Below are 115343 nucleotides of genomic sequence, written 5' to 3'. Positions count from 1 at the left end.
GATTCTGGGGGAAACTTTGGTTTTCGGACCCGAACGCTGACGGGCACTGGAAAATCGACTCCCATGAATATTGCTTCTCCAGGGACGAGACCAGGGAGCAATTTCATGGCTGATAGATCGAGTTCAGCAGCTGCTTGCTCAACTCGTTGGCGATCACGTCCATCGGCAAGACGGTGCACGATCAACATTCCAACTTGGCTTAGAACGGCTGTTGGCAGGTCACCCGGTCTCTGGGTTGCGAGGCAAACAGTAAGGCCGTATTTTCTACCTTCTTTTGCGATGAGGTCAAACCCATCAAGATGGGAGGTCGTCTCGTCCCCGACAGTTACGTTAAAGAACTGGTGTGCTTCGTCCAGAGCGACAACCACGGGGTTGCTGCGGAAGTCACCGCGGCGTGCCATCGAAAGCAACGCATGTCCCAGAACGTTGACGATAATTTCCCTCAGATTGTGGCTAAACGTGAGGTTGCGGAGGGAGATCCTTAGGATGCCGGCTTCCTGTGTAGCCAGCCAATGCTTAATTTCCGTGAGAAGACTCGCGCCACTTTGATCCTCGACAACAGACATGATCTCTGGTGTTTGGACGAGGTCTTCGATCCGGCTGACAAGGGTGCTGGCGTACCCTTGAGAGTTCGCGTCAACGCGGCCAAAGCTATTTGGTTTTTGCTGGTCCGTGGACCAGACACATTCTTCTAGGAGCTGGCGTGCCAGATGGCGTAAAGAGAACTGCGAATACGGGGACTCTATGGACTTTGCAAAGTATCGCTGCGCCTTGTCGTATGCCCGGCGGTCCTGGTTCGCCTTCGTGAATAACCCTTCTGACTGAAGGTGATGGCTTAGCTCAGTTCTTGCAGCTGCGTTCGACTCTGAGTCAAGCAGATGCCGCAACCTGAGCGATCTAATCGCACTCCGGAGCTTGGGAAGCTGCGATCCACTGGAGGGCGAGATGAATGCATTCCGATCAGTCTCCCGCATATGCCAGTGCGGAACAGACACAAGGTTCGCATCGGGCTCTCCGTCAGTGGATCCCAGGACGAGGTGCCGTGCTATCGCACCGAGGCTGCGGAACTCTCCTGTTGCGTCGATCAGGATCATGCGGCCCCCAATTTCGGAGGCGCTGGCGGCAAGATGGGAAAGAGTCCAACTCTTGCCTGAACCAGTGGCACCAACGACGGCGGTGTGCTTGCCAAACAACTTTTCGGCCGGGATGCCAACCCTAATGCCGTTTCCTACAGTCAAGGTCCCCATATCAATCTCGTGGGAACTGTGGTCCGTTTCGATTCCAGAAATGACGGCTCGAACGGCCTCTTCGCTGGCCGCGAAGACTCGATCTCCCAGCCTCGGGTAGGCGGCGACACCCCGCTGCGCTTGGCCAGAGTTCTCAACTGTGGAAAGGAGCTGGACACGTCCCCAGTTGCCGCGTGTGCCTTCGCGTCGGTCAAGGTCGCGGGTATCAGCTACCGGTCCAACCCTCGTAACTTCGATCAGGCGTCCGAAGATGCCGCGCCCGCCGGCTTCGACGATGAAAAACTCCCCAACTTCGCCCTGTCCCACGCGTTGACCGAAATGCATCGACGGAAGGTCTCCTGCCCCAGGCAAGTCGACGTCAATGTACGATCCCTCGACGCGTGAGACGGTGCCGACGTGCCGCTCCTGTGAAAAGAGGTGCAGCACTACGTCGTCCTGCGCTCTTCGAGGCGCGAGATCCTGTCCGCATGGGCTTGTCTTTCATCGAACTCCGAGGCATCTGGCATTACCCTTACGAGGTCATCGAAGCGCCCTTCCAGAAGGGTGATTCTGTGGTCTCCGTCCTGAGCCAACCTCTCCAACCAATGCATGGTTGCGCTTCGTTTTGACTCAAGTCGGATTCCTGGGTCGACGACAATAATGCGTAACCCAACATTGCTTCGTATCGCGGCTTCGATTGGTGCCACTATGTGTTCATCATTGAACCCAAACCCAACCACCAGCAGCGATACGTCAGGAACGCGAAGGGCCATCTGGAATCGGGACATCATCTCGAGATAGGGCTGGCGGAAACTCAGCTGATACTTATTTGCCGACGGATAGATCAGAACGGGGATATTTGGTTTACCTGCTACGCGTCGCGTAGTGGACCCAGTACTTTCCCAGTCCACGGAGCCATGAAGCTTGAGGAGGTGCAGTACATTACCCTCCAGGATTAATCGATCGTGAGCGCCCCGCCGGACGAAATCCACATCAAATAAGCCTCCGTCAAATTCACGACGTGAGGAAACCCCAAAGCCATCTATGATCTGGAAGCGAGCACGTCCAGCTGCTTCCTCGAAGGCAAGGTCGTAGTTGGTTGTAAAGACTTTCGTGCGCTGTAGTCGTGCGGACCGACGGCCGATCTTTCGCAAGAACAATTGATGAATGTCTAGGTCGCTGTCCGTGCTCACGAAGCTACAGGCGTCGAGAATAACGTCCTGAGCCTGATCGAGGAAGGCCTTCAGCGTTTCGTCTTCTTGCAGACTCAGCTGTGCTTGAATGTGCGACAGGAAGTGCTCTATGTTTTCAGTCTCCAGAATGGTTCTAGGAACGCTTGCTGAAACCGTCTGAAAGTCAGGTAGTTTGCTGACTTTTTCCCAAAGGTCCCACATGGTTGGGGCCTTACCCTGCTGAAGGCGTGGAATCCCTAGCGATGTTCCTAGGCCGCTTAGGACGATAAACGAATCACTCATTAACGCGCGAAGTAATTCGTTCCTAACTTCCTCGCGTTCGTTCGTGCCTCGCGTTTGCTCGAATAGGTCGCGGGCGCCCGGAAGAGCAATCCACTCCCCCGTCCTTCCTCGCAGCGAGCTCGATATGCCGCCAAGGGGTTCTCCATCGACTTTAGTGTCGAACACTGAACTTGTACCGTCGCCAGCCTGGATAGGTTGCTCACCCGTGTCGCTCAAATTCCCCTACTCTCAGATCAGCAGGGTAGCTACCCCCAGATAGAGCATAGTGTTTAGGCGCCGGACTCGTGGGCGCTAGCGAGCACCACACTGCATGAGGTTCTTCGACGTCCGGCCGGCACCGTACTCCACCGCGGCTGTCCTTGCGCTCTATCACAAGCCCTTACGGTGCCTGTCCGTCGAACTCATCAAAGCTATGTGAGCTTTAAGGCTTAGCGACTTCGTCCAGCTAACCGACTACTATGACAGCCTTATCGCAAAACTGGTTTCTTCAACTCCGGAGCGCGATGGAGGCGGCAGCGAAGACATCTACTACGACCTGCCCGCTCAGGGCCGGTATCCCGGGGAAATCCGACAGTGTCTCCGCAAGACGGCCAACAAGGCACACATACAGAACTATGTTTTGAAAGAGCAAAACACGGAGAGGAATTGGGTCGCTTCCGGGGGTGGGCTCGACATCATCCTTCAGGTTGCCAGCAGCATCGCTGACGAATGGGTGCGCTAGCCCCTTCGGTTCACCAGTCGCCGCCGCTAGTGCCCTTCTGTTTCTCGCCTGGATACCGCTTGTCTCTGGAATGTCCGGAAGGGTTTTATAGTGGACCAGGTTTTATAGTCAACACATGATGATCCCTCTAGACCCCGAGGCTTCCATCGACTTTTCGGGTGTCGATTTCACCGCATTCTTTCAGGGACCCGCTGTTTATGACGGGAAAGTGGTCGGTGATCGTGCGATGGACCTCATTGAGCAATACTTGACGGAAAGCGGTCTCTCTTGCCGCCGTTGCTTTTATGCGGGCCGCGGTGCCACGTCCGGTGGTCCAGCCTTTTTGGAAGTCTTGCTCTGGGTGCAGGATCACTGGGAGTTTCTGGCGGGGGCAGCGTCGGTTGTGTTGGCCAGAGTGGCCAAAATTCTCCACAAGTGGCGGCAGCTGAAGGGACTATGGGAACAACGGGTACTCGATCCTTACCGGCCTTCCGTCGTTGTTGAGTTGGCCGCGCGGACCCGCGGTGACGGCGCCGAAGTGTGGAACGAGGAAGCCTCGTCGTTCCGGGCTCTCCTGAGTCGCGTACCGGACATTAGTCAGCGGCTTCGGCATGAATTGCCGGAACAGAAATTTACCATTCGGGTCCAGGCTATCGGGCTGTCATCGGCTACCGCCTCCGCTTCCTTTAGAGTATCGGAAGTGCGGCTCTCTGATGCAGTGAAAATGGTGCGGTTCATGGATAAGTGCAACGACCAGAGTGATTTAGTCGTCTCGCTTTACCGCAAGTTCGGTTTCCTAACGCGGCTTGAGCAAAAGAAGATCAGCAATTTCATGGGATCGATGAACGAGTGACAGCGCCGCCCATGATGACTCCCCCCAGCTTTACGAAAGGTCCGTTATCGGCGTTGAAAGCACAGGAGTAGAAGTAGCTGCGAGAACTCCCGCTCTATGGCCAATTCGGCGTTTTCGCAGGTCAGTCGCCTTTGCCGCGATGACTGTGTTCGGGCGCCGAAACGGGCCCAGCGGACACGGCGGCAACGCCTTGCCCGGGGCGCGGGAAACCATCAAACTCGTCCGCAGCACCGGCCGCACCATGGCAGTTTTCACCAGCGGATCGATGCAGACGCCGGCACAGATCGGTGCGTCCCTCCGCTCCCACGGATGGACGTCCGGGACGACGAAGTGCTCACACCAGCTGTTGTCGCCGCGGAAACAACGCAGACTCTCTATCAGGACCAGCCGCTTCTCGTGTTGGCGGCAACGGCGTACGTGACGACTTTGAACGCCGCGGACTGAATCTCGTCAACCTGGACCGGGCACTCGCCTGGGACTCCACGAACGCTGCTGCCGTCGTCATCGGCTGGGACACCGCCTTCGGCAAAGAAAGATTCAAGCCGCAGCAAAGGCATTGCTTGCCGGTGCTGAAATTAATTGCTCCTCCGACGCGCCCCGCGCTTGGTCGCGGCACCCGCGAAGCTGTAGCGGCTGGCCGGAGACCGGTCGTCCAGCCGCCGGCCAGCGAGTCTTAGGGCCGGTCCTGACATCTGACAGCCACTGGCCTAGCGCAGGTGCAGGCTTTCCGCACGGCTCGGTTCCGTTTCAGCACGCTTCGAAAGGCCGCCACCGTATTACGCCAGTCGTTCCATGAGTCCCCTCCTGAGGTAGTCGATGGCTTCACTGACGCGGCGTGGGGTGTGTACGCCGGCCGGGTACACGGCATGGATGTCCGCTGCCGGCGTCGGCACGTCCTCCAGAACCTGCTGCAGCAGGCCCTGCCGCAGCATCGGGTTTACGTGCCAGCTCGAGCGCATGATGAGTCCAAGACCCTGAAGGCACCATCCGGTGACGACTTCTCCGTCGTCGCTGACCATGTTGCCGTTCACCCGCACCTGTTGTTCCCGGCGTTCTGTTCCGAACCTCCACACGGCATAGTCGCTGTGCTCCTGCCGGAGGATGATGCAGTTGTGCTGTTCCAGTTCGGCCACTGTCTTGGGCCGGCCGACGCTGTCGAGGTATTGAGGGGCAGCACACACCACCCGGCGGCTTTCCGCAAGGCGTCTGGACTTGAGACGTGAGTCTTGCAGGCTGCCGACTCGGATGCCGAGATCAAAGCTTGTCCCGGCAATATTGAGGGGAAGTGCCGACAGCTCCAGGTCAATCGAGATCCGCGGGTGTTCCCGCACGAATTCGCCGAGCAAGGGGGCGATGTGGATCCGGCCGAGCCCAATGGTCGAGTGCACGGCGATCCGTCCCTGCAGGTCGCCGTATTTTTGCGACACCCCTTCCTCGAGGTCGGTTTTCTGCTGCAAAATTGACAAGGCCCCGGCAGCGTATTGCTCCCCTTCGGGTGTGAGGGTCAGTTGGCGGGTGCTCCTTCGGACGAGCTGCACGCCCAGCCGGGACTCCAGTTGAGTCAACCGCTTACTCACTGAGGGGAGTGACTTTCCCCAGCTTCTGGCAGCATCCGTGAGGCTTCGCGAGCGGGAGATTTGTTCGAAAAACTCCAGGTCATCCACGCTGCTCAAATCCACAAAATCCTCTTCTTTCTCCTCAAGAAACAATGCCTTGCTTCAAAGCCTCTAACTGTAGCTCTTCTTCATCCATACACTGGTGTGACAGAAAGCACAACGCGCCACTCGGTATTAGCAGGCCCGGCATCGGTGCCCCAATAAGAAAGTTTCACCATGACGCAGACGCACAAGATTGCCGTGATCGCCGGAGACGGAATTGGGCAGGAGGTTGTACCGGAGGGGGTCCGGGCACTGGAAGCCGCGGCAGAGTCCTTTGACTTCAACCTGCAGACCACATTCTTTGACTTCGCGAATGGCGATTACTATCTCAAGCACGGGCAAATGCTTCCTGATAACTGGTCCGATCAGCTCAGCGGCTTCGATGCCATCTTCTTCGGTGCTGTTGGTTCTCCGGAAACTGTCCCGGATCACATCTCCCTCTGGGGAAGCCTCCTGCAGTTCCGGCGCCACTTTGATCAGTACGTCAACCTGCGGCCCGTCAAGCTGCTGGCCGGCGTCAAGAGCCCTCTGGCGGACCGGGTTCCAGGGGAGATTGACTTCTACGTCGTACGGGAAAACACCGAGGGTGAATACTCGAGCATCGGAGGCATGATGTTCGAAGGGACCGACAGGGAAACGGTTATCCAGGAAACTGTCATGACCAGGACCGGGGTGGACCGCATCCTCAAATACGCGTTCGACCTCGCCGACAGCCGCCCGAAGAAACACCTCACGTCGGCAACCAAGAGCAACGGCATCTCGATCACCATGCCGTACTGGGACAAGCGGGTCGAAGCGATGGCGCAAAACTTCAGCGACGTCAGGACCGACAGCTACCACATCGACATCCTGACAGCGAACTTCGTCCTGCATCCCGAAAGGTTCGACGTCGTCGTGGCCAGCAACCTCTTCGGGGACATCCTGTCCGACCTGGGACCGGCATGCACGGGAACCATCGGCATCGCACCCAGCGGCAACATCAACCCCGAACGCCGGTTCCCGAGCCTCTTCGAACCGGTTCACGGATCAGCCCCGGACATCGCCGGAAAAGGCATCGCCAACCCCATCGGACAGATCTGGAGCGCGTCCATGATGCTCCAGCACCTCGGCGAAGACGCCGCAGCGGCCGCAGTAGTGCGCGCCTTCGAGAACGTCTTGGCCAGGGGAGACCAGTCCCTCACGCCGGACCTTGGCGGAAGCGGCACAACCGCACTGCTCGGGAAGACCATCGCCGACGAAATCCGTGCCGTCGCCGCCGGCTGACCGCGTCGAGGACCGAACAGTCGCATTTTCGCGCCACCTAGACCCCCTGCCCAGTGAAGGCCGGCGGCGGCCCACTGCTGCGCCCGCAGCATCCTGACCGTTCGGCACCCGTCGCCCCGGAACCGCAATGCCGGGTAACCGAACCGAACGGATCCACCCAGCGACCGAAGGACGAGGATGTCCAACAATCTCCCTGCACCCACGCAAGCACCGGGTTCGCCCCGGCGAACCGACGTTATGGCAGCCCTGTTGGGCGGAAAAACGTTTCGAAGCCTAAGTGAACAAACCCTTTCCCCCCGGGAAGAGAAGTTCGAGAGGGCACGCCAAACACTGGGGTTCTTCCTTGCCCCGGCCGTGGCGGTCGTCTTCGCCCTCCTGCCCACCGCAATGGACCCGACGCAACAGCTACTGGCCGCGATCCTGCTCGGTGTGATCATCCTGTGGATCTGCGAGTCCGTGCCCATCCCTGTGGGAGGACTCATCGGGGTGGCCGCCGTCGTGATCCTCGGGGTCGCCCCGGCCAGCGACGTCCTGAGGCCCTTCGGCTCAACGACAATCTTCACCTTCATCGGCGCGTTCATCCTTGCCCAGGCGATGCTTAAACACGGCATAGCCCAACGGCTGGCCTTCGCTGTGCTCTCCATCCCCGGCGTGCCAAGTCCACCTACCGCATCATCATCGCGTTCGGCGCGATCACGTGCCTGTTGTCGGCCTTCGTCTCAAACACGGCGACGGTGGCTATGCTCATGCCTACCGCACTGGGCATCCTGGCCGTCATCGCTCAACTCATGCAGGACCGCGGGGCCGTCAAGGCAGACTTCGACCCACTCCGCCTGCGCGTGGGAGCGGCACTGATGCTCATGCTGGCCTACGGTGCCAGCATCGGCGGCCTGCTCACACCCGTGGGATCCCCGCCGAACCTCATCGGCCGCGGCCTCATCGAGGAAGCCACCGGGGAACGCATTTCCTTCGCCCAATGGGCCGCCACCGCCGCACCCCTCTGCCTGGCCATGTTCGCTGTACTTGCCGTGATCATGTTCCTGATCAACAAGCCCGAGATACGCCAAATCACCGGCGTCGATGACTTCATCCGCGAGCAAAAAGCCGCCCAGGGCAAGATGAAACGGGCCGAGGTCAACACTCTGGTCGCATTCGGCTTCACGGTCACCCTCTGGCTACTCCCAGCCGTGGCAAGCCTCTTCCTCGGCGCGGATTCCGATCTCTACATCTTCCTCGACGACCGGCTGGATGAGGGCATCGTGGCAGTGCTCGGAGCCTCGCTGCTGTTCATCCTCCCCACAGACTGGAAGAAGCGCCAGGCCACGCTCACCTGGTCGGACGCAGCAAAAATCGACTGGGGAACGATCATCCTCTTCGGCACCGGCATCATCTTCGGCTCCCTCCTTGCGGCCACCGGTCTCGCCGAAACCATCGGAACCACCGCTTCTCAGAGTCTCGACATCACCAACGTCGTCACCATCACCGCGTTCGCGGTGGTCCTGGCCATCCTCATCTCGGAAACAACCAGCAACACCGCCTCGGCGGCCGTCGTCGTTCCCATCGTCATCCCGCTCTGCATGGCGATGGACGTCGACCCGTTCATCCCCGCCCTGGCTGCGACCTTCGCAGCATCCTTCGGGTTCATGCTTCCCGTGTCGACCCCACAGAACGCCATCGTCTACGGTTCAGGCACCGTGCCAATCACCAAAATGATCCGCACTGGAATCGTCTTCGACATCCTTGGGGCAGTCCTCATCATCAGCATCGTGCCTATTATGGTCGCCATAACCGGCATCGGCGGATAACCTCCCCGTCAGAGGCAACCCTCAACAGCCGGTGCTCCGCTCCGTCCGATGGGAAGCATCAGAGCTTCCGTAGTTCCCGAGCTGACAGAGGTCAAGCCGCTACTCGAACAGTCCGCGCGTGGCATCGAATTGGTCGGGGCTTCGTCCGAGGAAGCGGCAACAGCCATTAAGGCGAGGGGAGCCTCTACCGGGTTGGAGCGGCTTCAGCACCTTTTCTCCGTGTTGCGGGGTCCTGTCCAGTGCCCCTGAGAAGAACCGGCGCTACCTGCGATCGACTTGGAAGCCAGTTATGGGCTCAGCACGGCGGCGGAGAACTTCCAGGCTCCGTCCTTCAGTTGGAACATCGTTGTCGCCCTTAGGTATCGGTGTCAGCTCGTCGTTCCCCGCGAGCTGTACAGACCTAAAGTCGATAGGTTGATTCTATTTCTGTCCGCCAACTGCCGATGATCCGAGTGGTACGGAGCCAGCAGCTTAAAGGACTAGCGGCTTGGCGTGCTGTCCCGAATGATGAGTTCCGTTGGTATTGTCAGTATCTGCCGTTGGTGGCTCTGGTGAAGGCCGAGGGCCAGCGCCGCGGCGCCTGCTTCCTGAAGTCCCAGATCTATTGTGGTCAGTTCAGGGGTGACGTCCTGGGCGCCGACGATATTATCGAAACCTGCGACTGCCACGTCTCTCCCCGGCTCGATTCCGGAGTCCCGAAGCGCACTCAGGGTTCCGATTGCCATGAGGTCGGACGCAGCGACGATGAGGTCGGTGTTTCCCAGTCCGTGCCGTGCCAGCCGTCGAACTGTTTCGTAGGCTCCGTCACGGCTGAACGGTGCGCGATGGACATAAGTGGGGTCCATCTCGATGCCGGCTGCCTGCGCCCCCTTAATGAAGCCGCGTTCCCATTCGGTCGAGTTCGCTGAGTTCTCTGGCGGACCGAGGAGAACAGGGTTCCGGTAGCCTCTTGTGACGAGAACTTGGGCCAGCTCGGCCGCCCCTGCCTCGTGGCCCAGAACGACTGTATCGAAGGGCAACTCATCCTGCCCCACGACCACAACGCGCCCGCCGTTGTCTTTGTAATGGCTGAGCTCCTGCACCAGTTTCTGCCGTGCCTCACCATTACCTACCCTGTTTCCGGTGAGCACGACCATCCTCGGGCTGAGCCCCCGGAGCTCATGGAGTAATGAAGACTCCTCTGCTGTGGAACTGCTGGTGCCGACCAGGGTGACGATCAGCCCGGCTGCCGCCGCGCCTTCAATCAAGCCCTGAGCTATGGTCGTGTAGTACGGATCGCGGATGTCGGACACCATCACAGCAATGGTCTGCGTCGTGCCCGTAGCAGTCGCTTTCGCTGTCAGGTTTGGACGGTAGCCAAGGCTTTCTGCAGCCTCCACCACTCTCTCGCGGGCTTCTGCCCGCACCGTTCTGGCTCCAGGGCTAAGTGCCCGGGAAGCGGTTGCGGGGGAAACCCCCGCCAGGCGAGCAACCTCGCGGAGGGTCACGGAGGGACGCTCCGATTCCTTAATCATCTGCATGTGCTGTTCCCGTCGTTTCCGCTGGTTCCAAGTTTGTCATGCGGATTCATCAGCTATGCGCATGGGATGATCGAATACGATCTTCCCGGGCTTGGTTACCATCTCCTAATGAAAGGCGGCGAGGGCATGAGTGGTCGCGTCCATGGCGTCACTTTGTTGGAGGTGGCACGCGTAGCTGGAGTGTCGCCGTCGACAGCTTCCCGTGTGCTCAACGGTGGTGAGAAGAGTGTAAGCAGCGACCTCGCCCAGCGGGTGAAAGCCGTGGCCCAGTCCCTTGGCTACGTCGCGAATCTCTCGGCCCGGGCACTGCGTGGCCGCCGCACTGCCGTAATTTTGTTGGCCAATGACCCGCGCACCGCTTCTGTTGCGGCAATTGCCGCCGGCATGGAAGAGGCCGGACGCGACGCGGGGGCTATTGTAACTGTCTCAGCCACCGGACCGGATCCGCAGGCACGGCTGGCGGCCGTCCGAACGCTTCGGGCGCTGAACCCCCGCGCGTTCGTCCTGGCAGCGAGCACGCTTACCGGTCCGCTGGTCAGCCAGCAGATCCGTGACGAGTTCGAGGACTTCAGGGCTGCAGGCGGCGGGATGGTCGTCGTCGGAGACAGCGACATGCCCATCCATGCGGTCAATTTCAGCGACTACGAGAGTGCACGGGTAATGGGCGCGTACATGGGCGGATTAGGCCGCAGAAGGATCGCGATCCTCGCCGCTGATCACCCCGCCTTCAGGGCCAGGACTGACGGGTTCCTGGCCGGCTTGGCGACCCACGGTATCGATCCGTCCAGCGTCAGGGTAATTGAGTGCGACCTATCACGGGAGGGAGGCCGTTCAGCGGCAATCGTACTTGCCCAAGGCTCGGTTCCTCCCGATCTGGTGTTGGCGGGTAACGACGTCATTGCTATTGGCGCCGTAAAGGGGTTCCGCTCGATGGGTTTGCGGGTCCCGGAAGACATTTCCCTGTCAGGTATCGATGACATTCCTTTGGCGCGGGACGTCTCCCCCGCACTGACGACCATTGCCTTTCCGTTTGTTGAAGCGGGCCGGCGGGCATTACAACTCGCTATAGAGACCCCCGACGCTGCCCCTCGATCTATTCATCTGAGGGGTGCCCTCATCGTCCGGGACAGCACCGCACCGCTTTCTTCGCAGCCCTAGCGTTCCTCACTTCCCCAACTCCCCCGCACGATCCGACCGCATTATGGAAACCGTTGTCCTAATTTTTCCGTCCTGTTGCTGGGCTCTCCCCATGCCCGATTCCCGCAATGCAGGTAAAGACCGTGTAGACGGCGGAAACTCGACGTAGATGTTTGGTTTTTTGCCCTTGTGTTCGCCCGTGAGCGAATGGTAAAACTTAACGAAGCAAACGGAATACGTTATCCCGGTGGTTTGAGAAGTACTCAGCAGGACGTGTCTTGCGAAACCCCAGGTCAAAGTCGATCTATTACAGGAGGTGCCTCCATGAGATGCACTCGTCCATATGACACATCACGGAGCGGGGCCTCATGAGTGCCCTCGGCGAACTTCGTTCCCTTAGCACGAAGCGGGGCAAGGGCCAGCCAGGAACCAAAGTCAAGCATCAGCACAACAAGGCTGCCTTCCTTTTCCTTATTCCGTGGTTCCTTGGTTTGGGAATCATCACGGCAGGGCCCATGGTGGCGTCGCTGTTCTTGTCTTTCACCAAGTACAACCTCCTGCAGCCGCCGAAGTTCAATGGGTTTGCCAACTACGCCCGGATGTTAACCGACGAAAGTTTGCATAATTCTCTCGGCGTAACGTTCCTCTACGTGTTCGTGTCGGTGCCTGTCCAGCTTGGCATCGCGCTGGCGCTGGCCATGGTTCTTGACCGTGGCGTGCGGGGGCTTTCCTTCTATCGTTCGGTGTTCTACCTGCCCTCGCTGCTGGGCTCTTCCGTTGCCATCGCTGTTCTCTGGAAGCAGGTATTTGGGACCGAAGGCCTGGTGAATCAGTTCTTGGCGATCTTCGGGATTGAGGGCCAGGGATGGATCTCCAATCCGCAGACCGCCTTGGGAACGCTGATCATCCTGAACGTCTGGACCTTCGGTGCCCCCATGGTCATTTTCCTGGCGGGTTTGCGGCAGATCCCGGCGATGTATTACGAGGCGGCCTCGACGGATGGGGCCTCCAGGTTCCTCCAGTTCCGGACCATCACGCTTCCGCTGCTGACGCCGATTATCTTTTTCAACCTCGTCCTGCAGATCATTCACGCTTTTCAGTCCTTCACTCAGGCGTTCATTGTTTCGGGCGGCAGCGGCGGTCCGGCCGAATCGACACTTTTCTACACGCTCTATCTCTACAACCGCGGTTTCGCCAACTTTGATATGGGTTACGCCTCAGCAATGGCCTGGGTTTTGCTCCTGATTATTGGTGCCTTCACCGCAATCAATTTTTGGGCCTCTAAGTATTGGGTGTTCTACGATGACTAACTTCAAAACCCTCGAGTCGCCGGCCGCGTCCGCCGCCGCAGAGGCCCGCGTCACCCTCGGCACCGGCCCCCGCCGCGCAGCGGGGGGGACAGCGCGGCGGTCCCGGACCGGCAGGGCCATCGCGCCTTTGGTCAAGCATGCGCTGCTGATTCTTGGTGGCCTGGTCATGCTGTACCCGGTGCTGTGGCTGGTGGTCTCCTCGCTGCGGCCCACCGATGTGATCTTCCGTGATCCGGGCCTGATTATCCGTGACCCCCAATTCTCGAACTACACCGACGGATGGACTACCCTGTCCAGCCCGTTCACGGTCTTCCTGATCAACTCGTGTCTGGTGGTTCTTGGCTGCATCCTGGGAAACCTGTTCTCCTGCTCGCTGGCTGCCTACGCTTTCGCCCGCCTGGATTTTGCAGGCAAGAAGTGGTGGTTCGCCATCATGCTGATTACGATCATGCTCCCCATTCACGTGGTGATCGTTCCCCAGTACATCCTGTTCAGCCAGCTGGGCTGGGTGAACACCTTCATCCCGCTCATCCTGCCGAAAGTCCTCGCGACGGACGCGTTCTTCATCTTCCTCATGGTGCAGTTCATCCGCGGCATCCCCCGGGAACTGGATGAAGCGGCCCGCATCGACGGATGTGGCCAGGGAAGAATCTTCGCCCTGGTCATCCTGCCTCTGATGGTGCCAGCGCTGGCCACGACGGCCGTCTTTACCTTCATCTGGACCTGGAACGACTTCTTCTCACAGCTGCTCTACCTGACCAAACCCGAGATGTACACGGTGCCCCTGGCCCTCCGGGCCTTTATGGATGCACAGTCGGCCACCAACTGGGGCCCCATGTTCGCCATGTCCGTTGTGTCCCTGGTGCCCATCTTCCTGGTCTTCCTCTTCGGCCAGCGGTTCCTCATCAAAGGCATCGCCACTACCGGCGGCAAGTAGCTCCCCGTCCTCGCTACTGCCCGTCATCCATTCGCATCAACCACAAAAGCAAATTCCTAGAAAGGGGTTCACCATGACTGGTGTCCGTTTTACCCGCAGAGCTTTGGGCATCGCCGCCCTGGCAGCAACTTCGGCGCTTGTACTTTCCGGCTGTGGCCCCAGCGCTTCCTCCAGCGGGCCCGGCGAGCTTTCCACCGAACCCGTAACGCTCACCATGAGTTTTTGGGGCAACGACGTCCGCCAAGGGAATACGCAGAAAATTATTGATGCCTTCGAGAAGGCGCACCCGAACATCAGCATCGAGCCGTCGTACTCCGACTGGGGCGGTTACTGGGACAAACTCGCCACGGAGACGGCAGCCAACAACACGCCCGACATCATTCAGATGGATGAGAAGTACATCAGCACCTACGCCGACCGGGGCGCACTGCTGGACCTTTCCACCCTTGGTGATTCCCTCAAGACGGGAGACTTTCCTCAAAGCGCCGTCGACTCGGGCAAGGTCGGCGACGGCCTCTACGGGCTGTCCGCCGGCGTAACCGCCTACTCGATGATGGCCAACCCGGCGATCTTCAAGGAAGCCGGCGTCGCGATTCCCGACGACAAAACTTGGACGTGGGAAGACTTCGAGAAGATAACCGCGAAAATCTCCGCGGCCGGGGGCGGCAAGTTCTACGGAACCCAGGCCTGGGGCTTTGAAGACGGCGGACTGCGCCTGTGGGCACGGCAAAATGACGACCGGCTCTATGACAAAGACGGCAAGGTTGTCATCAAGCAGGAAACCGTAAAAACCTGGTGGGATCAGCTCAAGAAGCTCACTGACGAAGGTTCTGCGCCGCCGGCTGCCGCCAGCATCGAAAAGCAGGGCGGTGGGCTTTCCGAATCGTTCACTGCAACGAACCAGGCTGCGCTGGGTAACTGGTGGAACAGCCAGGTCACTGCACTGTCCAAGGCCAGCGGCCAGCAACTCCAGGTCCTGCGCCTGCCCCAAAGCTCCAACGGCGAGTACTGGTACAAGCCGTCGATGTACTGGTCAGCGTCCTCTCGCACGGAACACTCGGCAGAGGTAGCCCTCTTCCTGGACTTCCTGGTCAACGGCGAGGAAGCAGCAGACATCCAGCTGACCGAACGAGGCGTTCCGGCCAACGAAAAGATCCGCGCCCACATCGCATCAAAGGTCAGTGACACGGACAAGGCCGCGATCCAGTTCCTCGATGACCTCAGCGGCGACGTTGGGGAAGCCGAGACTGTCACGCCTCCGGGCGGCAGCGGCATCGAGGCTCTCCTGAAGAAGTACACCGAGCAGGTCCTCTTCGGCCAGGTTTCCTCCGACGAGGCCGCAAAGGCCTTCATCAAGGAACTCACCGCCGACGTCCAGAACGCCGGCTAGCACCACCAGAACAAAAGGCAGGTCGCTGTGGCCGGGACACTCCGCGGGGTCCGGGCCACAGCCACCTGTCGACCTCACACACTTATGCACAGGAGCATTCCTTGACACACCGAACTTCGCCAAAGTACAGGGCCGCCATTGTCGGTACCGGGGGCATCGCCACAGCCCACGCCGCAGCCTTGACCGAACTGGCCGGGCGGATCGAGCTGGTTGGAGCGGTTGACCTTGACCCTGCCCGCGCAGCCACATTCGCTGAAAAATGGTCCGTTGCCCACACATTCCCCGACCTCGCCGGGCTCCTGGCCGCGGAGGAACTGGACCTCGTGCATATCTGCACTCCCCCTGGGTCGCATGTGCCCTTGGCCATTGAGTGCCTGCGTGCCGGAGTTGTTCCCCTCATCGAAAAACCGCCTGCTCTCTCCCTCGCGGAAATGGATGAGCTGGCCGCCGTCGAAAAAGAAACCGGAGTTCCGGTCCTGACGGTCTTCCAGCATCGCTTCGGCTCCGGCGCCGTCCGGTTGCGCTCCCTGCTCCAAGAAGGAGTGCTCGGCCGCCCGCTGCTGGCTTCGGCCAACACCCTCTGGTACCGGGATGCCGACTACTTCTCCCTGCCTTGGCGTGGAAACTGGGACGTCGAAGGCGGCGGACCAACCATGGGGCACGGTATACACCAGTTTGATTTGCTGTTGTCCATTCTCGGCGACTGGGAAGAAGTAACTGCCGTTGCTGGGCGGCAGTCGCGCCCCACCGACACTGAAGATGTCTCAGTAGCGCTCGTCCGCTTCGCAAGCGGGGCAATCGCCACCGTGATCAATTCAGTGGTCTCGGTCCGCGAAACAAGCCACCTGCGCTTTGACTTCGAAAACGCCTCCGTTGAGCTCGATCACCTTTATGGCTACGGCAACCGGGATTGGACCGTTACAGGCATAGGGGAGGATACATCCGTCCAGGAAGCCTGGAACGACAACCTTCCGGACGAGGCCAGCGGCCATAGCTCCCAGATCGCTGCCATCCTCGATGCACTGGATGCCGGAACCGCCCCGGGGGTATCCCTTTCGGCAGCGCGGAACACGATGGAATTCGTGGCAGCGGTCTACGCATCCTCGTTTACCGGCCGCCGCGTACTGCGCGGTGAAATCGCTCCGGGTGACCCGTTCTACTCAAGCATGCTCGGTTCCGGTGCTCCCTGGCTCGTTTCAGCGGAAGAGGCAGGTGTCCTGCGATGAGCTTGACAGCTACCCATCGGCTCGACGAGTCAGTGACCGTTTTTCACGGCAACACTGAGCTGCTGACCTATACATACTGCCCCGACACCATCCAGCTGGAATCCCCCAAGCCCTACCTCCACCCGCTGCGGACGCTCGGCGGGGACGTGGTGAGTCTGTTCCGCCCGCATGACCATGTATGGCACAAGGGAATCGCCTGGGCGCTGCCGCACGTCGGCTCCCACAACTTCTGGGGCGGACCTACCTATGTGCAGAAGCCCGACGACGAACCCGGTCAGGGCACCTACGTGCAGCTGGAGAACAACGGAAGGGCTACCAGCGCACCCCTATCGGAGCTCACGGTCGATAAGAATTCCGCACTTATCGCCCACCACCTTGATTGGACCACCCAGCAGGGTGAGCTGCTCATCAGCGAGGAGCGGCGGATTAATGCCCAGGTCGTTGGCGATGGGGCAGCGTGGGCGCTCATCTTCGAGACGACGATGACCAATGTGTCCCGCGACGCGATTTGGTTCGGCTCCCCCACCACAAAGGGGAGAGAAAATGCCGGCTACGGCGGACTCTTCTGGCGCGGGCCACGGTCCTTCACCGGTGGAGTCATCCACTCGCCCTCGGCCAGTGGCGGCGAAGAACTCCGTGGAACACGGGAAGAATGGATGGGCTTTTCGGGCCAGCACGATGAATCCGCCCGCTGGTCCACCATCGTCATGGTTGACTCGACAGCGAACCCGCTGCATCCTCCCCAATGGTTCACCCGCAACGAGCAGTTTGCCTGCCTGTGCCCCTCCCCTTTCTTCAGCCAGGAGTTCGAACTCCCTGCCGGAGAAACCCTGCGGTTGCGCTACGCGGTCGTCATCGCGGACGGCATGGAATCCCATGACGAGGTCGCACGCCTTGCTTCCTGGGGTCGGGACGCGCTCTCGTGATGCCCGGGACCGGGACACAACCGATATTCCCCGGCGGAACCGCCGTAACCCGGCTCAGTGTCTACAGCGACGAGGCGTCCGACGGCATCGCCGGCGGCACGCCCCACCTGCACACTGCCTCAACAGAGGCCTACGTTGTTGTCTCTGGCCGCGGAGCGATCCAGACCATCACCCCGGACGGATTCCTTGAAACCGAACTATGGCCCGGGTCAGTTGTGTGGTTCACGCCCGGAACGATTCACCGGGCCGTGAACCACGGAGACCTGGAAGTACTGGTGGTGATGTCAAACGCCGGACTGCCTGAAGCAGGCGACGCCGTGATGACGTTCCCCGAGCATGTGACGGGCGACCCGGACGCTTACTTGGCCAACGCCCAATTACCACCGCCTGACTCCCCCGAGTCCGAGCTCCTCGACGCCGCACGCCGCCGTCGGGATCTGGGGGTGGAAGGCTTCCTCGTCCTGAAGGAAGCGGCTGACGCTGGAGGTGCTGGCTTCGAAGCAGCGCTTGATCGGTTCTACGCGCACGCCGCAAGGATCGTGGAGCCACGCGCGGCCGGCTGGCGGGAGATCTGGAATTCAACCGTTGCCCGGGCCACCTGGCACACCGACACCGCCTTGACGGCACTGGCCAACGGGGAAAGCCGGTCACTGTCCGAAGCAGCCCTGGCCCAGGTGCCGCCAAGTCCCGGTATCAAGAAATTCGGTATGTGCGGGCGCTTGCGCACGTATAACGTTCTGGATCCCCTGAACCGCGTCCCCGTACTGTCTTAGCGAGGCGACGGCCACGTTGAGGACGGTGCCATGCCGCGTCGGTAAAAGTGGCGGCAGCGATGGTGCTCAACGATATCGAGGCGGAAGGGCCGCTCGACAAATACTCGTGCAGTGGTAGAGCTGAGGGCCGAAGTTCACGGCGAATCGCCGCGTGAACTTCGGCCCTTTTTGGTGCCCGGTTCCCGTCACCTCACCGACAAGCTATTGGCGACGAAGACATCGGCAAGAGCGTTGTGGGCCGCGCGGCCGGGCTGGGTTTACCGCTGCTGGCGATTTACGAAGGCAGGTGGTTTGTCAGCTGAGGTTGTTTCGGTAACTTAGCAGGTCAGTCCGTGTGGGACGGGCATCCAAGTTCCCCGTCAAGTGGCAGGACCCTTCTTCTTACGAGGATGTTTCGGCAAGCTTGCCTGACCTCCCAACGCATGGGCCCGGCGCTTCGCAGCGGTCGCGAGCCAATGAGTATGGTACAGAGGCATCGGCCGGCCTTTTTGTAGATGGATCCGAACAGGGTGGAGGTCCCGGACGGGTGTCCAGGACCTCCGCCGCTGCCTCAACTTTTTGATGAAGTTTGCCGTCAGCTTTGAGTCATCGGCTGCAGTCATGGCGACCTGGGTACAGACGCCGGCTGTCTTCGGCGTCTGCCACTTCTGCACGAACTGTCCGTCCTCGTAGCTGAGCTGTGTGCTGGATGTCATGAGGAGTTCGGTCTCACTGATCGGCGTCCCTGCACCGGGGCACTGTACTCGTACAGCTGTGAAGCTCTTGACCTTGGCGGGGTCGGTGATTTCCACGCCACCGGCGAACATCTCAAACTTCAGCGGTACCGTGCTCCCGCCCTTCACCGTGTTCCAGGCTTCGGCCATTTCGACCGGGGAGTTGAATCCCTTCAGATCCCACGGCAGCACCGCGTACGTCAGTTCTGCAGTACTGACATTTCCCGCATTGTCAGTGGCGGTCGCGGTATAAACGTGCTCCCCCACTGTTGAACCCCCTCCCGAGACAACGCAGGAGCCCAGACCCGAGACTGCATCGCTGGCCTCGCAAGTTGGGGCCGGCGGGTTTTGGCCGAAGATGTAGTCCCCGATCGGGGCGCCTGCCAGGCTGACTGCCGGTGGGGTCTGGTCGAGGCGGATCCTCTCCGACCCTCCCGAGTTCTCAACCGGAGCGCCGCTCATCACGGCCCGGTACTCCAGGACAGTCTCGCCGTCCTCGGATACATCAAACGGACCTAGGTAGGCCCGCCAGCTGCCCTCGCCGAGCCTGAACTCGATCCCGGCGCGCGTACCTTCATTCAAGGAAAGGGACACACTCACCGGACCGGAACGCCAACCGGCCTCATTTGCCTCGGGTCCCACAACCAGTGCCGACACCCTCGGCTCAACTGCCGGCGCAAGATGCTCGACGGCGCTGTGCAGGTTTGCGAGGGCCAGATCCACGTCAGTCTGGGCGGACGTGGGGGCTTCCAGCACCTCTTCGGCTTGGGCCCTGGCTGCGGTCAGCTCGTTCCAGCTGGCCACTGAGTAGGTGGCCTCTTTAAGCATGCTCACCTTGGCAACCTCCGCGTATAGGCCGCGGGTATCGGTTTTCGCCAGTTGGGCGAGCTTGGCCGTGAGGACCGGAACGTAAAATTTGGTCACTCCTGCAATATTTGGGTGGGTCCCTGTTCCGTTGGTATCTGGATATCCGTTGATCAGGTTATTGAACGTGTAGGCGATGCGCTGAGCCTCGTCGCGTGTGTCAAAAGTGCTGCTGTCAAAAACATCTGCGACGGCGATCCCCCATTTGCGTGCAACCTCCAGGGTGACGTTCCGGATTGCAAGCTGGGTCTGCCAGGAGCGGGAGCCCAGCTTGTGCGTTGTCACATGAACAATCTGCGCGGCGGGCCACTTCTGTTTCATCGTATGGATGGTGCTTTCCAGGGAGCCCGCATAGGTCCCGGAGTCAAAGTGGGCAGCATCGAAGGAATCCGTCACGGCTCCGATCGTGTACGTGTTCAGGTCGACCTGTTCAGCGTCATTGGTGCCGCCGTCAAAGACAACAAAATCGGGGCTTGCCGCACTGGCCGCCTGCACCTGGTTACGTATCCGATTGGACGTCGGGCCCACGGTGGCACCGTTCCGGGCGTACTTCGTCAGTGCCATACCCTCTCGCTCGGCAACGAAGTCAACGAAGGCACGTGGATAGCGGTGCCCGTACACAATGCTGTCTCCAAAGGCATAGACGCTGGAGCCTGCAAGCACACCATCGGCGGTGTTTTGCGGACGGGTCAGCCGGAAATTGTCCAGAGACTGCGGCCCGGTACCGTAGTAGTTGGCAGCGACGAGCTTGGCGAGGTTGCTCGCGGTAACCTGTCCTGTTCCCGAAGCCACCACCCTGGGACTGGCCTCTTTGCTGGTGACTGCATACTGGACACGTCCCACATTAAAGTCCAGGTGCAGATCCACCGAGTACCATTTGGTCCTGTCAAAGGTGGCCTTGCTCCACACCGGGTTCAGTGCCTCGGTTGCAGAGCTGGAGTCGGAAACAGGACCCGAGGTGGAGTAGCGGAGTTCGGCTGCGGTGGCTGCTATCGCAAAGATGAGATTGCCATCTTCATCCCGTAACTCCGTGCCGGTCTTCATTGACGTACTGGTGATGCCGGTTTTCCAGTCGAAGCGAAGGTCCAGTGTTTTTTCGTCCTGAACATTGGTGTCAAATGCCTTGACCGACGTGGAGTAGTTGGGCATTCCTTGGGGAGTGATCTTCAGGATTCCGTCCGCGATGATAGCCGCGGAGGCGAAACCGAAATCCGCGGGGTCGGTCTGTGAGCTGAATTCTTCGTTGATGAGAGTACTGTCCCCTGCCTCAGCCAGTGCCGGGCTTTGGGGGGGCGGTCATGGCCGCTACAAGCACCATGCTGCCCATGAGCAGGACCGAGTGCTTTGGCCTGGCCTGCCGGTGCCACCGCCACTTGAGTGTTGAGTACAACGTTAATCTCCTTTAAATCCATCAGTACTGGAAAGCATTGGGGCCCCGGACTGGGTGTCCGAGGCCCCAATGCTGGTGTTTGTTTGCTAGTTGGTGATGAAGTTGGCGGTCAGTTCTGACCCGTCACCCGCGGTCATGGTGACCCTCAGGCAACTGCCGGCACCCTTGGGTGTCTTCCACTTCTGCAGGAACTGTCCATCCACATAGCTGAGCTGTGTTCCGCCTGTGGTGACGAATTCAACCTCAAAAGTCGGCGCCTCAGTTCCGGGGCATTCGACGTTCGTCACGGCGAAGCTCTTGACCATGGCCGGATCAGTGAGTTCTACGCCACGGTCGAACATCTCGAACTTCAGCGGCACCGTACTTCCGCCCTTCACGGTGTTCCACAGTCCGCCCATATCCACCGGAGAGGTGAAGCCCTTCAGCTCCCAAGGCACCGCTGCGCTCTTCCGCGTCAGCTTGATGACGTAGGTGCCGAAGTCACCGGGGTAGGAGCTTGAGGTCACCTCGATGACGTTTTCACCGTCCTTGAGGTCCACACTCGTCCCGGTGGCCCCCTCGGGCATCAGGGTGCCGTTGACCTGGATCTGCTGACCGGCCCACCCTGCCTGCCAGGAGACGTTCACGGACGGGACTGATGAATCCAGTTCCTGTGCAACGGTGTAGGGAACGTCTGCACCCTGCCGCCCGGACTCGAAGGCCGGGGACAGTTCATATCCATCAATGGCTACGTTCCTCAGCTCGGTCAACTGATTCGGGTTCGTGCGGGAGATGGAGACGTTGTACGTGGCCTTGGTGCCATCCTCGGCTGTGACCACGACGGGCACGTCGGTGACAAAGGTGGAATCGTCCTGGGAGCCGTCCGTCAGGGCGACCTCGACGGGACCGCCGTTGGTGGCATCAGCCCCGTTGATGGAGACCTTGCCGAATGCGCTACCGGGGGCCGCCGTGACCGCTACCGCCTTGGTGTACGGGTCAACCTTGCCGGAGTAGGTCAGACCGTCCGCCGAGGGCGTCAGCGGGACCTCCCCGTCTGCGGACATCACACCCATCGAGCGGAGCGAGGCATCGTTGTAGTCATACGGCGTGCCTGTGTTCACCCGGAAGTAATCGACGAGCATGTTGCCGACGTTCGATGTGTTGATGAAGAAGCTGAAGTAGTCGAGGTCGTCCACCTTGGTGCGCAGCGGCTGGTCCGTGAGCACCGGCGTGGTCATGTCGTCAACGTAGAAGTCGAACGTGCCGGTATCGAGATTGACGACATTGCGGACGGTGTACCACTGGCCCACCCTGTAGTCCCCGACGTTTTTTACAGAGCCGGAGCCGGTCACGTTATGGGTGATGATTTTTCCGTTCGCGAAGCCGAACGTTGCCGACGGGTTCGCCGAAGCCGGCGGGTTGGTGGCATTCCAGCTGGACTCGGTGTAGGAGTACATTGCGAGCTGGTTCGGGGTGCCGTTCGTGGAGGTGCGCTGGACGCGGGCTTCGAGTGTAACGGTCCCGGTCAGGTTTTGCTCGGCCGTGTTGTGGACCGCGAGCACGCCCGAGCTGCTGCTCGTCTTGGCGATCTCGAGGTACTTGTTGCCTGTCCGGGATGCATCCTCCTGGATGTTGATCGATCCGAGTGTCGGGGCCGTTTTCGCGGTCAGGACACCATCGTTCGTCTGGGTGAACGCGCCGGTGCTCTCGTCGTCGAAGGTCTCGTTGATCGCGTACTTGGTCTCCGAGCACGGAGGTGAGGACCAGGTCCACGACTGCCGTTCGTGCGGCTTTGATGACCACACCGGACTGTGAGATAGGCTCGTAGCCCTTCTTCAGAGCGGAGACTGCATAGCCTTCACCCATTGCAAGTGCGGGGAACTTGTAGACACCCATGGCGTCGGTCGTCGCGGTAGCGATAGCCTGATCGCCCTTGGAGACGGTGACTGTAACCCCGGAGAGCCCCACCTTGGCGGATGACACGGTGCCTGTCAGAGCGCCTTCCGTAGCAGTTGTCGCGCCGAGCGTCAGCGGTGTGGCCAGCGTTTCCCCGTCGATGAGAGTTACTGTCACTGGGACGCCATCCGCGTATCCGGTGGCGGAAGCAACCATGGTGTACTCGCCCGTGGGAGCTTGGATGGCGTAGTGCCCGCGGACGTCAGTGGTCACCGTTCCGGAGCCGTAAGAGACTGTCGCGCCGCTAACTGCCTCACCATCGACATCCGAGACAATGCCGGATACCAGGCCGTAGCCCGCTGGGACCTTATAGGAGGTTGGCCCCACGTTTGGAGGCGTGGTTACACTTTGCGAGAAAAAGCCAACGCTGAGGGGCAGTTGGCTTTGAGAGGAATTGCCGGTCGCTTGGAACCCTGGCGCGATTGATGCCAAATCGACCGGAGCACCGGCACTGATCAGCGGTGAATCACCGGAAGTGAGCGCCGCGTTACCGATGGCCTCGGCCGGGTTGCCACCCAGCTTCGGATCCGCTGTGATGGCGTTTGCGTCTTGGATTGGAGCGGTGACCTTCGGGCCGTGATAGGCGTTGTTGTTGAAGTGCACGCCGGGGAACTCTGCCCGGAATGCTGCGCCGCTGACGTCCTCTCTCGTATTGACGAAGAGGTTGTTGAGGACGTGGTGCGGGTTTTTCGCGACCAGGTACGAACTCGCGCTTCCGGACGATTCGAAGAAGCCGACGGTGTTGTTCTTCAACGGAACCTGCGTGTTGTACATCAGGTTGTTGTAGATGACGTTTACGCCGCTGTCGCCGTGGGGGTTGATGTAGTTCCGGTCGATGTCTTGGATGATGTTGTAGCGGACCACTGCGGTGCTGAAGCTGAATCCGCACAGCAGGATCCCTTCGCCCGAGTCATGGACGTAGTTGCCCTGGATGAGGATGTTCGATGTGCCGCGGTCAGGATCGATGCCGTTGGAGTCGGCTGCGCCCTGCCTCACTTCGAGTTCTGCGACCTCATTGTTCTGCACGACGATGTTATCGGAGTAGTACATTTCGATGCCGGATACGCCGGCACCGTCGATCATGTTGTCCTCGACCGTGGCACCCTTCACGCTTGTCAGGTACATGGAGTTCCAGCCGTACTGGGTGTCCCGGTTCGTCATGTAGTTGCCGGAGATATCGATGTTCGTGTGCGGACGCCAGTCCGGATCTTCAGTGAGAGTGCCGTCCGGAGTCGCCCGGCCTGCGGCACGGTCACCCCAACCCGGGGGCAGGTCCTGGTAGCGGTTGGTGCCCATGCCCGCGAACTGCTTAAAGGTGAGGTTGGCGAACGCCGTATTCGCAATGAAGCTGTCCCGCACCGAGATATCCTCGAACTGCGTCGGCGTCTGGCCATCCCCCTTGAGGCCTTCAAACAGAATTCCTCCGGAGCGCTTCGAGCGATCAAGACCTGAGCCGCTGACCGACCACGTGACACCACTGACGTCGCGGACGAACACGTTGGAGATGTCGTAGCCGCGCAGGGTCCCTGCGCTTTCACCGGAAACATGGATGCCGCGCAGGTCACCCGTTTGAGGGTTCTCCTCGCCAGGCACCTGTCCGTTGCTCGCTCGAGGCTGGAACGTGGAAGGGTCGAACGAGTCCGTCATGTTGCTTATTTCCAGATTCGAAATGTCCCAGTGCTGCTGGTTCGTCAGTTGCAGCACGTCATTGACCACGCCGCGGCCGTTGAGCTCCGGGGCAGCTCCATCTCCGTAGCTGGAGAGAATGATGGGGCTCGTTGAAGTTCCGGAACCCTTGGGTGCGAGCAGGAAGGTGGGATTTGGGGCCGAGACGTCCGTAGCGATGCCGCTGTTCCACTGGGTGTAGTCGTAAGCTTCCTTCGCGACCTCGTTGCCTTCGGCCGACCACGAGCTGCCCGCCTTCAACAGGATCCGGTCGCCCGGACCGAATTCCTTGGCATTGACGTTCGCGAAGGATTTCCAGGCCGTGGACGCCGAGATACCGGCTGCAGCATCGTCGCCGGCGTCGGAGTCGACGAAATACGTGGTGCCGGCGCCTGACGGGGCCGAATTGTTTGCAACCAGGAGCGACCCACTGGCCACCACACCGCGGCCTTCGGCCTTCAGGTCGCTCTTTTCAGTGAAGCCGGTAAACGACACCGCTGGATCGACTGCTGCGCTGGCTGGCGCAAAGGCGACCAAACCACCAGCAAGCACAGCTGATGTGGCGAGGGCGGCGCCACATTGTCTGGCAGCACGTAACAGGGACAGGGACTTCATTGTTCCTCCAAGACGTCGGAAAGGGGTACGAAGAAAATTGCTTCTTCACTCGGACGCATCACCAACCGACGCCCGCAGGACAACGGTTTCCGTTTCCCGTTCATGAGTTTGCAGGACACAACTCTCGAGGTCAAGGCCTGCCTGCGCCGTGAACAGATTGCTGCTGTGCCCTAACGACTAAAGCAAGACAGCGCTTTCCGCACTTCGCATTCGGGCGTGGGATACATAATGGGTTACCCGCCGGACCTGCAAAGGACTGGTAATAGGGCCCTGTCGTGTCGACACTGGTTGAGACATTTCACGCTCCACCGCAGAAGCACTATGGAGGTGTTTACGCGTTCGGCCGCTTACTGCGTGTCCCTCACGGCGGGTGTCTTGGACGCTGGTGACAACGAGTCGGCCGCTCCATTCTTCTGAGCATCCAGCGGAACTTCCCGGCCGGCTATGGCACCTGCAAGATCGCTCCCGGCACTACTACGGTCTTGAACTCCAGGACCTCTCCGCTGATCTTGCGGCTCAGCCCGCAACCGGGTTCACGACGATAACCGGGTCTTAAGAATTGAGAGTGTAGTCAGCGCTGCCGCGTGAGATGTTAGGGCGGACCTGCTCACCGGGAAACGACGCACGCGCCTGGAAACCCTGTTCCTCGAACGGCCCAAGTGGAGCGATCAATGGAAAGCTCGAACACCTACGAGGATCCGCCCTCGGCTTCCGGAATCTCACCAACTCTGTCGTCAGATCACTGCAGGTCGTAGAGCGCGGATGCGGTCATGCGGTATGAGTTTGGGCCCTCGAGTAGGCGAGGTTCAACCCACACTTCGTAGCCGAGCGCGACTTCAAAGAGTTGGCGGGTCACGCACCCTTGGGTTGCTATCCAGATCGCCGAAGAATCTTCCATCACTTCATCGACGGTTCCAACCCGCACGATGTTGCCATCGTGGCGCACTTCAACTTCGGCGCCGCGGAGCCGGTTCCATTCCCGGTACCGTTTTTTGGCCATCACGTGTCTCCTGACGGGTACTTCTTCGGTGATGCAAGGGAAATCCATTGATCCGGGCCCCGGGTTCGGTATCTTCCTTGGCTTCAGCTGGCTGGTCTTGACCGCGCCGGCGAGACGGTGGGTGGTGCTGGTTCCCGAAGCGGAGTCTTGTTCGGGGCCGACGGTTCGTCTGTTCGTTGTTCCCGGCGATTCGGTAACTCGATGGTTGCACGGTCGTTTCTGGTCTGGACCTGACGTCTGCTTTTCACGGGTGTTCTCCTGAGTTGATTGGCGGTTGGTCATCCGGTTGATGACCGTTGAGAGTTAACTGCAGTGAAACGCTTAGCTTGCTGGGGCGTGCCGGTGGAACCTTTGGCTGGGTTCGAGCGCCTGCAACAAGAGCCAGGAAACGGCTAATCCTTCGGCGGCCGGCATGGTTTCACCTCGTTGGACGTATCGGAATGGCAAAGGGTGGTGCGTGGGCCGCCACCATCCGCTTGCCGGCGCGTGCTGTCCGGTCGACGCGTGAATAGGGCTTCCATTTACTCCAGCAGCATCTGCTTTCATGGGAGGTGTTCTTTCATTTTGCTCGTCATTAAGTCACGGATTGCGGGGAGCCATAGGTCTTGCCTGCGTGCCTGCTGGCGGTTAGTAGACCGACTGGCGATTCGGAAGCGGTATCTGTAAGGACTGAGTGGCCCCGGCCGCCAAAAGCGTGGTGTCGCTGTCTGCTACTGCCCAGTCGTACCCCAAGGCAGTGAATGCCGTGGCTCGTTCGGCAGATCCGGCGTAGGCCCCAACTTTGGTTCCCCTGCTATTGCAGGCGTCCGCGATCCTCCTCAGAGGCGAGCCAGGATCGCGTAGTAGTGAGTCAACGTCGGTACCTAAGTCCAGTGCCAAGTCGAAGGGGCCAACGAAGATGGAGTTGATACCTGGTGTGTCGAGGATGGCCTCGATGTTGGCGAGTGCGTGTCGGGTTTCGATCATTGCCGTGAGGTGGACCTGTTCGTTGGCTTCCGCCGGGCTGCGGACTGGGGAGCCTGTCAGTGCTGTCAACGGGCCCCAGCTGCGGCCCCCTTGGGGTGGGTAGCGGGCCGCGAAGGCTACGGCTGCAGCCTGTTCTGCGGTGTTGATCATCGGGACGATCACGTGGGTAGCGCCAGCGTCCAACGCGAATCCGATGTCGGAGTAGCTGGCGCTTCGCAGACGGACGGCCAAGGTTTCCGTGTTCTGCCCTGCGAAGGCTGCCAGGATCTTTTCCTCGGTCCATAGACCGTGCTGCATGTCCAGGCAGTGCCAGCCAAAACCCAGCGTGGAGGTCGTGGCCACTATTTGGGTGGAACCAAGAAAGTGCCACAGTCTGTTTTCATGTGGTGTGGTCATGGGGTTTGCTCACAATCGGTATGACGTGCCTGCGGTGAAGTAGGGCGTTTCCTGGTCAGTGTCTGGTCAGTGCAGATACGCCGAGAGAGGACTGTTGGAAGGATTCGCCCAGGCGTGTCAGTCCTTGGATCAGGTCCTCCGGGGTCTTCCCGGCGTAGCTGAGGCGGGCGTGATTGGTTTCAGGGGACAGAGCGTAGAACGGCGATCCGGGCACATATGCGGCGCGGGCGTCGGGAATCGCGACTTCCGCGAGGTGCTGTCCCGCGTCGAATCCCGTCGGGAAGGTGAGCCAAATGAATAAGCCCCCGTCTGGGCTGGTGTGTTCGATGGAGGCCGGAAACGTCGATTTGATGGTTTCGAGTGCGAGGTCCCGCTGGGTTTTATGGATCTGCATCGACCTGCGCGTATGAGCTTGGAGGTCATATGAGTCGAGGAACGCGGACACGACGGACATGTTCAGGGTGCTGCACTGGGTGTCGGCCGCAAGCTTAAGCAACGCCAGTTTCCGGAGGATCTCCGGAGCGGCGACCACCCATCCCAGCCTCAGCCCAGGTGCCAGCATTTTGGAGAAACTCCCCAGGTATATGACCCGGCCAGTGGTATCAAGACTTTTCAGTGAGGGGATGGATGTCCCTTCGTAGCGAAGGGTCCTGTAGGGGGTGTCCTCAAGGATCAGCACATCATGGATTTCGGCAAGTTCCAGCACCCGTCGCCTCCGTTCCAGAGACATCGTGACCCCGGTGGGGTTCTGGAAATCGGGGACGGTATAGATAAATTTCGTCCCCGGATGCTCCCTGAGTTGGCGCTCCAGGTCGTCTGTGTCCATCCCATCTTCATCAAGGCCCACCACTGCGTACCGGGGTTCGTACGGAGCGAAGGCAACGAGCGCGCCGATGAAGGTGGGGTTCTCGGTGACAATGACGTCCCCCGGGTCGACCAGCGCTTTGGCGACCAGATCCAGCCCCTGCTGCGCCCCCTGGAGAACGAGAATGTCATCTGCTGAGCAGTGGACACCGTCGCTGCCCATGAAGCGGGCGATGTGTGATCGCAGCGACGGCAGACCCTCTGCCGCCGAGTACTGCAGCGCTACTTTGGCATGTGAGGCCATCTGCTCACGCAGGATCTCCGCGAAGGCCTCCGCGGGGAAAGAGTCCGGGTCAGGGAAGCCTCCCCCGAAAGAGATGATCTGCGGGTCCGCGGCAAGCTTCAACAAGTCCCTGATAGCGGACGGTCGGACCTGAGTCATGCGGCGGGCGAAATGACGAACCATTTTTCTTCCTCTGGGCTACCAGCAGACCCCCGACTACACACCCGAACAGGAGGAGGCTCCATATATTAGGCGTTAGTCGCTATCTACCTTATTTTGTAATATAAATCACGAAATCTCTTGCTCGATCAAAGGCTAACGGGTACTTTTGGTTTATGTCAACGAGGTCCCGGTGGGGAGTGGAGCTCTCAGACTGTCAGTAGCGGGCCCGTCGGCCCGCCGGGCTTGTTCGTACTCATCTACGCAGGAAACGGATCTGTTTGCCGTGCCTCACGAAACTTCAGGAGTCCCCTTGGAAGCGCAATTGCAGCCCCCCGCCACACAGCCGAAAGTTCCCCAAGATGGGGACGGGCGCGAGTACAGGAAGGTATTGAAACCGCGTCAGATCCAAATGATGGCTCTGGGCAGCGCCATCGGCAGCGGACTCTTCATGGGATCAGGCGGACGTCTGGCCTCGGTCGGCCCTTCCCTCTTCATCGCCTTTGCCGTCTGTGGCATATTTTCCTTTTTCGTGGTGCGCGCCTTGGGCGAATTGATCGCCCACCGCCCCACTTCAGGGTCTTACATCTCTTACGCTCGGGAGTTTCTGGGTGAGCGGGCGGCCTTCACAGCCGGTTGGCTCTACTTCCTCATGTGGGCGACGGCCGCCATCGCAGACATCACGGCCGTGGCCCTGTACGCGCATTTCTGGTCCGCGTTTACCTCAGTCCCACAATGGGCGCTGGCGCTGATTGCGCTCATGATCGTCCTGCTCTTGAACCTGCTCTCCGTGAAGATCTTCGGTGAACTGGAATACTGGTTCGCCCTGATCAAAGTCGCCACGCTGTCCCTGTTCCTGGTCGTGGGAGCCGTTGTTCTGGCAGCAGCCTGGCCACTGAGGACCGAGGGCGGAGTCGTAACCCCGGGTATCCATTTATGGGAAGAAAACGGCGGGCTGTTCCCCAGTGGGGTCCTCGCCACGGTTCTCGTGATCCAGGGCGTGATCTTCGCGTTCTCCGGAACTGAACTGATCGGTACGGCCGCAGGCGAAGCCAAGGACCCAGCCAAAACAATGCCCAAGGCCATCAGATCAGTCATCTACCGCATCGCACTGTTCTACGTCGGCTCCATCCTCCTGCTCACGCTGCTCCTACCCTTCACCGCCTACAAGGCCGGCCAGAGCCCGTTCGTCACGTTTTTCGCCAGCCTCGGAGATGGCCAGTTCGGTCTCATCGCCGGCTCCGCTATGAACTTCGTCGTCCTCACAGCGGCCCTTTCCTCCCTCAATGCCGGCCTGTACTCCACCGGCAGGATCCTGCGCAACATGTCCCTGACAGGCACCGCACCAAAATTCACCGCCAAAATGAACCGCGCAGGAGTTCCCTACGGAGGAATCCTCCTCACCGGCGCCTTCGCGATCCTCGGAGTCATCCTCAACCTCATAGTCCCCAGCCAAGCGTTCGAGATCATGCTGAATCTGGCAGCTATCGGCGTCGTCTCAGCCTGGGGAACCATCCTGCTCTGCCAAATCCAACTCCACCGATGGTCCAAAAAGGGCCTCGCCACGAGACCCGCCTTCCGGCTGCCAGGCGCCCCCGTCACGGCCTACCTCTCCCTGGCCTTCTACCTATCCGTCTTTGTCCTCATGGCCTTCGATTACCCCTCCGGCACTTGGACCGTAGGCACATTCGTGATCCTCGGAATCCCCGCGCTGATCATCGGCTGGTATGCCTGCCGCAAACGCGTCCTGGAAATCGCAGGCAAAAATCCCCAGGAATACGCAAACCTCCCGGTCGCGAGGGGCTCTTCCCCGACGTCATAATGTCCGCTTCAGGCCTGCAGGGGCAACAACGGTCTCTGCAGGCCTGACCACCCAGCTGCGGATCGCCGCTAAACTGGCTCAATAGACTCCGGCCTGGAGATGACCAGATTGGAGACCAATGAGTGAGGGACCGCTGCAAGGATTGTCCGCCCGATTCGGAGAGGCCTCTGAACCAGTTGACGTCGACGCCATTGACCTCCAGCTGCTCCGGGCGCTGGCCCAAGACAGCCGGGCAAGCCTCAAGAGCCTCTCCCAGACCGTCGGCCTGTCCTCGCCTTCAGTGTCCGAAAGAATCTCCCGCCTGACCAGTACCGGCATCATCCGCAAATTCAGCGTCGACATCGACTGGTCACGACTCGGATATACCCTCTCCAGCTACATCACCATCAGCGTCAAGTCAGGTTATGACCGCGATCTGGTCTTCGGTCAACTGCTCAAGCTCCCCAGTATCGAATCCGTCTCGATCGTGACGGGCGGGCGGGACTTTCTCGTCAGAATGAGAACGGCAGGATTCGATGATCTCCGGAAAGTCCTGGCACAAGAACTCTGGACCCTAGAGGGCGTAGATAACACCGAGACCCAAATGGCTATTTACTTCCAGGAAATCGACGACGTCGCCGAGCGACGACTTGCCGAAATCACCAACCACCAAAACCGGGCACCAGTTCCTCTGAAAGCTGGAGGCCGGGGGGACTAAGATCGCCCCGGAAAATAACCACCGGGCTCGCAGCCACATCGTGGGGATGACGCGTTGAGTAGTTGGATAGTGCACCACCGCACGCAAAAGAATGCTTACGTCGTCACGCCGCGGACAGGAATGCGGATCGTCTTGGCATAGGTGCCGCGGCGGAGTAAATGGTCGGCGAAGGAGACGTAGACGTAGACGTTGAATCGTTCCTTCAGCTCCCGTCAGACTGACTACACCCCAACCTGACGTCAGGAAGCCCCTGCAGGGGCCGTCAGGTTAGAGTCCAAACCGGCTTTTCGGCACATGGCGGTGAGAGGGTCTTAGATTCAACCCGGACGTTTGGCGCGAGGCCTGGGTCGACCTAGCAGTGGGAGGATCCACCGAGACTGCCTAGGGAGAGCTGGAGGAGCGCGGGATGATGAATTGTGCAGACAGTGTCTGCACAATTCATCCAGGCCGCTTATTCGTGGTCCAACTCCAGGGCCGTGACTATCGCTTCGGGCGAGGGCAGGGCCTGTTGCTCCGCTTCCGGGAGCGTGTCATAGGTATAGGAAGCCACTGCCAACGGCTGCGCCGATCCGTCCAACGCGTACCTGACGGTGTGCTGGTTTTTGGATCCGCAGACAAGGATCCCTACCGCTGGGCGCTGCCTGGGAAGCCTGATTTTGTCGTTGACGACAGAGACGTAGAAGTTCAATTGCCCAAGGTGTTCCGGCTTGAACTTGCCGGCCTTCAATTCCACCACCACATACCGATCGGTGGGTATGTGGTAGAGCAGGAGGTCGATGTAGAAATCGTCGCCCCCGACTTCGAGATGCACCTGGCGGCCGGCAAACGCCAGTCCTGTCCCGAATTCCAAGAGTGTCTGGGCCATGCGCAGAGTCATGGCTTCTTCTATGGCGGCCTCGTCAGCTTCTGATGTCAGGCCCAGAAAGTCCAGCACCAGGGGGTCTTTGGTGACCTCGCGTGCCAGTGCTGTGCCCTCCCCTGGAAGACGAGCCTCGAGATTATTCGGTGCGGAGCCTTCCCGTTCGTGAAGTCGGGAGGCGATTTGGTGCTCAAGGACCGAAAGAGACCAGCCATGGCGTGCCGCGCGGGAGGCGTACCATTCACGCATTTCCTGGTCCCGCAATTGGTCAAGAAGGGCGACGTTGTGGCTCCAACTGATTTGTGCAGCCACTGTCTGCACAAATTCATCCGGGCCATTCCATGCCTCCGCAAGCGCGCGCATGTAATAAAGATTTCTGCGGGAAAAGCCCTTCATGTCCGGGTATTCCCGGCGAAGGTCATCGGCTAAGCGCCCCAGCACCTTGCTCCCCCACGGTTCCGACTGCTGCCGGACCAGGATTGTGTGGCCGATCTTCCAATAGAGCTCGATCATTGCGGCGTTCACTGCTCGCTGTGCACCGAGCTGGGCCGAAGCAACCAAAGACTTCAGGGACGTAAGAGTCCCGGCGTAGCTGGTCGGCAGTTCAGGCTCAATTGAAGGCACGCATCCCACCTTATCGGCTGCGTCCGACAACATCTGGAGCCCCCTCAACGGGCGAATAGTCCAAAGGGCTTTGGACTATTCGCCCGCGTCGGCCAGGCGCTGGTTGAGTCGATCCACCTCATCCAGTACTTCTGTTGCCGCCCATGCCTGATGGCGCTTGGACTGGCCGACTTTCGAGATGACCCCGGCAGTTGTGAGCCTGTCCAGGGCTGCGTAGACGGAGCTTTCTGCAACACCGGCGATGTGCGCGGCACTGTTTGCTTCGAACACCGGGCGTTCGAGCAGCCACGGAATGATCTTTTCGTCGGCTGAGCCCTTTCTCGGCCTGGCCAGCTCGAACCAAAGGGCTGGAAGGACATCAAGGGCGGTGACACTTTCCCGCGCGGCGTTGGCGGCGTGGAGGGCAGAACGCGCCAGGTACAGCACGAACGCATCAGCTTCACCGGTGCGGTAGTTATTGACCAGCCTGAAGTACGTGTCCACGTCGGCCACCATTGCCGAGGCGATCGGCGTGATCGTGTTCCGGGTAAGTCCGCGGCGCCGGGAGATAGCCCCGATCAGGGCACGGCCGATGCGGCCGTTGCCGTCGGTAAACGGGTGGATGGATTCGAACTGGGCGTGGGCGATCGCAGCCTGGGCCATGATGGGAACGTCTCTTCGGTTGCAAAAAACCATCAGATCGTCCATGAGGTCCGGGACCATCTCCGGCGGCGGCGGGACATGAATCGCCCCGCGGGGCGAGTAATCGCTGCCGCCGATCCAGTTCTGCACTTCCCGGAGTCTTCCGGCGTGCGGACCGTCCAGCGGATCATCTTTCATGAGGGTGTGGTGGGCCGCGAGCAGGTCCGCCAGCCGGATCTCTCCGGCGTGCCCGGCGGCATCGATCATGCCCTGGACTGCGTCGGCGGCGGCCACCATGGAACGCGCGTTATCGCTGGCCTTGAGGCCGATCATCGCGCGGGCGTAGTCGTCGCGGTTGGCATTGACGTGTTCAATCTTCGACGAAGACACTGCCTCGCTGCGCAGCAGGAAGCCACTGATGGCCGCCATGCGCATGCCGGCCGCGACGTCCAGGGAGGCAACCGCCACGGCCGCTTCCTCGAGGGCAACGACGGTCTCCCGGCCCGGGTCGTACCAGCATTCCGCGATCGTCGGCGGAAGTGAGACGGTCACTTCCCTGAATTCACGGTCTTCGCGCGGCGGCCGGCCGGACGACTTCCACGGGACGGTCCGGCGTTCATGGACAGGCCAGGGCTCAGTCATGATCCTCCGAAACAACAACAATGACGGTCTTATTTAGAGTTTACGTCGAAAATCTAAATAATGAACGCCTTGTTGGGGGTTGTCACCGGGGCGGAGGTACCGGGATTCACCCTCTTCAAGACCGGCGCTGCCTCCGCCACTTCCAGGATGGTCCTGGCCGCGTTCGCAATCGTGGCTTGTCGCCACAGCCGTTCAGAAAGGAAGCGGACAGGACGCGCCCCCGGTCCCCGCACAGTTGTCTGGGTTGGTGATCAAGCAATCGTCCAGACAGTGTCATGGCCAGGCGCGCTTTAGCGCGCCTTAATTGGCGAAGCTTCGGTCAAATAGCGGTTGACCGAAGCTTCAGTCAATTATGGGTACCTGAACCTTGGGTTTCGCTGTGAGTATCTGCCTGATGGCGGCCCAGTGCGGCCGCCAGGCCGGAGCCGGGAGGGTCCTAATCATTCGCCGGGGTCTCGGCCCAGTATGCGCAGCAGTGCCCGGACTGTCAGGTTTAGTTCTTCAAACCCGTGTTGATAGAAGAGCGCGTTCATCTGACCTAGCGGCGTGTCGTCCAGCTCCCGCAGAAGCTCGAGCGCCTCCACCAGAATGGTTTCATCGTTCGGTGACGCCGCCTGGTCGTCGGTGGATTCCATTGGGTTACCCTTTCGCTGGAGCGAGTGAGGCCGTCATATCCAGTCCGATCCTTCGGAGGTCAGTCTTCTCCCTGGCTGGCAATGAAACCGGCCATTGCAGGAATGGTGCATGGGATGGCGCCGTATATGGGTGCGGAGGTGACGCCCCCGGCAACTTATAACAACAAGCGTTATACGCCTCTATCTCTTGTTAGCAGCTGCCATGAGTAACACATGCCGATCTGCCAATCTGTGGCGGCTCACCTGCCGGGTCAGCCACCATTCTTAGGCGCGTCTGTCCTGCATGGCAATGGCGTGGCTGTGCCGGGCACATGCCACAAGGAAGTTCACTGCTCACTCCCCCTCAGGCGGGAATGAGAGATGGCCGGTGGACAGTAACTGCTTCCCGACACGCTCTAACTTTCGCACTCGATGCAGTACGAGTGCCCTTTGCTTTCGCGTGCGAGTTGGGACCGATGCCGGACGAGGAAACAGGAATAGCAGGTGAACTCGTCCGCGGCCTGGGGAATGACCTGAACGATGAGCTCCTCGGCGACGATCTCTCCCCCGGGGGTGAGTCCCTCATCGAATGCGTCGGCTTCGTCCAGTTCAGTGACGACACTGCGTGCATCCGGGGCATTCGCTGACTGCAAGGCCTCCAGGGAACGGTCCTGGGATTCCTTGACGTCGGAGCGGACTTCGTCGTAATCGGTTGCCACTTTAGGTGCTTCTCATTTCTGACGTTATCTACATGTTCTTTCTGACGAGACTGCAACGTACACCAATGCGCCGTTGTTCCTGTCAAAGGACCGGAGGGCGTCAGGATCGGGCGATGACGCGGGCCATGCAGGCGCATTCCCCGGGTCACCCCGTGCCGCCGTCCGGATCGTGCACCCCCACCGGTGACGGCTGCGACGCTTGGGTGATTGCGGGCGACTGCCCTCCCGGAGTTCGGTAGCCGCTGTTGGGAGATCGAGCGCGGGAGCGAGCGAGGCGTGGCGCCACCGACGCTTCTTATTTCAGATGTTGCTGGGTAGTCTCTGACTTAGTAGACAGACCTATACAGTCTGGTGGTCCTCAGAGGCCTTATTCCGCTCAGCGACCGGAAGCATTGCTTAGATTAGACAGTCGTAGAAGGCCGCCCCGTGGAACCGTTCACCGATACAAACACCCCGCCTCTGTCCATCGCCCAGGTCGATTGGGCTCTCCACGAAGATCCCGAGCTTGCGCCGCCCGTCTCCAAAAAGGCGGCCGCTGATCTTTCAGCCCTGCACGAGACGCTGCTGGCCGCGGTGACCACCCGTATTGGCGAGGTCGAGGCCGCTGAATGGGCCCTCGACCAGGCAAAAGCTGCGTGCGACACGGAGATTGCTGCCGCACTGGCCGCCGGCGTCCCGGCCGAAAAGGTCGCTGCAGCGGCAGGCGAACTGGTCTCGATCCCGACCGGATTCGCCGAAGACAGTGAACCCGCTCCAACCGACCGCTGATCCTCCCTTACGCTATTGAACTGTTCTCAGCCCCGACCCCTTCGCTGAGGCCAATCACGCTGTCGCGTGGTCACTACCAGCTTGAGGGTGCCGGACGTCTTAGACATGGCGGCGGAAGGAGTTCAAGTTGTTAGTGCTTCGGCTGTGGGCATGAGGGTTTCGAAACTGATTCCATCGCTTGGCTGCCCGCGGAGTTGGTCCGAGCCATTGGCCGCAAATTCAGAGGCCGACAAATGGACGCTGCCCGCCCCGGCGCCATGAGTCATCTCCCAGGCAGTGCAGGAGATTAGCGGAAGTAACCCACAACAGGGGGCCCCCTTCCGTGCCGTTGCCGATTAGCGGGACAGCCCGCCTTTGCTGCGCTCGGCTCCCACAGATGCTCCCCTGGAGCCCTTCCGGGCTTTGGTCGCACCCTTGCCTACGGTGACAGCAGTGCCGGGGTGCGTTCCCTCGCTTCGCGCAGCGGCGAGACGACCACGGATCTGGGTTTCGTTCGCCCCGCTGTTCTCCAGCGACTCAGCAAACTTCTCATGGTGTACGGCCGAGCCGTAGCCAGGGGCCGAAGAAGTTTCGGTTTTGCGGGCCTGGTCCTTGAGGTGGTCGCTGTCGTTGCCGGTGACACGGTTCTCGATGTCGCGGCCGACACCTTCGAGGCGGGCGAAGAGTTCCTCCTCAGCCCGCTCGTACCGCTGTTCCATTGACGACCACTGGGAGCCCGTGAATCCGCCTTCTGCCAGGAGCTTGGCTTCGTGCATTTCTTTGGCGGCTTTCACGAACTCGGGGTCCTTGAAGTGCGAGTCGCCGGCACCGTTGACGTTCGTCGTGGTTTCTTTGCGCAACTGGTCGATGTCGGGCCCTGCGACGCCGTCCTTGCCGATCAGGAAGAGACGTTCCTTGATCTCGGCGTCGGCAGCGGCTGTGGCTTTGGGGGTTTTCGCATTGTGGGCCCGCTGCAACGCCTGTGCCAGCTCAGGGTTAGCCAAGTACTCCACAGGAACCTGGTGACGCTCCATTTCAGCTGCCAGTGTCTGGGCTTGGGCGCGGAGCTCTGCCGCCCGGGCAGCCGCGAGCAACTGCATGGCCTTCTCGTGTTCGGCGGCCACCTTACGCTGCGCCTCCTGGCTGCGTGCCAGCTCATCCAGCCGCGCTTTCTCCGTGGTGATGGTCTCGATGTCCGACTCGAGGTAGGCCGTATCCGGACCGACGTCGTGGGTGTCGATGCCGTACCGGGTCAGGACTTCCTGCCGGATCTTCCCGGCTGCTTCCAGGGCGGTGGGGTCGTGGTCTTTCCAGCTTTCCGCGACGGCGTGTGCCGTGGCAATGTCGTTGGGCTGCGCTTTGTCCCACCACTGCTCCTTCTCCAGGGGTGCGAGGGCCGCGTGGGCGGCGCTGCGTTCGGCGGCGAGGCGTACTTGGGCTTCATGCGCTGCATGGGCGTCCTGGTGTTCTTGCTGCCGTTGGGCCTCTTGCCGGCTGCGGGCCAGTGTCTCGGCGATGCGTGAGGCGATCATCAGCGTCTGCCGCATTCCGTTGTCCAGGACGTCGTCCATTCCGTCTGATTCACTCATGGTGTTCCCCTTGCACTTGGTGGTGATTTATCGGTCGAGTCCCGGCCCGGCGTCGCGTTGGCTGGGTTGATAGGTTTTGGCCGGTGTTGCCGGTGTGGGAGTCGTCGGTACCACTGATCCCGGACGGATGGGCACCATGCCGCGCCGGGCAATATCAACGGTCCTGGGCGGCATTGCTGCCTCTGACGATGGCTGCTGTACAGCCCCGACCGGCACAGCTTTCGGCATGGTTCCGGTGAACGGGGCGAGCTGGTTCTCGACCACGGAGCGGATGCGCTGGGCTTCGCGGGTCCGGCCGGACTGGGCGTGCATTTCGTACACCGCGAAGGCGGTGTTGATCAGCTGGACCATGAGCGCGGTTTGGGCTGCCGTCTTGTTCTTGCTCGAGGCTGCCATGAACAACATCGCTGTGCCGGCAATTGACGGCAGCGCGACGGGTTTGCTGTGCTGCCGGGGAGCCCGCAGCTGGGCTGTGCGGGACAGCTCGGCAGCGGTGGCGGCCAGCGGACCTGGCGTCGGCTCCAGCCGATAAGACCAGGCTGCAAACGCACCTGAAACCTCACGCGCTGCCTTCGCCCAGGTCGCATGATCGTCACGCGGAATAGTGCGCAGCTGGTCCGCCAGTGCAGTGGCATTGCGGGTGTACTCCACCCACATATCGACTGAAGGGGTTGCGTACTCGGGACCGGTCTTGGAGACCTTGCGTTTGTTGCGCGCGGCCGCGTTCCATTCCGCCGCGGCCTCGGTCACCAGGTGCGGAGAGTCCTGCCATTCTTCACGCAGGGCTCCGAGCTTCAGGTCCGAGGCGAGGGTGCCGCCGGCGAACCAGATCGGACGCTCTCCTTGCTTGGGGCGCTCGGCGACGGAGTATCCGACGATGACGTCGGTGGTGTTCTTCGCGTAGCGCGGCCGGACCAACAATCCGGTGTCACGGGCACGGCGGACGAACTCCGCTTCGGTGGCCGAGGCACTGGCGCTGGCGCGCACCTTCCGGGCCAACGAGGAACGGTGCATTTCGCGGTCATCCCGGGCAGCGGTCGCCTTCTCAGCCTGGGCGTAACCACGGGTGGCGTGCACGCTGGAGAGCTCTTCGAGCCCGTACTTGGTTTCCAGTTCCCGGCAGGTCTGTTGTGCGCGTTTGTAGTCGCCGTGCGTGGAGGCTTTGGTGCCGTCTTCCCGGACGAGGGACACGGCGATGTGGATGTGGTGGTTGCCGTTCTCGGATGTTCCGTGGTTGATCGCGACCCAACGGCACTGTGCTTTTCCGCTGGCCTGGCTGAAGCCCATCGCGTCGACGAAGTCGTTCGCGATGTCACCCCACTGCTGATCGGTCAGGGCTCCTTCTTCGGCGCGGAGGCTCAGGGAACAGTGCCACACGTCAGCCTGCTTGTGCCCGTTCGGTACGCGTTCCTTCTTGACCGGGTCCCAGCGGAAATCTTTCTGCACCACCTCCACGCCGAACGCCTTGCGCGGCTGATCCAGATGCTTCGCGATCGCCATCGCGTCCTCTTTGTCGAGGACCCCGTCGTCGTACCAGGCCATGATCGCCGCGTCTCCCGCGACCAGGTGCGGGTCGGCGTGCGAGTTCTTCGTCTTATCGGTATCAGTGGAGGCCAGGTAAAGGAGCAGCCCGGACATCCGGGAGCCGCGGGTGATGTTCGGAATCATCGGCTACATCAACCCCTCGATCGTCCGGTCAATCCGCATCGCAACTTCGCGTACATACGCCAATGCTGCTTTGGCGTCTTGGGGGAACTCATCGCCCGCGTTGGCGTGCCGGGCAATCTGATTCACGTTGTTCGAAACGCGCGCCAACAACGTATGGATCGCCATCAGTTCAGCCATCGCCGCCCGACGCTCCGTCGGAGTCTCCGACCCTTCCGACAAAGCAGCCGTGATGAGCAGGTTCGGGACGGTGACCTTCTCCCTCGCCGCCCGGGCAACAAGGGCCGCTTCCTCCTCCGCCGTTACCCACAGGTCACGGCGCTTCTTGGACCCGGCGGGCTTGTTCTCCCGGCGCCGCTTCGAAATCCGGGAACGCGCCTCACTGTCTTCCGACACGCACTCCCCCAATCCCCTCAAACGGCCCAGCGCAGCGACCCCGAAACCGGGGACCACACGACCAAGTGTGGCAAGCGAACAACCACAGGGCCGTGAACGACACGCCATTTACACCCGTGTAAACGTATAGCTTGCTCCGCCGCATTTGGTTTTCGGCCTCAGCGGCGTGTCACTGGCCTTGACTGTCGAACCGGAACCTAGACTGAGGCTTCGAACGGCATATTCAGGGGGAGACAATGCGCGAGACCGACATCCGAATCGAAGCTATCCACCGCACACCGCACCTGCCCGGCGGGGCCGTGTCCTACACCGCCGATATAGACGGCGGGCTGATCGGGGGCAGACTCACGTTCGAATTCGACCTCGAACCGCCGGCACCCCGCGGGCACCTCCTGACTGTCCTCCACGCCGAGCGCCCGGACGACCCAGAGAGCATGCGCGACCACCTCGACGCAGCCGCGGCACAAAAGCTCGAGATAGCCCCGGACCAGAACACTTCTCTCAGCTCACACGCGGGAAACCTCACAGCCACAACGATCGTTTTGATCCCGTCCCCAGGGGCCGATCTCCCGTCGAACCACAGCAACATGCCCTACCTGTCCGGCGAGGGGCAGCGGGCCCTTTCCTCCGACCATGAAGCCACACTCCCCGAACTCACCCGCACCATCGGCAAGGTACTGCCACCCGAACTCCAAACTCACGCACAGGAAATCATCCGCTACGCTGCCCAACAGCTCCCGCACCACAAGGACATCCTCACCTCCTACCAACACACTTCGGTACCCGAAGTCCTCGCCGCCTACGACCAATCCAAGAAACCCGCACCCCGAATCGAATACTCCAACTACAGTCCGGCAGCCGCCCCAAACCCGGAACTCATCTACCTCCAGCTCCGCATCGACCGGGAACCCAACCCCGCCAACCGTGCACGCCTGGACGCCGCCGAAGACGCCCTTTACGGCCTCGGCGGAAGCCATTACGTCAGCGAGAGCTTCAACAACGTCGCAACCGAACACCTCCAAAAACTGACCAGGAGCACCGCCCTGCTCGTCGAAGACGGCTGGGCCGTCGGTATCCACATGGACCTCCCGCTGACACCCACGCAAAGCGCCCTCCTCACCGCACCCGGCCCCGGCGGACAGTCCCGCCCGCCGCTGACGGCCGAACAGGAAACGCTGCTCCCCGAACTGGCCGAAACCATCGACGCGATCCTGCCCCCGCATCACCGCCAGCACACCCAAAACCTCGCCCTCATGGTCGCCGCAGAAGTCCCCTCAACCGCGGACGCCATCACCGCCACCGACCAGGTCACGGTCGAGGAAATCATCGAGCACCACGAACAGCGGATGGAAAGCTACCTCATCGCTGCCCTGCCGGAGCCGATGAGAACCGTCGGGCTTTCCTTCCCCCGGCCCGCCAGCACCGCACTCCACCAACCAAACAGCACCTCTCCGGCAGCGGCGGCCACTGCCCGCCCTGCCCGCACCGTCACCCTCGAACGCTGACCCCGACACCTACGAAAGGCAACACAAAAGCATGGCCTCCCTCAACATCGAAGAAACCAAAAACCAAGCCCGGGCCCTCCTGGACTCACGCATCGAGTCCGTCACCAACCTGGTCAAGACCAGGCAACGGATCACCGAACTGCGCGAGCAGCTCGCCGATGCCGAACGCGAAGACAAACGCGCCTACGTGCGGGCCGCCAAAGACGGATGGAGCACCGAGGAACTCAAAAAACTCGGGCTGGAATCCGGCGCCGTGGCCAGACGTCGAAAAGCGGCCGCCACCCAGCCGGCAGCCGAGAATTCCCCGGCCTCCCAAGGTTCCGCTACCGGGGATCAGTAAAGCCTGCCCCTCGCCCCCATGGGCACGGCAAAAGCTAAAAACCTCCGGGCTTTTCCCGCACCCATGGGGACGACCGGACCCGCCCGACCGGCTGCACACAAACGCCAGGACACCACCAGCGCCCACCCCACCACCGGGACCGGCGAATGTGCACAGCCTGGGAACATGGTTCTCACCAACCGGGCAGCTCTCCCATGGTCTGTAAGACTGCTTCCGACCCACCGAACCGGGACCAGGATTTCTCCCAGCAGGGACAACACGCACACCGTATCGGGGACACCGGTTCGTAGCGCTGAAACCTCCAACAAGTGTCAGCGCCTCAAACACCCGAGAGCTTCCGGCCGGGGTTGCCGGTGGTGACGACCACACGCTGCAGAGCGGCGCCATGATCACCGCCACCTCACGCGTGCGGCTTGATCACGTGACGGAACCTGACACACGCAACCAGGTGAGGCAGGAAGGCCGGCACCCGCCCTCGGGTACCAGCCTTCCTGCCTGCCAATGTCTGTCGTTCAGCCCTCCGGGGTCGCGTCCCCTTCCGGGATGTGCCCCGACGCGATCCGCTCGGCCGTCTTCTCATACGCTGCATCAATGTAGGCAGCCAGGTCATCGGCCCGAACCCGCCAAATGCCGCGGTTATCTTGCCTCGATTCAGCTGTAGGGACTGTTTGTTTTGGCATCCCGCTCGCCGTTCCTTACACTTTTCGCGGCAACCGTAAGGGTAGGTGGTTTCGCCTGATTCTGGCATGGATGGACTAAACGGTGGCAATTCTTTGGAGCAGATCTTGCGCCCGGAGGCTAAGGGGATGCCGGCTCGACTGCGTCTTGGATCTTTTTGAGTGTGGCGGGGCTGGCTGCAATCTCGATGACTCCGCCGTCGGAGTCCAAGGTGATTATCTGAAAACCGAACGGAACACCCTGTTTGTTGTCGTTGCGGCTGGCGATTCGCGGCGGCATGCCGATCGCCTGGAGACCGGCGATGGCCCGGCTGGGGCCGCTGGGGATCAGCTCGTCATACACAGCCGGCTGGAAATCGATCCGGCCCGCAGTGGGGCTGGCAATACCCATTTGCCAGACACCGCTTAGGGAACCCTGCCGGGCGTTCTGGTACCGCAGAAACATGAGCGACTGCCCCTGCTCATCAAGTCGGGCCTTGGTCTTCCGGAAGCGTTTTTGGGTGAAGTGCAGACCGCCGGCAATAACCAACGTGTAGAACAACGCGGTGAACAGCGCGTCATCGAATCTGTTCCTAAAGAGGAGCAGATTCATTCCTAGGTAGGTGGCAAAGACAAGGACCCCAATCACTACCACCCGCAAACCCGGAGGCAGTTCCCGCCACCATATCCTCATGGCGAGAGTCTAGGGGCGGTCTCGTGCTTCCGCTACGCCTCCTCGGGCTCCGGGTCTTCGTCGGCAAGCTCCCCGGCGGCAATCCGATCGGCGGTGCGCCGGTAGGCCTCGGCGATGTAGTCCTCGACGTCCTGGACCCCGATGCGCCAAACCCCCCTTCCACCGACCTGAATTCCACGGAGGTCCCCTGCTTTGATGAGGCCACGGATGAGGCTGGCCTTCACGTTCAGCAACTCCGCAGTCTGCTCGATGGTCAGGAAACGGCGATTGGTGGGTTGTTCAGTCACCCGGCCATCCTAGGCTGTGTACCGGCAGAGGAGGTCGACGCCAGTCGGTAACATCCCCGGCAACCGCTGGCTGCGGCACGGCCTGACCGGCCAGCCTCGGCTACATCAGCGGCACCACACTGCATCAAGCCCGGAGGCCGCACCGGCGCCCACCCATCCTCACGAACCTCGCAGAAACCAAACGCGGACTGTGAGGCTCCTCCCCCGCCATTCCGGGAACAAACCGCACCAGCCCCGATTAACTGCCAAGATAATGGCGGCCACCAAATTGCGCTGCCCTCAGCTCGCCGCTCTTCACCAGTGCATACACCAGCGGTTTGCCGAGGTTCAGGATCTCCTGGACCTCATCCAGGGTCAGCATTTTCGGGAACGCCCCGGCCGCGGGACTGCCTGCCGTGTTCATTTCCTCGGTCCGCTTACCCATCCCTGCGCTTCCTCACTCTGGTGCTGCATCTCATCCATCGTTCTCTGCCCCCGACGCAGTCCGCCGGCCTCCACCGGGGCCCACGGCTTCCCGCCGTTGTATTTACGCTGCAGGCGCTTCACCTCACGCATCGTCGCCCGCACAATGAAGTCCGAAACACTCGCATCGCCCTCCTGCAAACCTGCAGCCTGAAACGCAGCCCGCACCTGCCCCGCCTGGTCTTCTGTGTAGTACGGCGTGAACTTTGCAACCTTCTTCACCCTAGGCACCGGAGGAACCGTCCGGGGAAGCATCAGGGGGAGTCTCGGGCGTGATGCGCTGCAGCAAAGCATCATGGGCCTCCTGCAGGGCACCGGCGCGGGCCTCAGCCGCAGCCGCACGGGTCAGCGCAGTTGCCGCCTCGGCCGCCGCGTCACGTTCGGCCACCCTGGCCTGCTCCAGCTGCTCGACCATCACCGATCCCTGGCTTTCCAGCTCGGCAATCCGTGCCGTGAGCTCCGTGACCGCCGAATTCTTTTCGGCGGTGAGCTTGTCCAGGTCAGCGACCAGCTCGGCGACTTCCTCCGTCAGGTCCTTCTTCTCCTGCACCCAGACAGCTTCCGCACCGGCATGGCGCTCATTGGCCACCCCGGACGCTTCGGCCCAGACCGCACCGGCCAGGCGCGCCGCTTGCTCCAGCAGCACCGCCGGCGTCGCCGCGACCTGCCCGCCCGCGGCCTGCTTCTCCTCGACCCACTCCTTCAGATATCGCGTGGCGTCAGCGTTACTCACCCCGGCCGCCGCCCGCACCGTCGACACCGTGGGCCGGCGCTCGGCACTGATCTGCTCCGCAGCAGCAAACACACGGTCTTTCACACTCAATGTCACGGCGACAACCTTTAAAAGTAGTAGGAGTAGTAATAAAACTACTACTCCTACTAGCGCCGTGCAAGGCCCGCCGGGCCATTGCACCCCATCTCTGGGTGTGAACGGGGCCCACTGGAGAGCGGCGACATTCCGGACCTCATCAGAATTTGGGAAGATTTCAACAGCGTCGAGACGTGGCGGGAAGTCGCCGCCAAAAACCGTGGCACCCAGCACGCCGCGACGGCCGCCCGGGCTCTCGCGCAACTGCCGGAGGTCACAGCGCTGGACGCGCTCCGGGCCAATGCCAGGGCAGTCGATCTGCTCACGGGCCGGCGCTGGTACGTCATGAAAAGCGCGAGGGAAGCCGGCGCGACCTGGGCTCAAATCGGTGAAGCGCTCGGGATGACCAAACAAGCCGCCCACGACTTCTATCGACGGAAGATCGAAGAGCAAGAGAAGTATCTGCCGGATCTTCACGATACGCCCGGCGCCCGGGCCGTGCTTGAAGACTGACCACCCCGCAGGGGCCCGCCGACACCACTGCCCTCGCGGGCGCCTGACGGGGACCAGGTCCGCCGCACCCGGCCCCCTTCTTTGACCAGTGCTGATTCGGCCAGCGAACACCGTTTGGGTTAGAACGGCGGCTCGGAGTCGGGACCATTGCCGCAGCCGCCGCCGGTGCTGGCGGTCTGCGGAGTGGCCCACGGATCCTCCTGCGGCACTGATTGCTCTGCCGGGGTACCGTTGCCCTGGTATCCGTTGCCGCCGCCAGCCGGGGTGTTGCGCTGGGCGCGGTTGACCGTGGCGTTCGCGTAGCGGAGGGAGGGGCCGATCTCGTCCACCTCGAGCTCGATCACGGTGCGCTTCTCCCCTTCCTTGGTTTCGTAGGAACGGGACTTCAGTCGGCCCGAGACGATGACGCGCATGCCCCTGGTTAGGGACTCCGCCACGTTCTCCGCGGCTTCGCGCCAGACCGCCGCCCGGAGGAAAAGTGTTTCGCCGTCCTTCCACTCACTGGAGGCCCGGTCGAAGGTCCGGGGCGTGGACGCGATCGTGAAGTTCGCGACCGCAGATCCACTTGTCGTGAACCGCAGTTCGGGGTCGTTGGTGAGGTTTCCGATGACGATGATCGTGGTTTCGCCGGCCATGAGGGTGGGTGCCTTTCCAGACGTGGGGTTCTGGGTATCGTTCTCATCCTCAAACCCGGTCCAGTCCGGGTACGGGGCATAGTGGTCCTGGAAGGGGACGTTGATGGTGCCTTCAGGGTTGGCGTCAAGGCCGAACCATTCGTCCTCTCCGAATTCGGACCGGGGGCTGATCGGGAACCGCTCCCCCTCTGCGGTCCCGGACAGCGTGCTCATGCTGCCTTGTGGTGCATATTCGCGTGCACGAGCTTGTCGCGGCGGAGGCCCGACCAGCGGTCCTGGCCATCGGAGTTGTTCACAACCACAGGCGCCTGGGAGTAGCCGAGTTCGGCCGTGATGTACTCCAGGGCTGCGGGGACTTCGGTGATATCCACAGACGTGTACGTGATGCCCTTGGCATCGAAGTAGTCCTTCGTCTTCTCGCAGTTCGGGCACTCGGGTTTGGTGTAGACCGTGTAAGCGGTGGGTGAAGCAGTCATTTTCAGTACCTGGTTTCGTATCTCAATTAGTTTCGTTCGCCTGTCTGACTTGCTGCTTCAATTCTACCAATCATTCAAGTGAATGAATAGGCGCTTTGCCCCGTATTCTAGGGAAATTTTGCCATAAGTATTTGCGGAGAACCGGCGTTTACCCCGCGCCTCCCGGGTCACGCGTGTCATTTTCAGAAGCTGACTGCACGGAATGTCAAAAGTCCTATGCACACCCTTCGCAACGCTCTCCGCTGGTCGAGGACGGCGAACCTGCTGCCCAGGTCGCCCGTGACCTGGGTATGTCTAGGGCCTCTTTCTATGGACGGTCGCGGGCACTCAGGACTCAACCGCCTCTGGAGCTTCCTTGAAGCTCTATGCCGGCACACCCGGTACGGGCAGGAAAAAGCTGGCGTCGGGCCCTCTACCGGTGAAGGCGCCGCTTTCAAGCAGATGGATGGCGATCGCGGTTGTTTCGAGGGCACGAAGCTGAATGTCAAGCGAATAACTTTCGTGGGGTTGCCAACTCAGTGGCCCTATCCGCGCAGGATGCCCGGCTTCCTTCCAGATCCCCAGGATCATGCGCGCCGCGGTCCCGCACTCGGTTATGGTCGCCTCCAATTCGTCGATGATTGTCCTAACCAAGCGGAACCACGTTTCAGCATGGATCCGACGCCCCTGAAGGTCGACGAATTGTCCTGCCATGGCTTGCCAGGTCTTGGTGTCCATCTCCAGGACTTTTGCGCAAGCAAGTTTCGGTATTGGTGGCTTGCGCTCCCAGTCAGCGAAGTAGATGACCGGCTTTTCGCGTATCTCAAGGAGGCATTTATGGAACGGGCAGCTAAGCGTCAGCGGAAGCAGCCACAACAGTTGGTAGGGGTACGGCGCTTTCGCAGTCGCAATACACTGCGGGCATGCCCGCAGTGCCGGCCGCAACGGACGCCAAGCTACCCAGTTGGGGATCTCTCGCACTCGACGTCTTCCAACCCCCAGCAGCACGGAGAACTGTTGGGTATAGGTGTTAAACGTGTCAGGACCGGGTTCACCCTGGTCAATTAGCCGGGGTGACCATCCGCTGAGACTCATCCTCTGGATGTGCTGAACGTCCACTCCGGTTCGCCCCGACAGCTCGCGGGCAAATCCATCAGGCGGGCACATATCCAGATCAGCCGCGCCATCTGGACAGTACCCCAATTCGGACACGAGGTCTTCAAGGTCGGCACCGTAACGTGATGCGATGCGCCGCAGCCATGAGGACAGCGCCTCACCAGGTGCCGGTGCTGGGTGGACAGGCCAGCGCCGGTCAACGGTCACAGCAGTTGTCTTTCGAAGAGCCTGCGTCGTTCGGTGGGGCCTATGTAATCGGCCAGGGTCAACGTCCGGTGATTGATCCTTTCCTCGCCCGTTTCGACAGCGGCGACTGCCGCGGCGGTCAGCAGGCGGGCGAGTTCTCCGATGGTTCCCTCGCTTCGTGCGAGCAGATACCGTGCCATGTCCTCGGTGTCGATTAGGGATGGACGGCGCAAAGGGAAGGAGGCGGCGAAGCTGGCCAGCAGCGACCGGGCTTCGTCGCCCACTTCCCAGAGCGGCAGGATGAATGGTTCAAACCTGTTCTCGAGCTGGTCATCAGATCTCACAGCAAGATAGGCCTCCCGTGTACCGACTCCGACCAGGGGAACGCGGAGCTCGTTGCCAAGAAACCGCAACAGATTCAGAAACTCCCGCCTTTTCTCACCACGTCCTGCCAGAACGTTGTGGAACTCGTCGATCACCAGCATCCGGACTCCCACCTCTCGTAGGAGGGAAAGCGCCAGTCGCTCGGCCTCGGGGAGACGCAATCGTGCCCGGAACGGGGCACCAATTGCCGAAAGCAGGGCCGTATAAAAACGAAGCTCAGATGTTTCCGAAGGCATTTGCATACACACGACCGGAATGTATTCTCCGGCGGGCCCCATCACAGACGGATGTGTCCTTCGGAACCGTTCGACGATCATGGACTTGCCGTTGTTCGTTGGTCCGACCAGCAAGAGGTTGGGCATGCGCTGTTTACTCGGCCAGCGAAAGAGCATCTCCAGACGCTCAACTGCGTCCAGGGCCTTTGAGTAGCCGATCCATCGGTCGGCGCGAACGCGGTGTAGACGCTCTTCCGTTGGCAGCAATGCAAGTTCCCGCACCACAGGGCGGAGATGCGTCAGGTCCTGCGGCCGGCATTCGTCCACGGTCACCATTCCTCAATTTGCTCAAAGGGTTGAACGGCAGCCTCTCCCGGGTTCACGTCTGCTGGCACATCCGGTGGCGGTGGAGTTTTTGAAGATTGGGCGTCTGGGCGGCGCGGGTCCTTTGCCTGCCTGCGGCGTTCTGTTTCCCTTCGGAGGCGCTTGGTCGTTCTAACGGCGGTCTCGCTGACTTGGCGCATCTGCTCGATCATCCGGAACAACGCTGCCTCATCCACTTGCGCAGCGCCGCGTGCCCGTAATCGGATCAAAGCTTGCCTGTGCTCCCACAGGCTGATGGACGGGTTGGAGATCGACCTGTACGGGACTTCCACGTAGTGATGCCCGTCCGGTTCCAAAACCCATACCCTGCTGATATCCCGCGGATCCCGTCGGATGATGAACCGACCTAGCCTGTCACGCCGTCCGATCCAAGGTTTTAAGGCGTTCGCGAAGTAATGGACATGGTCGATGACGAAGCCTGTGCGGGTCAGGGTGCGACGTATGACCGGGAGGAAATCCACGAGAAACGACGTCTGGTTCGCGGTGACAGCAGGGATGCCGGTGGCGGCGACCCCAGCAGCCCACATAGCTGCTGGCGTCTGGCCTAATGTGCCATGCCTGCTGCCGTGGTAGGTGGCTACCGCAAGCACCAGCCACTTCTCCAACTCAGGCAGAGTCAGTGCGGCCATCTTCTCGGAGTCATACCGGCCTCGCTCTCCCGGGTTGGAGAAAGTTGTCCCAGGGAGCTCGTGGATTTTGCCCATGGCCGTGCCGATCACGCGTTCAACAATGCCGCCGTAATGGGGTTGTCCAGGAGGCCGATAGGACAAGCGGATGCCATGCTGCTCACAGCCGCGCCGCAATGCCTCGCTCTTGAACTCCGCCGCGTTATCCAGGAACAGCGACTTGGGCTTACCGCTCATCGGCCACTCCACTTCCGTGCCGAGCTGCTCAAGCCACGGACGTTTGTCACCGACGGCGTGAGCCAGGCACAGCCCCACCGACACCGCCGATGGCGGTTCCAGCGTGAGAACCAAGCCAACAAGGGCACGACTAAAAACATCAATGGCAACGGTCAAATATGGGCGGCCAATCGATCGACGCTCGCGTTCGTCCACGATGACCACGTCTATGACCGTGTGATCGATCTGTACCTGTTCCAAGATCGAACCAATCATCGGTACCTCACCGCCGGCGGATTGCAGCGGCCTCACAGCATCCCTGCCCTCCCTGCGTCGTTCGACCTCAACCGGGTTGAGCATCGAGATGCGCCGGGTCACCGTGTTTCTCGTCGGAGCCTTCATTCTCTGGGACGCACAGGCCCGGGCGATCTCCCGGTGAAGTGCCGCCACGCTCAGTTTCTGTCGTGTCAGGAACCGCCGGCGTATCAGGTCACGAACGATTTCCTCAACCGGTTCAGGCAGGCGGTTTCCGCCCTTGCCACCGGTGGAACGATGGACCGCAAGATCAGTTACAAGACCTGAACCTTGGCGGTAACGGCGCAGCAACTTATAAATCTGGCGCCGGGAGAGGCCGAGTTCCAAAGCCGCCTCGTCAGCGGCAACAATCCCCGTAATGTCATGCACTGCCAACGAACTGATCACGGAAGCTCGAATCCTGGCCTGTTCCCATGCGGCGTCCGACATCGTCAGCTGCCCCTCCGCAACAATGCGATCTGGATCGGCATCCATGGCTGCCTCCTCTTGGGAACAGGAGTACCGAACAAAAGCACCTTAGTGCAGGGATGTATCGACCGGCCAGAGTTCAGAAGTCATATGCGCAGACCCTGGAACCATGGGGAAGTCTGTGCACTCAGCTTCTGAAAACGACAGTTACTGTCATTGTCGTTCCGGAGTCGTCTGGACGGAATGTCAGAAGTCCTCTGCACAAGGCCCGCCGCGGGCCAGGATGTGTTGATCAGGAGTTGCGCAGGAACCAGGACCGGCCTCGCTGTAGGGCAGCGTGCAGACGGTCAACGGCGTGTCCTGCAGCTGCATAACCCACGTCCCTGAATGAGCCCATGCCGCCGCGATACAGGGTGAGGCCCTGGGCTGAGGCCTCGCGCAGACCGCGCCGATCAAAGACGCCGGCGAACAACCCGTCGAGCCAGTCGGCGGTACGGGCTCGTTGCTCATCCCGGCCCAACAGCGCGGCTGCACGGACCTCGGCAATCGCGGAAAGGATCTCGGTCCGAACGGCTTCGACGGTGCGTGGCTTACTGCTCATAGGGCAATTCTAGAGACGACACTCTATATATCGGGGGCAGCGCCTTCTCGAGCAAAAGATTGCGCTCGACATCGGGAACGGTCGGCGAGTTTCGCCGCCGGCGACTGTGGTCATCCCCGCTGGTTCGCCACGACGGCGGCCCCCATGTGCCTGAAAAGCCAGTCCCGGGACCGCTGGTGAGATGCCCTGGAGAGTCCACTCCCCCAGTGAATTAGTGTCGTCCCTGCTAAAAGAACACCGGCCCCGGAAATAGGTGCGTCGGCGGCGTTGGGGACTAAACCATGGGAAAACCGGCCGTGATTTCGGCAGGCGGTCTTGGGCGCGGCAACTTGAACAGTAAGCATGCTTTCTATTAGGTTGGTGTCAGCTTCTCCGCCTGGCCCCCATCAGGCGGAGTGGTTGCCAGGGAGGCCCCGCCACTTCATCGTGTTGCGGGGCTTTTCGCTACCCGCGCTTTGCAGCGGGTGTCAGTATCCGGAACGGCAGAGGGAGTATGCAATGGCTCAGGGTGACATTGAGACGTACTACGAGGACGGCCAGTGGAAGAACAAGCGCGAGGGTACTGACCGCGCGTTCGGTGCCGGCTACGGCACCAAGGCCGAAGCGGAAGCCGCCGGCCGGGAAGCTGCCCAGGCGGACAAGGTCGAGCACGTGATCAAGAACCAGGACGGCCAGATCGGTTCCAAGAACAGTTACGGTAACGATCCCCGGAATGTTCCGGGCTGATTGATTAGCTACACCCCTGGCACTCAGTTGTCCTGGGGACACAAGAAGGGCCGGCTCAACGAGCCGGCCCTTCTGCGTTCTCCTCGGCAAAGGAAATCTACGGATTCAGCCTAGCTGAATGTTGGCGGTGGTGCCTGCAGCTTGCCTAGGTGCGTCGTTGTCCCCGGGGTAGCGCGGCACCTGGGTGGTGCGTGGGAAAGGGTGCGTTGATCGGCGGTCCGCCGCTAGTGATTGGTTGCTGTGGTTCGCCCTGGGCGGCGGACCGCCCGACTTCTGGAAGGTTCCCGGCCCTTTGGTGGTGAGTGGTCGGGGGTCTTGCCGGGCGGGGTTTCCGCCCGGCAAAGGTATTTATGCGGCGGCGTCGTCCTCGGCTGGCTTCTGGCCGTCGAGGATGATGCTTTCGACTTCGATGGGGGTGTATCCCCACGTGACCAGCTGGTTCAGGTAGTCCCGGTGCGTTTGGCTTGGGGACCGCCACGAGTCCTTGGCGATGGTCTTTTCATACCCTGCGCAGACCAGCGCGATCAGTGAGAACTCGGGCCGTGCCTCGGTTTTGGCGACGTGGTCCCGGAGCGGGTTCCATCCCCACCGGTTGGATTCTTCGACCTTGGCACCGACCATTTCAGCGGCGACCTTCCCGTCGTAGCCGCTGGCGGTTTCGGAGTGGTGGGTGATGGCATGGACGGTGAAGTACTGCCAGCCCTTGGGTGCCTGCTTGCGGGCCAGCAGGGTTTTGACGAACTCGCGGCGGACCTTGGTCGCTGATTCCATGGCCTTGTTGTTGGCGATCAGGGTTTTCCGCTCGGCCTTTTGTTCCTCGGTCATCGGGCCTTTTTGGGCCTGCGTCCCGCCGCCGTTGTAGCGTTCGTACTTTGGGGCGAAGCCCAGTTCCTTCCAGTCGCAGATGACAGGCTCGGCCCGGTGTTCACCCCGGTAGTTGGTGCTGATCACGTAGGCGTTGGCGTCCTCGTCGGTGGCCGGTTCCCCGTCGGCCCGCTTGGCCGCTGAGACATACAGGTTCTCCTCGTCGGCGTAGTGCCCTGCATCTTCAACGATGGCCTTCCCCTGGGCGATAAGTTCCTCGATCAGCGCAGCAAGCTGGGCCTTGGATTCCCGGCCGTCCCGGAGCTTCTGGGCGATGTGGTCAAAGTACTGCGGCTCGTCCCGGATCACGGATTCGAGTTCCTCGATGGCGTCCTGGTCTCCCTCGAACTCGGTCATCACCAAGGCCATGTCCAGGGTGTAGCCGCTCTCGAGGGCCTTGGTCCCGGTGGTGGATGCCTTGGCTTTGAGCGCGTTTTCGACCTTGTCCTTGGTCCGGCCGGTCTTCTTGGCGATCGCGGCCGCCGAGACGCCGATCAGGGACAGCTGGTGGTAGGCATCGGCCTCGTCCGCTTCGGTCAGTTCGGCGCGCTGGATGTTCTCCACGACCTGCGTCACGATGCGCTCGGCTTCCTCGGGCGATTCGATGAGCAGGACCGGAATGAGGGGCCGTTCGGCTTCGACGGCCGCGCGGGTGCGGCGCTGGCCCATCAGGACGTGCACCGTGCCGTCGTCCTTGCGGTGGGCGATCACCGGTTCCATCACGCCGTGTTCCTTGATGCTGGCGACGAAGTCAGCGGTCAGGGCGGCGTCCTTGCGGACGTTGATGTCCACGGTCAGGGTGGCCGGGTCGAGCATTTCAAGCGTGGGTGTTGCGTTCATGTGGTGTTGCTCCTTCTTGCCGAGAAGTTGGGTGGGTGGGGCGACCAAAGGTGACCGGCCAGCCCCCCCTCTCCCCCCGTTGTTTTTTGGCTGCTGGCGAAGCTTGCGGAGCTGTGCCCGTGGAGTCCCGTCTACCCGCAGGGCAAGGCACGGAAAATCTTCGGAGGAAATCAGCGAGGAACGAGCGCCGGAGAAGAATTTCCGGGCCGCAGGCCCCGACGAAGGAGGGGCTAGAGGGGCCGGAGCGGGCACGTACAATCCGAAGGACAGCAGCCAAAAAACGTCGTAGACACACCAGGTTCAGGGGGTCCGGAGCTCTGCGACGGCACGCCCTGGACCCAACAGCCGGCCGCGCCAGCGGACGCCCATCATCTGGTTGAAGCACAGCGGAAACCAGTGCGAGCCCCGCGAGCATGCACTTCCCTGAGTAGGGTGGGGGCATGAGCGATCCAGCTCCATATTCGGGCCGCGGCAGTGAGGCTGGGCGCGGCAGCGCAATGAAGTCACCGCGGGCACTCCGGGTCCTCGCTTTGGTGTTCACCGCGGCCGCCTTCGGATCGGTGGTGCTGGTGGCTGTGGATGTTGTTGTTGGCCGGCCTGCTGCCGGCGACCTCTTTATCGCCTTCCTGAACAGTCTCGCGGCCGTGGCGCTGTGGCGCCTTCATTCTGCAGGGCGGCGGGCATGATGAAGGGCCGGCACGTTGAGTGCCGGCCCTTCATGGTTTTCCTCGGCAAAAGGAAATCTGGGGTGCAGCGTCAGCGCTGCATTCGGTTACGGCTCGTCGAGCCGGTGGTCTTCCAGGGGAAAGTCTACGGGGCCGGTTGGTGGGCCGGCGGTGAGCAGGCGCAGCTCCAGGAAGTCTTCGATGGGGCTCGCGTCGGGGGCGACGGCGTCGTCCTCGGTCATGCGTATCTCGTCGGCCACGCCTGTTTCCTTGCCTGCTGTGGGACTGCTTGTGTCCTTTCACAGTAGTGGCAGTTTCTGCGGGTTGGCTGGAAGTGGCTGCGCCCGCGGCAGCGTTATCGCGGCCGGCGGAGCGCTAGCGGGGGAGGCCGCCGCGCACCTGGGAAAGCTTCGAGGGGGAAGGCCGGACCCCTGGGTGGGGCCCGGCCTGTCCGTTAGCGGCTCAGCTGGCGGTTGTAGGCCTTTTTCGGGTCTCGTGTGCAGTCTGCCAGCAGGCCACGGTTGACCAGTTCAGCCAGTAGTTCGGCCAGCCGGTATTCGGCGACGTCGTCCAGTGCGAGTTTGAAGTACCGGGCGGCGAAGCTGGACTTTCCTTTGAGCCATTCCAGCCAGCCGATCAGGCACAGCATCGGGGCGCGCTGCCCTTCGGGCGTTGCCTTCATCAGCTCGAAGGCGACTTCCTGGGCGGTGTCCACCCGGGCCCAGTCCGGGCGGGTGAGGAAGACGCCCAGCATGACGGAAGTGAACTGATCGGGGGCGTGGGTGATGATGTCCCCCATCATGTAGTCCCGGATGGTCGGGTGCTGCAAAGCTCCTGCCAGCTCGTGCGCGGTCTGGGTGGTCAAGCTCTTGGGATCGTCGAGCACCTTGGCCCATGCGGCGCGGCAGGCTTCCAAGTCCTCGGGCCACCCGTCAGGCTTGTGCGCGGCAATGGCGTCGCGGGCGGTCTCATCCCCGGCGAAGGGTGCCGGTGCAGTGAATCCGTGGACGGCGCTCCCCCGGTAGATCAGGGCGGCGTTGCCGTTGCTGGTGGTGATGGCATCCAGCGTCTGGTTCGGGCAGCAGCTGGTGTCCGTGCAGTGGTAGTTTCGCCACAGCGCGGAGGTCACCAGCCATGCGTCTTGCAGGGGCATCCCCGCGGTTTCCAGTTCGGTGCGCAGCGCTTCTACGTGGTCCGAGTAGGGTTGCGGTTTTCCTGGCGTGTTCTCGTCGGTGTAGATGACCAGCAGGCTGCCGGTGGCCGCTTCGTCGGCGGTCAGGTAGCTGACGGTGGTCTGGGCGAAGTTCGCCGGTTCCAGCCCGAACGGGGCGTCGACGCGAAGCGTGGCGCCGATCTTGTTTCCCTGCATGGTGATCGCGACGAAGGATTCCTGCGGGGCAAAGCCGAGCGTGTGCGGGATGAAGGCCAGGACGTCGGCCGGGCCGGTGAATTTGATGAAGTCGTTCATGGTGTTGCTCCTTCTTGCCGAGAAGTTGGGTGGGTGGGGCGACCAATGGTGACCGGCCAGCTCCCCTCTCCCCCCGTTGTTTTTTGGCTGCTGGCGAAGCTTGCGGAGCTGTGCCCGTGGAGTCCCGTCTACCCGCAGGGCAAGGCACGGAAAATCTTCGGAGGAAATCAGCGACGAAGGAGCGCCGGAGAAGAATTTCCGGGCCGCAGGCCCCGACGAAGGAGGGGCTAGAGGGGCCGGAGCGGGCACGTACAATCCGAAGGACAGCAGCCAAAAAACGTCGTAGACAGACCAGGTTCAGGGGGTCCGGAGCTCTGCGACGGCACGCCCTGGACCCAACAGCCGGCCGCGCCAGCGGACGCCCATCATCTGGTTGAAGCGCAGCGGAAACCAGTGCGAGCCCCGCGAGCATGCACTTCCCTCCAGCTCCCCGGATGCGTCCATGTCGGCCTTCTGAAAGGCTTGCCGCCCGGCATCAGGTGCTCTTTGCGGGTCTTGGGCGGGAACGGCGGTCCGCCGCCGGCGACCACACTCCCAGGCCGGCCACCTGCGGCGGACCGCCAGCACTTCGGCAAGGTCCCTGGGGGCACAAAGAAGAGCACCCACCTACTCGCCTGAGTAAGTGGGTGCTCTTGGGTTGCCGGGGTGGGGCTAGTGCATTTTTGGCCTGTGCTGTGGCGCGAAGAGGACGGCTACTAGCTCGTTGTGCCAGTCCAGCGCAGCGTACTGGCGGGTGGTGTCCAGAAGTGCGGGGTCAACGCGACCGTCCGTGGTGACGGCTTCTGCCATGCCGCGGATGTGCGCGGCGAGGTCTTTGGAGGCGTCCGCGCTGTAGGACTCGGGGGACTTTTCCACGAGGGCGGCAAGGGTTTCGAGGAAAACAACGGTCTGCGCCGTGTTTTCCGTGGTGCGGTTTGGCTCGTTCATGGCTGTTCCTTTGTGTGGGACCGGGGCCTTGCCGGGCGGATTTCCGCCCGGCAAGGGATTTGGGTGGTTAGGCGGCGTGGACCGCGTAGGGCATCCGATACCGGCTTGGAAGTTCCGCGGCGGCTTCGGGCAGGTCGTCCGGGCCGTGTGCCTGCCCGTTCTTCCAGTAGGTGAAGGCGTGCTCGCTGATCGCGTCCCACTGCCGGGCCTTGGTCCGGTAGAAGGTGCAGGTCACGTCACCCTCGCAATAGGTGGCGACACCGAACAGGTTGCCGATGCTGTCAGCGGTCCGCGTGGCGGCGACCATGACGTAGGGCCATTGGCCCAGGTCCCAGCCGTCGTGGCCCCAGCTGGAGAGCACGGCCCAGCCGTGTTCTTCGATGAGTTCCATCCATTCGTGGCCGCCGTTCAGGTGGTAATCGCCCAGTACGGTCACGCCCTCGATGATCTCCCCGGTGTCCTCCAAGGTCACCGTCTTCTTCGATACTGCGTTCATAGTGTTGCTCCTTCTTGCCGAGAAGTTGGGTGGGTGGGGCGACCAAAGGTGACCGGCCAGCTCCCCTCTCCCCCCCGTTGTTTTTTGGCTGCTGGCGAAGCTTGCGGAGCTGTGCCCGTGGAGTCCCGTCTACCCGCAGGGCAAGGCACGGAAAATCTTCGGAGGAAATCAGCGAGGAACGAGCGCCGGAGAAGAATTTCCGGGCCGCAGGCCCCGACGAAGGAGGGGCTAGAGGGGCCGGAGCGGGCACGTACAATCCGAAGGACAGCAGCCAAAAAACGTCGTAGACACACCAGGTTCAGGGGGTCCGGAGCTCTGCGACGGCACACCCTGGACCCAACAGCCGGCCGCGCCAGCGGACGCCCATCATCTGGTTGAAGCGCAGCGGAAACCAGTGCGAGCCCGCCGCCCAGCCGCGGAGTGCCCGCCGTCTGTCCGACTTTGGTGAACGGCACTCGGCGCCGGTCCTGTCCACGGTTGGGGGCAATTCGGGTTATCCACGGCTGGATTTTCGGGAGCCATGGGGAAGCTCCCTTCGGCAGTCGTAGCGGTGGATAACCCGGACGGAATTGTCCCCCGGCTGTGGGCAGCGGCCCCCACCCACCCAGGCAACGACGGGCTGCATCCTGCATCGGATGCAATTGGGTGGTCTTTCTTGCTCTGTCGTAGCCACGGTCTACACTGAAAGCTATCGAACAAATATTCGAATAAAGGCGAGTCGTGAGCGTGATTGTCGGTCCCCGTGTGATAGATGCGGGCGTTTCGTTCTTGTCGGTGCTGGTTTCTCCGGTGCCGGTCGCTGCGGGGTTTCCGTCGCCGGCACAGGACTACTTCGATGGCCGGATCGACCTGAACGCGCACCTGATCAAGGACGTCACCAGCACCTACGTGGTGCGGGTGTCCGGGGAGTCGATGGAAGGGGCCGGGATCAGCGACGGCGACGAGCTGATCGTGGACCGGGCCCTGGAGCCGCGCGACGGCTCCGTGGTCGTCGCGGTCCTGGACGGTGAGCTAACGATCAAGCGGCTGCGGATCACCCCGACAGGGGTGATCCTCCAGGCAGAGAACCCGGCCTACCCCGATATCGAAGTCCCGGCGCTGGCCGATCTCAGCATTTGGGGGACGGCCGTCCGGTGCTTGCATTATGTCTAAGCCAGCATTGATGCGGCATATGCCGCAGATCGCTCACGTAGATGTGAACTGCTTCTACGCCTCCGCCGAACGGGCGTTCAACCCTTCGCTGGAAGGAAAACCCGTCATCGTGCTGTCCAACAACGACGGCTGCGCTGTCACCCGCTCCCCCGAGGCCAAGGCCTTGGGCATCGGCATGGGAGATCCCTGGTTCAAGCTCGCCCCGCGGGCGAAGGAATGGGGCCTGATCGCACTTTCCAGCAACTACGAATTGTATGGCGATATCAGCTCCCGCGTGATGGAGCTGCTGGGCCGGTACTCGGCCTGGCTGGAGGTCTACAGCATCGACGAGGCCTTCCTCGGCGTCAAAGGCTCCCCTGCAGAGCTTTTAGCAATGGGCCGGGCGATGAAAGCGGCCGTCCGGCGGAACGTCGGCGTGCCGGTCTGCGTCGGGATCGCACCGACGAAGACCCTGGCAAAGCTGGCCAATAAGTGGGCGAAGAACAACAAGGCCTTTGCGGGGGTGTGCCACTGGGACTCCGTCCCCGCATCGGAGCGGGAGGCACTGCTGGACCGGCTGTCGGTAGACGAGGTGTGGGGCATCGCCGGTCGGCTGACCAGGCGGTTGAACGTGATGGGCATCTTCACCATCGCTGACTTGGTCCGGGCCGATCCGGTCGCGATTCGGGACAAGTTCAACGTCGTGATGATGCGTACCGTCCTGGAACTGCAGGGAACCCCCTGTATCCCCATGGAAGAGGAACGGATCGGGCGGGACCAGTTGATCTTCTCCCGCTCGTTCGCCAAACCCATCACTACCGCCGCTGGGATTCGGCAGGTGATGAGTGTGTATGGGCAGCAGGCCTCGGCGCGGCTGGCTAAACACGCGCTGCAGGCCAAGGTCCTGACCGCGTTCGCCGGAACCTCGCATTTCAACCCCAAAGACACCTCGTACCCGTCGGTGTGCGTGCCGTTGCCGATGCCCACCGCTGATCCGGTGATCCTGACCAAAGCCGGCCACGCCCTGCTGCCCCGGGTTGTCGAAGGCGTCCGGTACGCCAGGGCGGGAATCATGGTCACCGACCTGCGCCCCAGCGGCAACCAGGCCCCGCTGTCACTGTTCGAGAACCCCCACGAGGAGCGGCACATCGGAACCCTGCTGGAGGACGTCACCCGCCGGTACGGCCGCGGGTCCATCGGCCTGGGCCACGGCGGGATCCGCGGCGGACCGGACTGGACCATGAAACGGGACATGCTCTCCCCCCGATACACCACCCACTGGGACGAACTCCCCCTCGTCAAAGCCTCCTAGCCAAACCTCTGCACCACCCAGGAAGACACCAAGCACATGACCATCACCCCGGAAGCCCCCACCCTCAACGCCCCGGTGGACGTCCGCTTCACTAAGGCCGGCACTCCCCTGGCCGTCCGCTACGACGGACGCATCTGGGCCGTCACCGAAGAACCTGTCCACTGGTTCACCAGGGACTCCTGGTGGGAGACCCGCCGCAGCGTCCCCGTAGGCGTCGGGAACGTCGTCGATATTGAACACTGGCGTGTTCAGGTTCGTCTCGGCGGCTCGGACTCGCAGCTGCGGACCTTTGAACTGCGCCGCGAACCCCTCGCTGAACAGTGGGTGCTGGAGGCCATCACTGACAGCTAAGCAAGGTCCTGCGTAGCGTAGGGCCATGGACCACATAGCCGGGCTGCCGGCTGGGCTCGCCCCGCCGGTGAAAGTCGCGCTGGCCCGCTCTATCGCCAAGATGCCACCCGGTGACGCATCACACGGAATTCTGCTGTTTGAGCCCAAGTGGGATGGGTATAGATGTGTTGCAGTCAGGGATGACCACGGCGCCACACTGTGGTCCCGGCAAGGGAAGGAACTTTCGGGGTACTTCCCTGAACTCTGCTCAGCGGTCGCTGCGGCCGTCCCACCGGGATGCGTGATCGACGGCGAAGCCGTGATCTGGAGCCAGGGCCGGCTGAACTTCGACGCCCTGCAGCAGCGCCTGGGGGCAGGACCAAAAACCGTGCCAGGGCTGGTCACGGCAGCGCCTGCCAACTACGTTGCCTTTGATGTCCTGGCCGTGGCCGGGCACGACGCAAGGGACCTGCCTCTGAGCGGCCGGCGGGCGCTCCTGGAAGAACTCGCCACGGGCTGGGAACCGCCGTTGTCCCTCTCCCCCACCACCACCGACCGCGAGGTAGCGGAGCAGTGGCTCGAAGAGCTGCCGCATACCGGGATCGAGGGGCTGGTCATTAAAAGCCTCAACCAGCCATACACGCCCGGCGTCCGTTCCTGGTTGAAGCTCAAGCACAGAGAAACATTGGACATCATCTGCGGTGCTGTGATCGGGCCGATCACCCAACCTTCAGAAGTCGTCGCCGGCCTGATCCTGGACGGCGAGCTGCGAATCGTCGGGCGGTCCACACCACTAAAGACGAGGGAAAGCCGGGAACTGGCGCGATGGCTGCAGCCACCGAAGGATCAGCATCCTTGGCCGGCCATCGTGAAAGGTACGGCCCTGGACAGGTTCAACCGGGACAAGGAACCCGTGGCCCTGACACTCGTGGAACCCATGGTGGTTGAGGTCTCCGCCGACACCGCATGGTCCGGGAGGTCCTTCCGCCACACCTTGCGCATACTCAGGGCTCGGCCGGAGCTATCCCCAGCCGACGTCGTCCTGCCGGACCGGCTTGACGCGGGTTAGCGGTCCGTGCGGATCACTATGAGGTTTTGCCCCTCCTCCAGAAGCGCGTAGAGGTTTTCCCGCGCTTCTTCGTAGGTGTCGCCTTCGGCCTCGATGTGGTTGTAGCTGCCATCCGGGTTGGTAATAGTGCCGGTGAGTATCACCGCATGAGTCTATTTGGCCGCAGGCTCGGCCGGCTCGATGAGCTCCGGGCCATTGTTGCGCACGCTGTTGACCCGAGGGCTGACAATCCGAGGTGTCAGGGTCGTTTCCGGCAAAGAGTCCAGCAAGTGCTGGATGTCGTCCTTGTCAGTAAGATCCGGGTCCAACCATTCCGCGAACCGGTCCCTCGGGATGATGACCGGGGAACGGTCATGGACATGACCCAGCGCGTCCTGCGTCGTCGTAGTAAGCAGGGTGCAGCTCAGCAGCCATCTTTCCGGGTCATCCTCCGGCAAGGACGGGTCAGCCCACCACTCGTACAGGCCGGCGAAGCCCAACAAGGGCTCCTTCTCCGAGTACAGGTAGTTTGGGATCTTCTTCCCATCCTCGGTCTTCTGCCACTCGTAGTAGCCCTCGGCCGGCACGATTGCCCGGCGCTTCACGGCAGCCTTCCGGAAGGATGGCTTCTCCAGGATTGACTCGCTGCGGGCGTTGATCAGCTTGGAGCCGATCTTGACGTCCTTTGCCCAGGACGGGACCAGACCCCAACGGGCAATGAGGAGATGCCGGTCAATTGTGCCCTCATTCAAACGCTCAGCAACAATGGGCACACTCTGGGTCGGCGCCACATTCCAGCTCGGCGGCGGCAAGCTCCCCTCCACCTCCTTCGCCTCAAAGTGGCTCAGAAGGTCCCCCGTGGCCTTGGACATCACGTATCTGCCGCACATGCAGCCCATTCTGCCGGAGAAGGGCCGATGAAGATGTCAACCCTATTTGGCCCCGGGGAGAAGGTTGTCGCTGGTCCCACTCATCCTCGCCGGTGCGCCCGCCCTTAAACGATTCATCACTTTCAATGGATCAGGACGCGGCGTTTTCCAATCCTTGGACCGAAGTCGACGCTTACGACTGTTCCATGGCGGGTGGCTTCGGAATTCAGGACTTGTCCCTCTCCATATGTTTCGTGTCGGATCGTCCCGCCGACTCTTGTGGCAATCACGGGTCCGCTGTCGGCCAGGGGCGGCTCGGACGGCATCGCCGCAAGAGCTTCCCAACTCTCAATGAGAAAGATCACCGCTGGCAGCACGACGCCGACAGCCATCCGAGCGACAGATGCATTAACGAGATCGGCCCCGCTGCGGCCGTGACCGGTTCCGCGTGCGTTTCGCAGCTCGGCAGCGCCGGTCAGGATGCTTGCAACCCCGCCAAGAAGGCGTTTTGCAGCCCGTTCATCTGGACCTGAGACAACTTGGCTCGGGTCCAGCCCAAGGTGCAGGAGAGTCTGTTTCACCAGGGCGGGGACGTCATGTTTTTCGTCACTGTCACCTGTGATATCGAGAATCGTTTTGCAGGTACTCTCGATCAACTCCTTGGCTTGGCCGATCGCCGCTTCCGGGTCGCTGGCATAGTCGCGTCTAATACGTTCGACTTGCCTTCGCATCTCTGCGACACCTAAACGCACAGCGATCGCTTCGGCCTCGGACAGTACCGTTCCGTCCGGCAGAGTTGCTTCATTGCCATCGTCAGAAAACAACCTCTCGTAGAGGTCGGACTCGTTGAGGGCTAGCCATGCTGGCAGGTCGAGGAAGTCGGTGACCATTGCGAGCCTTGGAAAGCGTGTCTGAACGTCCTGAGACGAATGTGGCTCGCCCCAGGTCACCTCAGCACCAAGGATTATGGGAACCATGTCGTAGACATGTCCGTCGTAGTCATCGTCACCGAAGCGCAGCGCTCGGAGCAGCCGGGGATGCGTGTAAATTTGGTCTTTTGTGCCCGTAAGCTGCGCGAGAGTAGTCCAGCGATCTTGGTCCATCTCCGCAATGAGGCACTTCCCGACAGCGAGTTCTACGAGGTTCGCGGGCGCGTCTGGTCGCCAATAAGATGTCATGCCTTAGCTTTCTGGGTTCGCGGCTTGACGCGTGCCGGCAGTCCGAGACCTAGACCTTTAGGTATCACAAGTCGACTCCTCATATTCTGTCCGCTCGAAGCTACCGCTCCCGATTCTAGGGCCACTGGTACGCCCGTAAGCCGGCGGGTATTCGGTAGAATTATCAATGGAAGGATGCCTCGACCTGTTCAGATCAGGTGCGGGGCATTCTTCTGTTGTCAGTCAACGCGAATCACCCATGGATCAGTGCGTCCGGTTTCCGCGGCCGTGGCCTGCTAGCTGCGGGGCCGGGTAGCCCGGCAGCCTCCGCGGCTGGCAGCGGTCAAAGGTGCAGGGTCGGAGTGACGCTCACGCTCGTGGTGGAAGTCGCGGCCGGGACGGCCTACTCCGGCCGCGACTTCCAGACAGGCACTTAAATTCCGAGGTGTCCGGCCAGTGCCGTCCGTCCTACCCCTGCAACTCCTCGTAAACTAACTCGCTTAGCATTTTGAGCAAGGCCTGCATCTTGGTCTTATCTCCCAGAGCTTGGAGACTCAGGTTGTAGTGGCTGTCCATGGAGTTGGTAACGGCGTCACTGACTGCCTTCTCCAGATGAGGGCTGCTGCCGAAGTGGCTGCGGGAGTTGTTCTGGGCTTGCTTTTGCAACGTCTCGTTCTTCACGAGCTCCCGGCGGACGCCCTCAACGAAGTGGGCTACGGCGTCGAGTTCCTCACCTTCGAAAGGAAGGTTTGCCTGCTGGATAACCTCCTCCCAGGTAACAAGAACGGGATCCTTTGCCTGGCCGGTTCCCGGGTCCGTCAGCGGCTTCAGCAGCTCGCCTTCGCCGGAAAGCTGGAGTTGCGCTTCGCCCTTGTCCTTCAGCGCGTACTTAGCCAGCACAACGCCAGAGAGGTCTAGCGCAACTTTGGCATCGTTTACCCGGAGCACCGGCAAGAGGTGCTTGTAGTAGATCGCGCGCTTTTCCAGATCGCTGTCGGCGTAGTCGTAGATCTGGGAGAGGAAGTCGTAGGCGCGGACGAAGGAGCCGAGATCTTTCCTGAACAGGTCCAGCTCGTCCTGGGCGGCCTTGTCAGCGCCGGCGACGGCTTCGTTGTAACGGGTGTTGAAGCGAGATTTCGCGGGGGCTACCCAGCTGGACAGTGCGTTGTTTCCGGCCTCCAACACGTATGACTTCACGAGCCCGTCCACCTCAGACTCCAAATAGATCTGGGCGGCGTCGAGCTTGGCCTGTAGGTCGTGCACCACATTTGGATTGGAAACATCTTCTAGCGCAGCCTCACGGAAGTACGGCTGGAACGAAGCGAGTATCTCGGCCGGCTCGTTAACGAAGTCCAGCACGAACGTCTGGTCCTTGCCGATGGCCGTCCGGTTCAGCCGGGACAGCGTCTGGACCGCTGAGACGCCCGAGAGTTTCTTGTCCACATACATAGCAACCAGAAGCGGCTGATCAAAGCCAGTCTGGAACTTGTTAGCGACCAGCATGATCTTGTACTCGTCGGTGGAGAACGCCTCAGCGAGTGTCCGGCCTTTCAGGCTCGGATTCATATTCAGTTCAGTGAACTGTTCGGGTCCGGACTCGTCATCGGTTACTTCGCCCGAGAAAGCGACCATCGTTCCCAATCCGGTGTAGCCGGCGTCGCTGATGTACTTGTCGATAGCGATTTTGTACCGCACGGCTTCCTTCCGGGAACCGGTAACAACCATGGCTTTGGCTTTGCCGGCCAGTCGCCAGGAGACGTTCTCGCGGAAGTGCTCCACGATCACCTGGACCTTCTGGCTGATGTTGTACGGGTGTAGTTTCACCCACTTCATCAGAGACTTCAGTGCCTCTGACTTTTCCACCTGGGTATCGTCCGAGTCGTAGTCTCGACCCTCGTGCGTGAGCTGGTAGGCCACCTTGTAGCTGGTGTAGTTCTGCAACACGTCCAGGATGAAACGCTCCTCGATGGCCTGCTGCATGGAATACAAATGGAAGGGCTGTGGCGGCCCGTACGGGCCCTGGCGGCCGAACAGCTCCAGGGTTTTGGCTTTTGGTGTGGCGGTGAAGGCGAAGTAGCTAATGTTTTTGGCGTCCGCACGCTCGGCCATTTCGGCGGCCAGGAAGGCCTCAATGTCGAACTCGCCGCCGTCGTTGACGTCCGCTAGCTCCTCTGCGGAAAGCACCTTCTTGAGTTTGTTGGCGGTGGAGCCGGTCTGCGAGGAGTGTGCTTCGTCCGCGATTATTGCGAAGTTGCGGCCCTTCAACGCTTGGGATTCGGCGATCGCTTTCAATGCAAACGGGAAGGTTTGGATAGTGACGATGATGATTGGTGTCCGTGCGACCAGCGCCGCGGTGAGCTCGGCAGACTTCGAGCCGGCATTGCCACGGATTGGGACAACGACACCGGACTTGTGCTCAATCTGGTAAATCGCGTCCTGCAGCTGGGAGTCCAGGACGGTCCGGTCCGTCACGACGATCACGGAGTCAAAAATCTTCTGATCATGAGCGTTATGCAGGGCGCTGAGCTGGTGCGCGGTCCAGGCAATGGAGTTGGTCTTTCCGGAACCGGCAGAGTGCTGAACGAGGTAGCGGTGCCCGGGCCCCTCAGCTCGTGCGGCCTCGATGAGCTGGTTGACGACGTCCCACTGATGGTAGCGAGGGAAAAGCAGTGACTTGCGGACTTCTCGCTCTCCCGTGACCGGGTTGGTCTTGTCGCTGATCTGAAGGTGCAGGAACTTGCCGATGATGTTCAGCCACGAGTCGCGCTGGAGCACCTGCTCCCAAAGATAGCTGGTTGCCGACCCCGTGGGGTTGACCGGGTTTCCCGCGTGGCCATCGTTACCGAGGTTGAACGGCAAGAAGTAGGTTTCTTTGCCCTTGAGCTCCGTGGTCATCTGGATTTCGTCATTGCTGACAGCAAAGTGCACCAAGGCACGCCGGCCAAAGGACAGCAGCGGCTCGTCCTTGTTCTTACCGTTCCGTGGCAGCCGGTCCCTGCGGTACTGTTCGACGGCGTCGTTGATGTTCTGCGTAAAATCCGTCTTAAGCTCTATCGTCGCGACCGGCAAGCCGTTGACGAACAAGACCAGGTCGATGCTCTTCTTGGTGTCGACCGTGGAGTAGTGCACCTGGCGGAGGACGCGCAGGCGCACTTTGCCGTACCGTTCCAGAGTTTCGGGATTCAGACCCATGGCGGGCTTGAACTGACACATCTCGAACTTTGCCGCAACGTCCTTGAACCCTGCGCGCAGGACGGACAACATGCCCGCTTCCTTGGTCGCAGGCTTGTCTAGAACCTTGCAGAGCCGGTCAAGCAAAAGCCGTTTGGCGGTTTCCTGCTCGCCAGGAGATTCTTTTGATTTCAGTACCTTTGTCAGTTGCTCCGGCTGGGTGTCGGCGAGCCAGGCGAAGACGTCTTCCGGGATGAGCGCGCGAGTGGCGTCGTACAGCTCATTGGATTTACGGTGAGGCTCGTAAATCCAACCCGCGGCTGCCAGGGCCTGACACATCTCTTCCTCAAATATCACTTCTTTGTGCTGCGCCATATGGTTTGCTCTCCCCCAAAAATTGCTTGCGCCGGGCTGCACAAGGATGTGGTGTGTTACCTGCTTCTGGAATCCTATTAGTGCAGGTGGATGGCCTTTCGGTCTCGACTAAAGGCCAACGACTACTTTGCCCGTAACGGCGGCAGAGATGAGGGCCCCGCGTCGTTCATGCAGGAGATTGATTGTCTTTCGTGCCGCACTATCCAGCCGGGCTAGCACATCGGTCTTTAGACGAAGTTCTCGGGCGATTCTAGCTTGTTCAGTTTTCGGTGGACGGGGAAGCTGAATGTTCTTGAGAGCGGTCGTTGAGATGTTATTCGCGAGCCCATCGGCTCCGCTAATGCTGCCTTCAACCTGCTCCCGGTACGGGTGAGAGTTGAGAAACCATTCGAGGAAGTCGTCGTCCATGTCTGGCTCTAACGTAAACCGGAACGTCTTGTCGGAGAGAATCAAATTCGAATCCAAGCTTCTGACTCGTGCGGCGGAACCAACGAGTTTCGGCGATCCGCATGCGCGCGAGACCAGCAGGTCTCCGACTTTAACTACGATGGCCGGGTCGATTACGAAGTCGCCTGGAAGCTGCTTGTTCTCATTCTCCTTGAAGACTCCACCGTTCACGCATCCAGACTTGAGGACGCCCCAGGAGCCGGAGCTGGCCGGGACTCCATCCGCTTGAGGACTAACCCCCTGCTGGATGCGTCTGACGGCAAATTTCAGGCGGCTGGCGGTCCAGTGGGCTGGTATGTCGCCGAACCAAGGGATCCCTGTCGGCTTTGTGGAGACAGCGGGGTCTAAACCTCGGGTTACCGCGTGCGTGATGAGGGCCTGTCGTTCCTCGCTTAGCAGTTCGATGAGCTGCTGCTGTTTGACGATGAGATCATCGATCTGGGCTGTTTCTTGGTCGAGATACTCTGTGATTTTTTCCTGTAATGGCTCCGGAGGAAGAACTACCGGAAGCCACTTCATGTCAGAGAACTTCATGGACTGGCGCAGACCACCGCCCATTGCGTAGAACACCTTTTGCAGGTCGTAAGCTCTCAGGAGATAACTCAAGAAGCCGGGCCTTATATGTGTTGGTGTCACCGCCAAGTAGGCGGATGTGATGATTCCGCGTTCCGGCGAGATGGCGGAACGAAGACTCCGCTTATCGTTCTGAAGATCCGTTAGACGGAGGACGAGGTCGTTACGGTTGATGATCTGGTAGGTATCGAAGGAAGCTGGTAAAAGCCCGTCAGTGCCCCCAATGTCTTTACGTACGATTCGTCCATAACTGAGAGATAACAGGTTGTCTTCAGCACCAGCCCTGTTGGAAGCAACATTTTCACGTACCACGGCGAAGAGCGGACGCGTCTCCCAGTCCGCCGGGATCCGCCCCACCCACTCGATTCCGGACTCCTTATAGTGGGCGTACGTCTTGAGTCTGGTCACTTTTCAACCTCAACGAGAAGTGCACTAATTTCTGCAATGAGCCTGTTGAGGTCGGTATCTATTTCGTCAAGAGAACGCGGTGCGACGTACTTGTAAAAGTGCCGCGTGAAGGGGATTTCGTAGCCGACCTTTGTCTTAGATTCGTCGATCCAGGCATCGGGGACATAGGGGAGGACTTCCTGTGCGAAGTAGTCCTGTATGTCCACACCAAGCGGCACGTTTTCGGTGTCACGAAGGTCTGTGTCAGCCTCGGGCGTTCCCCTCGGTCCTTTGCAAACGTCTGCCGATTCGTCGCGTTCGGAAAGGCCGGCCAGGACAGCCTTCAGGACCGGAGCCCCAAGCTTTAGGTCCGCACTTGCCAGCGCCGACTTGAGGACCTTGAGGAACGCTTCGCGGTTCTTCCAGAGCTTGGAGTCGCCTTCGCCCACTCGCATCAGGGTCTTCTCCAGAAGCTGCCGGGCGTCATCAGACAGCTTTTCCACCGGCTTCTGCGCCATCACGGCGTCGATGCGCTCTGGAGTGCAGGCAAAGTTAAGTTTTAGCGGCCGCTCAACTGCGATGGTGGAGTAGCCGAAATCCTGGTTGTGGAAGATCTTGGATGTCTCGCCGTCGTCCTGGAATGCCCCATAGAGCTTGACGATGCTCGCGATGTCCTTGGCGCCAAGTTCCTTGCGCTTCGAGCCAAGGCTCTTGCGCATCTTTTGGAAGAAGTCGACGCCGTTGATGAGTTGGATTTTGCCGACGCGCTCCGGGTGTTTCTGCTTCTTGCTGTTCGAGAGGATCCAGACATAGGTAGCGATACCGGTGTTGTAGAACATGTCCGTGGGCAGCGCGATGATGGCCTCCACAAAGTCGTTCTCGACCAAGTACTTCCGGATCTCTGACTCGCCCGAGCCCGCGCCTCCCGTAAACAGCGGCGAGCCGTTCAGGACGATGCCGATGCGGGATCCGCCGTCAGGCGCCGGGCGCATCTTTCGGACCAAATGCAGGAGGAACAGCAGCGAGCCGTCGCTGACCCGGGGCAGGCCGGGGCCGAAGCGGCCGTCGAAGCCGTGAAGTTCGTGCTCCTTCTGGATCTGCGGCTGGATCTTCTTCCATTCCACGCCGAACGGTGGATTGGAGAGCATGAAGTCGAACTGCTGGCCGATGTTCTGATCGTTGGCGAGGGTGTCGCCAACGGAGATCTTGGAGATGTCCTGGCCCTTGATGAGAAGGTCCGACTTGCAGATGGCGTAGGACTCGTCGTTGATTTCCTGGCCGTAAGCGACCAGGGAGGCGCTGGGGTTCAGGCCGTGAAGGTGTTCTTGGGCGACAGTGAGCATGCCGCCCGTGCCGGCGGTGGGGTCGTAGATGGACCGGACGATGCCCTCCTTAGTGAGGACGTCGTCGTCGTAGTTCAGCAGGAGCTGGACCATGAGCTGGATGACCTCGCGCGGAGTGAAGTGCTCACCGGCGGTTTCGTTGGAGGCTTCGGCGAAGCGGCGGATGAGCTCCTCGAACATGAGGCCCATCTCGATGTTGCTGATCGTCTCCGGGTGGAGGTCGATCGCCGCGAAGTCCTTGGTGACGTGGTAGAGCAGGTCGGCGCTGTCCAGTTTTTCGAGTGTTTTGTAGAACTCGAAGCGCTCGAAGATGTCGCGGGTGTTCTCAGAGAAGCCCTGGATGTAGTTGAGGACGTTGGCCTTGATGTTGGTGGGGTCATCGAGGAGCTTGGCGAAGTCGAATTTAGAGGTGTTGAAAAAGCTGTGGCCCGATGCTTTCTGCAGGAAGGTGTCCAGCGGGATGTTGAGGTCCTTCTTGGCCTCTGCTTCCTGAAGTACAGCGTCCTTCGTCTTTTCAAGGACACAGTCCAGGCGTCGGAAGATAGTGAAAGGGAGGATCACGGAGCCGTACTGGGCGGGTTTGTAAGTGCCCCGCAGAATGTTCGCGATGCTCCACACCAGATTGGCGTTGTTGTTGGCTGCCATTGTTCCCACTCTCGATCCGCGGGCAGCGGGGCGCTCTTGCGCACGGCTGTTAGAGCCAGGCCTACGGTCCCATTGCCGTGCAGCGTTCATTGTTCTCGCACGTACTCGCCTTGAATTGTATGGGCAGGCCGGACAAATCTTGAGCAGGGCCGGGCGGCCTTGACCAGTAGACAGGGCAGCCGGCGGTTAGGCGAGCCGCCGAATGACAGGTCAGGACAGATCCGAGAGCAGCACCGCAATCAATCCCGGTACAAGGTTCCGGATGTTGCCCTGCTACGGGGTAAGTCCGGCGAGTTCTCGGGCAAGATCTGGATCTGCTGCTGCCAGTTCCTGTTCGAGCTTCTCAAGGTGCTGGGTTCTTAATCCGACAGCGCACGGGAACCTTCGGAAGTACAGCCGGGAAAAGAATCTGGAACAACCCAAACCTGCCCCAAGGGCGAATGCCCCCTGCACCATGTTCAACGGCTACTAACAGGAGCTTCAGGCCGGGCGGCGGGCTGTTTGAGCTGAGGCGCGCGCGGGTCCGCCTGTGGGCTCGGCCCGTCGCCGGCCTATCCCACTTTACGCTTTGGGTCTGGTCGCAGCAGTCTCGCCGACACAAAATGGTCTCATCAACGGATCCTTTGACAGGACTCTGCCCACCCAGTCGCCCGGTCCCGCTGACGCTACGAGAACCCCTTGGTACCCGGGTTTTCGCGCTCCCCCACTGTCCCAGTAATGTGTCTCAACCTACTCTTCCCAGAAACAAGGGAAAATGCCCTTTGATAAGACAATTCGGGAGGGACATCGTACGAGGCGCCTCGGACACGCCCTTTGAGCTCGGCCGAGGAGGACACCGCCCTGCCAATCCGGGACCTGTAGGCCACGGCGTGCGAACGTATCTATCGAGACCATGGAATCCGGGCACGCGAACCAGCCGCCCCGAGCTGGACAAGATGATCGATCGCCTCAGCGGAGGGGACGAGGTCGTCGTGTGGAAGCTGGACAGGCTCGGCCGCAGCACACTTCAAGTCTGCCCGCTAGGCTCACTCCCCCACCAATGGTCCAGACGTCCCTCCGACATTGTGACCGACTTGGATTCCGGCAACGAGCCCCAAACGGTCGTTTGTGATCAAAGGCGGAACCTGAGACATGATTCGCCGCGTGGTCAGGCTGTGCCTTTCGTCGCCCACCCGGCTTGGAGGATGTCGAGCATAGCGGCGGCGGAGGTGCGGTCGGCCACCGCGGCTCCACGCGCCCAACTAACGGCAAGAGCCATGAGGAAGAGGTCTCGGCCGCGGACATCGCGACGTGCATGCCCTTCGTTCTGTGCGCGAGAGAGAAACTCATCGGTGACGATGACGTATCCCTCACAGGTGGAGGTCAGGGGTGAAGTGATCTCTCCCAGCGCGGCGCGGAGAGGTTCAGGGAGGCCGTTGTATGCTCCAGCCCATTCGATTAGTGCGTCGAGCCAGCGCCCGAGTGCGTCACCTGCATCGTCTGCACTGCTGGTGATGGCTTCTCTGCGGACGCCGATCTCTTCGTCTCGAGCACTGAGAAGTGCCGCCAGGAGCGCGTCTCTCGAAGGGAAGTGGCGGTAGAGGGTGCCGGGACCCACTCCTGCCTCCTTGGCAATGGCGTCGAGAGAGCCGGTAACGCCATGCTCGGCGAAGTGCCTGCGCGCGACGTCCAGGATGTGCTGTCGATTACGCCGAGCGTCGGATCGCGGGGCGCGAGTTCGGGGGGTCACAGTCATAGCAGAAAGCTCCTGTCGTGATGTGGAGACAATCTCCGTGTAGTGTTAAGCGGAGAGAGTCTCCTTGCTCTCTCTACTCTCTCACGACGCGAAGGATCGAGTATGAAGATTGGCATTATCGGAGCAGGCAACATCGGACGGATCCTCGCTGAGCGACTCGCCCGGTCAGGACACGACGTGTCGATCGCTAACTCGCGCGCACCGGAGACGGTGGAGGCGTCCGCGCTCAGCACCGGTGCGAAGGCGGTGTGGGCGGCTGATGCCACGAGGAACGCTGATGTGGTGATTGTCTCGGTCAACTTCGGCCAGCTGCCAGATGTGGCCGATCTGGTGGCGACAGCGCCAGCGGATGCGGTCATCATCGACACCTCGAACTACTTCCCGCTCCGTGACGGTCGGATCGAGGCAGTCGAGGACGGGCAGGTGGAAAGCGAGTGGGTTCAGCAGCAGTACGGGCGTCCGATCGTGAAGGCGTGGAACACGATCACCACCGCGTCCTTCCGTGACAAGGCGTACTCGAAGGACCTGGCGACCCGGATCGCACTGCCGATCGCCGCGGATGACGACACTCAGCGCGCCATCGGGATGCGCCTGGTCGAGGAGACCGGGTTTGATGCGTTCGACGCAGGCGTGATCGCGGACTCCTGGCGCCAGCAGCCTGGCAGCCCCGTGTACACGAACGACCTCACTGCGGACGAGCTTCCTGCCGCGCTGGCTCGCGCCCAGCGGGACCGCTCCGCGTTGCGGCGTGATCTGATGATGAAGGTTTACCTGGAGCGCATCGAGGCGGACGGTAAAGAACCCGATCCCGAGCGACAGCTCGCCCTGACGCGCGCCATCTTCTGAGAGAGATCCGGGACATCATGACCACCACCGCACCCGTCGCTACCGCGGCGCCCGAGAAGCTGACCGCCAGCCAGTTGACGACGATCGTCGTACTGGCCGCTTCCACGTTCTTCGCCCTCGTGTCCGAGCTCGTTATGGGCGTCGCCCTCCCGACGATCATGACCGATTTCGGCGTCACCGCGAGCACAGCGCAATGGCTGACCACCGGGTATGCCCTGACGTTGGCCGTCATCATCCCCACGACCGGCTACCTCCTGCGGCGATTCCGGATTCGCTCTGTCTTCGTCGTGAGCATGTCGCTGTTCAGCATAGGAACGGCCATCGCTGCTGCAGCGCCCACCTTCGAGGTGCTGCTCACCGCCCGCGTCGTGCAGGCGCTCGGCACTGCGGTGCTTCTGCCGCTGCTGATGACCACCACGTTCGGGATGGTCGCGCCCGCCAAGCGCGCGCAGATGATGGCCACAATCACAGCGGTCGTCTCCCTCGCCCCCGCAGTCGCACCGGCGTTCGCCGGGTTTGTCATGGCGCAGCTGGACTGGCGCTGGCTGTTCATCACCGTGCTGCCGCTCGCCATTCTCGGACTCATCTTCGGCGCCCTGAAGATCCCCTCGTTGAACGAGCCCAAGCGCGCCCCCTTCGACCTGTTGTCACTGGTGCTCGCCGCGATCGGCTTCGGTGCGGTCGTGTTCGGGCTCAGCGCGGCCGGCGAGGGAGCGCACGGGGAGATCCCGGCATCCTTCTGGATCGCTGTTCCGCTCGGAATTCTTGGCGTAGGTGCGTTTGTGGTGCGCCAGAGGCGGCTGCAGAACGACGGCACCCCGATGATGGATATGCGCATATTCACGCGCCGAGGCTTCAGCGTCTCGATCCTGCAGTTCGTCTTCCTCGTATCGAACTCATTCGGCCTCGCCGTGCTGCTCCCGCTCGTCCTGCAGAACGCGCTCGGCCTCGGCGTGTTCGAGACCGGCCTGTTCATGGCTCCCGGTGGCATCGTCATCATCCTCACCTCGCTTCTGGTCGGCAAGCTTTACAACCGTCTGGGTGCTCGAGCCCTCATGCTCAGCGGTGCCGTAATCGTCGTGGCCGGGTGGGCCGCGATGCGGACGTTCGATCAGACGACGCCCGTCTGGGTGGTCCTCGCGACCTTCTTGATCCTCACCATCGGGCAATGCCTGAGCTGGGTGGCACTGTTCACCCTCGCGCTCGATTCGCTGCCCGATGACCTCCACGCACACGGCAGCGCCGCGCTGAACACCATGCATCAGCTCGCCGGCGCCGCCGGTCTCGCGATCCTCGTCAGCGTCTTCACCCTCAACTCGCCAGGTGACACCCCCGCTGCGGTGGCAGCAGGTGGGCAAGCGGCCTTCACAGCGGGTGCCGTCATCGCGCTCTGCAGCCTGATCGTCTCCTTCTTCGCGCCGAGGCGCCAGCGAGTCGACCATGGCTGAACCAGCCGCGGGACGACCTCCCGCTCTTCAACGACCCGAGAGCATGCTCGTGCGGTGCGAGCACCTAACAACAAGAACGGAGAACGAACGATGAGACGATGGCAGGCAGCGCGGTTCGGGGAGGTGGCGGACGTCCTCCGCCTCGAGGACGTGGAACTTCCCGAGCCGGGGCCAGGAGAGGCACGCGTGCGTGTCCTCGCCGCAAGCCTCGCGCTCCCCGACCTCATGATGGTGCACGGCGACTACCCCTTCGTGCCCGAGCCGCCCGTGTCCCCGGGACAGGAAGTGGTCGGCATCGTCGACGCCGCGGGTGCGGGGTTCCCGCACCCGGTCGGAGCACGAATCATCGGCAACAGTCGCGCCGATATCGGCATCGGCGGGTTCGCCGAGTACACACTCGTCCCCGGGTGGAGCGCGATGCCGGTCATCGACGGACTGAGCGACGAGCAAGCGGCGGGCTTCCCCGGATCCTTCCATGTCGCGCACATCGGCCTCCAGCAACGTGCCGCGCTGCAGCCCGGCGAGACGCTGCTGGTCCTCGGCGGCGCCGGGCGCACCGGGTCGGCAGCGATCCAGATCGGGAAGGCGATGGGCGCGACCGTCATCGCGACAGCGCGCTCTGAGGCGAAGGCCCGCTTCAGCCGGGAGCAGGGCGCGGACCACATCCTCGACATCGGGGGCGCCGACGCGACCGAGGAGATCCGCCGCATCACGAACGGTCGCGGAGTCGACGTCGTCTACGACACCGTCGGCGGATCAGCCGCAGCCGCCGCGACGAAGACGCTGGCGCGAGGCGCACGATTCCTCATCGTCGGCTTTGCAAGCGGCACGCCGGCCCGCATCGACGCACAAGAGCTCCTCATGCGCGATTACTCCGCAATCGGCGTCATGTCCTCGTTCCGCAACGACGACGAGAAAGCCGCCACAGTGGATAGCCTCACGGCGATGCTCGCGGCGAAGCAGATCGATCCGCCCGTCACCGCGGTGTACCCGTTCGACCAGGTACCGGAAGCCCTCACCGAACGAGCCGCGGGAGGTGCCGGTCAAACAGTGATCGCTGTCGGCGGTCACGGTTGACGCGAGGGTAGCTTGGCTGATCCCGCCCGGCTTCATCGTTCGTCCTGCATGATGACGAGGGCGCGGATGGGCCGGTCGTTCTTGGACGTTCCCTTGGTCGAATCGCTCATCGGCTGGGTCGGTGTACCCGCCGAGCAGCTTGTGCACAGGTGTTCCAAGGCTTTTACGGACCGCGTCCCATACGGCGATGTCCACCGATCCCTTGGCGACGTGGTTGTTCACGGTTCGGTGCAGAACCGCGTGAATCTGTTCCCGGTCCAGCACCTCGATCCCGAGCAACTGTGGGGCGAAAACTGGTCGATGATCGCCACTATGGATTGCTGGGTCTCCCCATAGGTGTATGGACGGGGAGGAGGACGTGGTCAGCGGTGGCAACCTCGCCACTGGCGAACTTCAAAGGGTGGGTGTAAGGGATCGCATAAGGGATCGCTTCGATCCGTTCAATTTTCACGGGCGGTCCTTCCGGCTAAGGCAATGGGTGTGAGCGGGGGCAGACCTGGCGCAGGTAAGCGGAAAACCGTTGCGGGATTCTGAGAGGGAATCCCGCAACGGTCGCCTGAGTCGCTCAGCATATGAAGTGGTTAGGCGTCGGGGTCCAGAACGAAGTTATAGGTGGTCTGAACACCCTGCCCGTTCGGAGCGGGTTGGATGTCGAGCATCAGTTCCGGCTTGGTCGCGGTGGCGATGTCGTCATCGTTGTGCGGATCCCCGGGGAAGTAGAGCTGTGTGGTGAGGAGCTCATGTCCCGGCGCCCAGACTTTCAGGTGAAGGTGGGCCGGACGCCAGGCGTGCCATCCTGCCGCGGCAATCAGTTGACCGCAGGCCCCGTCGGTTGGGATCTGGTACGGGGCCGGCTGGATGGTGTTGATCTGGAAGTTCCCCTCCTCATCGGTGCTGAAGGTACCGCGCAGGTTCCATTCCGGGATGTTGGGTGCGAACTGGGAGTAGAAACCGTCCTCGTCGGCGTGCCAGAGCTCAATCTTGGCAAAAGGAAGGGGCCGGCCATCTGTGCTACGGACCTGGCCCTGGAAGAGCATCGGGGTGCCCTTTTCGTCGGGGCGCCTATCGATGGTTGCAGGGCTTTTGTGTTCCGGGGAGTTCGGGACGTAGTAGGGCCCCTCGATGGATCCCTTGTTGCCCTTGCGGTGGCTGGTCGCGACGTCCTCGACGGAATGTTCAACCCAGACGTCCAGGAACAGCGGCCATTCGCCGTCCTCGCTGACCTGGATCAGCCATGCTTTGAGTGAGTTGTACTCCTCGTACGTGACCCTTTCTTCGAGGACGATGTCGTTCGCGGCTTTGATCAGCCGCCCGGCGAGCAGGGCCACACGCTCCTGACTGGCGGCTGTACTGGTCTGCTTGTTCTCCCGGAATCGCTGCGTTGCGTTGGCGCCGGAGGAGGCAGCGGTTGCTTGTGCGCTCATATCTGTTGTCCTAATACTTCAGGTGACTTGGTGTGTCAGAGCTTCAGGAGCTTGGCGGCGTTGGTGCGTGCGATCTTGGTCAGATCGTTTTCGTTGAGTTCGAGGTTGTCGAACCAGGTTGCTGCCTCATCCATCCGCTCGAACGGGTAGTCCGAGGAGAAGAGCAGCCGGTCTGCCCCGACTTCCTGGATGGTGTTCAGCAGGGCGGGGGTGCGGAAGTTTCCGCTGGTGGTGAGGAAGAAGTTGTTGCGCAGGTAATGCCCGAAGGTTTTCTCGATGGAGATGCCGCGGGGAGCGACGGCTACGCGGTGGTCGGTGCGCCAGATGTTGAAGGGCAGTAGCTCGCCCAGGTGACCGAGGATGATTTGGATTCCGGGGTGCCGGTCGAACAGCCCGCTGCCCATCAGCCGCAGCGCGTGCGTTCCGGTTTCGACCGAGAATGCCCAGGCGGACCCATACAGCCACGGGTGCCCGTCGTACTGCGGGCTTCGGGAAGCCAGCGGGTCGCGGGGGTGAAGGTAGAGGGGCACGTCGAGTTCCTCGACCGTTGCCCAGAACTCGGCGTACCGTGCATCGTCGAGGTAGACAACAGTGTCCTCAGTGCCGACCTGTGAATAGCCGTTAACCAAGGCTCCGACGAGGCCCAGGTCGGTGACGGCCCGGCGCAATTCCGTTACCGCGGCGTCGGGGTCCTGCATGGGCAGTGCGGCGAAGGAAGCGAAACGGTCCGGATTGTTGGAGACCTGCTTGGCGGCGTAGTCATTCAGCCGCTTCGACCAGTCCACGGCCTGCTCGGGATCGTGCAGGGACTGGATTCCGGGCGAGAGCAGGGACAGCACAGACTTTTCGATGCCGCACTGGTCCATCAGGCGAAGCCGGTCTTCGTGGATGTCCAGCAGCATGTCCCGGCGTGCGGGCCAGGCGTCAGCGGTGAAGTGCTCCGCGGACTGCTCGACGATGTTCGGGTCAGTAGCACCGAAGTGCTCTTCGAGGGCGATCTTGGCAACCATGAAAAGTGTTCCTTTGAGGTAGGTGGATCCGTGGCGGGGCCACGCAGGACTTAGGGTTGTGGCTGGCCTAGGACGCAACCGCTGCGGACGTGATTGCCGCATTTACGGGGATGGGGAGCCGGGCGTCCTGGCGCTGCAGCTCTGCCTGGACGGAGTTCGTGTCGCAGTCCCTGCCAAGGGCGGTGAAAGCGGCGGCGATGCCGGCGGCATGGCCCGTGGCGAATGCTGTGCCCATGACCCTCACCGATGATCCGGCCGCCTGGTCCCCGTCAAGGACGCGGCCGGCTGCGAAGAGGTTGGTCCGGTTTACGCTCTTCAGGCAGTCCAGGGGGATGCCGAAGTAGCCGGGGTCGGCGATGAACTTCCAGACGGAAGGAACACCCGGGCCCGGGTGGTACTCCATCGGCCACGCCCCGATGGCCACGGCGTCATGGCGGGGTTCCGGGAGAAGCACATCGTTTTCTGTCAGACGCAGCGGGGCAACGACATGGCGTGACTCCCTCGTGCCGAGCTCTGGCCCGGTGGAGACGATGTAGGCGTTTTCGCAGCCCGGTACCGTCCTGAGTGCCTGAAGGTAGGCCTGGGCCTGGAGGCGCGCGTGGGCCTCGGCCCGGCTTGTATCGACGGCACTGCGTGCGTCGTAGCCTTCGTCCACGAGGTAGGTGATGATGTCCCCGGACACGGGCAGGCGGGCGACGAGGCCCGTTTCGGCCAGGAGATTCGGTACGCCGGCGGCTTTGCTGGCGGCGACCGCTTTCTTCAGTGCGGCGCGTCCGGCGTCAACGTCGAGGGGGATCCCCCCGAAGCGGACGCCGAGGGTGCCGTTCTGCACTTTTCCGTCGCGGCCGTAGCGCACTTCGGCGCCGCTGTGGCAGGCCAGGTCAGCGTCACCGGTGGCGTCGACGAACGCTCCTGCCGTGAAGTCGTGAAGACCTTCGTGGTCAGCGACATGGACAGCCGTCACAGCTCCGGCTTTGTCTGCTTCTGCGCCCACGATCAGGCTGTGGAGGCGAACGTCCACGCCGGCTTCGGCACACAGCTCGTCGAGGACGAACTTGACGTCCTCGGGCTCGAAGACGACGGTCACGGCGTTGTACTTGCGCGGTTCGCTGACCGCGCCCATTGCCCGCAGCCTTGCGTAGGCGTCTTCCATCACACCGAACACGACCTGCCGCTGTTCTTCCTGGGTGAAGATGCCGGCGTACGTCACCACGTTGCGCAGCGTTGCGGCCCCACCAAGGCAGGGGCCTTTTTCCAGAAGGAGGGTGCGGGCACCGGCGCGGCTCGCGCCAACGGCTGCTGCCACTCCTGCCGATCCTCCGCCGGCGATGATGACGTCGTAATGCTTACTCAAAGTCTTGCCTTTCAAAGTGTTGCTAAGGGGTTCTGGTTGCTAGCGGGCTGCTTCGGAAGCCGCCGCGGGGACGTTCCGCCCATCGGAGGCCTTTGCCGGGCGAATCGCGAGCATGGGAATCACTGCGAGCAGGGGCCCTGCCGCCAGGGCGAGGAATGCGAGCTGGAAGGAGGACGTTGCGCCGAAGACCATGCCGATGACCGTGGGAACCACGGTGCTGCCCAGCTGCCAGAAAGCATTGACGCCGCCGGCGGCGGAACCTGCCAGCTTCTCGCCGGCCAGTGTGGGGATCATGGCGAGCATGACGGGGCTGTAGACGTAAGCGGCGATGCCGAGCACCGGGGCGATCCAGAGGAACTGCACGCCGTCGGTTGCCATGCTGAAGAGAACGAGGGTGGCCGAGAAGGCCAGCAGGATGCATATGGTGAGGTTCCGTCGGGTCATCTTGATCGCGTCGGATACGAAGCCGATGAGGGGCTTGGAGAAGATGGCAGTGGTACCAAAAATGACCACGACGATGCCGGCCTGAACCGGGTCGATGCCGACGCCCTTGGTCATGAGCAGGTTGGACCAGGTCACGAACCCATAGGTGCCCCAGAGGGCGCCGAAACCGGCCAGGCCGATCAGGATGAGGTTTCTGTTGCGCAGGAGCGGCTTGATCTGCGGCAGTGTTTTTTCCTGCGGTTCGTTTTGCTGCTTTCCGCCGCGCAGCAGGATCAGGCAGACGATGCCCAGGCCAATGGAGATGAAGCCGAACAGGTGGTAGGAGGCCCGCCAGCTGGCCTGCTGGACCATGGAAGGGACGACGGCGTTGGCGATAACGAGGCCAAGAGAGGTCGCTGTCATGAAGATGCCCATGGCAGTTCCGCGTTTCTCGGGCCGGAACCAGTTGGAAATCAGCCGGATGCCCCCACCGAATTCCGCACCTGCGCACAGACCGATGCAGGCCTGGAAGACGAGACCCATCGTCTGGGAAGTCGATGTACCGAAGGCCAGCATGAAGGAACCGGACAACAGAATGCTCGAACCGACGATCAGCCGTCCGCCGAGCCAGTCAGCAAGGAAGCCACCAAAGAGGTTGGAAAGGACGTAGCCGATGTAATACGTGGTGGCGAAAAGGCCCAGGCCGGCCACGGCAACGCCGAGGTCCTCACCGACGGAACCTGCGGCAGGGCCCCAAGTGGCGCGGTCTACGGACGTCATAGTGAAAGCAGCCCAGGCCAAGGTCAGGACGACCCAACGGTAGGGGGACTGGCGGATCGCGGGTTGCGAAGTCGTCATTGACTTTCTTTCTTTCAGGCAATTGACAGAAGGGGAAAGGGGCGGGCTGCAGCGGTCCCTGTTTTACGGAACTAAGACGCTTCATCCATAACTAGCGCTGAAGGTCTATGTCACACATCACAATGTAGACCCCCTTGATCACTGGTATCCAATACCCTTTTCCACGAGGGGGCATACCCTGAAGTTATGGACACGTGTTGCCACCTCCACGAAAGGGCGAGACATGGAACTCCGGCAGCTGCGCTACTTCGTAGCGGTTTTCAACCAAAAGTCGATATCCAGGGCAGCTGAACAACTACTCATTTCACAGCCGGCCCTGACCCGGCAGATCCGCCTTCTGGAACACGAATGCGGCGCCACCCTGTTCGAACGGCTACCCAAAGGCACCTTCCCCACCCCCGCGGGCGTGGCACTGCACAAACACGCCCTCACCATGCTCGCCATGGCCGGATCCGCCAGGGAAGTGGCGCGCCAGGCAGGGCCTGCGCGGCAGCCTGTCGCCCTTGGACTGGCACCCGGGCTGCCTCCGGAATGGGTGGACCGATTACTTGTAGCAGTTGCAGAAAAAGCCCCGCTAGCGGAGCTGGAACTCACCGATGGGGACACCACCGGCCAGCTGAGGATGGTCCGCGAGGGACGCCTGGACATCGGCTTGGTTCACCAGGAACCCTCACAGGACCTTGTCGGGGCGAGGGTGCGAAAAGAGTTCTTCGGGCTCGCCTGCCGCCCAGGACTCCCCGAGATTGGCGACGCGACTACCTGCAGACTGGCAGATGTCGACGATCAGCGCGTCCTGATCCACTCCCGGGAACAATTTCCCCTCGGACACGACCGGCTCCTGGCCGCATCGCATGAGCTCGGTGTTGCTCCAGCCTGGAGAATTGCAACCTTCAACGAACATGCCCGCGCCTGTGCAGATGCCACGTCATCCGTGGCCGTGATGCTGACCGAGGCCAGCGCCAGCAGACTCTTACCTGATTGGCAGTGGAAGCAGCTCATTAACCCGACCATGGCGCTGGAGACATGGATGGTCCGCCAACCTGTGTCGCGTGGCATCGTCGAAAAGGTGGCCGAGACCATTCTGGAAACCTTCCCAGTCGCACCAGAACCACTGCCACGAACAAAGCCCCTATGACCACGGGTTGCTTCTAATTCCACCTACGCGGGCGTCCCGACAGTAAAAAGCTCCATCACGTTCTAGGCCCCAGTTCAGATCGAAAGAAGACCTGCAAAAACGCCCATTATTGACACGCCACCTTCGCTCATCAGAACAGCTCTGAAACGAGGGTCCTGTCGGCCTCTCCCCCACTGCGCCTTGGGCGCGTGCCCACAAACGGTCATTTCTGACCACTCTTTAGATCGTGTTTGATCTCCCCCGGGCGAGAGGCCCGGATCCACCCAAACATGAGCAAATTCTCGTGCCTATCAATGAATCAGGAGTCCCTAGAAACCAGGGCCTGGTGTGACTTTTACATTCCGGAGTCACTCACACTAAACGTAACTGGGTACTCGTCTAGGGCCGCCAGATCGTTATTCGTTGTTCTGTTCTTTCCTGTAGGCGGTGAGAACTCCGACGAAGAACGCATTCCTGTTGTCAGCTGTCCAGGTCCGAGCGAGACTGATGATCACCTTCATGTGGTTTTTGCGGAAGCGCAGCGGCCTCGTCTCCGGTTCAACTGATCCACGAGCAGGCTTAGGCGTGGCTGGCGCCCGCCCGAAGATGTCGTTCGCTGGAATCTGGCTGTCATCCGGCGCGAAAATCTGGCCGAACCGGTTCTCGGCCGCGACCCAGCTGATCGCGTTCAGGACAATCCCCGGGTACGAGATTCCTGTGATGTCATGGTGCACTGCCAGCCACTGGTTCAAGTCCTTGGGAAGGTAGAGAGTGACGTGGCCTGAGTGTTCCTCTTCTGCTGGTTCGATCTTCGGGGCGACCGTTGCCCCGTCAGATGGCGCGGGCTGGTCAACGGACTGGACGGGTGGAGCCGCCGCCGCGGTTTCCGATTCGAGTTCTTCCACCATGCTTGGTTCCCCGGTAGGAGGGGCAGGTTTAGCAGGTACAGGATCCTGCGCAGGAGAACTCTCGGTCGATTCAGCTGCGGGTTCAGGCGTTGTTGCAGGAACCTGCTCGGCTGGAGCCACTTCGGTTGGAGTAGACGGCACCGGCTGGAGCACGCGCCTCTTCAAGCCGCTCAGGGCGCTGAGGTCCATCTTTCCTGGGCTTGAGGGCAGGCTCACTTGGCGGCCACCTCCAGGTTCTCGTCAAGCGCTTCCTCTTGGGACTGAAGCTCGTGGACGATTTGCTCAGTCAGCCGCATGTAATCCTCGGCCAAGTTTCCTGCCGACTGTGCGATACGGGGTTCATCCGAGCTCTTGCCCTTGTTACGCAACCGCTCCCAGAACGGGGATTGAGTCGCTGCCCTGGCGGCCAGCTCATGTGCTGCGAGACCCCGGAAGCTGGCGTCGGCGTCAGCTGCAACAACGTCGCGGATGCTGCCCTCGAACACAGGCGCGATGCCGTCCAGGGACTCCTGGAGCAAGGTGCGGGCCTGTTTGTCCACGTTTCTGGCGTTCGTGGGAATGCCAAAGAGGATGACACCGAGCAGCGATACTGCTGGATTGTCATTCTGGACACTGAGGATGCGACGGGCTAGAGACTCAAGACCACGAATGGATTTCGGCTCAGGCTTCACCGGAGCCAGAATCCAACGGGAGGCCAACATCGCTTCCTCAATAGCGGTCCAGCCGGCCTCTGACGGCGGGGTGTCGATCAGGACGATGTCGTAGTTCGGGGCTATCTTGGCCAAGGTCCGAGCCACTCCCCCACGCATCTTTCCTTGACGGGAGGCGTCTCCCTGGAACGTGTCCATGAGCTGCGCTGTGTGATTGCCACCGGCGAGGACATCCAGGCCGGGCCGCACATCCTTGATTGGCACCGGGACCTTGTCGTACCGGACCGCGATATCCAGCGCTTCGCCACGGTCGTATCGGTCATCATTGATGATGCCCAAATTGGTTGACGTGTCGCCTTGAGAGTCCAGGTCAACGACCAACACCTTGTAGCCGGCTTCAGCGAGAAGAGCAGCGAGATTGGTGGTCACGGTCGTCTTGCCGACTCCGCCTTTGCCATTGGAGATGCAGATGGTGCGTCGCGACGCCAGTTGAACGGCGGGCGACAACGTGTAAGAGGTAGTTGCCGTATCCATAGTGCACATCCTAAACGCGGACAATGCGAGGCAGCTGCACATTCACTGTGGTGTCGCAATACAACACAAGCAAAGCTACTTTTGCAGTAGTAGAACAGTGGTCACCAACTAGCTACCAAGTTGGTCTCTAGTAGAACACAACTAGCTTTGCAATGATCTACCAGTAGCTATACACCTGCTTAGTAGCAGCGCTGCATTACTTAGGAAGCTGACAAAGAGTAGCTACGCACGCGCTTTGCACTAGAAATGCTGCTGCAACTACTACTTATTACAAATCCACCAAAAGCCAGCAGCACACTAAACTGTGCACTTACCAAGCACTAAATGATGCAGTCGCTACACATTTATTGCAGCGTTCCAACAGCGGCCAAAGAGCAGTAGTTTATGCAGTCAACAGAGAGTCAAACAGGCAATAGAAACAAAACACCACCTGCCTCGGGGGAGTCGGGTGCACGTGCCCAGGCGTTGTGCAGCGAGGCCCCGCCACCATTCCTGTCGGCTAGACCCTCCGGCGTCAAGGACGACCCTGCCGATGCTGGCGACGCTGCAGAGACCACTGGCCGCGAGATAAAACCCTGCCGGAGCCAGGATCGACGGTGCCCTAGCGGCGCACTGTTAGCAATCCACCAAGAGACCTGCAGCACAGTAACTAAGCACTTACGAAGCACCAAACGACGCAGTAGCTACACATTTATTGCAGCGTTCCAACAGCGGCCAAAGTGCAGTAGTTTATGCAGTCAACAGAGAGTCAAACAGGCAATAGAAACAAAACACCACCTGCCTCGGGGGAGTCGGGTGCACGTGCCCAGGCGTTGTGCAGCGAGGCCCCGCCACCATTCCTGTCGGCTAGACCCTCCGGCGTCAAGGACGACCCTGCCGATGCTGGCGACGCTGCAGAGACCACTGGCCGCGAGATAAAACCCTGCCGGAGCCAGGATCGACGTAGACGAACCACCGGGCTGACAGGGATGAGCGTTGAGCCAAGTTTGGCGTATTCGACCGTGAACCTCACCGACTCTCCGGACAGGAGGACTTCGTATCCCCGGCTGCGGACACGAGCTAGCGGGGCCCAACCGTATTCACCATAGGTCCCGATAGCTGCGCGATCCGCCCATTTCTATCCAGTCCGTCCGGCGCCGAACGTCGCGTTCATAAATCGCGACGCAACCATGGTTCCGTTTTGGAGAATACTGCGGCCGCCGACGGTCCCTACGGTAAGGAGGGTTGAGTGTGGCCATTTGAAGGCGATGGAGTACAGGGCCGCCGCCACGGCTCAAGGAAGGGCGGCTGTCCTCAGCACGGCGGCGGGTGCTCAGGTGCCGCCTGATCCCTCCTATAGCCAGTCCGGTCTCTACCCAACGGCAGTACATGGCGCCCGCAGAGAAACCTCGCTTACTTAGGCATCAGACCCGGCGTTTACGGAGAAAACCTCTGTAATCCGAGCTGCGTAGCGCACCTACGGTGCTCAGCAGCTCTCCGGCCCGCTCAACAACACGAACCAAGTTGTCATGCAGTGGATAGAACAGTAGAAAGGCAGTAAAACTGCACTTGTAAAGCGTTGGCATGAAGTAGAACAGACACATACAAGAGTGCAACGATCAAACTCGCGAAGATCAGTGGAGCTTGAGTCGATACGTGATCGAACTCCGAATGGCACGCTCGATACTTAGCGGTGGAATGGCCACATGTCTCCCGCCAACGGTCTCTAGCCAGCTCTGGCGAATGCCAAATCCGCCAGTGCCCATTCATCAGGGGGACCCTCGAAGTCCTCCCACGGATAGTCCTCACCGGGGGAGAGGAGCTCGGCGACGGTGGTGACGTTCTTTGACAGCCACTCCTTCCAGAGGATTCTTTCTATCCGGTAGCGATGCAACTGCGCGGCGACAGCTTCCATGACCCCGAAGTACTCGGCAAGGTCCTTTAAGGATGTCGCAGGTACCACTGACCAGGATCTATTGTTGTCCCGCGCGATCATGTTCCAGGCGGCCATTACCTCGAGCGCTTCGCTGACAGCCGTTCTGGAGAGCCTAGTCAACCTAATGATGCCGGCTGTCGACAGACCGGGGGAGTGCTCCAATGCCTCGTAAACGAAAGCCGCGGGCAGGCCTAGTTCGCGGAATATGGGCCTCATCGCATGGATCTTCCCTTTCTGCCAGGTCAAGTCCTCAGCCGCCGCCTTAACATCCTCCGGCACGGTAAGCATGTAGAGATCCCCTTTAGTGCCGCGGCCTTCCTCGACCCGGGTCACCAAGCCGTCGCGCTCTTCCCGCAGCGCTCTCAAATGGGCTCCGACAGTCGTGTGATCGAGTCCGGTAGCGATTGCGATCGATCTGACACCGAATTCCACGAACCTGGAGCCAGTCATGTGTGCAGCCTCCCCAAGCGACCTCAGAACCATTCTGCGAGCCAGTCCGGTCCTCGAGTCCGTGTAGGTGTGCTCCTTTAGTCGTAGCGCGTTGCGCCACGTTCGGATGTTCCGGTGCTCGGCATCGGAATTCGTAGAGTTCAGGGTTGCTTGTTTCCCTTGGGCGTGTGTAGTTGGCTGGCTTGTGGGGGATTTACGGGCATTGTTCTTTCCTGCTTTGGATCCTGGGTTTTTCTTTACGTGAGCAACAGCTTCCAGCCAGTCGCGGCGCAGAGCCTGGCTACGGTGCCGGGAAGCGTAGCGAGCGTAGAAAGAGGCCAACCCTGGCCAGGTGCCCTGCATCATCCGGCGTTCCACATCTGTCAGTTCCATCCCGGCTGCTGCTGCTCCGACGAGGATCGCCTGCCGGGCATCTGAGTCGGTCGCGTAGCGGTTCGCGTCATAAAGTCCTGTTTGTGCCATTTGATGCATAGCCCGGGACATCCGGCCGGTGGGGTGCTGGACTTTGGGTGCCTCGGCGTCCGTCGGTGGGATGGTCTGTTCCAAACGCAGCGCACGCACGGCGCTGATTTCCCGGGCTAGGTCGGCATTCATAGCCTTCCAGACAGAAATTGAGTTGGGTCGGCGGGCGACGTCGTAAGCCATGCTGAGGCTCATGGCCAGTTCTTGATGGCCGCCGCGCTTGTGGGGAGAACCTGGAGTCCGCATGCAGCCGTGCAAAAGGTTCTGGTGAGGGGACTTGTCCAGGCTTCGGTGACGGTTACCCAAGGCCTCTACAAGATCTCGGGCTTCCGAAAAGGTGACTCGCTTCTCCAGCGGGATGTAGACGTGTCGTCCGCCGTTGGGGGAGTAGTCCTCAATCCAACGTGCACCGCATGAATGCAGCCAGGTCTGAACGGCGCGGACATCGGCTTCTACCCGGTCAATGCCCGCGACTGAGGAGTCAAAGTCAAGGAAGATCGCCGCGCACGTGCCGTCCTTGCCGAAGATCCGGACTGCCGCAGGGAAGGCCGGAAGTGCTGGTGTTAGGGTTCGTTCATGTTTCTGTGGATAAGTCTTTCCGGCGTCGCGGGACAGTCGTACGCGGGGCTGGCCGGCCAGCAAAGGTGCTAGCGCCGACCAAACGTTGGCGGGGTCGTCTGGTTGCCTTGACACGCCAATGGCCCGGCGTGCTGGCAGCACGGAGACGTGCTGATGTACGATGTGGGTAATCCTTTCGGGGATGAAGGTACGAAAAAGGGCCGATCCTGCCAGATCGGTTTCATAGCAACACAAAGGATGGCCTGGTTAGGCTCTCCCCGACTTACAATCTGATCCGCCGGCAAGCAATCCAGAGGGTAAGTCTCAAGCTTCGAAGGCCCGCCTAGTGCGGGCCTTCTCTTTTTATGAGGCGATGCGGATGGGCAGCTCCTGCTGGTAGTCATCCTCGTCGAGCGCGGCCAAGTCCTCTTGCAGCTTTGGCTCTACAACGGATAGAACGTATTCCGTGACGGTCAAGCCTTTGTGGGCTGCAACCTTGGCGATACCGTCAGCAGTGTGTTCTTGGGTGCGGAAACCAATGAACTTGCGCAGGCCTTTGCTGGGGCGCCCGCCGCCTCGATTTACTGCTACTGCCGTCATGTGCTGTGTCCTTTGAATTTTGTACCCGCCAAGGCGGTTACAGCTTCATCGTTGTATTGCCTGCCGGTCACACTGACTGGGTTGTCATTGCGACTGCTCTGAAGCTATCACCGGGCCATGAGGTGCCCCGGGATTTGTTTTCAGAAAACGGAAGCGTGTCGCGTTTGTGACTTCGAGCTCTTTGTATATTCCCTTTCAGATTCCTTGGCCGCGCCTGCAGAATGGCTTGGCGAGCTCGGCCTGTCCGGCCGGAAGGCTTGAGGAATGCTATTGAGAGCGCATCCTCGGGGACTCGTAAGACAATGTGCAAGCTTGGGGCCAAGAGGTCTTCGTTGCGTTCGCTTCGCCAAAGGCTTGTCTAGCTTCAAGCGGACGTTCATCAAAAGCCCTTCGATGAGTAGGAATGACAAGCGCCGCAGCGGGGACCTTGGTAAGGTAGCCGATTGCCGAGGCGCTTCTGCGCTGATTTCATAGTACACATTACTGAAATTTTTTCAGTGGATTACTGGAGCCGATTGGATATGCAACAGGCCGCACTGACCGCGGACGTCATCGAGACTTTGCATCTACCGGCGTACCCGGACTTGGGCGACGTGGTGACTGCAGTTGAAGAGAAGTACGGTAAACGTCTGGTCTTCGAGGAATGCACACTGGACAGCCTTGGGGAACGCGTCACCGGCCAGTGGATCGATACTCCGACGCATGGCCTTGTCCGTTACCGTCAGGGCGGAAAGGCGTGGAGCGTTCACGTCGTGTTGCATGAACTCAGCCACATCCTCTTGGGCCATAAGGGAAAGCCACTCGACGGGCTGATCGCAGGGGCCTTCTTTTCCGGTATTGGTAAGCGGAACGGTGTGAGCTGGATGTGCCGTGCGGTAGACGTTCCCCTGGACGAAGCCGAAGCTGCGGCCGAGAACTTGGCCTACGGCCTGGCGCGGGCGCTGTACGCTACACCCGAGAAGGAGTCCACGAAAGCCGAGCGAGTGTTCGGCCTATGATCTCTGCTGCCTTCTGGATCTTGTCAACGGTATTTATCTTCCGCCTGTACTTTGTAGCCCGTTGGGGATCCTCAACGGCCTTTCTTGGCGCCATCGGGATCGGTACCCTCGGCCTCTTTTCTACAGGTGTCATCGTGCCCGAAGAAACTCTCGATGCGGCACTTGGCGGCGTTAATCTCCTTCACCTTGTTCGCAATTTGTGTGTCACAGGCGCCGTCTGGCTTGTTCGCGAGGGAATCTTCGCGGCCTACTCACCGGATGATAAGTATCGAGTCCGCTTCAGCCACCGACCTATCGCTGCCGGTCTCGCCGCTCTTGCCATCAGCGCTCCATTCTTGTCCCAGCAGTTCGTTCCGACGACCCTAAGCTACGTGCCGGAGAATGTCGGGCAGATGCCGGTTTTCATCTATGCCAGCGTCTACATGGGCATTTTGGCATTGTTGGCGGTGTCCGTGCTTCGAATATGCCTCCGGACTCAGGAAAGCCTCCCTGTCCGAGTGAGTTCACGAGTTGTCGCATCCGGCATGGCCTTGGTCGCACTCGCGTCGGTCGAAGAGATCGCATACATGACCACTCTGCACCTTGATGTGGGCGGCACGTCACTTCACCAGATCTTGTACGTCTTGTTCAATCCGCTGTTTTACGGTGGGGTTCTACTCACGTCTCTCGGCTTGGGGATCCCCCCGCTTGTTAGGGCGTGGCGCCAGCTGCAGTTTTGGGACCGCGCCGCCTTGGTCTTTCTTACAGTCACCGCGGGCAGAGCATGTTGGGGTCTATCCCGGACAGCTTGGCTGGCGAGCATCGTGAGCAGCTTCTATGCGAAGGATCCCTCCGCACGCCTGTATGAGTACGTTATCCGCTCCAGCGACCACAAGGTCGCTCTCTCCGACCGATCCATACCCCTGCTTGCCGACCGTGTCCTAGACGCAGTCCAAGCCCGATTTGATGGCGGTGTCGGTTCTCTGGAATCTGTGCTGCCGGTAAAGGCCCCTCAGTGACAGCAGAAATCATTACCCGTTCCACCGAAGAGAGGTCCTCATCAGCCATTGGGCGTGTGGCCAGGTCCGCAACTGAGGTCGCGCAGCCGCCACTGGTGTTGTCCCTCCTGCTGATTTTGGCTTCTCTGCTGAGTGACCAGTGGGTGGTCTCTATCTGGTCGGGCATTATCGCCGCGCTTTTCATCTGTCTGGTGCCTTTTGCTGTCGTACTGTTGCTGGCCAAGAGGGGGCAGCTGACTGACCATCATGTTGGAGACAAGAAACAACGCCGACCGGTCATGCTCTGGACTTTGGGATCGTCACTGCTTGGCTGCGCCATCCTCTCAATCCTGGGGGCACCCCAATCAGTCTGGGGCCTAATTGGCGGGATTCTCTGCGGGATTGTGGCACTCATTTTGGTGAGTCCGATCTGGAAGATTTCGGGGCATGCAATGACACTGGGCGGCGCGACCGTGTCAGCTGCATTGATGTTCGGCTGGCTGGGGCTTCCGTTCGTTGTGGCGGCCCCGCTTGTCTGCTGGTCCAGGGTCTATCTCCGGGACCACTCAGCTCCTCAGGTCATTGCCGGGTTCATAACCGGCGTCATCGCTTTCGGAGCCTCATATACTCTCATTGTCGGCTGATTTTCATGTGGCATCTCACGAAGCCGCCAAGGCCTAACAAGAGGCCTCAACGATGACGGAATTAAAGGGGGGCTGTGACTTCGCTACTAATGGCAGGCCGCTGCCCTCGGGGTGTGGCCGCCCTCGCTGGCCGGGAGCAGGATCACGCGTGAATTCGAATGACAAACCTATAGATCCTCGCAGCGATAAAGAGGTTCTCGCATCGAAAATCCAGCTTCTTCTGGACATCGTTCATGCCAAGGACGCCGACAGCTTCACCTACGAAGATGTTCGACAGGGCCTGGCGGAGCAGGGGCTCACGCTCACAAGAACGCGCTGGCATCGGCTGCTGGCCGGCTCTCCTGATAACCGCTGGGATCCGGCGCTACTGAAGGCACTGGCGTACTTCTTTGACGTTGACGAGAACTACCTGCTTCAACGCAGCGGTCCCATCCCGGAGCGGGTGGAGGCCGAACTCCGACTGATAGAGGCTTACCGCATTGCCGAGGTAGAGCACTTCGCGGCGCGGGTTCTGGGCGAAGTGAACGTGGATGCTCTTCGTGCCGTGACTGAAGCTCTCCGAAACCTTCCACCCAGACCCGAGAAAAAAAGTCCTCCTAACTGAAAAATTTTCACTACTGAATTTTTTTCAGTAGACTTGGAGCATGACATGCTCCAAGCGCCCACCACGGCCTGACCATGCACATTGAGTGGCATCTCAGGTGTAGGCCCTACGACAGGCTTGGGGGGTAGTAGGGGCTACGCACGCGCAGAGTCCGCACCTCAGATGTGCGCTCACGCCGCCGCCCCCGAATGCTCAACTCTCGATACTCCCGCCTGTGCGAAAAATCTCGGCGTGCGCTTCATCGTCGCGTGCTGCGGCACTCGCCTATTCTCCCGACAGATATCTCATGTAGACGAGGCCGCGCTCCCGCAGCCTGCCCAGGTCTATCGAGTAGTGAACGCGCTGCCCGTTGCGGACACCGACGTCGCCGGCAGCGGAGACCAGCCCTTCGGCTTCAAGTATCTTGATATGCGCGTAGACCTGCCGGTAGTCCACGCCGATGCGCTTAGCGATACTTCCCGTCGTATCGCCGTCAAGATGCTGGGCCAGATCCCTGATAACAGCCGCACGCAGGGCGTTGGCGTTGAACACATTCAAAGCCCGTGCAGCCTCTTGCGGCTGCCCGGGGAGTGGCTTGTAGGTGCGGGGCATTCGTCAATTCTTACCCACCGCCACACCCTCATGAAGCACCAACATATTTTTGGTGATGCTAGCATCACGTTAAAGATGATGCTTGTGATGGCAGGTGTCCGCCAGGACAGCCGAGAGGGGAAGCGGCCGTGAAGCAAAAAGGACTTTTGATCGGCACTGCGGTTATTGTGCCAACGCTCTTCCTGGGCCTGATCCTGTCGATCCTTCTGCTCTTCGGGCCGACGCCTGCTGCGGCCGGCTGTGGCCCGGCCGTTTCCGTCGTCATGGACGGCAACACCAAGGTCGAGGGCTACACCGAGGAACAGCTGAAAAACGCCGCGGCGATCATGGGCGCCGGTAAGGCACTGGAGTTGTCCGGCAAGGGTCAGATGATCAGCATCATGGTCTCCCTGGGGGAGTCAGGGCTGCGTGTCCTCGACTACGGCGACGGACCGGGCCCGGACTCCCGTGGATTGTTCCAGCAGCGCGACAACGGCGCATGGGGTGCCTACCAGGACCGCATGGACCCGGCCATCAGCGCCACGAATTTCATTAAGGCCCTGCAGGCTGTTGAAGGTTGGGAGCTGTTGGAGCCGACCATCGCCGGTAACAAGGTCCAGCGCAATGCCGACCCTTACCACTACCAGAAGTACTGGCCCGAGGCCGTCAAAATCGTCCAGGCACTCTCGAACGGCAAGTCCGCCCTTGAAGGCGGCGATTGTGCCGTTCCTGGCCAGTCAGGTGCCGGGGATGACTACCCGTGGAAAGACTCTCCTACCTGGTTGCAGGTCGGCGCAGGCTCAGCAGCCGCGTCACCGCTGGGAATGTTCTACCGCGAGTGTGTGGATTTCGCGCTGTGGCGGGTGAACCAGCAGATGGGTTCCACCAGCGCCCCGTTCAAGGTCCTCAACGGCACCTTCCGCCCGGACGGGCAGGGCCTCGGTTCGGCCCTGACCTGGAAGAGCGGCTGGGACGCCAAGGGCTGGCCCACCGGCGGGACCCCCCGCGTCGGTGCGGTCGTCTGGTACGCGCCCGGTGCCGGGGGAGCGGACCCGAAGTTCGGCCACGTTGCCGTGGTCAAAGAAGTCAGGGATGACGGGACCTTCGTCGAGGAGGGCTACAACGGCAACCCGCCCCCGGATGACCACACCTACTACACCCGGACCGTCAGCAACAACGTCCCGTCAGCCTTCCTGTACCTGCCCACCCAAGAGGAGAAGAAGTGAAAAAGCCCCTGGCCCTGCTCGCCGCGGTCCTGCTCTGCGCGGCGTGCGCCCCGGCAGCGAACACCACGCCGGCACCGGCAGAATCAACCACCACTACGCCGTCGGCCCCCGTGTCCCTGAGCGCCAACAGCGGCCCCCAGGCACCCGGTGGCACCGTCCCCGCCACTATCGGCATCTCCTGGGATCAGGCCAGCGAGGATCAGGCGGTGGACGTCGCCGAGAAGGCCATGGCTGACTTCGCCCGCCCGGCCGTGGAGGAAAGGCAGTGGGCCAACGATCTTGCCCGCTGGCTGACGCCCCAGGCCACCGCCGACTACTCGGCCGTCGTGGACCCGGCCAACATCCCGGCCAGCCGCGTCACCGGCCCGGCAGCACTGGCAGTCGATGAAGCCAACGGCTACGGAGTCATGGCAGAGGTCCCCACCGACGCCGGGACCTACACCGTGCAGCTGCTCCGCACGGGCAAGGAAGCCGCATGGAAGGTCAACCGCCTCACCCCACCCTTGTCCTAAGCGCCGCACCTCTCCATCTCACACACGTAAGGAAGAAGTTCATGAGTACTACGACATCAACCGAGGTCATGGCCTTTCCGAAGATCAGGGCCATCGTCCGCGACAACGGGACCGCTGAGGTCGTCGTCGCCGGGAATTCCCGCAGCGTTCCTGACGGGGAGTCCCTGCAGGATCTTCGCAACAATGCCCTGGCCCTCGTGGTGGGCGAGGCGCAGACGCTGCAGCGCCCCGTCAGGGTCCAGATCGAGGATCCCGAAGGGCACGGTGAACTGATTGTGCACCCGGACAACAAGATTGAATCTGTCTCCTATGAGGCCCGCCCCGCCCGCCGCCGGGTAGAAGCTCCGGAAACCACGCCCGAGACCGTCGCTCCGACCATGATTGATACCGTCCCGGTTCCTGCACCCGAGCCAGCCGCCCCCGCAGAACCCACTGCGGTCCCGGCCCCTGCCGCGACCGCGGACCTGCAGCCGTGGCCGCCCACCCGGGTCGCGTCCGACATCACCCCCGTGCCGGCCAAGCCGGATCCGCAGACGGCTGCCGCCACAGCAAAACCGCACACCGCCGTTGTCGCTGAGGAGACACCGCCGACCCGGCGGAGTTTGAAGGACACCTCGTTCCTGGTCAGCGCCCCGGTGCTGGAACCGGCCACACAGGGTTGGCGGGGGGCGCTGACGCGCCTGGGGTTCCGGATGGACCCCTCCACCGAAGAGCTCTCCGAGCGGGAGGACATTCGCACCGTGAGCCAGCACTGGCCCGGTCCCCGGACCATTGCCGTGGTCAACCGCAAGGGCGGGGCGAACAAGACGCCCACGGTGGTCATGCTCTCGGCCATCCTTGCCCGTTACAGCGGGGCCGCAACCGTCGCGTGGGACAACAACGAGTCCCAGGGCACCCTGGGGTGGCGGACGGAAAAGGGGTCCCATGACCGGAGCGTCCTGGACCTGATCGATTCCTCGGCCGAACTGCTCTCCCCGGCAACGAACGCGGCAGAAATTGCCAAGTTCGTTCACCACCAGACCGCCGACAAGTTCGATGTCCTGCGCTCGGATGAGAACGAGGAAGGCGACCACGAAGTCACCGCTGAGGAAGTCGACATCGCCCACCAGGTCCTCACCCGTTATTACCGGCTGGTGGTCATGGACTCGGGCAACACCGCACGGGCAGCGAACTGGCGGCGGATGATCGACCACACCAACCAGCTCGTCGTGCCTGTGACAGCCATCGAGGACCGCGCCGAAGCCGCCCGGCTGACGCTGCAGACCTTGGAATCCCGTGATGGACACGACGCCGAGCTCGCCCGCAATGCCGTCGTGATCGTCTCCGAATCCACGGACGCCAAGCGCAGCATGACCGGGGATGCCTTGAAGCGGGCCAAAGATGAGGCGCAGCGGATCGCGGACGGCTTCGAGCCGTTCGTCCGGGCAGTCGTCCGGATTCCCTACGATCCGGCCCTGGTCAACGGCCCCATCCGCTATGAAGCCCTCCAGCCCGCCACGCAGCGGGCGTGGCTGGCTGCGGCGGCCGCCGTCGCCGACGGCTTCTAAGACACTCACCAACGGACTCTGGAAGGAGGAACCATGCAACAGTCTCTGAACCCTTGGATCACCAAGCCAGCCGCCGACAGCGCGGCACAGGAAGCCCCGGATGCGCACAGGCCGCCGGCGGCCGTCATTAGTTCACCGCTAAGGGGCATGGTTGAACCCGACGCTGCAGACCGCCTGGCACGCCGCACCATGACCGGTTCTGCCGCGTTGTGGATCACCGGCACCCACGGGGGATCCGGCGAAAGCCGAATCGCTGACCTCCTTCACGGGGCACGCGTCACCGATCACTGCTGGCCAGTCCTGCAGGACTGCAGTGAGCCGAGAGTGCTTCTGGTTTGCCGGGCAGATATCCGCGGCGTGACAACCGCCAGGAGTGCACTGACCCAATGGGCCTCCGGCGCCTCACCGGAAGTTGATCTGCTCGGCCTCGCCATCCTCGCGGACGCGCCCGGGAAGACGCCCAAAGCGCTGCGGGACTTCGCCACCATCGTCGGCGGGGGAGCGCCCCGGCTCTGGACCCTGCCCTGGGTAGAGGCCTGGCGCCACGGTGACTCCACAGCCCGACCACCGGCCCGCGAGTACCAACGCTTCATCACTGACATAGCCGCTCTGGCCAACGACACCACACCACGCACCACCCACTGAAAGGTCTCACCATGAACCCCCTCGTACTTGCAGCCAGCGTCATCCCCAACCCCACCCCCACCCTTCCTCCCGAAGCCGACGGGCTGCTCCTGGTCCTGAACTGGGCCTCCGGCATCGGCCTGGTCCTCGGCGTGCTCGGTGTCATCATCGTCGGCATTGGCATGGTGATCCAGCTCCAGCGCGGCGAGGGCGCCCAAGCCATCGGCAAACTCGGCTGGGTCCTGATGGGCTGCATCATCATCACCGGCGCTTCCGGCATCGTCCGCGCCTTCGTCTAAACCAACACCAACAACGGGAGGTTCACCATGAGCCAGTCAACAGAGAGCACCACCGAAAGCAATCCGTTCACCAAACCCGGATTCATCATTGCTGCCGCGCTGGTGGTAGCGCTGATCGCAGCAGCCCTCGTCATCTTCCTGCTTCCTAAGGGACAGGACAACGCACAGCCGGCTCCCGCCCCGGCGGAGCCCAGCAGCACCTCGTCAGCCAGTCCCAGTGCTTCGGCTGCAGCTGGCGCGAGTGTCTGCGGACTGCCCGCCTCGTCGGAGACAGCCCTGGGAACAGCACCGAAGACCAAGTGGGAACTCGTCGGGAAGATGGCGGCACCTACCGATCCCAAGACTTTCGGCCCGGCGTGACGGGCGAGGACGGGTTCCGGTCTTGCTTCGCTAACTCACCCACGGGCGCACTCTACGCCGCCGCCAACATGATCGCCCTTGGCTCATCCGGAACACAGGATGAGCTCAAGCTCGCCGAGAATTTTCTGGTGCCGGGCCCCGGACGTGATGCGGCTATTAAGGCGGCCAAGACGCGGACTTCAACTGCGGGAAGCGGTGAGACCGCTCAGGTCAGCGGCTTCCTAATCAAGTCTTACAGCCCGAGTGAGGCAGACGTCGATCTGGCTATCAAACTCCCGAACGGTGCGCTGGCACATTCAGTTCTTTCGCTTCGATGGGTAGCCGGAGACTGGAAGGTGAAGGCTTCCGATGACGGCCAAATATTCAATGGTGTCGCCCAACTCAGTGATCTGAGCGGATTCATTCTCTGGTCAGGCGTCTGACATGGCTGAGTGCAGTTTGGGGGACATGACGTGCGTCGCCGGCAACGTCGTATCCGACCTAGCCGACGACGCTATGGGCAACATGGCCAACGCCATCTTGGATGGCATGAGCCAGATGGTGACGGCACTGTCTACGTTCTGGGTTTCCATGCCCACGGTGAACCTTGCCAGCGGCGACGGAACGGAACCGAGCCCTGTCGTCGCAATTGTGAACAGCGAATTGATGCCCTGGACGCTGGCTCTGGCGGTCTTCGCCGTCATTCTCGGCGGCATGCGGATGATCTGGGAACAGCGCGGGGCACCGCTGAAAGACCTGCTCCGTTCATTGCTCACGCTCACCCTGGTGTCCGGCCTTGGCCTGGGCGTCATCTCAATTCTGGTAATCGCGGCTGATGCTTTCTCTGCCGCCATCGTCGAGCGTTCGACGGACGGTAAGGGTTTCGCTGAGGCGATGAGCATCCTCGTTATGACCAACCAGACCGGTGTCGGAGTATTTATTCTCATTGTCCTGGGCTTGATTGGCCTGATTGCTTCCCTCGTCCAGATCGTGCTGATGGTGGTCCGCAGCGGCATGCTGGTGATCCTGGCCGGCATCCTGCCCACCACGGCCGCTTTCACGAACACGGAGATGGGAAGGCAGTGGTTTCAGAAGGCAGTTGGTTGGACCATCGCCTTCATTCTCTATAAGCCAGCGGCCGCGATCGTGTACTCGGTCGCATTCCTGCTCATGAGCAACAAAAGTCAGGTCCCCCTGATCGGTTCCATCACGGGTTTCACACTGATGGTCGTTGCCTTGTTCGCACTCCCGGCGTTGATGCGGTTCGTCACGCCGATGGTGGGGGCTGTTGCCTCCGGCGGGGGAGCAGGGGCCGGGGCAGCCGTTGGGGCCATGGCCACCGGTGCTGTGTCCATGGGCCGCAGTGGCAGCGGGAGGGGCAACGCCTCACCGACGCCGGCTACGACGCAGAGCAACCAGCCAGGCGCGTCCCCGAAGGGCAGCGCCGGAACGTCGGGTCCCCGAGTCGGGGGAGGTCAGCCTACACCGGGCGCTACCGGTCCGGGTGGAGCCGCTGGCGCTGCGGCAGCAGGCAAAGCGGGCATGGCAGGGGCCGGGGCAACCGCCGGCACTGCAGGAGCGGCGACTGGGGCAGCAGCAGCTTGGCCGGCCGGGATGGTCGTAGCTGCCGGGGCACAGGTGGCCTCCGGGACGTCGCAGGCAATCGCAAAGACCGCGCAGGATTCAACCGGGGAGGGCCCCAGTGGCAGCAATTAATACCGAATACAAGGAACCGTCCTACGGCAACTGGCGCGTACCGCGCTCAGCCGGTCTGGGCAACCTTGGTGCTATCGGCACCGGGATTGTCATGGCCGGGCTGTTGCTGGGCATCATCAGCTTCGCCATCTGGGGCCTCTTTGTTGGTCTTGGTGTGCTGGCCATTGCCGGGGCCTGTGCCTTGTTGCTGACGGTCAAGGACAAGCACGGCCAGTCCGTCGTGGACCGCTTCGGAACCCGGATGAGCTTTCGGCTCGCCACGTCCTCCGGAACGAACCTCTACCGTTCCGGGCCCCTGGGTGTGACGGAGTGGGGCATGTACCAGCTACCCGGGCTGGCGGCGAAGTCGACCCTGTACGAGTTCACCGACTCCTACAAGCGCCCGTTCGCCCTCCTGCATTTCCCAACCACCAGCCACTTCACCGTGATCTTCTCCACCGAACCTGACGGAGCCTCCCTGGTTGACCCTGAACAGGTCGACGCGTGGGTGGCGAACTGGGGCGGCTGGCTCGCCGGCCTCGCCGATGAAGCTGGCCTCGACGCCGCAGCCGTGACGGTCGAGACCGCCCCCGATTCCGGCTACCGGCTGCGGAATGAAGTGGAAATGAACATCGACCCCAACGCCCCGGCATTCGCCCAGGCCATTCTGCGCGAGGTCGTGGACACCTACCCGGAAGGATCGGCCACGGTCCGCGCCTGGGTGTCCCTGACATTCAACGCCTCCCTGCGGGTCGGGTCGAAGAAGCGCACACCCGAAGATGTTGCCCGCGACCTCGCTTCACGGATCCCGGGTCTGTCGGCCCGGTTGCAGTCCACGGGCGCCGGTATTGCCCGGCCGATGTCGGCGCAGGAACTCTGCGAAGTCGTCCGGGTCGCCTACGACCCGCCCGCTGCTTTGATCATTGATGAAGCGCACGCCGCCGGTTCTCCGGTGTCCCTGACCTGGGGTGAGGTCGGTCCCACCGCGACGCAGGCAAGCTGGGACGATTACCGGCACGACAGCGCCTTCTCCGCTTCGTGGACGATGACCGGTGCCCCGCGTGGGTCTGTGAACTCCTCGGTCCTGTCCCGGTTGCTGGCCCCGCACGGGGACGTTGACCGGAAGCGGATCTCGCTGCTGTACCGGCCGATGGACTCCGCCCGCGCCGCCGCCGTGGTCGAGCGGGACCAAAACAACGCCAACGTCCGCATCACCTCCGGCAACCGGCCGTCCGCCCGAGCCCTGGTCGATGCCCGCTCCGCCGTGCAGACCGCGCAGGAAGAAGCCCAAGGCGCCGGGCTGGTGAACTTCGGCATGGTCGTCACCGCCACCGTCACCGATAAGGAACGGCTCCCTGATGCGGTCGCGGCCATTGAACAGACCTCCGGTACTGCCCGGGTGCTGTTGCGCCGGGCCTACGGCGCGCAGGACACCGCGTTCGCGGCGTCCCTGCCGCTGGGACTGGTTCTGCCCAAACACAGCATGGTGCCCTCCGAGATCAAGGACGCGCTGTAAATGGCCATTAAAGAGTTTTTGACGTCAATGACCGCAAAGACAGTAAAGCCAGCAAGGAGTGCGCCCACGGGCAAGGGTGGGAAGCAGCCCCGGGAGGCCGGCCCGGGTGCCCGTGGGTGGGCCGGGCGTGGCGGGGGAACGGCCGCGCTCGTTCCGTCCGTTACGGAGTACCGAGGAACGACGGTCCAGGTCTGCGGGCTGTGGCCGTTTTCCTCCGGGGCGTCCTCGCCCATGATCGGGGTTCCGCTGGGACGCCACGAGGAAACCCAGGCCACGGTCTGCTGTGACCCGATCAGCTGGTTCCAACGGGCACGGCTCATTTCCAACCCCTCAGCCTTCATCCTGGGCAAGCCCGGGCTGGGCAAGTCCACACTGGTGCGGCGCATGTTCCTGGGCCTGTCCGCCCAAGGCGTTCACCCACTCATTCTGGGCGACCTCAAGGGCGAGCACATCAAGGCGGTCAAGGCCCTCGGCGGGCAGGTCATTTCCCTCGGCCGCGGCGTGGGCTACCTGAACATTCTTGATCCCGGCCAGGCTGTCGAGGTCGCCCAGCTCCTCGAGGCGAACGGCCACCGTGAGGCCGCCACCCGGGTCCGGGCTGACGCGCACGGCCGCCGCCTGAACATGGTCGTCTCCCTCATCACGATCAGCCGGAACAACCCGCCCACCGACCAGGAACAGACGATCCTGGACCGGGCGCTGCGGGTCCTCGATGACCGGTACGAGGGCATCCCGGTCCTGAAAGACCTCCTGGACGTCATTGTCTCCGCACCGGACGAACTGCGGCAGGTCGCACTGGACCGCGGCGACATGAACGTTTACCTGCAGGAGACACGCGCGCTGGAAGCAACCCTGCTGGGCCTGACCGGGGGAGGGAAACTGGGAGAAATCTTCTCCCAACAGACCACCAACCCCATGAAACGGGACCGCGCCGTGGTCTTCGATGTCTCCAGCATCGACGAGACCGAAACCGACCTGCAGGCCGCCGTGCTGCTCGCGTGCTGGTCCTACGGATTCGGCACCGTCAACGTCGCCAACGCCCTGGCCGACGCGGGCCTGGAACCGCGCAGGAACTACTTCGTCGTCCTGGACGAACTGTGGCGGGCGCTGCGCTCCGGCAAAGGAATGGTCGACCGGGTGGACGCCCTCACCCGGCTCAACCGCTCCGTAGGCGTCGGGCAGATCATGATCTCCCACACCATGTCCGACCTGCTCGCCCTCCCAGCCGAAGAGGACCGGATGAAGGCCCGCGGCTTCGTCGAACGCTCCGGCATGGTCATCTGCGGCGGATTGCCCGCCTCGGAAATGCCCCTCCTGACCGCAGCCATACCCCTCTCCCGGCAGGAACAGCAGAAACTCATCTCCTGGCAGGACCCACCCGCCTGGGACTCACGCGGGCTCGACGTAGAACCCCCCGGACGGGGGAAGTTCCTCATCAAGGTCGGCGGCCGCCCCGGCATCCCCGTCCAGATCGGGCTGACCTCCATCGAGAAGACCGACGGCCTGAACGACACCGACACCCGCTGGCACGAACCCGCCGTAACACTCATGGACCCGGCAGCCCCTGCGCTGCCCACCGAAGGAGGAACACTGTGAGTGCACCAAACCGCAAAGGAATGGGCCTCGAGGACGCCCTGCTGGTCTGGCTGGCCATCGGCTTCATCATCGTTTTCGGCGGCGGGACCTACGCGGCCGCCCACCTCGGCTCCTGGATGGCCGGCATCGACGCACCACCTGCCCATCCCATCGATCTGGTTGCCGGGCTCGTTAAGGGCCGGGTGCCCTGGCCCACCCAGGCCACTGTCGCCGCAGGCCTCATGGCGGGCCTGATCCTGGCGCTTGCCATCGTCGTGTTGGTGGCCTGGAAACAAGGCGCGTCCAAACGTGCCCGCGTGGACAAGGCCGCCCGCTACCTGGGGCGTGGGAAGTCGCTGGCCGCGTTCTCCGAGAAGGGCGCCAAAGCCACGGCCGAACGTCTCGGTGTGACGGACACCCCCGGAATCATCGTGGGCAAGGTCGTCTCCACCGGCCAGAAGTTCATTCAGCCCTGGGAAGACCTCAGCCTCGACATCTGGGGACCACGCACCGGTAAATCCACCTCCCGTGTCATTCCCGCGATCCTCGACGCACCCGGTGCCGTTGTCTCCACCTCGAACAAGCGCGACGTCGTGGACGGCACCCGCGGCGTCCGCGAGAACACGGCCCCAGTATGGGTCTTCGATCCGCAAAAGATCGCCCAGGAGGAACCGCACTGGTGGTGGAACCCGCTCTCCTACGTCACCGACGAAGAAAAGGCGTACAAACTCACCCAGCACTTCTCGGTCGGTTCACGGGTGCCAGGGTCAAAGCCCGATGCCTACTTCGATCCGAAGGCCGAGGATATTCTCTCCTCGTACTTCCTCGCGGCCGCACTCGGCGGGCTGCCCATCACGCAGGTCTACGTATGGGTGACAGAGCAGGTCAGCCAGGAACCCATTGAAATCCTCAAAGAGCATGACTACGAGCTGCAGTACAAGGGCCTGGAGTCCACGTTGAAGCTGGCCGACAAGCAGCGCGACGGTATTTTCGGCACGGCCGAGAAGATGATTCAGTGCCTCAAGTCCAGGAACACGCTGCGCTGGGTCGCCCCGACAGGCGGCGCAACGGTAGCCACGGATGCCCGCCGGCAGTTCAACCCGCACGCCTTCGCCGCTTCACAGGAGACGATCTACATCCTCTCCAAGGAAGGCGCCGGCTCCGCCGCCCCGCTCACCACGGCGCTGACCGTGGCCATCGCCGAGGCCATGGAAGAACGCGCCGAGCGCAGCGGCGGCCGCCTGACCAAACCTGCACTGTTCGCCCTCGATGAGCTGGCAAACGTGGTCCGCTGGGCCGCCCTCCCGGACCAGTTCAGCCACTACGGCTCCAAGGGCCTGATCGTCATGGGCATCCTGCAGTCATGGTCCCAAGGCGTCGAACTCTGGGGCGAGGCGAACATGCGGAAAATCTGGTCCGCCGCCAACGTCAAGGTCTACGGCGGCGGCGTCGCCGAAGAAGGATTCCTCCGCGCGCTCTCGGACCTCATCGGGGATTACAGCTACACCAACGTCTCCATCTCCTCCGGCAAAACCGGCTCCAGCCGCTCACGCCAAGAGGGCAAGGAACGCATCTTCGATGTCTCCAACCTCGCTGAGTTGGACCGCGGCCGCGCGGTCGTCCTCGCCTCCGGTGCGCCGGCCACGTTGGTCCGCACCATGCCCTGGTACACCGGACCCCACAAAGAAGCCGTAGAGGCATCGATCAAAAAGTACAGCCCGCAGCCCGAAGTTGAGCCAGTTCCGGTCTCGGCCGCGCCGACCGCTAATCCCTGGGTAACCGGGTAGGAGGAGTTGAAATGACCATCGACATCGGCAGATTCAGCGAAGCCCCCAGCACCAGTGCGGACGAGCCTGCCAGCCCGGCAGGGGAGGAGCAAAAGCCGCCGGAACTCGTCTACGGCTCAACCGAAGCATTCCTGCACGAACAGCTGCTGCCCACCTACGTCCGCGACGTCGACGGCCGCGCCGCAAAATGGTGCCTCGAATGGTACTTCCACCCCGAAGCAGTCTCCCGAATAGAAGCCCTGTGGCGAGCCTGGGAACACCTACGACTCGACGGAGCAACCGGCATCAGCGTCTGGTTCAAAGACCACGCAGACCACCACATGAGCGTGCTCCTCGACCCACGCGGACCGTTCTACAAATGCGACATGCAAAAACACCGAGACCCCGAACACCTCGAACCAAAGAAAGCCCCAGCGGGCTGGTTCCCAGACGTGCGGACTATTCCTGTATGAAGAGGTCAGCACAGGATGCAATATCCCGTAAATAAAAAATCAGGGCCGGAAACAGTAATTAATTCCGGCCCCGATTTTGTTTTTACTGGCCTAGTGAGCCGCTTCGTACTTCTCTACGACATCCGCTTGGATACGACCACGTGTATTTACCTGGATGCCGTTCTCAGCCGCCCACAAGCGTACCCCTTTGGCGTCCGGGCCACCCTGCGAGGAGGACCTGGTGCGGGCTGCCGAACGGCCACGTCCGCCAGCTACTTTGCGGCCAGCATTGGCAAAGCGTGCCAGTGCTTCACGCAGTTCGTTCGCATGACCCTCATTGAGGTCAATCTCATATTCAGTACCGTCTAAGGCGAAAGATATCGTTTCCTTAGCTTCCGAGCCATCAATATCATCTTCCAGCAGCACGACTGTCTTTTTTGCCATGAAATAAGGCTAGCAGTCTAATGAACAAGGGGATGCCCTACGCAACAGGAACGCCCCACGCGAGTATCAGAACCATCAAGACAAGGCTTTTAGTACTCGAATTGAATGGGAGTGAGGAAAGGGGCACACGTCGTAACGGCACGCAGAGAACTGAGCAGTCCGCAGTTGGGGTCAATCCGGGTTATCCACGGCTGGGATCGGGAGCAATTGGAGTAGCTCCCTCAGCAGCAGTAGCGGTGGATAACCCATCAGGATTGTCCCCTGCTGTGGGCAGCGGAACCAATTGTCCAAAGGCCTTTGGACAATTTCGTCGCGTCAGATCAGTTTCGTCTCTGAGTGGCGGTCCAGGGCGTGAGCCTGGTCGCATCTGGTTTTGGCACAACGATCGCAACAGAATGCTTGGCGCGAGTGACCGCCACATACAGACCACATGCGGTTTTCGGCTTGAGGTTCGTCCCTCGGGTCAAGTAGTCGGTGATGGGTTTGGTTGGGAAGATCAGGACACGGTTGAAGGTGAGACCCTTGACCTTGCCGAAATTCCGAAATGGAAGACTGGAGGTTCGGACTGTAGTTTTGCTTTCCCTCAGCGGCTGGGCTTGGAACTGGCGCATGTAGTCGGGGACGTCGGCGGCAGTGATGGCAAACATGCCGTCGTGACCGGTTACCGTATCCTGTCGCGAGATAGTGGAGGCAAAATTGAAATCGGTCGGAAAGAGTTGATCGGAGAAGTCTGCAATGGCTTGGTTTGCACGCCAAGTTTCGACTCGCTGTGAGACGTCGAGTCGGCCCGCCTTTTCATGGAGTGCGAACCACTTCAGCATCGCCACGCCTCGATATTTCTTGAGGTTCGGATCTTCGGGATTTGTATCGAAAACCGACTGCCGAACGTCCCCCACCATATGAAGGTCCGGGGACTCAATCCGCATGAGGCATTCAAGGATGTGAAGGTCGCACCCGGTCAGGTCCTGAACTTCGTCAATGTATATCTCGTCATAAATGTGCGAGAGCCGGCTCATCGCCGCACCTACACTCGCTCTGACGACTTCCAGGGCGAGCTTGGACAGGTGAAGCTTGTATGCGCGACCTCCAGCATCAAAGTAGCGTTCGGCTCCAGTTGCATACCGGCCGCGAACGGGTTTTCCTTCGAAGTTAAGACCTCGAAGCTGCTGTTCCGGGAACAGCAAGGGCAAGTAGGGGCGGACACAATGACGCAGGAGGAAAGCGAACCAACCCAAGACTTCTGGGACGGATCCAGGTGTACATTCCGCTTTGAGTCGACGTTCCAGCTCGGCTTGGCCCGTCTGCGTAAAAGTTACTACTAGTCTCCGGCTCCCGGACGCACCCTGTGCACAGGCGTCAACAATCGATTGAGTCTTACGGGAACCAGCAACCGCGAGAGTAAGCCGATTCATGCGACAAACTCGATGGCGGCCATCAAATAGTCCGGGTACTTGATCCTCGATGGAGACTCGGCCAGCAGTAGTGCGCTCTCTGTTTTGTGATCCGCCATCCACTCAAGCGTGGCCTTCGTCGCGTCTCTGATACCAAAAAAGGAACGCAAAGTTGCCTCGTCGTTGACATGAAGCAACTGAGGCTCGAGAGTCCTCCCGAGGGCAGGATCTCCGATAAAGAGCCGCCGCTTCCCCGGATCGAGGTGCTCGGCTACCTTGCTTTCCCAGTGCGCGGGAGGTTTGCCGTCATTGTCGCGGATACCAGCTACCTGCCGGTCCAAAACGGCAGCCAGCTCCATGGCACGGCCAAGAGCAACTCCAGACATTGACATCACATCGATGCCCGCGTCACTTGGCGTCTTTCCGTACTTATCGATGAACGCTCGTTCGAAGAGCATCTCGTCAGATGGCCCTTCAGCAAGAACCAACTTGCCAGCCAAGACAATCCGCAGAGTGTCGAATCCTGACAAGCGTTTGAAATAACGCACCGTGTCCTGGGAAATGGCGGCGAATGAAGCCGGCGTACCAGCATGGAGAAGCCGGAGCTTGTCCAGTCCAAGACGGTTGAGAACGTATGAGCTGTGGGTCGTGATGAACACCTGACGCCCGCCTGCAAGGGTCTCAATACGAGCTATCAGGCGAGTGAGACTGGTGTGGGAGAGGTGGTTCTCGGGTTCCTCGATGAGCACAAAGGATGTGTCCGCGGCCGAACGATTCATCGCCAATGCGACTTTTATCGCGGCCTGCTGCCCTTGACCCGAAAGTGCGAAGGGAACTTCACCCACGTGGGGCACAACGTTGGTTTCCCATGAAGCGCCCGCCGACTGATCCATCTGCAGTCCAAGGTTCTTGTCATGCAGCTTGGTTCCCTGCTCCGCAATGCGCTTGTTGACGTCAATGAGAGCAGTCGAAGAAATCTCGTGGCGAGCCGTTCGGTGAGCAACAGAAATCGCCGCCCGTTCTTTCGCTTCTACAAAATCACCCAGCATTTCGCGTGTGTGATAGTCAAGGCCCCAACTCGAGCGGATCGTTCGCGCGTCGATGAACGAGACGCCTAAGCCTTTTGGCCTACGCCTAATCGCCGCGCCTGAAAAGTCCTTCCACACCACCTCGTAGTACTCGACAGGGATAATGTCTGGTCGATTCGGAGCTCGAAGGTACTCTGCTAGCTCTTGGGCATAGTCCGGCGACGGCATGATGCGCACGGATAGTCCCGGGGCGTCCTGAGCGCGGGAATTGTAAACAGCCCGAAGCATCTGCACGTCCGGGGTTGTGTCGTTCATGTACAGCTCGACGAGGATTTCAGGTGGTGGAGGAGATTCACCAGCCGCGATTGCCGCGAAATACTCTTTCACCATGTCCCGGTTGAACCAGTAGGGGTTCAACTCTTCCTCGGCACGGCGGCCGTTCACACGGCCGGTAAGACCAAGAGAAATTGCCTCCAGCAAGGTCGATTTTCCAGCTTCGTTGCCACCGACAACGATATTCACACCCGCGTTAGGTTCCAATTCGAAATCGCGGAACAACCGGTAGCCCCGGACGATTATTCGCTCTATCACTTCTCGGTGCGCCCCCACTAGTTTCACTTAACTGGTGGCACCTCAAGCCCTCAGCTCGCAAGCGGACTGCATGTCCGCAAACACGGTGATCTTGGCTTCCGCTACACGCGCCGTCGGTGCCTCCGCAACCTTAGATCACCAACAACCGAGATAAGTGTCCGGCACGCGGGATGTCAGATTGAAGTTTAAGACCATGCCGAGTGAGTGTGGCAAAACGCCATTTCGGGCCCTATTCTGACGGTTTTGGCCGTGCCTCCTGATGTCAGGTTGGGGTGTACCTCAAGATGATCGCCCGCCTAGCGCGGGGAGCCCTGATTTTCATAACCAGAGCGGCGTGAGTCCGGCGCCACCAGCCTTCTGGCCCTGCTGAAGGTGCTGCCGCGGAATTTCATTAGCACCGAAGCCCGCAGGAACGGCCAGGCTAAGCCCCGAGCTGGCCGCCGAGGGGATGCCGCGGCCGACGCGGTCCGGCGTCGTTGTTATTGCCTGTGTGCGGCTGCCGTCGGCCGCGCCGGCCACCACTGCCGGCGGTCGTCATGATCACCATGATGGTGGCCATGCTGCTGTTAGCGGCGCTTGAGGGCGGTTGACCGGAGGCAGGTTGTGGTTGGTGGCCAGGATTCGAAGGGCGTCCATGGTCGGCGTCCTGTTGGGCGATTCCAGCAGTTGCCAGGAGCGGTGCCCCGGATCCGAAAGCTCCTTGTGCAGGGTCAGTATCCGGGATCTGTCGCTGCCCTTCATCTGCACTGCTGTGACGAGGGGTTCCTGATCGTCGCGCATAGGACAACGGCGTCATCGAGGTGGCGGTCCTTGTTGCGTGAGTCTTCCCGGTAGGCGGCACCTTTGAGAACGAGGGCGCCGAGCGCATTGGGGATGCTGATTGGGGCGGGGTCGCCGTCGACGTCGAGACGGCAGTTGACCGTGCGCTGCAGCGCCTGCGTGCCCCCGGCTACCTGGAAGGGCTTGCGGCCGCCAAGTTTCGGGACCTTGGCCGGAGGCAGGTAGTCAGCGACCATCACATCGATCTGCTGCTTGTCCCGCATGAAACGGTGGGCCGGGGCATCCTTGTCGATGGATTTCTGCAGGGTGTATCCCAGCCTGTTCAGGACCGCGGCCACCGATGACGTCGTCGTCGCCCCGGTTTCGATGTGCAGAACGATGTCGACGTCTGCTGTTGGCCGGGAGACGGCCAGGCCGGCGGCGGCCGAATGCAGCTGTACCATGAGTCCGCCAATGAGTGTCCACTGGGTTGATGGCAGCTCTCGCCCGAGCTCCACGCACTGCGGCCAGGGCGTACCCCAGCCGCCCGGCGGCACAGGGACGTCCCAGACCTCGCGGTCGTCGGTGGGTTCGACTGGTATCTCCATCGTCGGCTCAGACGTGGAGGAGCTCGTTGATGACGCGCTGGCCAGCGCTTCGTTCGCGGGTTGAGAGGCTGCCCATCAGGTCTACTGCGATCGCGGCCAGGGGTGCATGGCCCTCAGCGAAGGGCTCAGTGACTCCCACTTCACGGACGATGGCGTTCCCTTCCGGGTCTTCGACCATCCCGAGGGCTTCGGCGAGATGTTCGGCGTCGCCTTGCATCACATAGCCCTCGACTAGTCCACTGCCGCCAGTCAAGCCGAACCTGGCTGCTACTGCTGCACTACGCAGGGCCGAGACGCCACCGGGAATGAGGTGATCCTGAAGGATAGGCACTCCGTCGGGCGTCACCCGGTAGCGGCGGACCCGGTCCTTGTGGCGTGCCAGGGCGGCGACGTCCTCGGCGGTTAGGATCCTGCTTTTGAGGCGTGACTTCTCCGACGGTGAGATCCAACTGGGGTTGCCGCCGGAGAGCATGGTCAGTGCCGCCCAAGCAACCTTGGGGGTCCAGGCACGGCCGCGCCGGCTGCCTGCAGCTGCCCGCCGTTCCACTGAAGAGCGATTCAACAGCAAAGCCCGCCGACCTTGCCCACGACCGTTAGCTGGCCGGAGCCGACGAGCTGGCGGACGGAAGCCTGGGTGATGCCGAGGCGTTCCCCGGCCTCATGGGTCGTCATTTCTTCCATTGAATTCAAACACTAATGCTTTTTTATCGCAGCATATGTGTCAACGCACTAAAGCTGTCTTGAGGCATTATTAGTGTCAATCGTGTCTCGACGTAGGGGCAAGAGGTTGCAGCCGTCACCGCTGTTCAATTGGAGCTTCGCAGGTGGGAGCGGGCCGAGACGGAATCATGATTTCTGCGGCCGCGAGCACATCTGAGTCAGGGCGCCTGTCTAGGTAGGCAAGCGGTCCGCGGAGTGTCTCTGCGCGCCAGGATTATCGGCGTTTAAACCACGGGAGTGCAGTGGATGCCCGGATCGGCATGATCCGCCGCAAACTCATCAATGCCCCGGCAGGATGGCCTGCCTCCAGCACCCTGAAAACACGCGCCCGACTGCGGTGGTCGCGAGCATCAACTGGACTACGCCGGCTTTGTGATTGATTGTCGGGCTCTTCTTGGGCGGCCTGGCTCGCAGTGCTTGCCGTGTGGAAATTCACCGGGGTTGAACGGAGGTGGAACACCATTCTGCCCTCGCCTGCGCGCAAAAATGATGCCCCGGCAACACAGCTCCCTAGAAATCGTTGACACTCCCGAACTTCCAAGGGCATAATGGTTAGACCATTAGTAGGAGGTTTAGATGGTCAAGATTTCGTATGTCAGTGCCGCAGGCGAAACCACTGTTGTTGACGCCGAAACCGGCGACTCGGTCATGTCGGTCGCTCTCCGCAATGGAGTGTCCGGCATCATCGGCGAGTGCGGTGGGAACAACTCCTGCGCTACTTGCCACGTATGGGTACGCGAAGAATTTTGGGACGCCGTCGGCGCCCCGGGTGACATAGAGGCGGACCTGATCGACATGGGTGTCTCCGAGCCGCGCGATTGCAGCCGCCTCGGATGCCAGATTGTGCTCGAAGAAAAGCTCCACGGTCTCGTTGTCGACCTGCCCCCCACGCAGCCCTAAATCTCCCCGTCCGGGCCTAAGTACACATAGACCCCGGACAAGGGTGAGTAACTCTCTACTTCAGTCAGGACGAAAGGATCCTTCGCAAATGTTGCGTACGGACATCAATGAAATGTTGGCCCAGGCGGGTCCGGGAACGCCCATGGGTGACCTCTTCCGCCGCTACTGGCAGCCGGTGCTGCTCGCGGAGGAACTCCCCGAGAACGACTGCCCGCCGGTACGCGTGAAGGTGCTTTCCGAGCGTCTCATCGCTTTCCGCGATTCCGAAGGCCGCTACGGCCTGATGGACGAGTTCTGCGCGCACCGCGGTGTTTCGCTGTGGTTCGGTCGCAATGAAGAAAGCGGCCTGCGCTGCCCCTACCACGGCTGGAAGTACGATGTCACCGGCCAGGCCGTCGAGGTCCCGAGCGAGCCGGCGACGAGCAACTTCTGCGCCAACGTCAAGCTGAAGTCCTACCCGATGGTCAAGCGAGGCGACGTTCTCTTCGCTTACCTTGGCGACCCTGCCGCTCAGCCGCCGCTGCCTGAGTGGGAAGCCTACACCGTTCCGGACGGCCAGGTCTTCACCTCCAAGCGCCTGCAGGAGTGCAACTGGCTCCAGGCTCTCGAGGGCGGCATCGACTCGAGCCACGTCACCTTCCTGCACGGCGGCAACTTGGAAAGCGACCCGCTCTTCAAGGGCTCCAAGGGCAACGAGTACAACAAAGGCGATCTCAAGCCTTTCTTTGAGGTGGTCGACTCTGAGGGCGGCCTGCTTATCGGGGCCCGCCGCAACGCTGAAGAAGGTAAGTATTACTGGCGCGTGACGCCGTGGGTGCTGCCGAACTTCACCATGGTTCCGCCACGTGGTGACCACCCCGTCCACGGTCACTTCTGGGTGCCGATCGACGACGAAAACTGCTGGGCATACAGCTTCGACTACCACCCCACCCGCCCGCTCACCGAGGCCGAGGTCACTGCGATGCGTGCCGGCAAGGGTGTCCACAGCGCGAACGATGCGTCCTACCGTCCATTGGCGAACAAGGACAACGACTATCTGATGGACCGTGAATCCCAGAAGCGGGGCGAAAACTACTCGGGCATTGAGGGCATCGCGCTTCAGGACTCATCGCTGCAGGAGTCGATGGGCCCGCTCGTGGACCGGACCAAGGAACGTCTCGTCGCCACCGACGCCGGCATCATCAAGGCCCGTCAGAAGCTCTACAAGGCCGTCAAGGCGCTGCAGGACGGCGTCGAGCCTGCCGGCAACCGCGCCAAGGACCAAAGGGTTCGTTCGGTCGCGATTGTGCTCCCGGCCGATCAGTCCTTCGTCGAGGGCATCGGTGAAGCCATGGTCGCCGAGCCTGCCAAGCCGCACACGTCGGTCTGAGCCATGCCTGACCACGATCACGACCACGACCACGCGGGTGGTTCTCGCTCTGTGCCTGCCGGCCCGAGCTCCTGTGCTGAGGCTGCGACCGCCAAGGAAGCGGCGTACCGAATCGACTACCCTTTGACGGCCGCACGGAACACCCGCGTTGTCGCCTTCGACGATGAAGCGGAGCGCATCATCCGCTCCGCGGCTTTGCTTGATTGGGGCCAGGCTCGTTTCTTCTCCGTAACCGACCCAGGCGGGGTGCTGGCTGAGGTAGGCGCTTCGACCGTGCCCTTGGATGAGGTCATGACCGACACCAATACAGTGGTCATGGTGACCACTTCCGGTGAGAACGCGACGGCGGTCGCCGCCATCGGCGATCTCGCCCGTGAACGCGGCATCATGACGGCAGGGCTGGTTGTCGCCCCGGGTGCGCTTACCAGTGATGCCCTCTTCCACCTCCGTCCCCACGCCCGGATTCTGCTGGTTCCGGCGGAAGAAGACGATCTGATTGAGCTACTGAGGGCCACCCGGGCATGAGCACCATGACCATTCCGAAGCTCAAAGCCATGAAGGCGGCCCGCCAGAAGAGTGCCTGCATCGTCGCTTGGGACTACCAGATGGCGCGCATCGCCGACCGCGCTGGCGCGGACATCATTTCGGTGGGCGACTCCGTAGGCGTCAACCTGTGGGGCCATTCGCATCCGTTGGAGATCACCATGGAGGAGATCCTGGTGGCGGCCAAAGCGGTGCGCCGTGGCGTTGACAACGGGCTCCTGAGCTGCGACTTCCCCTTCGGCCCGCTTCAAGAGGGCGTTAGAGAGGCTGTCAGTGCAGCCATCCGCTTGGTGAAAGAGGCAGGCGTCGATCTCGTCAAGCTCGACGGCGCCGCCGACTTCCCCGAGGCGGTTGAGGCAGTCACACGTGCCGGTGTGCCAGTCTTTGCGCAGTTCGGCATCACACCGCAGACAGCACTCAAGTATGGCGTCGAGTACTCGCAGGCCGAAGGCGCCCTGGTCCCGGACGAGATGGTGGAGCAGTTCGTCACCGAGGCCAAGCGGCTTGAATCTGCGGGTGCCGTCGCGCTCAATTTCACGAACTCGGGTCCGGTCGTGGGCCCAGCCGTCGTAGACGCAGTTTCCATCCCCGTGCTCGGCGGTTTCGGCGGCGGTCCATGGCTCGACGGCCGGATCCGGATGTCCACCGCCGCGATCGGCTACAACGCCAAGTGGATCGACAAGGAACCCACCACCTACGCCAATGTGGGGCGCATTGCCTATGACGCCCTGACCGAGTGCATCGCCGATATTCGTGGAGCGCAACATCTCCGCGGCCAAGGTTAAGAGGAGCTAGTCATGCCTGTCGTCGAAATTGACGGAATCGCCACCCGCTATGAAACGGTGGGTGACGGTCCCCCGCTGCTGATGTTCAGCCCGGGGGGATTCGACTCCACCCTGGAAAACTGGACCACTTTCGGCCGCTACCGGGACCTCGGCTTCGTCGATGCGCTCAAGGACAGCTACACCTGCATCGTTTTCGACCGGCGTGAGTCCGGACAGTCCGGCGGTCGAGTGGAGCGCCTCGCTTGGGACCGTTATGTGACCCAGGCACTGGGGCTCATCAATCACCTAGGCTATGAAAGCGTCCACACCATGGGCGGTTGCGTTGGGTGTTCGACGGCGGCCGCGCTGGCCGTCCGGCACCCGAAACGCGTGCGCAGCATGGTCCTGTTCTCTCCTGCCGGTGGACCGCAGTACCGCATGGCTCAGCATCGCCGCTTCGCTCAGCACCTCGCCTTCGCGATGGAGCACGGCATGCATGCCGTCGTCGAACTCGCCCGATCGACCACCGCCGGATTCAGCAAGGATCCACGCGTCGGGCCGTGGGCTGCGCCGCTGCGCAGCGACGAGGATTTCGCCACGGCTTACACCTCTCTGGACGTGAAGAAGTACGAACTGATCGTGAGCGGAACCGTACGGGGTCTGTTCGACCGGGACACTGTGCCGGGCGTTGAAGCCGAGGATCTTATGGCCCTCCAGGTGCCCGGGCTGATCGTGCCCGGCCAGGACAGCTCCCACGCGCCATCCGCGGCGCGCTACCTCGAAGAATGCCTCCCGGTTCACGACTACTGGGACATTCCTGTTGCCGATCAGACTCCGGAAACGGCCCCCGCACGGATCCGAGCCTTCCTCGAGCAGTACTGATGCCCCGCCTGGTGCTGCTGCGCCACGGTGAGAGCGTCGCGAATGCCGACGATGTATTCGCCGGTTGGCTCGACGTTCCCCTCACCGAGCGCGGCCGCACCGAGGCGCGCGACGCCGCCGGGAGCCTCGCGGGGCTGTGTCCCGACGCGGTACACACCTCCGTTCTCAGGCGGGCCGTGGAAACGGCCCGCCTGCTGATCGAGGAAGCCGGCTGGGAGCTGACACCGAGCGCGCACTGGCGGCTGAATGAGCGGCATTATGGCGCGCTTCAGGGCCTGGTCAAAGACGAAGCCCGAGCGCGCTTCGGCGCGGGAAATGTTCAATGGTGGCGCCGCGGCGTGAACGGCCGGCCGCCCCAGGCAGACGACACCGTACTTGCCGCTCAGCGCGCCGATCCGCGCTACGCCGCGCTTCCCGAAGTGGCAGCCACTGCCGGGGAGAGCCTTGCGGATGTCGTAGAGCGTCTGACGCCGTACTGGCGCAATGTCCTGGCCCCGGAACTCGCCGCGGACCGAACCGTGGTGGTGGTGGGGCATGGCAACGCGCTGCGGGCCCTGATACACGTGTGCACGGGGACGTCCCTGGGTGAAACGGGCTGCATCGAGCTGGGCACCGCGGTCCCGGTCACTATTCAGGCGCAGATTCCAGTTCCCTGATTTCGAGTTCGCTGATCATCGCCACGCGGTCTGCGTGCTGCCGGCCCTTGAACGGCGTCCCCACAGTTCCATCAGCGCCAGCGCTTGATCATCGCCGAGGACTTTGGTGCCGAGCATCATGACGTTGGCGTCATTGTTTCCCCGGGAGATCTACACCGCGAAGTGGCTGTAGGCGATGCCCGCGTGCACGCCACGGATCTTGTTGCATGCGATCACCTCGCCCTGCCCGCTGCCGCCGATCACGATAGCCAACTCCACTTCTTCGTGGGTAACACGGCGGCTTACCGCCGCGCACATCGGCAGATATTCGACGACGATGCCGGGCTCGTGAGCCCCGGCGTCGAACGTCTCATGGCCACGCTCGCGGAGCCACAGCAGCAGCCGAGCTTTGAGCATGATGCAGTCGTGGTCGGCGGCGATATGGATACGAGTAGTCTTATTGCCTAGCCGACGAGCCCGCGAACGGACTCCGCGAAAAGCTCCTCCACCTTCACGGTCTTGGTCAAGATGCGCTGCTTGCTTGCCTGTTCGATGAGGTCCGCGAGCACGGCCCGGTTCGGCTCGATGCCATAGGGGAGCGGGTCATCCCAGCCTGTCGCCTCGAGGACCTTGAGGTGGAGGCGGTCAGCGGAATCGGGCTCAGCGATCGCACCGGCCTTCAGATCGGCGACATACTGGCGCTTGGACTCGGCGAACGCCTCGAACACGGCCACGGCTGCATCCGGGTGTGCCCCCAGGACCTCGTCCTTGATGACCACGAGGTGGTTGATCGGGTAGAAGCCCGATGTGCGCAAGGCTGTGAGGGCGACGTCATTCGCGTTCGGGATGAGCGGGACAATGTCGGGGGAGTCGCTCTTGACGCCGATTGCGGCCTCGAGCTCGCCGTCGAGCACCATCTGTTCGAGCGTCTTGCCGGCCGGGGCGGAAATGACGTTCGACGGCGGCGTGTACGCCTCGACGTGCTCGTCGCCGGAGAGGACCCAAGTGACGGAGTCGAGGTCAAGGCCGTACTGATTTGACATAATTGCGCGGGCCCAAACGCCGGTGGTCACGGTGTATCCGCGGTTCACGCCGACGCGCTTGCCCACAAGCTGTCCGGGATCGGTGATGCCGGAGTCGCGGCGGACCACGATCGCGTTGTGGTGGAAACCGCGGACCAGGAAGATCGGCAGGGCGGTGAACTTTACGCCGTGTTCCCTGGCGGTGAGGTAGGTACTGAGCGCTATTTCGCTGACGTCGAAGGCAAGCTCGCGGACCATGCGACGGAATCCCTGGACGAGGACGGGCACCTCCTCGAAGTCGAGCGAGTAGCCCTCAGGGACAACCGTACCGTCCTTGACACGGCTGTTATTCCCTTGGGATCGGCTGAGAGCGGAAAGCTGGACGGACATGTTGCCTCCGATGAGGTCTAGTGATGGCTAACACTTGCATGTTAGATTGGACTAACCATTTTGCCAAGGCCTATAGGCCGTGCTCGAAGGAGCCAGTAGATGTCTGAGAAAGTGCTTGCGGCGGTCCGGGTTGCTCCGGGAACCACCGAAATGCGCGAATTTGACCGGCCGAATATCGACGATCAGTCGGCCCTGTTGAGGATCGAGGTCGCAGGAATTTGCGGCACGGACGTGAAGCTTTATTCACAACCGCCCAGAACCGCGGCCACGCAGGGCCCAGTGATCATGGGCCATGAAAACGTCGGTGTCATCGTGGAGGCCGGCGAAAAGTTCAAGAAGCGCCAAGGACTCGAAGAAGGCGACCGCGTCTTCGTAGAGCATTATGTTGCCTGCTTCAGTTGCGAGTGGTGCCGCATTGGCGAATATCGCCACTGTGAGGCCACCGACTGGCGCACCAACCCGGACGCGCGCCGTTTCGGATACACCTCCGCTGACTTCCCCGGAACTCTCTGGGGCGGATTCTCGGAATACATGTATCTGCCGTGGAACGCGGTGCTCCACAAGATCCCGGAAACCATCACCGCGGAAGAGGCCGGCTTGGTCATGCCGCTATCCAACGGCATCGAATGGGCGCTCCTGACCGCCGGCGTCGGCTACAACGACACCGTCCTGATCCAGGGTCCCGGCCAGCAGGGCCTTGCCCAGCTTGTTGCCGCGAGAACCGCCGGCGCTGCCCAGGTGATCGTCTCCGGCACCACGCGTGACAAAGCCCGTTTCGAGCTGGCCAAGGAACTCGGCGCCGATGAGGTAATCGACGTTCTCACCGAGGACCCGCGCGAGAAAATCATGGATCTGACCAACGGCCGGGGCGTGGACTATGTGCTCGACTGCACCTCACGCGCCGGTACTGCTCCGGTGCTGCTCGGCGTCGACGTCCTCAAGCGCCGCGAGGGCACACTGCTCATCCAGGGCGAGCTGGCGGCGTTCCCGGATTTCCCGGTCAAGCAGGTCACCGAGAAAGCA

The 115343-nt window shown here is 61.5% G+C and carries 104 protein-coding genes and 4 pseudogenes (1 of these 108 running past the window's edge); 50 read left to right on the top strand and 58 right to left on the bottom strand.

Translation table 11 applies throughout. The features are described 5' to 3' along the window. Both GUV69_RS22250 and GUV69_RS22245 read right to left on the bottom strand, forming a co-directional pair. Nucleotides 1-1571, bottom strand: the 5' portion of a protein-coding gene (locus GUV69_RS22250; protein ID WP_164207056.1) for an ATP-binding protein. Its footprint begins 49 nt before the window's first position; the window shows 1571 of its 1620 coding nt (coding positions 1-1571); the start codon lies at nucleotides 1569-1571; its stop codon lies beyond the left edge, outside the window. Between the two features lie 101 nt (nucleotides 1572-1672). Further along, nucleotides 1673-2620 carry an SIR2 family protein gene (locus GUV69_RS22245; RefSeq protein ID WP_164207054.1) on the bottom strand — a complete coding sequence of 316 codons (948 nt, stop codon included), beginning with the start codon at nucleotides 2618-2620 and terminating at the stop codon, nucleotides 1673-1675. A 917-nt stretch (nucleotides 2621-3537) separates the two neighbouring features. On the opposite strand from GUV69_RS22245, the gene GUV69_RS22240 reads away from it, so the two are divergent. Continuing rightward, nucleotides 3538-4254: a hypothetical protein gene (locus tag GUV69_RS22240; RefSeq protein ID WP_164207052.1), complete on the top strand. Its 717-nt coding sequence runs from the start codon at nucleotides 3538-3540 to the stop codon at nucleotides 4252-4254. Between the two features lie 776 nt (nucleotides 4255-5030). Here GUV69_RS22240 and GUV69_RS22235 read toward each other — a convergent pair. Then, nucleotides 5031-5963, bottom strand: coding sequence for a LysR family transcriptional regulator (locus tag GUV69_RS22235; RefSeq protein ID WP_244292963.1), 933 nt, complete (start codon nucleotides 5961-5963; stop codon nucleotides 5031-5033). A gap of 123 nt (nucleotides 5964-6086) precedes the next feature. Between GUV69_RS22235 and GUV69_RS22230 the strand changes: the two genes are divergently transcribed. From GUV69_RS22230 to GUV69_RS22225, 3 genes and pseudogenes are all read left to right on the top strand, one after another. Next, nucleotides 6087-7175: a tartrate dehydrogenase gene (locus GUV69_RS22230; RefSeq protein ID WP_164207050.1), complete on the top strand. Its 1089-nt coding sequence runs from the start codon at nucleotides 6087-6089 to the stop codon at nucleotides 7173-7175. A gap of 177 nt (nucleotides 7176-7352) precedes the next feature. After that, nucleotides 7353-7766: pseudogene (locus tag GUV69_RS23550) on the top strand (anion permease); the annotation flags it as partial. Nucleotides 7767-7879: 113 nt separating this feature from the next. After that, nucleotides 7880-8980 carry an SLC13 family permease gene (locus GUV69_RS22225; protein WP_280113781.1) on the top strand — a complete coding sequence of 367 codons (1101 nt, stop codon included), beginning with the start codon at nucleotides 7880-7882 and terminating at the stop codon, nucleotides 8978-8980. Between the two features lie 479 nt (nucleotides 8981-9459). Here GUV69_RS22225 and GUV69_RS22220 read toward each other — a convergent pair whose 3' ends face one another. Then, complete coding sequence (locus GUV69_RS22220; protein WP_244292989.1) at nucleotides 9460-10494, bottom strand: LacI family DNA-binding transcriptional regulator; 1035 nt, start codon at nucleotides 10492-10494, stop codon at nucleotides 9460-9462. A gap of 132 nt (nucleotides 10495-10626) precedes the next feature. Between GUV69_RS22220 and GUV69_RS22215 the strand changes: the two genes are divergently transcribed. The 7 genes from GUV69_RS22215 to GUV69_RS22185 all read left to right on the top strand — a co-directional run bounded on the left by GUV69_RS22215 (nucleotide 10627) and on the right by GUV69_RS22185 (nucleotide 18199). After that, the gene (locus tag GUV69_RS22215; RefSeq protein WP_164207046.1) at nucleotides 10627-11658 is read left to right on the top strand and encodes a LacI family DNA-binding transcriptional regulator; all 1032 of its coding nucleotides are present in this window, start codon (nucleotides 10627-10629) and stop codon (nucleotides 11656-11658) included. Between the two features lie 347 nt (nucleotides 11659-12005). Continuing rightward, the gene (locus tag GUV69_RS22210; protein WP_164207043.1) at nucleotides 12006-12947 is read left to right on the top strand and encodes a carbohydrate ABC transporter permease; all 942 of its coding nucleotides are present in this window, start codon (nucleotides 12006-12008) and stop codon (nucleotides 12945-12947) included. Beyond that, the gene (locus tag GUV69_RS22205) at nucleotides 12940-13884 is read left to right on the top strand and encodes a carbohydrate ABC transporter permease (protein WP_164207040.1); all 945 of its coding nucleotides are present in this window, start codon (nucleotides 12940-12942) and stop codon (nucleotides 13882-13884) included. Before GUV69_RS22210 ends, GUV69_RS22205 begins: the two co-directional genes overlap by 8 nt. A gap of 73 nt (nucleotides 13885-13957) precedes the next feature. Next, nucleotides 13958-15274, top strand: coding sequence for an ABC transporter substrate-binding protein (locus GUV69_RS22200; RefSeq protein ID WP_164207037.1), 1317 nt, complete (start codon nucleotides 13958-13960; stop codon nucleotides 15272-15274). Nucleotides 15275-15375: 101 nt separating this feature from the next. Beyond that, nucleotides 15376-16500, top strand: coding sequence for a Gfo/Idh/MocA family protein (locus GUV69_RS22195; RefSeq protein ID WP_164207034.1), 1125 nt, complete (start codon nucleotides 15376-15378; stop codon nucleotides 16498-16500). Further along, on the top strand, nucleotides 16497-17426 hold the full coding sequence (locus tag GUV69_RS22190) for a DUF6807 domain-containing protein (RefSeq protein WP_164207031.1): 930 nt from the start codon (nucleotides 16497-16499) through the stop codon (nucleotides 17424-17426). Before GUV69_RS22195 ends, GUV69_RS22190 begins: the two co-directional genes overlap by 4 nt. Next, the gene (locus tag GUV69_RS22185; RefSeq protein WP_164207153.1) at nucleotides 17426-18199 is read left to right on the top strand and encodes a cupin domain-containing protein; all 774 of its coding nucleotides are present in this window, start codon (nucleotides 17426-17428) and stop codon (nucleotides 18197-18199) included. Before GUV69_RS22190 ends, GUV69_RS22185 begins: the two co-directional genes overlap by 1 nt. A gap of 359 nt (nucleotides 18200-18558) precedes the next feature. Here the strand turns inward: GUV69_RS22185 and GUV69_RS22180 are convergent, their stop codons facing one another. The 6 genes from GUV69_RS22180 to GUV69_RS22150 form a co-directional block, all read right to left on the bottom strand. Then, nucleotides 18559-20925 (bottom strand): PxKF domain-containing protein, encoded by a 2367-nt coding sequence (locus GUV69_RS22180; RefSeq protein ID WP_164207028.1) that lies wholly within the window; start codon nucleotides 20923-20925, stop codon nucleotides 18559-18561. Nucleotides 20926-21252: 327 nt separating this feature from the next. After that, nucleotides 21253-22602 carry a PxKF domain-containing protein gene (locus GUV69_RS22175; protein WP_164207025.1) on the bottom strand — a complete coding sequence of 450 codons (1350 nt, stop codon included), beginning with the start codon at nucleotides 22600-22602 and terminating at the stop codon, nucleotides 21253-21255. After that, a complete protein-coding gene (locus GUV69_RS22170) occupies nucleotides 22499-25381 on the bottom strand; it encodes a carboxypeptidase regulatory-like domain-containing protein (protein ID WP_164207022.1) in 2883 nt (960 codons plus the stop codon). The genes GUV69_RS22175 and GUV69_RS22170 overlap by 104 nt, the downstream gene beginning before the upstream one ends. A 739-nt stretch (nucleotides 25382-26120) precedes the next feature. Beyond that, nucleotides 26121-26663 carry a hypothetical protein gene (locus GUV69_RS23345; RefSeq protein ID WP_244292961.1) on the bottom strand — a complete coding sequence of 181 codons (543 nt, stop codon included), beginning with the start codon at nucleotides 26661-26663 and terminating at the stop codon, nucleotides 26121-26123. Between the two features lie 345 nt (nucleotides 26664-27008). Further along, complete coding sequence (locus GUV69_RS22155) at nucleotides 27009-27743, bottom strand: HpcH/HpaI aldolase family protein (protein ID WP_164207018.1); 735 nt, start codon at nucleotides 27741-27743, stop codon at nucleotides 27009-27011. Nucleotides 27744-27798: 55 nt separating this feature from the next. Next, on the bottom strand, nucleotides 27799-28956 hold the full coding sequence (locus tag GUV69_RS22150; protein WP_244292959.1) for an aminotransferase-like domain-containing protein: 1158 nt from the start codon (nucleotides 28954-28956) through the stop codon (nucleotides 27799-27801). A gap of 424 nt (nucleotides 28957-29380) precedes the next feature. On the opposite strand from GUV69_RS22150, the gene GUV69_RS22145 reads away from it, so the two are divergent. After that, the gene (locus tag GUV69_RS22145) at nucleotides 29381-30811 is read left to right on the top strand and encodes an amino acid permease (RefSeq protein WP_244292957.1); all 1431 of its coding nucleotides are present in this window, start codon (nucleotides 29381-29383) and stop codon (nucleotides 30809-30811) included. Nucleotides 30812-30929: 118 nt separating this feature from the next. Next, nucleotides 30930-31508 (top strand): Lrp/AsnC family transcriptional regulator, encoded by a 579-nt coding sequence (locus GUV69_RS22140; protein WP_164207014.1) that lies wholly within the window; start codon nucleotides 30930-30932, stop codon nucleotides 31506-31508. A 451-nt stretch (nucleotides 31509-31959) separates the two neighbouring features. Here the strand turns inward: GUV69_RS22140 and GUV69_RS22135 are convergent, their stop codons facing one another. The 4 genes from GUV69_RS22135 to GUV69_RS22120 form a co-directional block, all read right to left on the bottom strand. Then, a complete protein-coding gene (locus GUV69_RS22135; protein WP_164207012.1) occupies nucleotides 31960-32991 on the bottom strand; it encodes a PDDEXK nuclease domain-containing protein in 1032 nt (343 codons plus the stop codon). A gap of 75 nt (nucleotides 32992-33066) precedes the next feature. Next, the gene (locus GUV69_RS22130) at nucleotides 33067-34254 is read right to left on the bottom strand and encodes a Fic family protein (protein WP_164207010.1); all 1188 of its coding nucleotides are present in this window, start codon (nucleotides 34252-34254) and stop codon (nucleotides 33067-33069) included. Between the two features lie 440 nt (nucleotides 34255-34694). Continuing rightward, complete coding sequence (locus tag GUV69_RS22125) at nucleotides 34695-34889, bottom strand: hypothetical protein (RefSeq protein WP_164207008.1); 195 nt, start codon at nucleotides 34887-34889, stop codon at nucleotides 34695-34697. A gap of 395 nt (nucleotides 34890-35284) precedes the next feature. Further along, complete coding sequence (locus GUV69_RS22120; RefSeq protein WP_164207005.1) at nucleotides 35285-35587, bottom strand: DUF4193 domain-containing protein; 303 nt, start codon at nucleotides 35585-35587, stop codon at nucleotides 35285-35287. A 426-nt stretch (nucleotides 35588-36013) separates the two neighbouring features. On the opposite strand from GUV69_RS22120, the gene GUV69_RS22115 reads away from it, so the two are divergent. Continuing rightward, nucleotides 36014-36355 carry a hypothetical protein gene (locus GUV69_RS22115; RefSeq protein WP_164207003.1) on the top strand — a complete coding sequence of 114 codons (342 nt, stop codon included), beginning with the start codon at nucleotides 36014-36016 and terminating at the stop codon, nucleotides 36353-36355. Nucleotides 36356-36690: 335 nt separating this feature from the next. On the opposite strand, the gene GUV69_RS22110 is transcribed toward GUV69_RS22115, so the two are convergent. From GUV69_RS22110 to GUV69_RS22100, 3 genes are read right to left on the bottom strand one after another with little or no spacing between them, the layout of a single operon-like run. Then, entirely contained in the window at nucleotides 36691-37923 is a 1233-nt protein-coding gene (locus tag GUV69_RS22110) for a hypothetical protein (protein ID WP_164207001.1), read from the bottom strand. 27 nt (nucleotides 37924-37950) lie between these two features. Next, complete coding sequence (locus GUV69_RS22105; protein ID WP_164206999.1) at nucleotides 37951-39591, bottom strand: relaxase/mobilization nuclease domain-containing protein; 1641 nt, start codon at nucleotides 39589-39591, stop codon at nucleotides 37951-37953. Between the two features lie 3 nt (nucleotides 39592-39594). After that, nucleotides 39595-39984, bottom strand: coding sequence for a MobC family plasmid mobilization relaxosome protein (locus GUV69_RS22100; protein WP_244292955.1), 390 nt, complete (start codon nucleotides 39982-39984; stop codon nucleotides 39595-39597). A 236-nt stretch (nucleotides 39985-40220) separates the two neighbouring features. Here GUV69_RS22100 and GUV69_RS22095 point away from each other — a divergent pair, with 236 nt between their 5' ends. Together GUV69_RS22095 and GUV69_RS22090 are read left to right on the top strand one after the other, a co-directional pair. Beyond that, nucleotides 40221-41489: a hypothetical protein gene (locus GUV69_RS22095; RefSeq protein ID WP_164206997.1), complete on the top strand. Its 1269-nt coding sequence runs from the start codon at nucleotides 40221-40223 to the stop codon at nucleotides 41487-41489. A 31-nt stretch (nucleotides 41490-41520) separates the two neighbouring features. Continuing rightward, nucleotides 41521-41829 (top strand): hypothetical protein, encoded by a 309-nt coding sequence (locus GUV69_RS22090; protein ID WP_164206995.1) that lies wholly within the window; start codon nucleotides 41521-41523, stop codon nucleotides 41827-41829. Between the two features lie 798 nt (nucleotides 41830-42627). Here the strand turns inward: GUV69_RS22090 and GUV69_RS22085 are convergent. From GUV69_RS22085 to GUV69_RS22065, 5 genes are all read right to left on the bottom strand, one after another. Continuing rightward, nucleotides 42628-43179, bottom strand: coding sequence for a hypothetical protein (locus GUV69_RS22085; protein ID WP_164206993.1), 552 nt, complete (start codon nucleotides 43177-43179; stop codon nucleotides 42628-42630). A gap of 32 nt (nucleotides 43180-43211) precedes the next feature. After that, nucleotides 43212-43466: a helix-turn-helix domain-containing protein gene (locus GUV69_RS22080; protein ID WP_164206991.1), complete on the bottom strand. Its 255-nt coding sequence runs from the start codon at nucleotides 43464-43466 to the stop codon at nucleotides 43212-43214. A gap of 238 nt (nucleotides 43467-43704) precedes the next feature. Beyond that, a complete protein-coding gene (locus tag GUV69_RS22075; protein ID WP_164206988.1) occupies nucleotides 43705-43890 on the bottom strand; it encodes a helix-turn-helix domain-containing protein in 186 nt (61 codons plus the stop codon). Further along, nucleotides 43866-44159: a ParB family protein gene (locus GUV69_RS22070; RefSeq protein ID WP_244292987.1), complete on the bottom strand. Its 294-nt coding sequence runs from the start codon at nucleotides 44157-44159 to the stop codon at nucleotides 43866-43868. Before GUV69_RS22070 ends, GUV69_RS22075 begins: the two co-directional genes overlap by 25 nt. After that, nucleotides 44152-44757, bottom strand: coding sequence for a DNA-binding protein (locus tag GUV69_RS22065; protein WP_164206985.1), 606 nt, complete (start codon nucleotides 44755-44757; stop codon nucleotides 44152-44154). Before GUV69_RS22065 ends, GUV69_RS22070 begins: the two co-directional genes overlap by 8 nt. A 78-nt stretch (nucleotides 44758-44835) precedes the next feature. On the opposite strand from GUV69_RS22065, the gene GUV69_RS22060 reads away from it, so the two are divergent. After that, a complete protein-coding gene (locus GUV69_RS22060; RefSeq protein WP_164206983.1) occupies nucleotides 44836-45249 on the top strand; it encodes a hypothetical protein in 414 nt (137 codons plus the stop codon). Between the two features lie 119 nt (nucleotides 45250-45368). Here GUV69_RS22060 and GUV69_RS22055 read toward each other — a convergent pair whose 3' ends face one another. The 6 genes from GUV69_RS22055 to GUV69_RS22030 form a co-directional block, all read right to left on the bottom strand. Then, entirely contained in the window at nucleotides 45369-46097 is a 729-nt protein-coding gene (locus GUV69_RS22055; protein WP_244292953.1) for a single-stranded DNA-binding protein, read from the bottom strand. Further along, nucleotides 46094-46360: a glutaredoxin family protein gene (locus GUV69_RS22050; protein ID WP_164206981.1), complete on the bottom strand. Its 267-nt coding sequence runs from the start codon at nucleotides 46358-46360 to the stop codon at nucleotides 46094-46096. The genes GUV69_RS22055 and GUV69_RS22050 overlap by 4 nt, the downstream gene beginning before the upstream one ends. Before the next feature lie 363 nt (nucleotides 46361-46723). Beyond that, nucleotides 46724-47662, bottom strand: coding sequence for a TniQ family protein (locus GUV69_RS22045; protein ID WP_164206979.1), 939 nt, complete (start codon nucleotides 47660-47662; stop codon nucleotides 46724-46726). Then, nucleotides 47659-48576 carry a TniB family NTP-binding protein gene (locus GUV69_RS22040; protein WP_164206976.1) on the bottom strand — a complete coding sequence of 306 codons (918 nt, stop codon included), beginning with the start codon at nucleotides 48574-48576 and terminating at the stop codon, nucleotides 47659-47661. Before GUV69_RS22040 ends, GUV69_RS22045 begins: the two co-directional genes overlap by 4 nt. Beyond that, complete coding sequence (locus GUV69_RS22035; RefSeq protein WP_164206974.1) at nucleotides 48570-50255, bottom strand: Mu transposase C-terminal domain-containing protein; 1686 nt, start codon at nucleotides 50253-50255, stop codon at nucleotides 48570-48572. Before GUV69_RS22035 ends, GUV69_RS22040 begins: the two co-directional genes overlap by 7 nt. 226 nt (nucleotides 50256-50481) lie before the next feature. Continuing rightward, nucleotides 50482-50790: a hypothetical protein gene (locus GUV69_RS22030; RefSeq protein WP_164206972.1), complete on the bottom strand. Its 309-nt coding sequence runs from the start codon at nucleotides 50788-50790 to the stop codon at nucleotides 50482-50484. 498 nt (nucleotides 50791-51288) lie between these two features. Here GUV69_RS22030 and GUV69_RS22025 point away from each other — a divergent pair, with 498 nt between their 5' ends. Then, nucleotides 51289-51516, top strand: coding sequence for a DUF2188 domain-containing protein (locus GUV69_RS22025; protein ID WP_164206970.1), 228 nt, complete (start codon nucleotides 51289-51291; stop codon nucleotides 51514-51516). 348 nt (nucleotides 51517-51864) lie between these two features. Here GUV69_RS22025 and GUV69_RS22020 read toward each other — a convergent pair whose 3' ends face one another. Further along, nucleotides 51865-53220 (bottom strand): ParB/RepB/Spo0J family partition protein, encoded by a 1356-nt coding sequence (locus tag GUV69_RS22020; RefSeq protein ID WP_164206968.1) that lies wholly within the window; start codon nucleotides 53218-53220, stop codon nucleotides 51865-51867. A gap of 440 nt (nucleotides 53221-53660) precedes the next feature. Between GUV69_RS22020 and GUV69_RS22015 the strand changes: the two genes are divergently transcribed. After that, nucleotides 53661-53906: a hypothetical protein gene (locus GUV69_RS22015; RefSeq protein ID WP_164206965.1), complete on the top strand. Its 246-nt coding sequence runs from the start codon at nucleotides 53661-53663 to the stop codon at nucleotides 53904-53906. Between the two features lie 86 nt (nucleotides 53907-53992). Here the strand turns inward: GUV69_RS22015 and GUV69_RS22890 are convergent, their stop codons facing one another. From GUV69_RS22890 to GUV69_RS22000, 4 genes are all read right to left on the bottom strand, one after another. Next, a complete protein-coding gene (locus tag GUV69_RS22890) occupies nucleotides 53993-54145 on the bottom strand; it encodes a hypothetical protein (protein ID WP_012623487.1) in 153 nt (50 codons plus the stop codon). A gap of 194 nt (nucleotides 54146-54339) precedes the next feature. Next, complete coding sequence (locus GUV69_RS22010; protein WP_164206963.1) at nucleotides 54340-55353, bottom strand: DUF4192 domain-containing protein; 1014 nt, start codon at nucleotides 55351-55353, stop codon at nucleotides 54340-54342. A 651-nt stretch (nucleotides 55354-56004) separates the two neighbouring features. Continuing rightward, a complete protein-coding gene (locus GUV69_RS22005; protein ID WP_164206961.1) occupies nucleotides 56005-56280 on the bottom strand; it encodes a hypothetical protein in 276 nt (91 codons plus the stop codon). A gap of 67 nt (nucleotides 56281-56347) precedes the next feature. Then, complete coding sequence (locus GUV69_RS22000) at nucleotides 56348-56776, bottom strand: hypothetical protein (RefSeq protein ID WP_164206959.1); 429 nt, start codon at nucleotides 56774-56776, stop codon at nucleotides 56348-56350. Nucleotides 56777-57496: 720 nt separating this feature from the next. Here GUV69_RS22000 and GUV69_RS21995 point away from each other — a divergent pair. Genes GUV69_RS21995 through GUV69_RS21980 form a run of 4 tightly spaced genes read left to right on the top strand, consistent with a single transcriptional unit; the run spans nucleotide 57497 to nucleotide 60618 of the window. Then, entirely contained in the window at nucleotides 57497-57928 is a 432-nt protein-coding gene (locus GUV69_RS21995; protein WP_164206957.1) for a LexA family protein, read from the top strand. A 10-nt stretch (nucleotides 57929-57938) separates the two neighbouring features. After that, nucleotides 57939-59219 carry a Y-family DNA polymerase gene (locus GUV69_RS21990; protein WP_244292985.1) on the top strand — a complete coding sequence of 427 codons (1281 nt, stop codon included), beginning with the start codon at nucleotides 57939-57941 and terminating at the stop codon, nucleotides 59217-59219. A gap of 36 nt (nucleotides 59220-59255) precedes the next feature. Next, nucleotides 59256-59570 (top strand): hypothetical protein, encoded by a 315-nt coding sequence (locus GUV69_RS21985; protein WP_164206953.1) that lies wholly within the window; start codon nucleotides 59256-59258, stop codon nucleotides 59568-59570. 25 nt (nucleotides 59571-59595) lie between these two features. Next, nucleotides 59596-60618, top strand: a complete 1023-nt coding sequence (locus tag GUV69_RS21980; protein WP_164206951.1) for an ATP-dependent DNA ligase — start codon at nucleotides 59596-59598, stop codon at nucleotides 60616-60618. Here GUV69_RS21980 and GUV69_RS21975 read toward each other — a convergent pair. The 6 genes from GUV69_RS21975 to GUV69_RS21950 form a co-directional block, all read right to left on the bottom strand. Next, nucleotides 60615-60761 (bottom strand): hypothetical protein, encoded by a 147-nt coding sequence (locus tag GUV69_RS21975; RefSeq protein WP_156400164.1) that lies wholly within the window; start codon nucleotides 60759-60761, stop codon nucleotides 60615-60617. The two genes, GUV69_RS21980 and GUV69_RS21975, sit on opposite strands and share 4 nt — an antisense overlap. A 9-nt stretch (nucleotides 60762-60770) precedes the next feature. Then, nucleotides 60771-61487 (bottom strand): SOS response-associated peptidase, encoded by a 717-nt coding sequence (locus tag GUV69_RS21970; protein ID WP_164206949.1) that lies wholly within the window; start codon nucleotides 61485-61487, stop codon nucleotides 60771-60773. Nucleotides 61488-61609: 122 nt separating this feature from the next. After that, nucleotides 61610-62644, bottom strand: a complete 1035-nt coding sequence (locus GUV69_RS21965; RefSeq protein WP_167525127.1) for an abortive infection family protein — start codon at nucleotides 62642-62644, stop codon at nucleotides 61610-61612. Nucleotides 62645-63091: 447 nt separating this feature from the next. Beyond that, entirely contained in the window at nucleotides 63092-66169 is a 3078-nt protein-coding gene (locus tag GUV69_RS21960) for a type I restriction endonuclease subunit R (RefSeq protein WP_164206944.1), read from the bottom strand. A gap of 108 nt (nucleotides 66170-66277) precedes the next feature. Further along, nucleotides 66278-67597: a restriction endonuclease subunit S domain-containing protein gene (locus GUV69_RS21955; protein WP_164206942.1), complete on the bottom strand. Its 1320-nt coding sequence runs from the start codon at nucleotides 67595-67597 to the stop codon at nucleotides 66278-66280. Next, a complete protein-coding gene (locus tag GUV69_RS21950) occupies nucleotides 67594-69564 on the bottom strand; it encodes a type I restriction-modification system subunit M (RefSeq protein WP_164206940.1) in 1971 nt (656 codons plus the stop codon). The genes GUV69_RS21955 and GUV69_RS21950 overlap by 4 nt, the downstream gene beginning before the upstream one ends. 440 nt (nucleotides 69565-70004) lie before the next feature. Here GUV69_RS21950 and GUV69_RS23545 point away from each other — a divergent pair. Beyond that, nucleotides 70005-70526, top strand: a pseudogene (locus tag GUV69_RS23545) (hypothetical protein); the annotation flags it as partial. Between the two features lie 185 nt (nucleotides 70527-70711). Here GUV69_RS23545 and GUV69_RS21940 read toward each other — a convergent pair. Continuing rightward, nucleotides 70712-71299 (bottom strand): TetR/AcrR family transcriptional regulator, encoded by a 588-nt coding sequence (locus GUV69_RS21940; RefSeq protein WP_164206938.1) that lies wholly within the window; start codon nucleotides 71297-71299, stop codon nucleotides 70712-70714. A gap of 42 nt (nucleotides 71300-71341) precedes the next feature. Here GUV69_RS21940 and GUV69_RS21935 point away from each other — a divergent pair, with 42 nt between their 5' ends. The 3 genes from GUV69_RS21935 to GUV69_RS21925 all read left to right on the top strand — a co-directional run bounded on the left by GUV69_RS21935 (nucleotide 71342) and on the right by GUV69_RS21925 (nucleotide 74670). Further along, nucleotides 71342-72145, top strand: a complete 804-nt coding sequence (locus GUV69_RS21935) for an NADPH-dependent F420 reductase (RefSeq protein WP_280113780.1) — start codon at nucleotides 71342-71344, stop codon at nucleotides 72143-72145. Nucleotides 72146-72162: 17 nt separating this feature from the next. After that, entirely contained in the window at nucleotides 72163-73593 is a 1431-nt protein-coding gene (locus GUV69_RS21930) for a DHA2 family efflux MFS transporter permease subunit (protein ID WP_164206936.1), read from the top strand. Between the two features lie 90 nt (nucleotides 73594-73683). Beyond that, nucleotides 73684-74670 (top strand): NADPH:quinone oxidoreductase family protein, encoded by a 987-nt coding sequence (locus GUV69_RS21925; RefSeq protein ID WP_164206934.1) that lies wholly within the window; start codon nucleotides 73684-73686, stop codon nucleotides 74668-74670. A 117-nt stretch (nucleotides 74671-74787) separates the two neighbouring features. On the opposite strand, the pseudogene GUV69_RS21920 reads toward GUV69_RS21925, so the two are convergent. From GUV69_RS21920 to GUV69_RS21900, 5 genes and pseudogenes are all read right to left on the bottom strand, one after another. Next, nucleotides 74788-75121, bottom strand: a pseudogene (locus GUV69_RS21920) (enolase); the annotation flags it as partial. Between the two features lie 130 nt (nucleotides 75122-75251). Beyond that, nucleotides 75252-76094: a catechol 1,2-dioxygenase gene (gene catA, locus GUV69_RS21915; protein ID WP_164206932.1), complete on the bottom strand. Its 843-nt coding sequence runs from the start codon at nucleotides 76092-76094 to the stop codon at nucleotides 75252-75254. A 35-nt stretch (nucleotides 76095-76129) separates the two neighbouring features. Then, nucleotides 76130-77104 carry an amidohydrolase family protein gene (locus GUV69_RS21910; RefSeq protein WP_164206930.1) on the bottom strand — a complete coding sequence of 325 codons (975 nt, stop codon included), beginning with the start codon at nucleotides 77102-77104 and terminating at the stop codon, nucleotides 76130-76132. Between the two features lie 67 nt (nucleotides 77105-77171). Then, nucleotides 77172-78458: an FAD-dependent oxidoreductase gene (locus GUV69_RS21905; RefSeq protein ID WP_164206928.1), complete on the bottom strand. Its 1287-nt coding sequence runs from the start codon at nucleotides 78456-78458 to the stop codon at nucleotides 77172-77174. Between the two features lie 39 nt (nucleotides 78459-78497). Then, on the bottom strand, nucleotides 78498-79739 hold the full coding sequence (locus GUV69_RS21900) for an MFS transporter (RefSeq protein ID WP_244292947.1): 1242 nt from the start codon (nucleotides 79737-79739) through the stop codon (nucleotides 78498-78500). Nucleotides 79740-79962: 223 nt separating this feature from the next. Between GUV69_RS21900 and GUV69_RS21895 the strand changes: the two genes are divergently transcribed. Next, nucleotides 79963-80874, top strand: a complete 912-nt coding sequence (locus GUV69_RS21895) for a LysR family transcriptional regulator (protein WP_164206926.1) — start codon at nucleotides 79963-79965, stop codon at nucleotides 80872-80874. Nucleotides 80875-81269: 395 nt separating this feature from the next. On the opposite strand, the gene GUV69_RS21890 is transcribed toward GUV69_RS21895, so the two are convergent. The 4 genes from GUV69_RS21890 to GUV69_RS21875 form a co-directional block, all read right to left on the bottom strand. Next, nucleotides 81270-81950: a hypothetical protein gene (locus GUV69_RS21890; protein ID WP_244292945.1), complete on the bottom strand. Its 681-nt coding sequence runs from the start codon at nucleotides 81948-81950 to the stop codon at nucleotides 81270-81272. 23 nt (nucleotides 81951-81973) lie between these two features. Then, on the bottom strand, nucleotides 81974-82945 hold the full coding sequence (locus GUV69_RS21885; protein WP_164206922.1) for a ParA family protein: 972 nt from the start codon (nucleotides 82943-82945) through the stop codon (nucleotides 81974-81976). Between the two features lie 1705 nt (nucleotides 82946-84650). Beyond that, nucleotides 84651-86492 (bottom strand): helix-turn-helix domain-containing protein, encoded by a 1842-nt coding sequence (locus GUV69_RS21880; protein ID WP_164206919.1) that lies wholly within the window; start codon nucleotides 86490-86492, stop codon nucleotides 84651-84653. 201 nt (nucleotides 86493-86693) lie between these two features. Continuing rightward, complete coding sequence (locus GUV69_RS21875; RefSeq protein ID WP_164206917.1) at nucleotides 86694-86930, bottom strand: hypothetical protein; 237 nt, start codon at nucleotides 86928-86930, stop codon at nucleotides 86694-86696. A 497-nt stretch (nucleotides 86931-87427) separates the two neighbouring features. On the opposite strand from GUV69_RS21875, the gene GUV69_RS21870 reads away from it, so the two are divergent. The 4 genes from GUV69_RS21870 (at nucleotide 87428) to GUV69_RS21855 (ending at nucleotide 90153) form a co-directional block, all read left to right on the top strand. Beyond that, nucleotides 87428-87928, top strand: coding sequence for a hypothetical protein (locus tag GUV69_RS21870; protein ID WP_244292943.1), 501 nt, complete (start codon nucleotides 87428-87430; stop codon nucleotides 87926-87928). Next, complete coding sequence (locus tag GUV69_RS21865; protein ID WP_164206915.1) at nucleotides 87925-88926, top strand: hypothetical protein; 1002 nt, start codon at nucleotides 87925-87927, stop codon at nucleotides 88924-88926. The genes GUV69_RS21870 and GUV69_RS21865 overlap by 4 nt, the downstream gene beginning before the upstream one ends. Beyond that, nucleotides 88923-89549: a phosphatase PAP2 family protein gene (locus GUV69_RS21860; RefSeq protein WP_244292941.1), complete on the top strand. Its 627-nt coding sequence runs from the start codon at nucleotides 88923-88925 to the stop codon at nucleotides 89547-89549. Before GUV69_RS21865 ends, GUV69_RS21860 begins: the two co-directional genes overlap by 4 nt. A 148-nt stretch (nucleotides 89550-89697) precedes the next feature. Continuing rightward, nucleotides 89698-90153, top strand: a complete 456-nt coding sequence (locus GUV69_RS21855) for a hypothetical protein (protein WP_164206913.1) — start codon at nucleotides 89698-89700, stop codon at nucleotides 90151-90153. 264 nt (nucleotides 90154-90417) lie between these two features. Here the strand turns inward: GUV69_RS21855 and GUV69_RS21850 are convergent, their stop codons facing one another. Continuing rightward, the gene (locus GUV69_RS21850; protein WP_164206910.1) at nucleotides 90418-90744 is read right to left on the bottom strand and encodes an ArsR family transcriptional regulator; all 327 of its coding nucleotides are present in this window, start codon (nucleotides 90742-90744) and stop codon (nucleotides 90418-90420) included. Nucleotides 90745-90872: 128 nt separating this feature from the next. Between GUV69_RS21850 and GUV69_RS21845 the strand changes: the two genes are divergently transcribed. From GUV69_RS21845 to GUV69_RS21795, 11 genes and pseudogenes are all read left to right on the top strand, one after another. Further along, nucleotides 90873-91949: a CHAP domain-containing protein gene (locus tag GUV69_RS21845; RefSeq protein WP_164206908.1), complete on the top strand. Its 1077-nt coding sequence runs from the start codon at nucleotides 90873-90875 to the stop codon at nucleotides 91947-91949. Next, on the top strand, nucleotides 91946-92461 hold the full coding sequence (locus GUV69_RS21840; protein ID WP_164206906.1) for a hypothetical protein: 516 nt from the start codon (nucleotides 91946-91948) through the stop codon (nucleotides 92459-92461). The genes GUV69_RS21845 and GUV69_RS21840 overlap by 4 nt, the downstream gene beginning before the upstream one ends. Before the next feature lie 41 nt (nucleotides 92462-92502). Beyond that, the gene (locus GUV69_RS21835; RefSeq protein ID WP_164206904.1) at nucleotides 92503-94008 is read left to right on the top strand and encodes a ParA family protein; all 1506 of its coding nucleotides are present in this window, start codon (nucleotides 92503-92505) and stop codon (nucleotides 94006-94008) included. 33 nt (nucleotides 94009-94041) lie between these two features. After that, nucleotides 94042-94653: a DUF6668 family protein gene (locus GUV69_RS21830; protein WP_164206902.1), complete on the top strand. Its 612-nt coding sequence runs from the start codon at nucleotides 94042-94044 to the stop codon at nucleotides 94651-94653. Between the two features lie 11 nt (nucleotides 94654-94664). Then, nucleotides 94665-94931, top strand: a complete 267-nt coding sequence (locus GUV69_RS21825; protein WP_164206899.1) for a hypothetical protein — start codon at nucleotides 94665-94667, stop codon at nucleotides 94929-94931. 27 nt (nucleotides 94932-94958) lie between these two features. Continuing rightward, nucleotides 94959-95713, top strand: a pseudogene (locus tag GUV69_RS23715) (DUF8175 domain-containg protein). A 1-nt stretch (nucleotide 95714) separates the two neighbouring features. Beyond that, nucleotides 95715-96986: a TrbL/VirB6 family protein gene (locus GUV69_RS21815; protein WP_164206897.1), complete on the top strand. Its 1272-nt coding sequence runs from the start codon at nucleotides 95715-95717 to the stop codon at nucleotides 96984-96986. After that, nucleotides 96973-98481, top strand: a complete 1509-nt coding sequence (locus GUV69_RS21810; RefSeq protein ID WP_164206895.1) for an SCO6880 family protein — start codon at nucleotides 96973-96975, stop codon at nucleotides 98479-98481. The genes GUV69_RS21815 and GUV69_RS21810 overlap by 14 nt, the downstream gene beginning before the upstream one ends. A 27-nt stretch (nucleotides 98482-98508) precedes the next feature. Next, nucleotides 98509-100077 (top strand): helicase HerA domain-containing protein, encoded by a 1569-nt coding sequence (locus GUV69_RS21805; RefSeq protein WP_431197136.1) that lies wholly within the window; start codon nucleotides 98509-98511, stop codon nucleotides 100075-100077. Further along, entirely contained in the window at nucleotides 100074-101843 is a 1770-nt protein-coding gene (locus GUV69_RS21800) for a type IV secretory system conjugative DNA transfer family protein (RefSeq protein ID WP_164206891.1), read from the top strand. Before GUV69_RS21805 ends, GUV69_RS21800 begins: the two co-directional genes overlap by 4 nt. An 11-nt stretch (nucleotides 101844-101854) precedes the next feature. Then, nucleotides 101855-102295, top strand: a complete 441-nt coding sequence (locus GUV69_RS21795; RefSeq protein WP_164206889.1) for a DUF4913 domain-containing protein — start codon at nucleotides 101855-101857, stop codon at nucleotides 102293-102295. A gap of 90 nt (nucleotides 102296-102385) precedes the next feature. Here the strand turns inward: GUV69_RS21795 and GUV69_RS21790 are convergent, their stop codons facing one another. The 6 genes from GUV69_RS21790 to GUV69_RS23465 form a co-directional block, all read right to left on the bottom strand. Beyond that, nucleotides 102386-102718 (bottom strand): histone-like nucleoid-structuring protein Lsr2, encoded by a 333-nt coding sequence (locus GUV69_RS21790; protein ID WP_164206887.1) that lies wholly within the window; start codon nucleotides 102716-102718, stop codon nucleotides 102386-102388. Between the two features lie 320 nt (nucleotides 102719-103038). After that, nucleotides 103039-103908, bottom strand: a complete 870-nt coding sequence (locus GUV69_RS21785; RefSeq protein WP_164206885.1) for a UvrD-helicase domain-containing protein — start codon at nucleotides 103906-103908, stop codon at nucleotides 103039-103041. A gap of 218 nt (nucleotides 103909-104126) precedes the next feature. Beyond that, nucleotides 104127-105728 (bottom strand): ATP-dependent nuclease, encoded by a 1602-nt coding sequence (locus GUV69_RS21780; RefSeq protein ID WP_164207137.1) that lies wholly within the window; start codon nucleotides 105726-105728, stop codon nucleotides 104127-104129. Between the two features lie 737 nt (nucleotides 105729-106465). After that, nucleotides 106466-107095 (bottom strand): hypothetical protein, encoded by a 630-nt coding sequence (locus GUV69_RS21775; RefSeq protein ID WP_244292933.1) that lies wholly within the window; start codon nucleotides 107093-107095, stop codon nucleotides 106466-106468. Nucleotides 107096-107102: 7 nt separating this feature from the next. After that, on the bottom strand, nucleotides 107103-107657 hold the full coding sequence (locus GUV69_RS21770) for a DNA-binding protein (protein WP_244292931.1): 555 nt from the start codon (nucleotides 107655-107657) through the stop codon (nucleotides 107103-107105). Beyond that, entirely contained in the window at nucleotides 107654-107776 is a 123-nt protein-coding gene (locus GUV69_RS23465; RefSeq protein WP_280113779.1) for a hypothetical protein, read from the bottom strand. The genes GUV69_RS21770 and GUV69_RS23465 overlap by 4 nt, the downstream gene beginning before the upstream one ends. Before the next feature lie 615 nt (nucleotides 107777-108391). Here GUV69_RS23465 and GUV69_RS21765 point away from each other — a divergent pair. From GUV69_RS21765 to GUV69_RS21740, 6 genes are all read left to right on the top strand, one after another. Then, the gene (locus GUV69_RS21765; protein ID WP_164206883.1) at nucleotides 108392-108715 is read left to right on the top strand and encodes a 2Fe-2S iron-sulfur cluster-binding protein; all 324 of its coding nucleotides are present in this window, start codon (nucleotides 108392-108394) and stop codon (nucleotides 108713-108715) included. An 88-nt stretch (nucleotides 108716-108803) separates the two neighbouring features. Next, the gene (locus tag GUV69_RS21760; protein ID WP_164206881.1) at nucleotides 108804-110084 is read left to right on the top strand and encodes an aromatic ring-hydroxylating dioxygenase subunit alpha; all 1281 of its coding nucleotides are present in this window, start codon (nucleotides 108804-108806) and stop codon (nucleotides 110082-110084) included. Between the two features lie 3 nt (nucleotides 110085-110087). After that, entirely contained in the window at nucleotides 110088-110609 is a 522-nt protein-coding gene (locus GUV69_RS21755; RefSeq protein WP_164206879.1) for a 3-methyl-2-oxobutanoate hydroxymethyltransferase, read from the top strand. Continuing rightward, nucleotides 110606-111412, top strand: coding sequence for a 3-methyl-2-oxobutanoate hydroxymethyltransferase (locus GUV69_RS21750; RefSeq protein WP_164206877.1), 807 nt, complete (start codon nucleotides 110606-110608; stop codon nucleotides 111410-111412). The genes GUV69_RS21755 and GUV69_RS21750 overlap by 4 nt, the downstream gene beginning before the upstream one ends. Nucleotides 111413-111424: 12 nt before the next feature. Further along, nucleotides 111425-112273, top strand: a complete 849-nt coding sequence (locus tag GUV69_RS21745; protein ID WP_164206875.1) for an alpha/beta fold hydrolase — start codon at nucleotides 111425-111427, stop codon at nucleotides 112271-112273. After that, on the top strand, nucleotides 112273-112929 hold the full coding sequence (locus tag GUV69_RS21740) for a 2,3-bisphosphoglycerate-dependent phosphoglycerate mutase (RefSeq protein WP_164206873.1): 657 nt from the start codon (nucleotides 112273-112275) through the stop codon (nucleotides 112927-112929). Before GUV69_RS21745 ends, GUV69_RS21740 begins: the two co-directional genes overlap by 1 nt. Nucleotides 112930-113079: 150 nt before the next feature. Here the strand turns inward: GUV69_RS21740 and GUV69_RS21735 are convergent, their stop codons facing one another. After that, on the bottom strand, nucleotides 113080-113349 hold the full coding sequence (locus tag GUV69_RS21735; protein ID WP_280113785.1) for an RpiB/LacA/LacB family sugar-phosphate isomerase: 270 nt from the start codon (nucleotides 113347-113349) through the stop codon (nucleotides 113080-113082). A 23-nt stretch (nucleotides 113350-113372) separates the two neighbouring features. Further along, entirely contained in the window at nucleotides 113373-114320 is a 948-nt protein-coding gene (locus GUV69_RS21730) for a substrate-binding domain-containing protein (protein WP_164206869.1), read from the bottom strand. A gap of 99 nt (nucleotides 114321-114419) precedes the next feature. Here GUV69_RS21730 and GUV69_RS21725 point away from each other — a divergent pair. Continuing rightward, a partial coding sequence (locus GUV69_RS21725) for a zinc-dependent alcohol dehydrogenase (RefSeq protein WP_164206867.1) occupies nucleotides 114420-115343 on the top strand: 924 nt, incomplete at its 3' end.

The sequence above is a fragment of the [Micrococcus luteus] ATCC 49442 genome (assembly GCF_010367585.1).
GTDB classification, from domain to species: domain Bacteria; phylum Actinomycetota; class Actinomycetes; order Actinomycetales; family Micrococcaceae; genus Arthrobacter; species Arthrobacter luteus_A.
Note: the sequence above shows the minus strand (reverse complement) of the source record. Positions and strands in the feature narration are given on the sequence as shown.

Coding starts and splice junctions, on each gene's coding strand:
- GUV69_RS22245 (WP_164207054.1), bottom strand. CDS start 2,620: ATGTGGGACCTTTGGGAAAAAGTCAGCAAACTACCTGACTTTCAGACG.
- GUV69_RS22240 (WP_164207052.1), top strand. CDS start 3,538: ATGATGATCCCTCTAGACCCCGAGGCTTCCATCGACTTTTCGGGTGTC.
- GUV69_RS22230 (WP_164207050.1), top strand. CDS start 6,087: ATGACGCAGACGCACAAGATTGCCGTGATCGCCGGAGACGGAATTGGG.
- GUV69_RS22220 (WP_244292989.1), bottom strand. CDS start 10,494: ATGATTAAGGAATCGGAGCGTCCCTCCGTGACCCTCCGCGAGGTTGCT.
- GUV69_RS22215 (WP_164207046.1), top strand. CDS start 10,627: ATGAGTGGTCGCGTCCATGGCGTCACTTTGTTGGAGGTGGCACGCGTA.
- GUV69_RS22210 (WP_164207043.1), top strand. CDS start 12,006: ATGAGTGCCCTCGGCGAACTTCGTTCCCTTAGCACGAAGCGGGGCAAG.
- GUV69_RS22205 (WP_164207040.1), top strand. CDS start 12,940: ATGACTAACTTCAAAACCCTCGAGTCGCCGGCCGCGTCCGCCGCCGCA.
- GUV69_RS22200 (WP_164207037.1), top strand. CDS start 13,958: ATGACTGGTGTCCGTTTTACCCGCAGAGCTTTGGGCATCGCCGCCCTG.
- GUV69_RS22190 (WP_164207031.1), top strand. CDS start 16,497: ATGAGCTTGACAGCTACCCATCGGCTCGACGAGTCAGTGACCGTTTTT.
- GUV69_RS22185 (WP_164207153.1), top strand. CDS start 17,426: ATGCCCGGGACCGGGACACAACCGATATTCCCCGGCGGAACCGCCGTA.
- GUV69_RS22180 (WP_164207028.1), bottom strand. CDS start 20,925: ATGCCCAACTACTCCACGTCGGTCAAGGCATTTGACACCAATGTTCAG.
- GUV69_RS22175 (WP_164207025.1), bottom strand. CDS start 22,602: ATGTACTCCTACACCGAGTCCAGCTGGAATGCCACCAACCCGCCGGCT.
- GUV69_RS22170 (WP_164207022.1), bottom strand. CDS start 25,381: ATGAAGTCCCTGTCCCTGTTACGTGCTGCCAGACAATGTGGCGCCGCC.
- GUV69_RS23345 (WP_244292961.1), bottom strand. CDS start 26,663: ATGACCAACCGCCAATCAACTCAGGAGAACACCCGTGAAAAGCAGACG.
- GUV69_RS22155 (WP_164207018.1), bottom strand. CDS start 27,743: ATGACCACACCACATGAAAACAGACTGTGGCACTTTCTTGGTTCCACC.
- GUV69_RS22140 (WP_164207014.1), top strand. CDS start 30,930: ATGAGTGAGGGACCGCTGCAAGGATTGTCCGCCCGATTCGGAGAGGCC.
- GUV69_RS22130 (WP_164207010.1), bottom strand. CDS start 34,254: ATGACTGAGCCCTGGCCTGTCCATGAACGCCGGACCGTCCCGTGGAAG.
- GUV69_RS22125 (WP_164207008.1), bottom strand. CDS start 34,889: ATGGAATCCACCGACGACCAGGCGGCGTCACCGAACGATGAAACCATT.
- GUV69_RS22110 (WP_164207001.1), bottom strand. CDS start 37,923: ATGAGTGAATCAGACGGAATGGACGACGTCCTGGACAACGGAATGCGG.
- GUV69_RS22105 (WP_164206999.1), bottom strand. CDS start 39,591: ATGATTCCGAACATCACCCGCGGCTCCCGGATGTCCGGGCTGCTCCTT.
- GUV69_RS22095 (WP_164206997.1), top strand. CDS start 40,221: ATGCGCGAGACCGACATCCGAATCGAAGCTATCCACCGCACACCGCAC.
- GUV69_RS22090 (WP_164206995.1), top strand. CDS start 41,521: ATGGCCTCCCTCAACATCGAAGAAACCAAAAACCAAGCCCGGGCCCTC.
- GUV69_RS22085 (WP_164206993.1), bottom strand. CDS start 43,179: ATGAGGATATGGTGGCGGGAACTGCCTCCGGGTTTGCGGGTGGTAGTG.
- GUV69_RS22075 (WP_164206988.1), bottom strand. CDS start 43,890: ATGGGTAAGCGGACCGAGGAAATGAACACGGCAGGCAGTCCCGCGGCC.
- GUV69_RS22055 (WP_244292953.1), bottom strand. CDS start 46,097: ATGAGCACGCTGTCCGGGACCGCAGAGGGGGAGCGGTTCCCGATCAGC.
- GUV69_RS22050 (WP_164206981.1), bottom strand. CDS start 46,360: ATGACTGCTTCACCCACCGCTTACACGGTCTACACCAAACCCGAGTGC.
- GUV69_RS22040 (WP_164206976.1), bottom strand. CDS start 48,576: ATGGTGACCGTGGACGAATGCCGGCCGCAGGACCTGACGCATCTCCGC.
- GUV69_RS22035 (WP_164206974.1), bottom strand. CDS start 50,255: ATGGATGCCGATCCAGATCGCATTGTTGCGGAGGGGCAGCTGACGATG.
- GUV69_RS22030 (WP_164206972.1), bottom strand. CDS start 50,790: ATGAGCAGTAAGCCACGCACCGTCGAAGCCGTTCGGACCGAGATCCTT.
- GUV69_RS22025 (WP_164206970.1), top strand. CDS start 51,289: ATGGCTCAGGGTGACATTGAGACGTACTACGAGGACGGCCAGTGGAAG.
- GUV69_RS22020 (WP_164206968.1), bottom strand. CDS start 53,220: ATGAACGCAACACCCACGCTTGAAATGCTCGACCCGGCCACCCTGACC.
- GUV69_RS22015 (WP_164206965.1), top strand. CDS start 53,661: ATGAGCGATCCAGCTCCATATTCGGGCCGCGGCAGTGAGGCTGGGCGC.
- GUV69_RS22010 (WP_164206963.1), bottom strand. CDS start 55,353: ATGAACGACTTCATCAAATTCACCGGCCCGGCCGACGTCCTGGCCTTC.
- GUV69_RS22005 (WP_164206961.1), bottom strand. CDS start 56,280: ATGAACGAGCCAAACCGCACCACGGAAAACACGGCGCAGACCGTTGTT.
- GUV69_RS22000 (WP_164206959.1), bottom strand. CDS start 56,776: ATGAACGCAGTATCGAAGAAGACGGTGACCTTGGAGGACACCGGGGAG.
- GUV69_RS21990 (WP_244292985.1), top strand. CDS start 57,939: ATGCGGCATATGCCGCAGATCGCTCACGTAGATGTGAACTGCTTCTAC.
- GUV69_RS21985 (WP_164206953.1), top strand. CDS start 59,256: ATGACCATCACCCCGGAAGCCCCCACCCTCAACGCCCCGGTGGACGTC.
- GUV69_RS21980 (WP_164206951.1), top strand. CDS start 59,596: ATGGACCACATAGCCGGGCTGCCGGCTGGGCTCGCCCCGCCGGTGAAA.
- GUV69_RS21970 (WP_164206949.1), bottom strand. CDS start 61,487: ATGTGCGGCAGATACGTGATGTCCAAGGCCACGGGGGACCTTCTGAGC.
- GUV69_RS21965 (WP_167525127.1), bottom strand. CDS start 62,644: ATGACATCTTATTGGCGACCAGACGCGCCCGCGAACCTCGTAGAACTC.
- GUV69_RS21960 (WP_164206944.1), bottom strand. CDS start 66,169: ATGGCGCAGCACAAAGAAGTGATATTTGAGGAAGAGATGTGTCAGGCC.
- GUV69_RS21950 (WP_164206940.1), bottom strand. CDS start 69,564: ATGGCAGCCAACAACAACGCCAATCTGGTGTGGAGCATCGCGAACATT.
- GUV69_RS21940 (WP_164206938.1), bottom strand. CDS start 71,299: ATGACTGTGACCCCCCGAACTCGCGCCCCGCGATCCGACGCTCGGCGT.
- GUV69_RS21930 (WP_164206936.1), top strand. CDS start 72,163: ATGACCACCACCGCACCCGTCGCTACCGCGGCGCCCGAGAAGCTGACC.
- GUV69_RS21925 (WP_164206934.1), top strand. CDS start 73,684: ATGAGACGATGGCAGGCAGCGCGGTTCGGGGAGGTGGCGGACGTCCTC.
- catA (WP_164206932.1), bottom strand. CDS start 76,094: ATGAGCGCACAAGCAACCGCTGCCTCCTCCGGCGCCAACGCAACGCAG.
- GUV69_RS21910 (WP_164206930.1), bottom strand. CDS start 77,104: ATGGTTGCCAAGATCGCCCTCGAAGAGCACTTCGGTGCTACTGACCCG.
- GUV69_RS21900 (WP_244292947.1), bottom strand. CDS start 79,739: ATGACGACTTCGCAACCCGCGATCCGCCAGTCCCCCTACCGTTGGGTC.
- GUV69_RS21895 (WP_164206926.1), top strand. CDS start 79,963: ATGGAACTCCGGCAGCTGCGCTACTTCGTAGCGGTTTTCAACCAAAAG.
- GUV69_RS21890 (WP_244292945.1), bottom strand. CDS start 81,950: ATGGACCTCAGCGCCCTGAGCGGCTTGAAGAGGCGCGTGCTCCAGCCG.
- GUV69_RS21885 (WP_164206922.1), bottom strand. CDS start 82,945: ATGGATACGGCAACTACCTCTTACACGTTGTCGCCCGCCGTTCAACTG.
- GUV69_RS21875 (WP_164206917.1), bottom strand. CDS start 86,930: ATGACGGCAGTAGCAGTAAATCGAGGCGGCGGGCGCCCCAGCAAAGGC.
- GUV69_RS21865 (WP_164206915.1), top strand. CDS start 87,925: ATGATCTCTGCTGCCTTCTGGATCTTGTCAACGGTATTTATCTTCCGC.
- GUV69_RS21850 (WP_164206910.1), bottom strand. CDS start 90,744: ATGCCCCGCACCTACAAGCCACTCCCCGGGCAGCCGCAAGAGGCTGCA.
- GUV69_RS21835 (WP_164206904.1), top strand. CDS start 92,503: ATGAGTACTACGACATCAACCGAGGTCATGGCCTTTCCGAAGATCAGG.
- GUV69_RS21830 (WP_164206902.1), top strand. CDS start 94,042: ATGCAACAGTCTCTGAACCCTTGGATCACCAAGCCAGCCGCCGACAGC.
- GUV69_RS21825 (WP_164206899.1), top strand. CDS start 94,665: ATGAACCCCCTCGTACTTGCAGCCAGCGTCATCCCCAACCCCACCCCC.
- GUV69_RS21815 (WP_164206897.1), top strand. CDS start 95,715: ATGGCTGAGTGCAGTTTGGGGGACATGACGTGCGTCGCCGGCAACGTC.
- GUV69_RS21805 (WP_431197136.1), top strand. CDS start 98,509: ATGACCGCAAAGACAGTAAAGCCAGCAAGGAGTGCGCCCACGGGCAAG.
- GUV69_RS21795 (WP_164206889.1), top strand. CDS start 101,855: ATGACCATCGACATCGGCAGATTCAGCGAAGCCCCCAGCACCAGTGCG.
- GUV69_RS21790 (WP_164206887.1), bottom strand. CDS start 102,718: ATGGCAAAAAAGACAGTCGTGCTGCTGGAAGATGATATTGATGGCTCG.
- GUV69_RS21775 (WP_244292933.1), bottom strand. CDS start 107,095: ATGGAGATACCAGTCGAACCCACCGACGACCGCGAGGTCTGGGACGTC.
- GUV69_RS23465 (WP_280113779.1), bottom strand. CDS start 107,776: ATGGAAGAAATGACGACCCATGAGGCCGGGGAACGCCTCGGCATCACC.
- GUV69_RS21765 (WP_164206883.1), top strand. CDS start 108,392: ATGGTCAAGATTTCGTATGTCAGTGCCGCAGGCGAAACCACTGTTGTT.
- GUV69_RS21760 (WP_164206881.1), top strand. CDS start 108,804: ATGTTGCGTACGGACATCAATGAAATGTTGGCCCAGGCGGGTCCGGGA.
- GUV69_RS21755 (WP_164206879.1), top strand. CDS start 110,088: ATGCCTGACCACGATCACGACCACGACCACGCGGGTGGTTCTCGCTCT.
- GUV69_RS21750 (WP_164206877.1), top strand. CDS start 110,606: ATGAGCACCATGACCATTCCGAAGCTCAAAGCCATGAAGGCGGCCCGC.
- GUV69_RS21745 (WP_164206875.1), top strand. CDS start 111,425: ATGCCTGTCGTCGAAATTGACGGAATCGCCACCCGCTATGAAACGGTG.
- GUV69_RS21740 (WP_164206873.1), top strand. CDS start 112,273: ATGCCCCGCCTGGTGCTGCTGCGCCACGGTGAGAGCGTCGCGAATGCC.
- GUV69_RS21730 (WP_164206869.1), bottom strand. CDS start 114,320: ATGTCCGTCCAGCTTTCCGCTCTCAGCCGATCCCAAGGGAATAACAGC.